General features: G+C 61.0%; 100 protein-coding genes and 1 pseudogene (2 of these 101 running past the window's edge). 45 read left to right on the forward strand and 56 right to left on the reverse strand.

Annotation, left to right across the window (positions count from 1 at the left end):
• From nuoL to J4E63_RS18075, 11 genes are all read right to left on the reverse strand, one after another.
• Positions 1-1,672 carry the 5' portion of an NADH-quinone oxidoreductase subunit L gene (gene nuoL / locus J4E63_RS18025; RefSeq protein ID WP_060741544.1) on the reverse strand. It extends 182 nt beyond the left edge of the window, so the window shows 1,672 of its 1,854 coding nt (coding positions 1-1,672); the start codon lies at positions 1,670-1,672; its stop codon lies off the left edge, out of view.
• Complete coding sequence (nuoK, locus tag J4E63_RS18030) at positions 1,669-1,977, reverse strand: NADH-quinone oxidoreductase subunit NuoK (RefSeq protein WP_003180046.1); 309 nt, start codon at positions 1,975-1,977, stop codon at positions 1,669-1,671. The genes nuoL and nuoK overlap by 4 nt, the downstream gene beginning before the upstream one ends.
• A gap of 4 nt (positions 1,978-1,981) precedes the next feature.
• Positions 1,982-2,482: an NADH-quinone oxidoreductase subunit J gene (gene nuoJ, locus J4E63_RS18035; RefSeq protein WP_060741545.1), complete on the reverse strand. Its 501-nt coding sequence runs from the start codon at positions 2,480-2,482 to the stop codon at positions 1,982-1,984.
• A 9-nt stretch (positions 2,483-2,491) separates the two neighbouring features.
• The gene (gene nuoI / locus J4E63_RS18040) at positions 2,492-3,040 is read right to left on the reverse strand and encodes an NADH-quinone oxidoreductase subunit NuoI (protein ID WP_003180051.1); all 549 of its coding nucleotides are present in this window, start codon (positions 3,038-3,040) and stop codon (positions 2,492-2,494) included.
• Between the two features lie 11 nt (positions 3,041-3,051).
• Entirely contained in the window at positions 3,052-4,059 is a 1,008-nt protein-coding gene (nuoH, locus tag J4E63_RS18045) for an NADH-quinone oxidoreductase subunit NuoH (RefSeq protein ID WP_092196998.1), read from the reverse strand.
• Complete coding sequence (nuoG, locus tag J4E63_RS18050) at positions 4,056-6,770, reverse strand: NADH-quinone oxidoreductase subunit NuoG (RefSeq protein WP_207282849.1); 2,715 nt, start codon at positions 6,768-6,770, stop codon at positions 4,056-4,058. Before nuoG ends, nuoH begins: the two co-directional genes overlap by 4 nt.
• A gap of 137 nt (positions 6,771-6,907) precedes the next feature.
• Entirely contained in the window at positions 6,908-8,263 is a 1,356-nt protein-coding gene (gene nuoF, locus J4E63_RS18055; RefSeq protein WP_060741547.1) for an NADH-quinone oxidoreductase subunit NuoF, read from the reverse strand.
• Positions 8,260-8,757, reverse strand: a complete 498-nt coding sequence (nuoE, locus tag J4E63_RS18060) for an NADH-quinone oxidoreductase subunit NuoE (protein WP_053123206.1) — start codon at positions 8,755-8,757, stop codon at positions 8,260-8,262. The genes nuoF and nuoE overlap by 4 nt, the downstream gene beginning before the upstream one ends.
• A gap of 2 nt (positions 8,758-8,759) precedes the next feature.
• Positions 8,760-10,544 (reverse strand): NADH-quinone oxidoreductase subunit C/D, encoded by a 1,785-nt coding sequence (gene nuoC / locus J4E63_RS18065; protein WP_060741548.1) that lies wholly within the window; start codon positions 10,542-10,544, stop codon positions 8,760-8,762.
• Positions 10,545-10,616: 72 nt separating this feature from the next.
• A complete protein-coding gene (locus tag J4E63_RS18070; RefSeq protein WP_030141322.1) occupies positions 10,617-11,291 on the reverse strand; it encodes an NADH-quinone oxidoreductase subunit B family protein in 675 nt (224 codons plus the stop codon).
• A 10-nt stretch (positions 11,292-11,301) separates the two neighbouring features.
• Positions 11,302-11,715 carry an NADH-quinone oxidoreductase subunit A gene (locus J4E63_RS18075; protein WP_003203367.1) on the reverse strand — a complete coding sequence of 138 codons (414 nt, stop codon included), beginning with the start codon at positions 11,713-11,715 and terminating at the stop codon, positions 11,302-11,304.
• A gap of 997 nt (positions 11,716-12,712) precedes the next feature.
• Here J4E63_RS18075 and J4E63_RS31310 point away from each other — a divergent pair.
• Together J4E63_RS31310 and J4E63_RS31315 are read left to right on the forward strand one after the other, a co-directional pair.
• Positions 12,713-13,597, forward strand: a pseudogene (locus J4E63_RS31310) (methyl-accepting chemotaxis protein); the annotation flags it as partial.
• 198 nt (positions 13,598-13,795) lie between these two features.
• Positions 13,796-14,500 carry a methyl-accepting chemotaxis protein gene (locus J4E63_RS31315; RefSeq protein WP_404943341.1) on the forward strand — a complete coding sequence of 235 codons (705 nt, stop codon included), beginning with the start codon at positions 13,796-13,798 and terminating at the stop codon, positions 14,498-14,500.
• A gap of 107 nt (positions 14,501-14,607) precedes the next feature.
• Here J4E63_RS31315 and aceA read toward each other — a convergent pair whose 3' ends face one another.
• The 10 genes from aceA to J4E63_RS18130 form a co-directional block, all read right to left on the reverse strand.
• Positions 14,608-15,933, reverse strand: a complete 1,326-nt coding sequence (gene aceA / locus J4E63_RS18085; protein WP_014337679.1) for an isocitrate lyase — start codon at positions 15,931-15,933, stop codon at positions 14,608-14,610.
• A gap of 455 nt (positions 15,934-16,388) precedes the next feature.
• Entirely contained in the window at positions 16,389-17,150 is a 762-nt protein-coding gene (locus J4E63_RS18090) for a secretin N-terminal domain-containing protein (RefSeq protein ID WP_207282851.1), read from the reverse strand.
• 239 nt (positions 17,151-17,389) lie between these two features.
• Positions 17,390-17,815, reverse strand: a complete 426-nt coding sequence (locus tag J4E63_RS18095) for a GNAT family N-acetyltransferase (RefSeq protein ID WP_207282852.1) — start codon at positions 17,813-17,815, stop codon at positions 17,390-17,392.
• Positions 17,808-18,974: a cupin domain-containing protein gene (locus tag J4E63_RS18100; RefSeq protein WP_060741552.1), complete on the reverse strand. Its 1,167-nt coding sequence runs from the start codon at positions 18,972-18,974 to the stop codon at positions 17,808-17,810. The genes J4E63_RS18095 and J4E63_RS18100 overlap by 8 nt, the downstream gene beginning before the upstream one ends.
• Before the next feature lie 84 nt (positions 18,975-19,058).
• Positions 19,059-20,429, reverse strand: coding sequence for an adenylosuccinate lyase (gene purB, locus J4E63_RS18105; RefSeq protein WP_092326728.1), 1,371 nt, complete (start codon positions 20,427-20,429; stop codon positions 19,059-19,061).
• A 169-nt stretch (positions 20,430-20,598) separates the two neighbouring features.
• The gene (gene hflD / locus J4E63_RS18110) at positions 20,599-21,222 is read right to left on the reverse strand and encodes a high frequency lysogenization protein HflD (protein WP_060741554.1); all 624 of its coding nucleotides are present in this window, start codon (positions 21,220-21,222) and stop codon (positions 20,599-20,601) included.
• Entirely contained in the window at positions 21,219-22,343 is a 1,125-nt protein-coding gene (mnmA, locus tag J4E63_RS18115; protein ID WP_060741555.1) for a tRNA 2-thiouridine(34) synthase MnmA, read from the reverse strand. Before mnmA ends, hflD begins: the two co-directional genes overlap by 4 nt.
• Before the next feature lie 59 nt (positions 22,344-22,402).
• Entirely contained in the window at positions 22,403-22,849 is a 447-nt protein-coding gene (locus J4E63_RS18120; protein ID WP_207282853.1) for an NUDIX hydrolase, read from the reverse strand.
• Between the two features lie 175 nt (positions 22,850-23,024).
• Entirely contained in the window at positions 23,025-23,906 is an 882-nt protein-coding gene (locus J4E63_RS18125) for a hypothetical protein (RefSeq protein ID WP_207282854.1), read from the reverse strand.
• Positions 23,907-24,463: 557 nt separating this feature from the next.
• Positions 24,464-26,689 (reverse strand): NADP-dependent isocitrate dehydrogenase, encoded by a 2,226-nt coding sequence (locus J4E63_RS18130; RefSeq protein WP_207282855.1) that lies wholly within the window; start codon positions 26,687-26,689, stop codon positions 24,464-24,466.
• Between the two features lie 482 nt (positions 26,690-27,171).
• Between J4E63_RS18130 and icd the strand changes: the two genes are divergently transcribed.
• Positions 27,172-28,428, forward strand: coding sequence for an NADP-dependent isocitrate dehydrogenase (gene icd / locus J4E63_RS18135; RefSeq protein ID WP_060741560.1), 1,257 nt, complete (start codon positions 27,172-27,174; stop codon positions 28,426-28,428).
• Positions 28,429-28,508: 80 nt separating this feature from the next.
• Here the strand turns inward: icd and J4E63_RS18140 are convergent, their stop codons facing one another.
• The gene (locus J4E63_RS18140; protein WP_404943337.1) at positions 28,509-28,784 is read right to left on the reverse strand and encodes a cold shock domain-containing protein; all 276 of its coding nucleotides are present in this window, start codon (positions 28,782-28,784) and stop codon (positions 28,509-28,511) included.
• 228 nt (positions 28,785-29,012) lie between these two features.
• Here J4E63_RS18140 and clpS point away from each other — a divergent pair, with 228 nt between their 5' ends.
• Together clpS and clpA are read left to right on the forward strand one after the other, a co-directional pair.
• Positions 29,013-29,375 carry an ATP-dependent Clp protease adapter ClpS gene (gene clpS, locus J4E63_RS18145; RefSeq protein WP_003180089.1) on the forward strand — a complete coding sequence of 121 codons (363 nt, stop codon included), beginning with the start codon at positions 29,013-29,015 and terminating at the stop codon, positions 29,373-29,375.
• 29 nt (positions 29,376-29,404) lie between these two features.
• The gene (gene clpA / locus J4E63_RS18150; RefSeq protein ID WP_072406802.1) at positions 29,405-31,675 is read left to right on the forward strand and encodes an ATP-dependent Clp protease ATP-binding subunit ClpA; all 2,271 of its coding nucleotides are present in this window, start codon (positions 29,405-29,407) and stop codon (positions 31,673-31,675) included.
• A gap of 235 nt (positions 31,676-31,910) precedes the next feature.
• Here clpA and infA read toward each other — a convergent pair whose 3' ends face one another.
• From infA to trxB, 4 genes are all read right to left on the reverse strand, one after another.
• Entirely contained in the window at positions 31,911-32,129 is a 219-nt protein-coding gene (infA, locus tag J4E63_RS18155) for a translation initiation factor IF-1 (RefSeq protein ID WP_002553999.1), read from the reverse strand.
• Positions 32,130-32,251: 122 nt separating this feature from the next.
• A complete protein-coding gene (locus J4E63_RS18160; protein WP_192260947.1) occupies positions 32,252-32,959 on the reverse strand; it encodes an arginyltransferase in 708 nt (235 codons plus the stop codon).
• Positions 32,960-33,016: 57 nt separating this feature from the next.
• The gene (aat, locus tag J4E63_RS18165) at positions 33,017-33,697 is read right to left on the reverse strand and encodes a leucyl/phenylalanyl-tRNA--protein transferase (protein ID WP_207282856.1); all 681 of its coding nucleotides are present in this window, start codon (positions 33,695-33,697) and stop codon (positions 33,017-33,019) included.
• 79 nt (positions 33,698-33,776) lie between these two features.
• Positions 33,777-34,736, reverse strand: coding sequence for a thioredoxin-disulfide reductase (gene trxB / locus J4E63_RS18170; protein WP_207282857.1), 960 nt, complete (start codon positions 34,734-34,736; stop codon positions 33,777-33,779).
• A 261-nt stretch (positions 34,737-34,997) separates the two neighbouring features.
• Between trxB and J4E63_RS18175 the strand changes: the two genes are divergently transcribed.
• The 6 genes from J4E63_RS18175 (at position 34,998) to cysG (ending at position 42,641) form a co-directional block, all read left to right on the forward strand.
• Positions 34,998-37,403 (forward strand): DNA translocase FtsK, encoded by a 2,406-nt coding sequence (locus J4E63_RS18175; RefSeq protein ID WP_092167146.1) that lies wholly within the window; start codon positions 34,998-35,000, stop codon positions 37,401-37,403.
• A gap of 58 nt (positions 37,404-37,461) precedes the next feature.
• Positions 37,462-38,085, forward strand: coding sequence for an outer membrane lipoprotein chaperone LolA (gene lolA, locus J4E63_RS18180; protein WP_207282858.1), 624 nt, complete (start codon positions 37,462-37,464; stop codon positions 38,083-38,085).
• A 168-nt stretch (positions 38,086-38,253) separates the two neighbouring features.
• Entirely contained in the window at positions 38,254-39,579 is a 1,326-nt protein-coding gene (locus J4E63_RS18185; RefSeq protein WP_207282859.1) for a replication-associated recombination protein A, read from the forward strand.
• Complete coding sequence (gene crcB / locus J4E63_RS18190; RefSeq protein WP_018608522.1) at positions 39,576-39,950, forward strand: fluoride efflux transporter CrcB; 375 nt, start codon at positions 39,576-39,578, stop codon at positions 39,948-39,950. Before J4E63_RS18185 ends, crcB begins: the two co-directional genes overlap by 4 nt.
• Positions 39,951-39,965: 15 nt before the next feature.
• A complete protein-coding gene (gene serS / locus J4E63_RS18195; protein WP_207282860.1) occupies positions 39,966-41,246 on the forward strand; it encodes a serine--tRNA ligase in 1,281 nt (426 codons plus the stop codon).
• A complete protein-coding gene (gene cysG, locus J4E63_RS18200) occupies positions 41,247-42,641 on the forward strand; it encodes a siroheme synthase CysG (RefSeq protein WP_207282861.1) in 1,395 nt (464 codons plus the stop codon).
• 239 nt (positions 42,642-42,880) lie between these two features.
• Here the strand turns inward: cysG and J4E63_RS18205 are convergent, their stop codons facing one another.
• From J4E63_RS18205 to J4E63_RS18240, 8 genes are all read right to left on the reverse strand, one after another.
• On the reverse strand, positions 42,881-43,885 hold the full coding sequence (locus J4E63_RS18205; RefSeq protein WP_207282862.1) for a glutathione S-transferase family protein: 1,005 nt from the start codon (positions 43,883-43,885) through the stop codon (positions 42,881-42,883).
• A gap of 88 nt (positions 43,886-43,973) precedes the next feature.
• Entirely contained in the window at positions 43,974-44,975 is a 1,002-nt protein-coding gene (locus J4E63_RS18210) for a glycosyl transferase family protein (protein ID WP_207282863.1), read from the reverse strand.
• Entirely contained in the window at positions 44,972-45,307 is a 336-nt protein-coding gene (locus tag J4E63_RS18215) for a TusE/DsrC/DsvC family sulfur relay protein (protein WP_060741569.1), read from the reverse strand. Before J4E63_RS18215 ends, J4E63_RS18210 begins: the two co-directional genes overlap by 4 nt.
• Entirely contained in the window at positions 45,304-45,597 is a 294-nt protein-coding gene (tusB, locus tag J4E63_RS18220) for a sulfurtransferase complex subunit TusB (protein WP_103311329.1), read from the reverse strand. The genes J4E63_RS18215 and tusB overlap by 4 nt, the downstream gene beginning before the upstream one ends.
• The gene (gene tusC / locus J4E63_RS18225; RefSeq protein ID WP_207282864.1) at positions 45,597-45,959 is read right to left on the reverse strand and encodes a sulfurtransferase complex subunit TusC; all 363 of its coding nucleotides are present in this window, start codon (positions 45,957-45,959) and stop codon (positions 45,597-45,599) included. The genes tusB and tusC overlap by 1 nt, the downstream gene beginning before the upstream one ends.
• The gene (gene tusD / locus J4E63_RS18230; RefSeq protein WP_207282865.1) at positions 45,959-46,351 is read right to left on the reverse strand and encodes a sulfurtransferase complex subunit TusD; all 393 of its coding nucleotides are present in this window, start codon (positions 46,349-46,351) and stop codon (positions 45,959-45,961) included. The genes tusC and tusD overlap by 1 nt, the downstream gene beginning before the upstream one ends.
• Positions 46,352-46,581: 230 nt before the next feature.
• Positions 46,582-46,917: a DUF6388 family protein gene (locus J4E63_RS18235; RefSeq protein WP_207282866.1), complete on the reverse strand. Its 336-nt coding sequence runs from the start codon at positions 46,915-46,917 to the stop codon at positions 46,582-46,584.
• Between the two features lie 2 nt (positions 46,918-46,919).
• Positions 46,920-47,180, reverse strand: a complete 261-nt coding sequence (locus J4E63_RS18240) for a hypothetical protein (RefSeq protein ID WP_072406776.1) — start codon at positions 47,178-47,180, stop codon at positions 46,920-46,922.
• 139 nt (positions 47,181-47,319) lie between these two features.
• On the opposite strand from J4E63_RS18240, the gene J4E63_RS18245 reads away from it, so the two are divergent.
• Positions 47,320-47,670 (forward strand): hypothetical protein, encoded by a 351-nt coding sequence (locus J4E63_RS18245; protein ID WP_060741574.1) that lies wholly within the window; start codon positions 47,320-47,322, stop codon positions 47,668-47,670.
• Between the two features lie 35 nt (positions 47,671-47,705).
• Here the strand turns inward: J4E63_RS18245 and J4E63_RS18250 are convergent, their stop codons facing one another.
• Positions 47,706-48,134, reverse strand: a complete 429-nt coding sequence (locus J4E63_RS18250; protein ID WP_207282867.1) for a GNAT family N-acetyltransferase — start codon at positions 48,132-48,134, stop codon at positions 47,706-47,708.
• 163 nt (positions 48,135-48,297) lie between these two features.
• Between J4E63_RS18250 and ggt the strand changes: the two genes are divergently transcribed.
• Together ggt and J4E63_RS18260 are read left to right on the forward strand one after the other, a co-directional pair.
• Complete coding sequence (ggt, locus tag J4E63_RS18255) at positions 48,298-50,025, forward strand: gamma-glutamyltransferase (RefSeq protein WP_207282868.1); 1,728 nt, start codon at positions 48,298-48,300, stop codon at positions 50,023-50,025.
• 40 nt (positions 50,026-50,065) lie between these two features.
• Complete coding sequence (locus tag J4E63_RS18260; RefSeq protein WP_207282869.1) at positions 50,066-50,599, forward strand: cysteine hydrolase family protein; 534 nt, start codon at positions 50,066-50,068, stop codon at positions 50,597-50,599.
• Positions 50,600-50,653: 54 nt separating this feature from the next.
• On the opposite strand, the gene J4E63_RS18265 is transcribed toward J4E63_RS18260, so the two are convergent.
• The gene (locus tag J4E63_RS18265; protein ID WP_207282870.1) at positions 50,654-51,514 is read right to left on the reverse strand and encodes a CAP domain-containing protein; all 861 of its coding nucleotides are present in this window, start codon (positions 51,512-51,514) and stop codon (positions 50,654-50,656) included.
• A 212-nt stretch (positions 51,515-51,726) separates the two neighbouring features.
• Positions 51,727-52,692 (reverse strand): DMT family transporter, encoded by a 966-nt coding sequence (locus J4E63_RS18270; protein ID WP_207282871.1) that lies wholly within the window; start codon positions 52,690-52,692, stop codon positions 51,727-51,729.
• 319 nt (positions 52,693-53,011) lie between these two features.
• Here J4E63_RS18270 and J4E63_RS18275 point away from each other — a divergent pair, with 319 nt between their 5' ends.
• Both J4E63_RS18275 and J4E63_RS18280 read left to right on the forward strand, forming a co-directional pair.
• Positions 53,012-54,142: a sensor histidine kinase gene (locus tag J4E63_RS18275; protein WP_207282872.1), complete on the forward strand. Its 1,131-nt coding sequence runs from the start codon at positions 53,012-53,014 to the stop codon at positions 54,140-54,142.
• Positions 54,143-54,238: 96 nt separating this feature from the next.
• Positions 54,239-55,330, forward strand: a complete 1,092-nt coding sequence (locus J4E63_RS18280) for an SMP-30/gluconolactonase/LRE family protein (protein WP_103310630.1) — start codon at positions 54,239-54,241, stop codon at positions 55,328-55,330.
• A 173-nt stretch (positions 55,331-55,503) separates the two neighbouring features.
• Here J4E63_RS18280 and J4E63_RS18285 read toward each other — a convergent pair whose 3' ends face one another.
• Positions 55,504-56,508 (reverse strand): LacI family DNA-binding transcriptional regulator, encoded by a 1,005-nt coding sequence (locus J4E63_RS18285; RefSeq protein WP_207282873.1) that lies wholly within the window; start codon positions 56,506-56,508, stop codon positions 55,504-55,506.
• Positions 56,509-56,675: 167 nt separating this feature from the next.
• Between J4E63_RS18285 and J4E63_RS18290 the strand changes: the two genes are divergently transcribed.
• From J4E63_RS18290 to J4E63_RS18300, 3 genes are all read left to right on the forward strand, one after another.
• Entirely contained in the window at positions 56,676-57,851 is a 1,176-nt protein-coding gene (locus J4E63_RS18290) for a Gfo/Idh/MocA family protein (protein ID WP_207282874.1), read from the forward strand.
• Complete coding sequence (locus J4E63_RS18295) at positions 57,815-58,927, forward strand: sugar phosphate isomerase/epimerase (RefSeq protein ID WP_207282875.1); 1,113 nt, start codon at positions 57,815-57,817, stop codon at positions 58,925-58,927. The genes J4E63_RS18290 and J4E63_RS18295 overlap by 37 nt, the downstream gene beginning before the upstream one ends.
• Before the next feature lie 220 nt (positions 58,928-59,147).
• A complete protein-coding gene (locus J4E63_RS18300; RefSeq protein WP_207282876.1) occupies positions 59,148-60,380 on the forward strand; it encodes a nucleoside permease in 1,233 nt (410 codons plus the stop codon).
• A gap of 18 nt (positions 60,381-60,398) precedes the next feature.
• Here the strand turns inward: J4E63_RS18300 and J4E63_RS18305 are convergent, their stop codons facing one another.
• Positions 60,399-61,055 carry a polysaccharide lyase family 7 protein gene (locus J4E63_RS18305; RefSeq protein WP_207282877.1) on the reverse strand — a complete coding sequence of 219 codons (657 nt, stop codon included), beginning with the start codon at positions 61,053-61,055 and terminating at the stop codon, positions 60,399-60,401.
• Between the two features lie 246 nt (positions 61,056-61,301).
• Between J4E63_RS18305 and J4E63_RS18310 the strand changes: the two genes are divergently transcribed.
• Positions 61,302-61,637 (forward strand): hypothetical protein, encoded by a 336-nt coding sequence (locus J4E63_RS18310; protein WP_060741587.1) that lies wholly within the window; start codon positions 61,302-61,304, stop codon positions 61,635-61,637.
• Positions 61,638-61,800: 163 nt separating this feature from the next.
• Here the strand turns inward: J4E63_RS18310 and J4E63_RS18315 are convergent, their stop codons facing one another.
• From J4E63_RS18315 to J4E63_RS18330, 4 genes are all read right to left on the reverse strand, one after another.
• The gene (locus tag J4E63_RS18315; protein ID WP_207282878.1) at positions 61,801-63,564 is read right to left on the reverse strand and encodes an L-lactate permease; all 1,764 of its coding nucleotides are present in this window, start codon (positions 63,562-63,564) and stop codon (positions 61,801-61,803) included.
• Between the two features lie 241 nt (positions 63,565-63,805).
• The gene (locus tag J4E63_RS18320; protein ID WP_207282879.1) at positions 63,806-64,357 is read right to left on the reverse strand and encodes a thioesterase family protein; all 552 of its coding nucleotides are present in this window, start codon (positions 64,355-64,357) and stop codon (positions 63,806-63,808) included.
• 260 nt (positions 64,358-64,617) lie between these two features.
• Entirely contained in the window at positions 64,618-64,998 is a 381-nt protein-coding gene (locus J4E63_RS18325) for a RidA family protein (protein ID WP_060741590.1), read from the reverse strand.
• Positions 64,999-65,226: 228 nt separating this feature from the next.
• A complete protein-coding gene (locus J4E63_RS18330) occupies positions 65,227-66,180 on the reverse strand; it encodes a LysR family transcriptional regulator (RefSeq protein WP_207282880.1) in 954 nt (317 codons plus the stop codon).
• 100 nt (positions 66,181-66,280) lie between these two features.
• On the opposite strand from J4E63_RS18330, the gene J4E63_RS18335 reads away from it, so the two are divergent.
• Positions 66,281-67,144 carry an aldo/keto reductase family oxidoreductase gene (locus J4E63_RS18335; RefSeq protein WP_207282881.1) on the forward strand — a complete coding sequence of 288 codons (864 nt, stop codon included), beginning with the start codon at positions 66,281-66,283 and terminating at the stop codon, positions 67,142-67,144.
• Positions 67,145-67,252: 108 nt separating this feature from the next.
• On the opposite strand, the gene kefC is transcribed toward J4E63_RS18335, so the two are convergent.
• From kefC to J4E63_RS18355, 4 genes are all read right to left on the reverse strand, one after another.
• Positions 67,253-69,079 (reverse strand): glutathione-regulated potassium-efflux system protein KefC, encoded by a 1,827-nt coding sequence (gene kefC / locus J4E63_RS18340; RefSeq protein ID WP_207282882.1) that lies wholly within the window; start codon positions 69,077-69,079, stop codon positions 67,253-67,255.
• A gap of 1 nt (position 69,080) precedes the next feature.
• A complete protein-coding gene (kefF, locus tag J4E63_RS18345; RefSeq protein ID WP_207282883.1) occupies positions 69,081-69,602 on the reverse strand; it encodes a glutathione-regulated potassium-efflux system oxidoreductase KefF in 522 nt (173 codons plus the stop codon).
• Positions 69,603-69,778: 176 nt separating this feature from the next.
• Positions 69,779-71,125 (reverse strand): cell wall metabolism sensor histidine kinase WalK, encoded by a 1,347-nt coding sequence (locus J4E63_RS18350; protein ID WP_207282884.1) that lies wholly within the window; start codon positions 71,123-71,125, stop codon positions 69,779-69,781.
• Complete coding sequence (locus tag J4E63_RS18355) at positions 71,122-71,832, reverse strand: response regulator (protein ID WP_207282885.1); 711 nt, start codon at positions 71,830-71,832, stop codon at positions 71,122-71,124. The genes J4E63_RS18350 and J4E63_RS18355 overlap by 4 nt, the downstream gene beginning before the upstream one ends.
• A 342-nt stretch (positions 71,833-72,174) precedes the next feature.
• Between J4E63_RS18355 and J4E63_RS18360 the strand changes: the two genes are divergently transcribed.
• The 4 genes from J4E63_RS18360 (at position 72,175) to J4E63_RS18375 (ending at position 75,197) form a co-directional block, all read left to right on the forward strand.
• The gene (locus J4E63_RS18360; RefSeq protein WP_207282886.1) at positions 72,175-72,963 is read left to right on the forward strand and encodes a VacJ family lipoprotein; all 789 of its coding nucleotides are present in this window, start codon (positions 72,175-72,177) and stop codon (positions 72,961-72,963) included.
• Complete coding sequence (locus J4E63_RS18365) at positions 72,956-73,192, forward strand: hypothetical protein (RefSeq protein ID WP_092328172.1); 237 nt, start codon at positions 72,956-72,958, stop codon at positions 73,190-73,192. The genes J4E63_RS18360 and J4E63_RS18365 overlap by 8 nt, the downstream gene beginning before the upstream one ends.
• Before the next feature lie 154 nt (positions 73,193-73,346).
• A complete protein-coding gene (locus tag J4E63_RS18370) occupies positions 73,347-74,648 on the forward strand; it encodes an Nramp family divalent metal transporter (protein WP_207282887.1) in 1,302 nt (433 codons plus the stop codon).
• Positions 74,649-74,717: 69 nt separating this feature from the next.
• A complete protein-coding gene (locus J4E63_RS18375; RefSeq protein WP_192260977.1) occupies positions 74,718-75,197 on the forward strand; it encodes a VOC family protein in 480 nt (159 codons plus the stop codon).
• A 187-nt stretch (positions 75,198-75,384) separates the two neighbouring features.
• Here J4E63_RS18375 and J4E63_RS18380 read toward each other — a convergent pair whose 3' ends face one another.
• On the reverse strand, positions 75,385-75,786 hold the full coding sequence (locus J4E63_RS18380; protein ID WP_207282888.1) for a RidA family protein: 402 nt from the start codon (positions 75,784-75,786) through the stop codon (positions 75,385-75,387).
• Between the two features lie 133 nt (positions 75,787-75,919).
• Here J4E63_RS18380 and J4E63_RS18385 point away from each other — a divergent pair, with 133 nt between their 5' ends.
• The 7 genes from J4E63_RS18385 (at position 75,920) to J4E63_RS18415 (ending at position 93,882) form a co-directional block, all read left to right on the forward strand.
• Complete coding sequence (locus J4E63_RS18385) at positions 75,920-76,849, forward strand: LysR family transcriptional regulator (protein ID WP_207282889.1); 930 nt, start codon at positions 75,920-75,922, stop codon at positions 76,847-76,849.
• Between the two features lie 153 nt (positions 76,850-77,002).
• Positions 77,003-78,397 carry a TolC family outer membrane protein gene (locus J4E63_RS18390; RefSeq protein WP_259333945.1) on the forward strand — a complete coding sequence of 465 codons (1,395 nt, stop codon included), beginning with the start codon at positions 77,003-77,005 and terminating at the stop codon, positions 78,395-78,397.
• Between the two features lie 170 nt (positions 78,398-78,567).
• Complete coding sequence (locus J4E63_RS18395) at positions 78,568-80,712, forward strand: type I secretion system permease/ATPase (protein WP_207282890.1); 2,145 nt, start codon at positions 78,568-78,570, stop codon at positions 80,710-80,712.
• Between the two features lie 5 nt (positions 80,713-80,717).
• Positions 80,718-82,142 (forward strand): HlyD family type I secretion periplasmic adaptor subunit, encoded by a 1,425-nt coding sequence (locus J4E63_RS18400; RefSeq protein WP_207282891.1) that lies wholly within the window; start codon positions 80,718-80,720, stop codon positions 82,140-82,142.
• 36 nt (positions 82,143-82,178) lie between these two features.
• Positions 82,179-82,562 carry a hypothetical protein gene (locus J4E63_RS18405; RefSeq protein ID WP_207282892.1) on the forward strand — a complete coding sequence of 128 codons (384 nt, stop codon included), beginning with the start codon at positions 82,179-82,181 and terminating at the stop codon, positions 82,560-82,562.
• Positions 82,563-82,973: 411 nt separating this feature from the next.
• The gene (locus J4E63_RS18410; protein WP_207282893.1) at positions 82,974-93,314 is read left to right on the forward strand and encodes a putative Ig domain-containing protein; all 10,341 of its coding nucleotides are present in this window, start codon (positions 82,974-82,976) and stop codon (positions 93,312-93,314) included.
• 175 nt (positions 93,315-93,489) lie between these two features.
• Complete coding sequence (locus J4E63_RS18415; RefSeq protein WP_207282894.1) at positions 93,490-93,882, forward strand: GFA family protein; 393 nt, start codon at positions 93,490-93,492, stop codon at positions 93,880-93,882.
• Positions 93,883-94,070: 188 nt separating this feature from the next.
• On the opposite strand, the gene J4E63_RS18420 is transcribed toward J4E63_RS18415, so the two are convergent.
• Together J4E63_RS18420 and J4E63_RS18425 are read right to left on the reverse strand one after the other, a co-directional pair.
• Complete coding sequence (locus tag J4E63_RS18420; RefSeq protein ID WP_207282895.1) at positions 94,071-95,024, reverse strand: alpha/beta fold hydrolase; 954 nt, start codon at positions 95,022-95,024, stop codon at positions 94,071-94,073.
• A gap of 220 nt (positions 95,025-95,244) precedes the next feature.
• Positions 95,245-95,478, reverse strand: coding sequence for a hypothetical protein (locus tag J4E63_RS18425; protein WP_207282896.1), 234 nt, complete (start codon positions 95,476-95,478; stop codon positions 95,245-95,247).
• Positions 95,479-95,762: 284 nt separating this feature from the next.
• Here J4E63_RS18425 and J4E63_RS18430 point away from each other — a divergent pair, with 284 nt between their 5' ends.
• Positions 95,763-96,497, forward strand: a complete 735-nt coding sequence (locus J4E63_RS18430; RefSeq protein WP_207282897.1) for an ABC transporter substrate-binding protein — start codon at positions 95,763-95,765, stop codon at positions 96,495-96,497.
• Between the two features lie 100 nt (positions 96,498-96,597).
• Here the strand turns inward: J4E63_RS18430 and J4E63_RS18435 are convergent, their stop codons facing one another.
• Positions 96,598-98,625 (reverse strand): hypothetical protein, encoded by a 2,028-nt coding sequence (locus J4E63_RS18435; RefSeq protein WP_207282898.1) that lies wholly within the window; start codon positions 98,623-98,625, stop codon positions 96,598-96,600.
• A gap of 454 nt (positions 98,626-99,079) precedes the next feature.
• Here J4E63_RS18435 and J4E63_RS18440 point away from each other — a divergent pair, with 454 nt between their 5' ends.
• Positions 99,080-99,847 (forward strand): SDR family NAD(P)-dependent oxidoreductase, encoded by a 768-nt coding sequence (locus J4E63_RS18440; protein ID WP_060741615.1) that lies wholly within the window; start codon positions 99,080-99,082, stop codon positions 99,845-99,847.
• A 59-nt stretch (positions 99,848-99,906) separates the two neighbouring features.
• On the opposite strand, the gene J4E63_RS18445 is transcribed toward J4E63_RS18440, so the two are convergent.
• Entirely contained in the window at positions 99,907-100,785 is an 879-nt protein-coding gene (locus J4E63_RS18445) for a LysR substrate-binding domain-containing protein (RefSeq protein WP_207282899.1), read from the reverse strand.
• 192 nt (positions 100,786-100,977) lie between these two features.
• Between J4E63_RS18445 and J4E63_RS18450 the strand changes: the two genes are divergently transcribed.
• Genes J4E63_RS18450 through J4E63_RS18460 form a run of 3 tightly spaced genes read left to right on the forward strand, consistent with a single transcriptional unit; the run spans position 100,978 to position 105,050 of the window.
• On the forward strand, positions 100,978-102,255 hold the full coding sequence (locus tag J4E63_RS18450; protein WP_207282900.1) for a ribulose-bisphosphate carboxylase large subunit family protein: 1,278 nt from the start codon (positions 100,978-100,980) through the stop codon (positions 102,253-102,255).
• 3 nt (positions 102,256-102,258) lie between these two features.
• Positions 102,259-103,650 carry a four-carbon acid sugar kinase family protein gene (locus J4E63_RS18455; protein WP_207282901.1) on the forward strand — a complete coding sequence of 464 codons (1,392 nt, stop codon included), beginning with the start codon at positions 102,259-102,261 and terminating at the stop codon, positions 103,648-103,650.
• Between the two features lie 56 nt (positions 103,651-103,706).
• On the forward strand, positions 103,707-105,050 hold the full coding sequence (locus tag J4E63_RS18460; protein WP_207282902.1) for an MFS transporter: 1,344 nt from the start codon (positions 103,707-103,709) through the stop codon (positions 105,048-105,050).
• A gap of 189 nt (positions 105,051-105,239) precedes the next feature.
• On the opposite strand, the gene J4E63_RS18465 is transcribed toward J4E63_RS18460, so the two are convergent.
• Both J4E63_RS18465 and J4E63_RS18470 read right to left on the reverse strand, forming a co-directional pair.
• Complete coding sequence (locus J4E63_RS18465; RefSeq protein ID WP_207282903.1) at positions 105,240-106,805, reverse strand: GMC family oxidoreductase; 1,566 nt, start codon at positions 106,803-106,805, stop codon at positions 105,240-105,242.
• Positions 106,806-106,868: 63 nt separating this feature from the next.
• Entirely contained in the window at positions 106,869-107,642 is a 774-nt protein-coding gene (locus J4E63_RS18470; protein ID WP_060741621.1) for an alpha/beta hydrolase, read from the reverse strand.
• A gap of 86 nt (positions 107,643-107,728) precedes the next feature.
• Between J4E63_RS18470 and J4E63_RS18475 the strand changes: the two genes are divergently transcribed.
• Positions 107,729-109,168, forward strand: a complete 1,440-nt coding sequence (locus J4E63_RS18475) for an HD domain-containing phosphohydrolase (RefSeq protein ID WP_207282904.1) — start codon at positions 107,729-107,731, stop codon at positions 109,166-109,168.
• A gap of 21 nt (positions 109,169-109,189) precedes the next feature.
• Here J4E63_RS18475 and J4E63_RS18480 read toward each other — a convergent pair whose 3' ends face one another.
• Positions 109,190-110,098, reverse strand: coding sequence for a LysR family transcriptional regulator (locus J4E63_RS18480; protein ID WP_207282905.1), 909 nt, complete (start codon positions 110,096-110,098; stop codon positions 109,190-109,192).
• Positions 110,099-110,203: 105 nt separating this feature from the next.
• On the opposite strand from J4E63_RS18480, the gene J4E63_RS18485 reads away from it, so the two are divergent.
• The 3 genes from J4E63_RS18485 to J4E63_RS30925 all read left to right on the forward strand — a co-directional run bounded on the left by J4E63_RS18485 (position 110,204) and on the right by J4E63_RS30925 (position 111,650).
• On the forward strand, positions 110,204-110,536 hold the full coding sequence (locus tag J4E63_RS18485) for a nuclear transport factor 2 family protein (protein ID WP_207282906.1): 333 nt from the start codon (positions 110,204-110,206) through the stop codon (positions 110,534-110,536).
• Positions 110,530-111,306: an SDR family oxidoreductase gene (locus tag J4E63_RS18490; protein ID WP_207282907.1), complete on the forward strand. Its 777-nt coding sequence runs from the start codon at positions 110,530-110,532 to the stop codon at positions 111,304-111,306. Before J4E63_RS18485 ends, J4E63_RS18490 begins: the two co-directional genes overlap by 7 nt.
• Positions 111,307-111,524: 218 nt before the next feature.
• Positions 111,525-111,650, forward strand: coding sequence for a hypothetical protein (locus tag J4E63_RS30925; RefSeq protein WP_259333947.1), 126 nt, complete (start codon positions 111,525-111,527; stop codon positions 111,648-111,650).
• Here J4E63_RS30925 and J4E63_RS18495 read toward each other — a convergent pair.
• A complete protein-coding gene (locus J4E63_RS18495; RefSeq protein WP_207282908.1) occupies positions 111,644-112,255 on the reverse strand; it encodes a glutathione S-transferase family protein in 612 nt (203 codons plus the stop codon). The genes J4E63_RS30925 and J4E63_RS18495 overlap by 7 nt on opposite strands.
• Before the next feature lie 121 nt (positions 112,256-112,376).
• Here J4E63_RS18495 and J4E63_RS18500 point away from each other — a divergent pair, with 121 nt between their 5' ends.
• The 4 genes from J4E63_RS18500 to J4E63_RS18515 all read left to right on the forward strand — a co-directional run.
• The gene (locus tag J4E63_RS18500; RefSeq protein WP_207282909.1) at positions 112,377-113,168 is read left to right on the forward strand and encodes a helix-turn-helix domain-containing protein; all 792 of its coding nucleotides are present in this window, start codon (positions 112,377-112,379) and stop codon (positions 113,166-113,168) included.
• 147 nt (positions 113,169-113,315) lie between these two features.
• Positions 113,316-113,822 carry an RNA polymerase sigma factor gene (locus tag J4E63_RS18505; protein WP_060741623.1) on the forward strand — a complete coding sequence of 169 codons (507 nt, stop codon included), beginning with the start codon at positions 113,316-113,318 and terminating at the stop codon, positions 113,820-113,822.
• Positions 113,819-114,745 (forward strand): FecR family protein, encoded by a 927-nt coding sequence (locus J4E63_RS18510; RefSeq protein ID WP_207282910.1) that lies wholly within the window; start codon positions 113,819-113,821, stop codon positions 114,743-114,745. Before J4E63_RS18505 ends, J4E63_RS18510 begins: the two co-directional genes overlap by 4 nt.
• A gap of 131 nt (positions 114,746-114,876) precedes the next feature.
• A protein-coding gene (locus J4E63_RS18515) for a TonB-dependent receptor (protein ID WP_207282911.1) crosses the window boundary here: on the forward strand, positions 114,877-115,343 show its 5' portion. 1,933 nt of this gene lie beyond the right edge of the window; the window shows 467 of its 2,400 coding nt (coding positions 1-467); the start codon lies at positions 114,877-114,879; its stop codon lies off the right edge, out of view.

The raw sequence follows: 115,343 nt of genomic DNA on the forward strand, positions 1-115,343 counted from the left end.
CAAGGTATGGCTTGACGAACAGTTTGTCGTAGATCCAGTCGAAGCCCCAGGCGGCGAACCACCAGGCCGAAAGGAACCGCCCGATGCCGCTGTTGGCGACCGCCGTGACGAAACGACGCTTGCCCAGGAACAGCAGGGCGGCCAGCAGGATACCCGCCAGGGCGATGGCGCCGGAGGCGATTTCCAGGCTGTGCTTGGCTTCGCCGCCGGCATGGCCGACGCTTTGCGGCAGCACATCGGCCAGCGGTGGGGTGATCAGGGCGCCGACGAAGGTCGACAGCACGATCAGCACCGACAGTGGCAGCCAGTGGGCAATGCCGTGGCCGGCGTGGGCTTCGGTCTTGGCTTCACCGTGGAACGCGATGAAGATCAGGCGGAAGGTGTACAGCGAGGTCATGAACGCACCCACCAGACCGGCATAGAGCAGGCCCTGGTTACCGCTGGCGAACGCTTCCCAGAGGATCTCGTCCTTGGAGTAGAAACCGGCGGTGACCAGTGGCAGGGCCGCCAGGGCCGCGCCGCCGACGATGAAGCTGGCGTAGGCCAGCGGCAGTTTCTTCCACAGGCCGCCCATCTTGAAGATGTTCTGCTCGTGGTGGCAGGCCACGATCACCGCACCGGACGCCAGGAACAGCAGGGCCTTGAAGAAGGCGTGGGTCATCAGGTGGAAGATCGCGCCTTCCCAGGCTCCGACGCCCAGGGCCAGGAACATGTAGCCGATCTGGCTCATGGTCGAGTAGGCGAGGATGCGCTTGATGTCGGTCTGCACCAGGGCAGCAAAACCGGCCAGCACCAGGGTCACACCGCCAACAATGCCGACCAGGTGCAGGATGTCCGGCGCCAGGGCGAACAGGCCGTGGGTACGGGCGATCAGGTAGACACCGGCGGTCACCATGGTCGCGGCGTGGATCAGTGCCGAGACCGGGGTAGGACCGGCCATCGCGTCCGCCAACCAGGTCTGCAGCGGCAGTTGTGCGGATTTACCGACGGCACCGCCCAGCAGCATCAGGGTCGCCAGGACGATCCAGAAGTCACCGACCTTGAAGTGCTCGGGTGCCTTGACCAGCAGTTCCTGGATATTCAGCGTGCCCAGTTGCTGGAACAGGATGAACAGGCCGATGGCCATGAACACGTCGCCGATCCGGGTCACGATGAACGCCTTGAGTGCGGCGTTGCCGTTGTTGCGGTTGCTGTAGTAGAAACCGATCAACAGGTACGAGCACAGGCCCACGCCTTCCCAGCCGAAGTACAGGAACAACAGGTTATCGCCGAGCACCAGGAACAGCATGCTGGCGATGAACAGGTTGGTGTAGGCGAAGAAGCGCGAGTAACCGGCTTCACCGCGCATGTACCAGGAGGCGAACAGGTGGATCAGGAAGCCCACGCCGACCACCACGCCGAGCATGGTGACCGAGAGGCCGTCCAGGTACAGGGCGAAGTTCGGGGTGAAGCCTTCCACCGCCATCCACTGCCACAGCACTTGCACGTACCGGCCACCTTCCGGCGGGGCGACGTTGAATTGCCAGATCACGTAGGCCGTGACGATGGCAGACAGGCCGATGGAACCCACGCCAACCAGCGCCGACAGGTTTTCCGACCAGCGTCCACGGGAGAACGACAGCAGCAGGAAACCGACAAGAGGAAATATGAAAGTCAGGAAGAGAAGGTTCATCCGCGCATCTCGCTGGCAGCGTCAATATCGAGAGTGTGGAAGCGGCGATACAGCTGCAACAGGATCGCCAGGCCGATACTGGCCTCGGCGGCTGCCAGGCTGATCACCAGGATGAACATGATCTGTCCATCCGGCTGCGCCCAGCGAGCGCCCGCGACGATGAAAGCCAGGGCGGAGGCATTCATCATGACCTCCAGGCTCATCAACACGAACAGAATGTTGCGGCGGACCATCAGGCCGACCAGACCGAGACAGAACAGGATGCCGGCGACCGCCAGGCCATGTTCGAGAGGGATAGCAGGCATGTGATTACTCCTTCGCCTCGTTACGGCCCAAATGGAACGCCGTGACGGCTGCGGCAAGCAGCAGCATCGAGGCGAGTTCGACCACCAGCAGGTACGGACCGAACAGGCTGATGCCCACGGCCTTGGCGCCTACGGTGGTGTGGCCGATGGCCTGGCCGCTCTGGTGAGCGAACAGCACATACAGCAGTTCACCCAGCAGCAGGGCGGCGAGAATCACCGGCCCCGCCCAGATGCCCGGCTTGAGCCAGGAGCGTTCCTGCTGGACCGCGGCCGGGCCGAGGTTGAGCATCATCACCACGAACACGAACAGCACCATGATGGCGCCAGCGTAGGCGATCACTTCCAGGGCACCGGCGAACGGCGCGCCGAGGGCGAAGAAGGTCATGGCCACGGCGATCAGCGAAATGATCAGGTAGAGCAGGGCATGTATGGGATTAGTGTTGGTGACCACACGAAGCGTGGACACCACCGCGATACCCGATGCGAAATAGAAAGCGAATTCCATCTTTCTTCCTTAAGGCAGCAAGCTCTTCACGTTGATCGGTTCGGCTTCATTCTGCGCGGCGCCTTTTGGCTTACCGGCAATGGCCATGCCTGCAACACGATAGAAGTTGTAATCAGGGTTTTTACCGGGACCGGAAATCAGCAGATCTTCTTTCTCGTACACCAGGTCCTGACGTTTGAACTCGGCCATTTCGAAATCCGGCGTGAGCTGGATCGCGGTGGTCGGGCAGGCTTCCTCGCAGAGGCCGCAGAAAATGCAGCGCGAGAAGTTGATGCGGAAGAAGTCCGGGTACCAGCGACCGTCTTCGGTTTCAGCTTTCTGCAGCGAGATGCAACCCACCGGGCACGCCACGGCGCACAGGTTGCAGGCCACGCAGCGTTCCTCGCCGTCGGGGTCGCGGGTCAGGACGATGCGGCCACGGTAACGGGGGGCCAGGTAGACCGGCTCTTCCGGGTATTGCAGGGTGTCGCGCTTGCGAAAGCCATGGCCGAAGATCATGACCAGGCTTCGCAGTTGGGTACCGGTACCCTTAACGATGTCGCCAATATATTTGAACATGGGTCAAATCCTCACTGAACCGCGGCCGCAGGCGCGTTCATCAAAACGATCGCAGCGGTCACCAGCATGTTGATCAGGGTCAGCGGCAGGCAGAATTTCCAGCTGAAGTCCATCACCTGGTCGTAGCGTGGGCGCGGGATCGAGGCGCGCAGCAGGACGAACAGCATGATGAAGAACGCGGTCTTCAGGGCGAACCAGACGAAGGACAGTTGCGGCAGGATGCCGAACGGACCGTGCCAGCCACCGAAGAACAGCGTCACCAGCAGCGCCGAGATCAGGATGATGCCGATGTATTCACCGACGAAGAACATGCCCCATTTCATGCCGGCATATTCAATGTGGTAACCGTCGGCCAGTTCCTGTTCCGCTTCCGGCTGGTCGAAGGGGTGACGGTGAGTCACGGCCACGCCAGCGATGAAGAAGGTACAGAAACCGAAGAACTGCGGAATGATGAACCACAGGTTCTGGGCCTGGTACTCGACGATGTCGCGCATGTTGAACGAGCCGGCCTGGATCACGATGCCCATGAGCGCCAGGCCCATGAACACTTCGTAGGACACGGTCTGGGCCGAGGCCCGCAGGCTGCCCAGCAGGGCGAACTTGTTGTTGCTCGACCAGCCGGCGAACAGCACCGCGTACACCGACAGGCCGGCCATGGCGAAGAAGAACAGCAGGCCGATGTTCAGGTCCGCCACGCCCCAGGTCGGGGTGATCGGGATGATCGCGAAGGCGATCAGCAAGGCGCTCATGGCCACGACCGGTGCCAGGGTGAAGATCACCTTGTCGGCAAACGGCGGTGTCCAGTCTTCCTTGAAGAACATCTTGATCATGTCGGCGGCGATCTGGAACATGCCGAACGGGCCAACGCGGTTCGGACCGTAGCGGTCCTGCCACCAGCCCAGCAGGCGACGTTCGACGAAGCTCAGCAACGCGCCGCAGACCACCACGGCCAGCAGGATCACGATGGCCTTGAGGACCGTCAGGATCACATCGATCACTTCAGGGGTGAACCAGCTCATTGCGCTGCCTCCTGCAGACCGTCGACGGTTTTGCCGAATATCGCCGGTGGAATACCCGCCAAACCGGCCGGCAGGGCCACCAGGCCGGCGCCCAGTTCTTCATTGATGCGCAGCGGCAGACGCAGGGTCTGGCCGGCCACGTTCAGGCTCAGCAGGGCACCATCGTTGACGCCCAGGCGGTCGGCTTCGGACTTGGCCAGCGCCACGTAGGCGGTTGGGATGCGTTCCTGCACCGGTGCGGCCTTGGAAGAGTTCTCTTCGCTGCCGAACAGGTGATGGAACGGCACGACCTGCCAGGTGCCCGGTGCCGGGTTGAAGGCGCGTGGCACGCTGGCGAACCAGCTCAGGCCATCGCCCTGGCTTTCGATCAGGCGGGTGCCCGGGTCGCCAGCACGCAGGTGACCACCGACTTCGTCCTGGAACTTGTTCCAGGCTTGCGGCGAGTTCCAGCCCGGGGACCAGGCGAACGGCACTTGCGAGCGCGGTTCGGTGGAGCCCGAGTAGCCTTCCATGGAGAACGAGAACGCTGTGTCGTTGTCCTGGGAGGTCCGTGGTTCGTGGACGCTGATGTCGGCGCGCATCGCGGTGCGACCGGAGTAGCGCAGCGGTTCGCGCGCCAGTTTCAGGCCCTTGATGCGGAACGAGGCCGATGGCGCGGCATCGACGATGCGAGCCAGTTGCGGGCTGCTCGAAGCGACGGCGGCGGTGACGTGGTCCAGTTGCGTCCAGTCGATCGGCTGGTCCAGCAGGGTGGCGCGCAGGGCATGCAGCCAGCGCCAGCCTTCGTGGACCAGGATGCTGGCGTCCAGGTAAGTCGGGTCGAACACCTGGAAGAAGCGCTGGGCGCGGCCTTCCTGGCTGACCAGCGTACCGTCGCCTTCGGCGAAGCTCGCCGCCGGCAGCACCAGGTGGGCGCGGTCGGTGGTGGCGGTTTTCTGGTGGTCGGCGACGATCACCACTTTCGCGGCGTTCAGGGCGGCGTCCACCCGGGCTTTGTCGGTGCGAGTGTAGAGATCGTTTTCCAGCACGACGATGGCGTCGGCACTGCCGTCGATCACCGCTTGCAGGGCGGCGTCCACCGATTCGCCACCGAGCATGGCCAGGCCAAGGCTGTTGGCTTCCGGCACGATCAGGCTGATGGAACCGTTCTTCTCGCGCAGCTTCAAGGCCTTGGCGATGTTGGCGGCGGCTTCGATCAAGGCCTTGGAACCCAGGGAGGTGCCGGCGATGATCAATGGGCGCTTGGCCGCCAGCAGGGCGTCGGCGATGCGTTGGGCCAGGGCGGCCGCTTCGCTGTCCAGGCCGTCGACGGCCGGGGCGCTGGCGTCCAGGGCGTGGGCTACGGCGAAACCGATGCGGGCCAGGTCGTCCGGAGCGGCGTGGACGCATTCTTCGGCGACGTCGTCGAGCTTGGTTTCAGCGAGGCTGGCGATGAACAGCGGGTTCAGCGCGTGCTGGCCGATGTTCTTCACGGCGGCGTCGAGCCATGGCTGCACGCGCATGGCGTCGGCCATGTCCTCGGCCTTGCCCTTGACCGATTGGCGCAGGGCCAGGGCCATGCGGGCGGCGGTCTGGGTCAGGTCTTCGCCAAGGACGAACACGGCGTCGTGGTCTTCGATGTCGCGCATCGTCGGCACCGGCAGCGGGCTGTCCTTGAGCACTTGCAGCACCAGGCGGATGCGTTCCAGCTCGCCGGCTTCGATGCCACTGTAGAAGTGCTCGGCGCCGACCAGTTCACGCAGGGCGTAGTTGCTTTCCAGGCTGGCCCGTGGCGAACCGATGCCGACGATGTTGCGCCCGCGCAGCAGCTCGGCGGCCTTGTCCAGCGCTTCGTCCAGGCTCAGCTTGGCGCCGCCCGCCAGCAGCGGTTGGCGTGGGCGATCCTTGCGGTTGACGTAGCCATAGCCGAAACGGCCACGGTCACACAGGAAGTACTGGTTGACCGAACCGTTGAAGCGGTTTTCGATGCGCCGCAGTTCACCGTAGCGCTCGCCCGGGGAAATGTTGCAGCCGCTGGAGCAGCCATGGCAGATGCTTGGCGAGAACTGCATGTCCCACTTGCGGTTGTAGCGTTCGGAGTGAGTCTTGTCGGTGAACACACCGGTCGGGCAGACCTCGGTGAGGTTGCCGGAGAACTCGCTTTCCAGGGTGCCGTCTTCGACGCGACCGAAGTACACGTTGTCGTGGGCACCGAACACGCCCAGGTCGGTACCGCCGGCGTAGTCCTTGTAGAAACGCACACAGCGGTAGCAGGCGATGCAGCGGTTCATCTCGTGGGAGATGAACGGGCCCAGTTGCTGGTTCTGGTGGGTGCGCTTGGTGAAGCGATAACGGCGCTCGTTGTGGCCGGTCATCACGGTCATGTCTTGCAGGTGGCAGTGGCCGCCTTCCTCACAGACCGGGCAGTCGTGAGGGTGGTTGGTCATCAGCCATTCGACGACGCTGGCGCGAAACACTTTCGCTTCTTCGTCGTCGATGGAGATCCAGCTGCCGTCGGTGGCGGGGGTCATGCAGGACATGACGATCCGACCACGCTTGTCGTTTTCGTCGGTGTACTGCTTGACCGCGCACTGGCGACAAGCGCCAACGCTGCCAAGGGCGGGGTGCCAGCAGAAATAAGGAATGTCGAGGCCCAGCGACAGACATGCCTGTAACAGGTTGTCTGCGCCATCGACTTCGAGCTCTTTGCCGTCTACGTGGATAGTGGCCATGGTTCAAAGTTCTTCGTTGGCCCGGTGTCAGCGGGCGTGGCTAATGGAATCTTGTTGTTCGCGTGAATCAACACAGCCGCTTACGGCGTCATCACACGAGAAGGCGAAGGGCACGGACCCTTCGCCTTTTTAAGCGTTTACGCGCCGACTACGATCGGCTTTGCCAGAGGCGGGACGACGGCGCTGGTGGGCGCGATGCCGGCTTCGAACTCTGGACGGAAGTATTTGATGGCGCTGCCCAACGGCTCCACGGCACCCGGTGCGTGAGCACAGAAGGTCTTGCCTGGGCCGAGGAAACCCACCAGACCCAGCAGGGTCTCGATGTCGCCGGCCTGGCCTTCGCCGTTTTCAATGGCCCGCAGCAGCTTGACGCTCCACGGCAGGCCGTCGCGGCAAGGGGTGCAGAAACCGCACGACTCACGGGAGAAGAACTCTTCCATGTTGCGCAGCAGCGACACCATGTTGACGCTGTCGTCCACCGCCATGGCCAGGCCGGTACCCATGCGGGTGCCCACCTTGGCGATGCCGCCGGCGTACATTTGTGCGTCCAGGTGTTCCGGCAGCAGGAAACCGGTACCGGCGCCGCCGGGCTGCCAGCACTTGAGCGTGTAGCCGTCGCGCATGCCGCCGGCGTAGTCTTCGAACAGCTCGCGGCCGGTGATGCCGAACGGCAGTTCCCACAGGCCAGGGTTCTTGACCTTGCCGGAGAAGCCCATGAGCTTGGTGCCCATGTCTTCGCTGCCGTCGCGGGCCAGGGATTTGTACCAGTCCACGCCGTCGGCAATGATCGCCGGCACGTTGCACAGGGTCTCGACGTTGTTCACGCAGGTCGGCTTGCCCCACACGCCCACGGCGGCAGGGAAGGGCGGCTTGGAGCGTGGGTTGGCGCGGCGGCCTTCCAGGGAGTTGATCAGCGCGGTTTCTTCACCGCAGATGTAGCGCCCGGCGCCGGTGTGGACGAACAGCTCGAAGTCGAAGCCGCTGCCCAGGATGTTCTTGCCCAGCAGGCCCGCGGCCTTGGCTTCTTCCACGGCACGGTTCAGGTGCTTGGCGGCGGTGGTGTATTCGCCGCGCAGGAAGATGTAGCCACGGTAGGTCTTCAGCGCGCGTGCACTGATCAGCATGCCTTCGATCAGCAGATGGGGCAGTTGCTCCATCAGCATGCGGTCCTTCCAGGTGTTGGGTTCCATTTCATCCGCGTTGCACAGCAGGTAGCGGATGTTGATGGATTCGTCCTTGGGCATCAGGCCCCACTTCACGCCCGTGGGGAAGCCCGCGCCGCCACGACCTTTAAGGCCGGAATCCTTCACGGTCTGGACGATGTCGTCCTGGGCCATGTCGGTGAACGCCTTGCGCGCGGCGGCGTAGCCGTTCTTGGCCTGGTACTCGTCCAGCCACACCGCTTCGCCGTCGTCACGCAGACGCCAGGTCAGGGGATGGGTTTCGGCCGAACGCTGGATGCGGTTGGCGGGCCCGAAGGAAGTCAGGGTCATACGTAGCCCTCCAGCAGTTTGGCGACGCCATCAGGCTGGACGTCACCGAAGGTGTCGTCGTCGATCATCAGCGCCGGTGCCTTGTCGCAGTTGCCCAGGCAGCACACCGGCAGCAGGGTGAAGCGGCCGTCGGCGGTGGTCTGGCCCAGGCCGATGCCCAGCTTGCTCTGGAGCTCGCCGACCACCGATTCGTGGCCGCCGATGTAGCAGACCATGCTGTCGCAGACGCGAATGATGTGACGGCCCACTGGCTGGCGGAAGATCTGGCTGTAGAAAGTGGCGACGCCTTCGACGTCGCTGGCCGGGATGCCGAGGATCTCGCCGATGGCGTAGAGCGCGCCGTCGGGCACCCAGCCACGTTCCTTCTGGACGATCTTCAGGGCTTCGATCGACGCCGCGCGCGGGTCTTCGTAGTGATGCAACTCGTGCTCGATGGCCGAGCGCTCGGTTTCGCTCAGGGCGAAACGGTCAGTCTGGATAAGCGTGCTGTTCATGCTTAGCGGTCCACGTCGGCCATAACGAAATCGATACTACCCAGGTACGCGATCAAGTCCGCGACCATGCTGCCTTTGATCACCGAAGGGATCTGCTGCAGGTGCGGGTAGCTTGGGGTGCGAATCCGGGTGCGGTAGCTCATGGTGCCGCCGTCGCTCGTCAGGTAATAACTGTTGATGCCCTTGGTCGCTTCGATCATCTGGAAGGACTCGTTGGCCGGCATGACCGGGCCCCACGAAACCTGCAGGAAGTGCGTGATCAGGGTCTCGATGTGCTGCAGCGTGCGCTCTTTGGGCGGCGGCGTGGTCAGCGGGTGATCCGCCTTGTACGGGCCTTCCGGCATGTTGCGCAGGCATTGGTCGATGATCTTGATGCTCTGGCGCATTTCCTCGACACGAACCATGCAGCGGTCATAGGCGTCACCGTTGGCCGCCAGCGGTACTTCGAATTCGAAGTTTTCGTAGCCGGAGTAGGGGCGCGCCTTGCGCAGGTCGAAGTCGCAACCGGTGGAACGTAGGCCGGCACCGGTGACGCCCCATTCCAGGGCCTCTTTGGTGTTGTAGGCGGCGACCCCGATGGTACGACCCTTGAGGATGCTGTTCTGCAGGGCGGCCTTGGTGTATTCGTCCAGGCGCTTGGGCATCCACTCGACGAAGTCCTTGACCAGCTTTTCCCAGCCGCGCGGCAGGTCGTGGGCCACGCCACCGATGCGGTACCAGGCCGGGTGCAGGCGGAAACCGGTGATGGCTTCGATCACCGTGTAGGCCTTCTGGCGGTCGGTGAAGGTGAAGAACACCGGCGTCATCGCCCCCACGTCCTGGATATAGGTACCCAGGAACAGCAGGTGGCTGGTGATGCGGAAGAACTCGGCCATCATGATGCGGATGACGTCGACCTTCTCCGGGACCTTGATCCCGGCCAGTTTCTCCACCGACAGTACGTACGGCAGGTTGTTCATCACGCCGCCGAGGTAGTCGATACGGTCGGTGTACGGGATGAAGCTGTGCCAGGACTGGCGCTCGGCCATTTTCTCGGCGCCACGGTGGTGGTAGCCGATGTCCGGCACGCAGTCGACGATCTCTTCGCCGTCCAGTTGCAGGATGATGCGGAACGCACCGTGGGCCGAAGGGTGGTTCGGGCCCAGGTTGAGGAACATGTAGTCCTCGTTGGCGCCCGAACGCTTCATGCCCCAGTCTTCAGGCTTGAAGCGCGCGGCTTCTTCCTCGAGCTGTTGCTTGGCCAGGGACAGGCTGAACGGGTCGAACTCGGTGGCACGGGCCGGGAAGTCCTTGCGCAGCGGGTGACCTTCCCAGGTCGGCGGCATCATGATGCGGGTCAGGTGCGGGTGGCCGGGGAAGTCGATCCCGTACATGTCCCACACTTCACGCTCGTACCAGTTGGCGTTCGGCCAGATGCCGGTCACGGTCGGCACGCTGAGGTCGCTCTCGGACAAGGCGACCTTGATCATTACGTCACTATTACGCTCGATCGACATCAAGTGATAGAACACGGTGAAGTCGACGCCGTCGGGCAGCCCTTGACGCTTGGTGCGCAGACGCTCGTCCACGCCGTGCAGGTCATAGAGCATGACGTACGGCTTGGGCAGGTTGCGCAGGAAAGTCAGGACTTCGACGAGTTTGGCGCGGGCGACCCAAAGCACCGGCATGCCGGTACGGGTCGGCTGGGCGGTGAACGCCTCGGGGCCAAAACGGTTGTTCAGTTCGACGACCACATCCTGGTCGTCTGCCTTGTAAGGCGGGATGTACAGAGCACTGCCTGTAGTCATGGTTATTTATCGCTTTCGGTCAACGTAAAGAATGAAGCCAGGTTCTCGTTTCTTGTACAGAGCAGAGCTGGATCAGACTTCGTCGGGGCTGCGCAGGTTGGTGACTGCGATACGCTGTTCGCGGCGCTGTTCCTTTTGCGACGGCATCTCGGCGCGATAGACGCCTTGATCGCCAACGACCCAGGACAGTGGGCGACGCTCCTGGCCAATCGACTCCTGCAACAGCATCAAGCCTTGCAGGAAAGCTTCGGGGCGAGGTGGGCAGCCGGGCACGTAGACGTCCACGGGCAGGAACTTGTCCACCCCTTGAACGACAGAGTAGATGTCGTACATGCCACCGGAGTTGGCGCACGAACCCATGGAGATGACCCACTTGGGCTCGAGCATTTGCTCGTAGAGACGCTGGATGATCGGCGCCATCTTGATGAAGCAGGTACCGGCGATAACCATGAAATCCGCCTGGCGCGGCGATGCCCGGATCACCTCGGCGCCAAAGCGCGCGATGTCGTGGGGCGCCGTGAAGGCGGTGGTCATTTCCACGTAGCAGCATGAAAGGCCGAAGTTGTACGGCCACAGGGAATTCTTGCGACCCCAGTTGACCGTGCTGTTCAGCACGTCTTCGAGCTTGCCCATGAAGATGTTTTTGTGGACTTGATCTTCTAACGGATCGGCGACGGTTTCCCGTTTGCCAATCGGATACTGCTCGTTAGGAGCATCGGGGTCGATCCTGGTGAGATTGTATTGCATTGCCAAAGCCTCATTGTTTCAGCTTCGCTTGCCGCTTGCGCCGAGCTTCCGGAGCCCAATCAAGTGCCCCCACCCGGTAAAGGTAGACAAGACCTGCCAACAGAATTGCTATGAAAACGAGAGCTTCGACGAATCCGGTCCAGCCGCTTTCGCGGACGGACACAGACCATGCAAAGAGAAAGAGGGCTTCGATATCGAAGATCACGAACAGCATCGCGACCAGATAGAATTTGGCTGAGAGCCGCAAGCGGGCGCCACCGGTAGGCAGCATGCCGGACTCGAACGGTTCATTTTTGCTGCGGCCCCAGGCTTTTGACCCAAGCAGGCTCGACACACCGAGCATGAAAGCACACAGGCCAACAACGCCCAGAAGGAAAATGGCAAAGCCCCAATTGTGGGCCATGAGTCCTGTCGCTTCGGACATGCTGGAAATCCTTAACAGAGAGCAAAGGTCTCTGAGCTTGAATGAAATAACGCAGTGACGATATGTCGCAGCAATCAATCGCGGTGATTTTATGGCTAAACACCGGGCAAGTAAAATTCCTATAGCGAAATTATTTATTGGAATAAGGACATAGCGCGCCTCCAGGACCCTGCGGCCCCGGCCCCGTGGGCGTTGGCCGGTTATTCATCAATAATATTTCGTGCGGAATGTAACAATGATAACGACTTTCAAATGATAATTATTATTATCTGTACCAGCCTTTTCTACAGTGCACTTAGTGTCGTGTCTGAGAAGCTGTCTTAATCGTCGCTACTGCAATTGTCAGCGTCGGACGTTTTACTCCTTTTCGGACTGCCCAATACTGCGTTCGATCAATTTTTCTATCGGCGCGTCGAAGGGAAGGGCTCGGTGAGGGTTGGATCTGCACGAGGGACTGCTCCCGTGGGAGCCAGGCTTGCTCGCGATGTCGGCAATGCGGTCCCGAGGCAGACTGCCTTGTCGTTCATCGCAGCCAAGCCTGGCTTCCACAGGTGCAGGCTTGCTCTTACAGCGTAGGTGGCTTCAAAGAAAACGGGTAAAAAAACCTCGGCCATCAGATCGAGGTCGCTCAGTCGAGCCCATCCAGAAACTGCGCCGGGGCATTGGAGTGTCCAACGAAACCGCTGTGCCAGCAAAAAATCGGCAAGAGGCCTGGCCTAGAGCCTTGAAGGATTGATGGCAAATAGCTATCTTTGCCACTCGCTCATCTAATCATCTATATCAATATTGGTTAGACAATCGCTCCCTCCATAGATAGCTGCGTCAGTTCCCATCGCTCGCGGCTGATTACCAAAGGAATGTCATGAATTCTTGGTTCGCGAATATGAGCGTTATGCTCAAGTTGGCTTTGGGCTTTGCCGTTGTGCTGCTGCTGACCGCTATCCTGGCCGCGAGCGGCTGGTTCAGCCTGGGAAAAATGGTCGAGCGCACTGATCGAATGACCAGCATTACCGAACTTGGCGACCGCCTCGATCACCTGCGCAGGGCTCGCTTGCAATACCAGCTGGACAAGGGCGATGAGCAAAAGGGGGCATTGATCCAGGCGTCGCTGGAGCAGTTTGTCGCCAAGCAGAAAAGCCTTGCGAACGAGTTGAGAAAGCCTGAAAACCTGAAAAAGCTTGCGCTGATCGAGCAGGCCAGCAAGCAGTATCAAGTGGCCCTGAATACGATGCGCGAGGCTTATCGCAATGACGCGGCCATGCGCAAGGAGATGGGCGTCAATGCGGTCAAGGGCGCCGCGCTGATTGCCAAGGTCATCAATGACGTAGAGGCAATGCCTGCCTCGGATGAGCGCCGTTTCGAGTTGTACCGGATCATTCTCAAGGCCAAGGAGGACGTGGCGCTGGTGCGTTATGAAGTGCGTGGCTACACCGGCAACCCCAACAGCGCCACCGAACAAGCCGCCACCCGCCAGCTCGAAAATGCGCTCAAGGGCATCGAAACCCTTAATAGTGCTTTCGGCCCGAGCTATGCCGACACCATCAAGCAGCTGGAAACTGCACTGATTGCTTACCGCCATTCGGTGCAGAACTTCACCGCCAGTAACCAGGCCATTGGCAAGGCTGTGCAGGACACCATCGATTTGGGTGACACCATCACCCGTCTGACTGAGGAAATGTATGCCAGCCAACTGACCTCCCGTGACGAAGACAGCGCTCAGGCCCGCATCCTGCAGTTGAGCTGTACGGCCTTGGCGATGTTGTTGGGGATTCTTGCGGCCATGATCATCACTCGCCAGATTACGCGGCCATTGCAGGACACATTGGCTGTGGTCGATCGCATTGCAGCAGGCGACCTCACCCAAGACATGGTCGTGACCCGTGGTGATGAACTGGGTGTCCTGCAGCAAGGTATCCAGCGCATGGGCACCACGTTGCGCGAGCTGATCGGTGGCATCCGCGATGGCGTCACCCAGATCGCCAGCGCCGCCGAAGAGTTATCGGCGGTCACCGAGCAGACCAGTGCCGGGGTCAATAGTCAGAAGACCGAGACCGACCAGGTAGCCACCGCGATGCAGGAAATGTCGGCCACCGTGCATGAAGTCGCGCGTAATGCCGAACAGGCTTGCGCAGTCGCGTCAGAGGCCGATGCACAGGCCCGTATCGGCGACCAGGTGGTCGCCCAGGCCATCGTTCAGATCGAGCGCTTGGCCGGCGAAGTCGGGCGCTCCGTCGACGCCATGGATGAGTTGGAACAAGAAAGCGCGCGCATCGGCAAGATCATGGACGTGATCAAGGCGGTGGCTGAGCAGACCAACTTGCTGGCCCTTAACGCCGCCATCGAGGCCGCTCGCGCGGGTGACGCCGGGCGCGGTTTTGCCGTGGTCGCCGACGAAGTGCGGGGCCTGGCCCAGCGTACCCAGCATTCCACCGAAGAGATCGAAAGCCTGGTGGCGGGCCTGCAGAACGGCACGCGCCAGGTGTCGAGCATCATGCGAAACAGCCGCGAACTGACCGACAGCAGCGTAGAACTGGCCGGCAAGGCCGGCATCTCCCTGGGCAACATCACCCAGGCGGTTTCCGGCATCCAGGCCATGAACCAGCAGATTGCCGCTGCTGCGGTGCAACAAAGCTCGGTGGCCGAGGACATCAGCCGCAGTATTCTGAGCGTGCGCGATGTATCCGAACAGACCGCCTCGGCCAGCGAAGAAACCGCCGCTTCCAGCATCGAGCTGGCGCGCCTGGGTAACCAGTTGCAGCAACTGGTCAGTCACTTCAAAGTGTAAAAACCGGCAAAAAAAAGCCCCGAACCAGTCGGGGCTTCAGATCGTCGGCTTTGCGGTTAGTTTTTATCCGGTCCGCAAGGGCCGCTTACTCGAGGCAAGCGTGTGAATCAGTGGAACTGTTCTTCTTCGGTGGAGCCGGTCAGTGCGGTCACCGACGAAGTGCCGCCCTGGATCACGGTGGTCATGTCGTCGAAGTAACCGGTGCCCACTTCCTGCTGGTGAGCCACGAAGGTGTAGCCCTTGGCGGCGTCGGCGAATTCCTGCTCTTGCAGCTTCACGTAGGCGGTCATGTCGTTGCGGGCGTAGTCGTGCGCCAGGTTGAACATGCTGTGCCACATGTTGTGAATGCCGGCCAGGGTGATGAACTGGTGCTTGTAGCCCATGGCGGACAGTTCGCGCTGGAACTTGGCGATGGTCGCGTCGTCCAGGTTTTTCTTCCAGTTGAAGGAGGGCGAGCAGTTGTACGACAGCAGTTGGTCCGGGTATTCCTTCTTGATCGCTTCGGCGAAGCGACGGGCTTCGTCCAGGTCCGGCTTGGCGGTTTCGCACCAGATCAGGTCGGCGTACGGCGCGTAGGCCAGGCCACGGGCGATGGCCTGGTCGAGACCGGCACGCACCTTGTAGAAGCCTTCCTGGGTGCGGGTACCGGTCACGAACGGCTGGTCGTACGGGTCGCAGTCGGAGGTCAGCAGGTCAGCGGCGTTGGCGTCGGTACGGGCCAGGATGATGGTCGGTACACCGGCAACGTCGGCGGCCAGGCGGGCAGCCGTCAGCTTCTGCACGGCTTCCTGGGTTGGAACCAGAACCTTGCCGCCCATGTGGCCGCATTTCTTCACCGAGGCCAGTTGGTCTTCGAAGTGAACGCCGGCGGCGCCTGCTTCGATCATGCTCTTCATCAGCTCGTAGGCGTTCAGGACGCCGCCGAAACCGGCTTCGGCGTCAGCCACGATCGGCGCGAAGTAGTCGATGTAGCCTTCGTCGCCCGGGTTCTTGCCGGCTTTCCACTGGATCTGGTCGGCGCGACGGAACGAGTTGTTGATGCGCTTGACCACGGTTGGAACCGAATCCACCGGGTACAGCGACTGGTCGGGGTACATCGACTCGGCGGAGTTGTTGTCCGCAGCCACTTGCCAGCCCGACAGGTAGATCGCCTGGATGCCCGCCTTGACTTGCTGCACTGCCTGGCCGCCGGTCAGGGCGCCCATGCAGTTGACGAAATCTTTCTCGGGACGGAAGGCTGGCTTGGCGCCCTGGGTGACCAGGTTCCACAGCTTCTCGGCGCCCATTTTCGCAAAGGTGTGCTCAGGTTGAACCGAGCCACGCAGACGGACGACGTCAGCAGCGGAATAATTGCGCTTCACGCCTTTCCAGCGCGGGTTTTCAGCCCAGTCTTTTTCAAGGGCTGCAATTTGCTGTTCGCGTGTCAGTGCCATGGAGATAAACCTCGTCGCATAGGTCTTGGTGGAAAATTCCTGCTCCTGCCGACCAGGGGTTGGCGTACAAGTCGGTTCAGGCGAGGTGGCGACGGGATGAACGATGGGCTCGAGGGGAAAGTGAGCAGGTAGGGGCGAACTGCGGGCGCATTCGGGCGTCGTGGGCCTTCAATACGAACTCAGAGTGATGCCGGGTTACCTAGTTACGCTTCCGTCCCTCGGGACAACTTCGTTCCAGTCGCAACCTCGTCAAACACACCTTGTGGGCGGTACAGACACGAATCGGCTCGCAGGGTAATTGCAAGCGTCGACCCGAAGGCCCTTGCCAGGGCCCCTGATTAGCGGGAGCGAGGCCATCATGCCTTCGGTTTTTTGGCTCGTCAAACGTTTTGTAGTGCTTTTTTATAGCACTACATCTTTGGTCTAATACGACTCATCAGTCAGTTTTTGGTGCTTCAGTTCAGGGTGTCGACCTTGACCCGCAAAATCATGTCGTCGCGGCCCTGGGTCGAGTAGCTGCGGGTCAGGCCTTGTTTGTCGGCCTGAGTCTGGCGATTCACGCCGGCCAGGGTGATCCATTCGCCGAGGCGTCCGCTGACAGTTGTGTCGGTACTCTGAACGTTCACTACATCGGGACGTTCCTGGCTCATGCGGTCACGATTGGTGCTGATGCTCAGATGAACGGTCTCGCCGGTGACGCTGGCGGTCACATAGAAACCCTGGGTGACGTTGCGGTACTCAGTCTGGCTCTGCATGCGGCCGTAGTTGTCGGTCTGGTTGCTAGTGAATGGCACGCTCTGGCCTACCTGGATCAGCGCCGGCTGGCCTTCACTGGCCTGCACCTGCTGTACGCCGCCGTCACGGCTGGCGGTGCTGCGGTTGATGATGCGGGTCTGGCTGGGGGCGGCGCCGTTGATCGAGTAACCCTGGTCGCCCTGGAGGTTGTTTTCGTTGGTGTCGACCGTGATCAGCAGGCGCTTGGGGGCGGTGTCCAATTGGGCCAGGAATTGCCGCAGCTCTTCGATCTTGCCGGGCTCGGCGTTGACGATCAGTTGGTTGCCGTAGGCGCTGACCTGGCCGTCCTTGCCAATGAAATTCTGCGCCACCGGCAGCAGGTCGGCGCTGGTACGGTAGTTCAGCGGCACGATTTGCGTATCGGCCATGACCGACAGGCTGCAACCGAGCAGCAGGGTGATCAGGAGGGTGCGTAGAGGCATGTCCATTTCTCCGCGAGACAAAGGCTTGATATTGCCAGTTTGTCGGCCCCGGATGGGGCAAGTTGAATGGTAGACGGCAAAACGCCCCGGCATCGGGGGATGGCGGGGCGTTTTGGTAAGGCTTGAGGGCCTCATCGCGAGCAAGCTCGCTCCCACATGGGGGCAGGTGTACATGAATCATGGGTTCACCGCCGGCCTCCTGTGGGAGCGAGCTTGCTCGCGATGGCCGCACTGCGGTTTCAGGCCGAGCGCCGCACCATGTCCACGTGAGGAATCCCCGCTTCCAGGAACTCCTCGCTGACCACTGCAAACCCCAACCGCTCGTAGAACGGCGTGGCATGCACCTGGGCGCTGAGCATCTGCTGCTTGAGCCCACGCTTCTCGGCTTCGGCGATCACCGCCTGCATCAGCGCATCGCCCACCTTCAGGCCGCGCCAGTCCTTGAGGACCGAGACACGGCCGATGTGGCCGTCGGTCAACAGGCGCGCGGTGCCGATGGGGAAATCGCCTTCAAACGCCAGGAAATGCACCGCGCCCTGGTCGTCGGCATCCCATTCCAGCTCGGGCGGGACGGACTGCTCGGCGATGAACACGGTCTCACGAATGCGCCGGATCTCGGCGTTATCCTTTTGCCAGTCTGCGACACGAACGTGAATTTTATTCATCGGCGAACCCCAGGCTGCCTTGCTTGACCAGCTCGCAGATCAGGCTGCGACCGTCTTCGTCGGCCAGCCACGGGCCGAGGTTTTCGCTGTGCAGGGCGTCGGCGGCGCAGATCATTTTCAGCAGTTCGCGCAGCTTGCCCGGCAGGTAACGGCTCTGGCCGCTGGCGAACAGCAACAGGTCGTCGTCGACTTCCGACCAGGCCAGGCGCGCGCTTGGGTTGCGGATGATCACCGCGCCTTGCTCCAGGCCGGCCAACAGCTCGTCATCTTCCATTTCCGGACCCACCACCAGTTCCGGGTAGCGCGGCTCGGTCATGAACTGGCCGAACCAGGTCAGCAGCAGGCGCTCGTCGCTCATGTGCTCGGCCAGCAGGCCCTTGAGGCGGTCGAGGGCGTCCTGCTGGATCTGGTGCGGGTCGGCCACCGGGCGCGCGTCGGCGTCGGTGTAGCGTTCTTCGTCCGGCAGGAACTGGCTCAGGAAGTCGGTGAAGTGAGTCAGCACTTCAGCGGCGCTTGGCGCGCGGAAACCCACCGAGTAGGTCATGCAGTCGTCCACGGCCACGCCGCAGTGCGCCAGGCGCGGCGGCAGGTAGAGCATGTCGCCCGGCTCCAGGATCCACTCGTCGGTGGCTTCGAAGTCGGCGAGGATGCGCAGGTCGGCGTGCTGCAGCAGCGGGCTTTCGGAGTCGCACATCTGGCCGATTTTCCAGTTGCGCTGGCCATGGCCTTGCAGCAGGAACACGTCATAGTTATCGAAATGCGGACCCACGCTGCCACCGGGGGCGGCGAAGCTGATCATCACATCGTCGATGCGCCAGCTCGGCAGGAAGCGGAAGTTCTCCAGCAGTTCGCCGACTTCCGGTACGAACTGATCGACCGCCTGCACCAGCAGGGTCCACTCGCGCTCCGGCAACTTGCTGAATTCGTCTTCGGCGAACGGGCCGCGACGCATTTCCCAAGGGGTCTCGCCGTGCTCGATCACCAGGCGCGATTCGACTTCTTCTTCCAGGGCCAGGCCGGCCAGTTCATCGGCGTCGATCGGGCTCTGGAAGTCAGGAATCGCCTGACGGATCAGCAGGGGTTTTTTCTGCCAGTAGTCGCGCAGGAATTCCCGTGCCGTGATGCCGCCCAGGAGTTGCAGAGGAATATCAGGATTCATGTGTAACCTATTGAAAAAATATACTTTTCAGACGCGAATAAAAACGCCCGGCGCGGCCGGGCGTCTCAAAGGTAAAGCCGTGGATCAGATGCGCTTGGCTTGTGCCGCCGCGTTGCCGATGTAGCTGGCCGGCGTGAGCTTCTTCAGCTCCGCGCGGGCCTCGGCAGGCATGTCCAGGCCATCGATGAAAGTCTGCAGCGCTTCAGGGCTGATGCCCTTGCCGCGGGTCAGTTCTTTCAGCTTTTCATACGGGTTTTCGATGTTGTAGCGACGCATCACGGTCTGGATCGGCTCGGCGAGAACTTCCCAGCAAGCGTCGAGGTCGGCGGCGATCTTCTGCTCGTTCAGTTCCAGCTTGCTGATGCCCTTGAGGCTGGCTTCGTAGGCAATGACGCTGTGGGCAAAACCCACGCCCAGGTTGCGCAGCACGGTGGAGTCGGTCAGGTCGCGCTGCCAGCGGGAGATCGGCAGTTTGCTCGCCAGGTGCTGGAACAGCGCGTTGGCGATGCCCAGGTTGCCTTCGGAGTTTTCGAAATCGATCGGGTTGACCTTGTGCGGCATGGTCGAAGAACCGATTTCGCCGGCGATGGTGCGCTGCTTGAAGTAGCCCAGGGAGATATAGCCCCAGATGTCACGGTCGAAGTCGATCAGGATGGTGTTGAAGCGCGCGATCGCATCGAACAGCTCGGCGATGTAGTCGTGCGGTTCGATCTGGGTGGTGTACGGGTTGAAGCTCAGGCCCAGCTCGTCTTCGATGAAGGCGCGGGCATTGGCTTCCCAGTCGATGTCCGGGTAGGCCGACAGGTGGGCGTTGTAGTTGCCCACGGCGCCGTTGATCTTGCCCAGCAGCGGCACGGCGGCCACTTGGGCGATCTGGCGCTCCAGGCGGTAGACCACGTTTGCCAGTTCCTTGCCCAGGGTGGTCGGCGAAGCCGGTTGACCGTGGGTGCGCGACAGCATCGGCACGTCGGCGAAACGGATCGCCAGTTCGCGGATGGCCTGGGCGGTCTGGCGCATCAGGGGCAGCATCACCTCATCACGGCCTTCGCGCAGCATCAGGGCGTGGGACAGGTTGTTGATGTCCTCGCTGGTGCAGGCAAAGTGGATGAACTCGCTGACATTGGCCAGCTCCGGCAGCTTGGCCGCCTGCTCCTTGAGCAGGTATTCGATGGCCTTGACGTCGTGGTTGGTGGTGCGCTCGATCTCTTTGACGCGCTCGGCGTGCTCCAGCACGAAGTTTTCTGCCAGCGCGTTCAACACCGCGTTGGCTTCGGCGGAAAACGCCGGCACTTCGCCGATGGCAGGGTGGGCGGCCAGGCGCTGGAGCCAGCGCACTTCAACCAGGACGCGGGCACGGATCAGGCCGTACTCGCTGAAAATCGGGCGCAGGGCCTGGGTTTTGCCGGCGTAGCGGCCGTCAACAGGGGAAACCGCAGTGAGCGAAGAGAGCTGCATGGGGTGTTCTCGGACAGTCGGGCAACGAAATGGGGCGCGTATCATACATGAAAACAAGTGCCGGTCCGTCGCCAACTGACCGGCGTGCTACGCGTGACAAGCTAAAACTGTTTATTACCTGTGGCGAGGGAGCAAGCGCCTTCGCCACAAAAAAGCAGGTCGAGGCGACTTATTCGTTGCGCATCAACGGGTAAAGCTCTTTCAGCAATTTGCGGCGGCTGATCACCAGTTGCCAGCGATGGCCACCCAATTGCCGCCAAAGTCGTGCCGAGCGAATCCCGGCTAGCAGCAGGGCGCGGATCTTCGAGGCATTGCTTGGCTGTTGCAGGTTGCGCATGTCGCCATGCACCTGGATGCGCTGGCGCAAGGTGCTCAGGGTGTCCTGGTACAGCGAACCGCAGGCCGCGACGACGTTTTCGTGAGCCGGGCCGAAGTGCTCGACCTGGGACTGGATCTGCGGCAAGCGTTTGCCGATGGTCTCCAGCAGGTCGTCGCGTTTGGCCAGCTGGCGCTCAAGGCCCAGCATCGACAGGGCATAGCGCAGCGGCTCGCGTTGCAAGGCGCTGGGATCGCGCTCCAGGGCGCCGATCAGCGCACGATAGCCTTCGCGCAGGTTCAGGTCGTCGCCGCCATAGACTTCCAGGGTGTCCTTGGGGTCGCGAACCAGCAGGCTGCCGAGCATGCAGGCCACGCCCGCTTCGGTGGCCTGGCCGGTCTTGGCGATCCTGTCCACCAGCACGGCGGCGAGAAACACGCCGCCCAATGCCGTCAGTTGTTCCTGGATTGGGTTCATGCCTGGCTGCTCCAGGGCTCTGCGACTTCGATCACGCCGCCGCCCAGGCAGATGTCGCCATCGTAGAACACCACGGATTGGCCGGGTGTGACCGCCCGCTGCGGGTCATCGAAGGTGGCGCGATAGCCCGTGGCGGTTTTTTCCAGGGTGCAGGGTTGGTCGCTCTGGCGGTAGCGAACCTTGGCCGTCAGGCGGCGTGGTTCGCTGAGGTCGATCGGGTTGACCCAATAGATCTCGGAGGCGAGCAGGGCGCGGGAAAACAGCCAGGGATGGTCGTTGCCCTGGCCGACGATCAACTCGTTGTGTTCCAGGTCCTTGACCAGCACGTACCACGGCTCTTCCCCGGCGTCTTTCAGCCCGCCGATGCCCAGGCCCTGGCGCTGGCCGATGGTGTGGTACATCAGGCCATGGTGGCGGCCGATGACTTCGCCTTCAGTCGTCTTGATCTCGCCCGGCTGGGCTGGCAGGTATTGCTTGAGGAAGTCGCTGAAACGGCGCTCGCCAATAAAGCAGATCCCGGTGGAGTCCTTCTTCTTGGCGGTGGCGAGCTGGTGTTTTTCAGCAATCGCGCGCACTTCGGGCTTTTCCAGTTCGCCTACCGGGAACAGGGTCTTGGCGATCTGCTCGCCGCCCACGGCGTGCAGGAAGTAGCTCTGGTCCTTGTTCGGGTCCAGGCCCTTGAGCAATTCGGTGCGGCCATCGATGTCGCGGCGGCGCACGTAGTGGCCGGTGGCGATCAGGTCGGCGCCCAGCATCATGGCGTAGTCGAGGAACGCCTTGAACTTGATTTCGCGGTTGCAGAGGATGTCCGGGTTCGGCGTGCGACCGGCCTTGTATTCGGCCAGGAAGTGCTCGAACACGTTGTCCCAGTACTCGGCCGCGAAGTTGGCGGTGTGCAGCTTGATGCCGATCTTGTCGCACACGGCCTGGGCGTCCGCCAGGTCATCCATGGCGGTGCAGTATTCGGTTCCGTCGTCTTCTTCCCAGTTCTTCATGAACAGGCCTTCCACCTCATAACCCTGCTCGATCAGCAGAAGGGCGGAAACGGAAGAGTCCACGCCGCCGGACATGCCGACAATGACGCGCTTCTTGGGTGTGTCAGAAGGGGCTGGATCACGCATAGGAATTCAATGAGTGTCTTGAAAAAGGACGCGATTCTATCAGGCCCGGGCGCGCAAGGCTAAAGAGAAGGACGGATCAGCGTCAGACTGTGGCAATGGCCGGCCAGATAATCGTCGATGCAACGGATGATCAGCTCGCTGCGCCAGTGCTCGCGCCGTTCGAGCAGTTCGTCGCGGGTCAGCCATTTGGCGCCGAGGATGCCGTCGTCCAATTGATACTCGGGGTGGTGTTGCAAGGCCTTGGCGGCGAAACAGACGCGCTGGTAGGTCACGCCGTTGCTGGGGGCGGTGTACAGGTAAATGCCTACCACGCCGGTGGGCTCGACGTCCCAGCCGGTTTCTTCCAGGGTTTCGCGCACGGCGGCTTCGATCAGCGTTTCGTTCGGGTCCAGGTGACCGGCCGGCTGGTTGAGCACCGCGCGTCCGCCCTTGGATTCTTCCACCATCAGGAAGCGGCCGTTGTCCTCGACGATGGTGGCGACGGTGATGTGGGGTTGCCAGTCCATGGGGTTCCTTTATTTCTCGCAGGGAATATGGGCCACCGTGGAAGCGAGCTTGCTCGCGATAGCGGTGGTCAGTCGATATTAAATGAATGACCAATCGCCGTCCCGAGCAAATGTCCATGCCTATGCTCATGTTTCCCTGGTCAGCGATGCTGGCCCGTGCAAGGTTTGGACGTCCTTAAAGGGCAATGCATATCGCATTGGGAAAGTGGTGTTCGTTGTAGGTGAATGCTCGGATATCGCACAGTCTGCTGGTAAAGGATTTAATTGTCATGGTGACCTGTTTATTGAGCGTGTCGTGATCGAATTCAACGATAGCCGTCGTTTCCGAAAACCCGTCTTTTATAGTCAGGCTTGTGATTCCGGGGGGATAGCCCTTGTCCGGTGTAAGGTAGTAGTTGGTGGCCGCACTTGGATTGCCCTCGCCGTGTCGATCAACTCTTTTTACTTTTCCTGGGGACTCTTCCAGGTATACATCGCAGCCCGAAAAATAGAGATTGACGTTGGATAAAAAAGAAAATTTATCCGTGTCTGCGAAAACGATTTGCGACACCTTTTTTGGGGGGGCGGGATGCACAGGGTCGGCTGAAGAGCATTGAATGATCTGGCCGTTGATCTGAACCTCGCACTCCCTGTCGGCCTCATCTCTCTTGCCCTCGGCCTGTTCTCCCGGCTTGCGCATTGTAAGTTCGATCATGCGGAGAAAATCATCGAATATGAAATAGAACGCTTCGACGGAGGCACCCGGTGAGTGGGTGGAATAGGTGACCTGATTTCCAAACTTGGTCGCATTGAATCGGTATTCGGCGGATGCGCTTTTAAACAGTAATTCATGGGAGGCAGTGGCGTAGCTGTATCGCTGGCCATGGTCATTGGTACGAACATCGGTAGAGTATCTTCCACCCGTAGAGCTGATCTTGCTCACTTCATAATAGGCAAAGGGCTCATTGTCATGGTCTCTTTTATAGAGGGTTGGGGAAACTGTCAGCTCCAGAAAGCTCCAGTTACCAATAGAGAAGTGCCTTTGGGCGGGTAGGGTTACTTGCGCATTGCTTTTCATGGTGTGCTTCCTCAACGGATGCGAATCAGGTAATGAGTTTTTAGCGTGTCGTTCGTTAAAAACTCAGACCAGGAAGGATTGCTATCGCTACGCAGGCGATTCGAGCAACCCGGTTTCGCTCCACTTGAGGTCGATACAACTGTAGGCAGTTCAGAATGCTGCCCGATCTGACGCTCTCTCGTTCTCTTGCCGAGACTTCCCGCATCCACGAAGGCTGAAAGCGTGTGTTGGTCACACCAATGGGTTCAGCGCTCGTGGTTCACTTCATGCGCCTTCAGTGAAGAGGGCGTACTTAGAACGATGCTTTTAAGGCTAGGCTGTCTGATTGTACTGTCAAGGTCAGCCAGGGCAGCCAATGGGGTGGGTCAAGAGAGGTTGGAGAGCGCCTGTGCTCGTGTGGGAGCTGAGCTTGCTCGCGATAGCGGTGGGCCTGCTTGCATCGCGGTTGAACATGCAGCCGTCATCGCGAGCAAGCTCGGCTCCCACAGGAGGGTTTGGCATGTCTGGAAACACAAACCCCGGCACTAGGCCGGGGTTTGTGATGTTCCCTTACAACCTTACACCAGCGCAGCAATCGCCGCGTTGAAGGTGGCGCTCGGGCGCATGGCCTTGCTGGTCAGCTCGGGGTTGGCGAAGTAGTAACCACCGATGTCCACGGGCTTGCCTTGCACGGCATTGAGTTCGGCAACGATCTTTTCTTCGTTGTCGGTCAATGTCTTGGCCAGAGACGCGAACTGGGCCTTGAGGGCTGCGTCGTCGTCCTGGGCGGCCAGTGCCTGGGCCCAGAACAGGGTCAGGTAGAAGTGGCTGCCACGGTTGTCGATGCCGCCGACCTTGCGCGAAGGCGACTTGTTGCGGTCCAGGAACTCACCGGTAGCCTGGTCCAGGGTCTTGGCCAGCACCAGGGCTTTCGGGTTGTTGTAGGTCACGCCCAGGTGCTCGAGGGATGCAGCCAGGGCCAGGAACTCGCCCAGGGAATCCCAGCGCAGGAAGTTTTCTTCCAGCAACTGCTGAACGTGCTTGGGTGCCGAGCCGCCGGCGCCGGTTTCGAACAGGCCACCGCCGTTCATCAGCGGCACGATCGACAGCATCTTGGCGCTGGTGCCCAGTTCCATGATCGGGAACAGGTCGGTCAGGTAGTCGCGCAGCACGTTGCCGGTCACCGAGATGGTGTCCTTGCCTTCGCGGGTGCGGCCCAGGGTGAACTTCATCGCGTCGACAGGCGACATGATGCGAATGTCCAGGCCGCTGGTGTCGTGGTCCTTCAGGTAGGTCTGGACTTTCTCGATGACGACGCCGTCGTGGGCGCGCATCGGGTCCAGCCAGAAGATCGCCGGGGTGCTGCTGGCGCGGGCACGGTTGACGGCCAGTTTGACCCAATCCTGGATCGGCGCGTCCTTGGTCTGGCACATGCGGAAGATGTCGCCAGCCTCGACGTTCTGCTCCAGCAAGGTGCGACCGGTGTTGTCCGAAACGCGGACCACGCCGTTGGCCTTGATCTGGAAGGTCTTGTCGTGGGAGCCGTATTCTTCGGCTTTCTTGGCCATCAGGCCGACGTTCGGCACGCTGCCCATGGTGGTTGGATCGAAGGCGCCATGTTGCTTGCAGTCTTCGATCACCGCCTGGTAGATGGTGGCGTAGCAGCGATCCGGGATCACGGCCTTGGTGTCGTGCAACTGGCCATCGGTGCCCCACATCTTGCCGGAGTCACGGATCATGGCTGGCATCGAGGCGTCGACGATCACGTCGCTCGGCACGTGCAGGTTGGTGATGCCTTTGTCGGAGTTGACCATCGCCAGGGATGGGCGCGCCGCGTAGACCGCCTGGATGTCGGCTTCGATCTGCGCCTGTTGCTCGGCCGGCAGGGCCTTGATGCGGGCGTACAGGTCGCCGATGCCGTTGTTCAGGTTGAAGCCGATCTGCTCCAGCACTTGTGCGTGCTTGGCCAGGGCGTCTTTATAGAACTCGGCAACGATCTGGCCGAACATGATCGGGTCGGAGACCTTCATCATGGTGGCCTTGAGGTGAACCGACAGCAGCACGCCTTTTTGCTTGGCGTCTTCGATTTCAGCAGCGATGAAGTCGCGCAGGGCGTTTTTGCTCATCACGGCGCAGTCGAGGATCTCACCGGCTTGTACGGTGGTTTTTTCCTTCAGGACAGTGGCAGTGCCGTCCTGGGCGATCAGCTCGATTTTCACACTGCCGGCGGCGTCGATCAGGGCGGCTTTTTCGCTGCCGTAGAAATCGCCGGTGCTCATGTGGGCTACGTGGGACTTGGAGTCCGCGGCCCAGGCGCCCATCTTGTGCGGGTGCTTGCGCGCGTAGTTCTTGACCGACAGCGGTGCGCGGCGGTCGGAGTTGCCTTCGCGCAGGACCGGGTTCACGGCACTGCCCTTGACCTTGTCGTAACGGGCGCGAGCGTCTTTCTCGGCATCGGTGGTCACGGTTTCCGGGTAGTCCGGCAGTGCGTAGCCCTGGGCCTGCAATTCCTTGATCGCGGCCTGCAGTTGCGGCACCGAGGCGCTGATGTTCGGCAGCTTGATGATGTTGGCTTCAGGCGTAACGGCCAGGTCGCCCAGTTCGGCGAGGTGGTCGGCTACGGCTTTGTCACCCAGTTGCTCGGGGAAGCTGGCCAGGATGCGCCCTGCGAGGGAGATATCGCGGGTTTCCACGGCGATATCGGCCGAAGCGGTAAAGGCTTCGACGATCGGCAGCAGCGAATAGGTGGCGAGGGCAGGCGCTTCGTCGGTGAAGGTATAGATGATCTTCGAGCGGGTGGGCATATTCGGATTAACTCTCTTCTTTGCTAAAGCATGCGCAGAAACTCGAGGGGCGCCGGGTAAGCGCGTTCGTTCAAAGTCATCCGTGAACCGAATGTCGAGGTTTCTTCGCGGTGATGTTGGGTGCATCAGTCGAGCGTCAAGCGGTTGGGCCGCGGTAACGGTCCGGCTTTTAAGTTGGCGGAAAGTCCTGTGATAGAGCCGTCAGCCGTCGTGACCCTGTGGTCAGCGGCGGCATTATACATAGGTAGCTGGCGATCTGCCGATGGTTCATAGACTTCCGTACACGTCCATTGGTCTAAACGTCGCAGTACCCCAGGGGCGGACTATGCTCATGTTTGGCGCTTTTCCCTTGGTTTTCAGGATTGTACACGGCGAAGTTCACCGCTTTGCCGCTGATGGGCCTAACGTAGGGTTTGCGCGCCGATTCAACTGGGGTACGCTCGAACGCAGCCAGATGTTCAATCCAAGCAATGGAGTTCAGCATGGGGTATCAAAAGATTCAGGTTCCAGCCGTCGGTGACAAAATCACCGTCAATGCAGACCATTCTCTTAATGTTCCCGACAACCCGATCATCCCCTTCATCGAAGGCGACGGCATTGGCGTCGATATCAGTCCGGTCATGATCAAGGTTGTGGACGCTGCGGTTCAGAAGGCCTATGGCGGCAAGCGCAAGATTTCCTGGATGGAAGTCTATGCCGGTGAGAAAGCGACCCAGGTCTACGACCAGGATACCTGGCTGCCCCAGGAAACCCTGGATGCGGTCAAGGACTACGTGGTTTCCATCAAGGGCCCGCTGACCACGCCGGTCGGTGGCGGTATCCGTTCGTTGAACGTAGCGCTGCGCCAGCAGCTCGACCTGTATGTCTGCCTGCGTCCGGTGCGCTGGTTCGAAGGTGTGCCAAGCCCGGTCAAGAAGCCTGGCGACGTGGACATGACGATCTTCCGCGAGAACTCCGAGGACATCTACGCGGGCATCGAGTGGAAAGCCGGCTCGCCCGAAGCCACCAAGGTCATCAAGTTCCTGAAAGAAGAAATGGGCGTGACCAAGATCCGTTTCGACGAGGATTGCGGCATCGGCGTCAAGCCGGTTTCCAAGCAGGGCACCAAGCGCCTGGCTCGCAAGGCCCTGCAATATGTGGTCGACAACGACCGCGATTCGCTGACCATCGTGCATAAAGGCAACATCATGAAGTTCACCGAAGGTGCCTTCAAGGAATGGGCCTACGAAGTGGCGGCCGAAGAGTTCGGCGCGACCCTGCTCGACGGCGGGCCGTGGATGCAGTTCAAGAACCCGCGGACCGGCAAGAACGTCATCGTCAAGGACGCCATCGCCGATGCGATGTTGCAGCAGATCCTGTTGCGTCCGGCCGAGTATGACGTGATCGCCACCCTGAACCTGAACGGTGACTACCTGTCCGACGCCCTGGCGGCGGAAGTGGGCGGTATCGGTATCGCGCCGGGCGCCAACCTGTCCGACACCGTGGCGATGTTCGAAGCCACCCACGGTACCGCGCCCAAGTATGCGGGCAAGGACCAGGTCAACCCGGGCTCGCTGATTCTGTCGGCGGAAATGATGCTGCGCCACATGGGTTGGACCGAAGCGGCCGACCTGATCATCAAGGGCACGAACGGCGCGATTTCGGCCAAGACCGTGACCTATGACTTCGAACGCCTGATGGAGGGCGCCAAGCTGGTATCGTCCTCGGGCTTCGGTGATGCCCTGATCTCGCACATGTAAGCGAATCGGCGCTCAACGCGAATGCCCGGCTCGAGTGATCGAGCCGGGCATTTTCATTCAGGCGGGGTGGCGACTGCCGGTCAGTGGGTCTCGGTGACCCTGACAATGACATTGACAGGGGCGGGCGCGTCTTCGGCGAGGACAACCTTGATGTTGATCGCGTGCAGGCCCTTGGGCCCCTGGATGACGTTGAATGTCACCGGTTGCCCGGCCTTCAGGGTCTTGTAGCCGTCCATCTCGATCGCCGAAAAATGGGCGAACAGGTCTCCAATATCCTTGCCGTCCGCAAGAATGAAACCGTAACCCTTGGCATTATTGAACCATTTCACCTTACCCTTCATCTTGACGACCGACATAACCCATTTCCCTCTGCAACGCACTCCATCACTGGAGTATCATCCAGTCCATCCGCAGGTTAATCTTCTTGTACAGGATAGATTCCACGGACCTTTTTAACCCACGATGGGCTCTATTGGTTGTAACACCGTTTTCCCGATAGTCAAGGTGGCTCCGGTGGTCGTGGTTGAAATCGCCCACAAGCGCCCCCATCACTGTATTCGCCAACTAAACGAACCTTTCTTTCCATGCATGCAGTCAGCCAGATTCGACTAACATTCAATCAGGATCGCCCGGATCTACACGACGACGATTCCGCAGGCATTGCTGTTCAGGAAGCAAAGCCCGCATTACAGGCGCCACCGATGTACAAGGTGGTTTTGTTCAACGATGACTACACACCGATGGATTTCGTCGTCGAAGTGCTCGAGGTGTTTTTTAACCTGAATCGGGAGCTGGCGACCAAGGTCATGCTGGCCGTCCATACAGAGGGACGGGCAGTATGTGGAGTGTTTACCCGCGACATCGCCGAGACGAAGGCCATGCAGGTCAACCAGTACGCCCGGGAAAGCCAGCATCCGCTACTCTGTGAAATCGAGAAGGACGGTTAACGCCGACCACTTGGGTATGAGGTGAAGCTATGTTAAACCGCGAGCTCGAAGTCACCCTCAATCTTGCCTTCAAGGAGGCTCGTTCGAAGCGTCATGAATTCATGACCGTCGAGCACCTGCTGCTGGCCCTATTGGATAACGAGGCTGCAGCCACCGTATTGCGTGCCTGCGGCGCGAACCTCGATAAACTCAAGCATGATCTGCAGGAGTTCATCGACTCCACCACGCCATTGATCCCCGTGCATGACGAGGATCGTGAAACCCAGCCAACCCTGGGCTTCCAGCGTGTCCTGCAGCGTGCTGTCTTCCACGTGCAGAGCTCGGGCAAGCGTGAAGTCACCGGCGCCAACGTGCTGGTTGCCATCTTCAGCGAGCAGGAAAGCCAGGCGGTGTTCCTGCTCAAGCAGCAGAGCGTTGCGCGTATCGATGTCGTCAACTACATCGCCCATGGCATCTCCAAGGTGCCGGGGCATGGCGATCATTCCGAGGGTGAGCAGGATATGCAGGACGACGAGGGCGGTGAGTCTTCTTCTTCAGGCAACCCATTGGATGCCTATGCCAGCAACCTGAACGAACTGGCGCGCCAGGGCCGGATCGATCCGCTGGTCGGGCGCGAGGCGGAAGTCGAGCGCGTGGCCCAGATCCTGGCCCGGCGGCGCAAGAACAACCCATTGCTGGTGGGCGAGGCGGGCGTGGGCAAGACCGCGATTGCCGAAGGCCTGGCCAAGCGTATCGTCGACAACCAGGTGCCGGACCTGCTGGCCAACAGCGTGGTGTACTCCCTCGACCTGGGCGCCTTGCTGGCCGGCACCAAATACCGCGGTGATTTCGAGAAGCGCTTCAAGGCGTTGCTCGGCGAACTGAAAAAACGTCCGCAGGCGATCCTGTTCATCGACGAAATCCACACCATTATCGGTGCCGGGGCGGCGTCGGGCGGGGTCATGGATGCGTCTAACCTGCTCAAGCCGCTGCTGTCGTCGGGTGATATCCGTTGCATCGGTTCGACCACGTTCCAGGAATTTCGCGGGATTTTCGAGAAAGACCGTGCCCTGGCCCGGCGTTTCCAGAAGGTCGATGTGTCGGAGCCTTCGGTGGAAGACACCATTGGCATCCTGCGCGGCCTGAAGGGGCGTTTCGAGCTGCACCACAACATCGAATACAGCGATGAAGCCCTGCGCGCGGCGGCTGAACTGGCCTCGCGCTACATCAACGACCGGCACATGCCGGACAAGGCCATCGACGTCATCGACGAAGCGGGTGCCTACCAGCGCCTGCAGCCCGTGGAGAAACGCGTCAAGCGCATCGAAGTGCCTCAGGTCGAGGACATCGTGGCGAAAATCGCGCGTATTCCGCCCAAGCACGTCACCAGTTCCGACAAGGAACTGCTGCGTAACCTGGAACGTGACCTGAAGCTGACGGTGTTCGGCCAGGATGCGGCCATCGACTCGCTGTCGACCGCCATCAAGCTGTCCCGCGCCGGTCTCAAGTCGCCGGACAAACCGGTGGGTTCGTTCCTGTTCGCCGGTCCTACCGGGGTCGGCAAGACCGAGGCGGCGCGGCAGTTGGCCAAGGCGATGGGCATCGAGCTGGTGCGCTTCGACATGTCCGAGTACATGGAGCGCCACACCGTATCGCGTCTGATCGGTGCGCCTCCGGGCTATGTCGGTTTCGACCAGGGCGGCTTGTTGACCGAAGCCATCACCAAGCAACCGCACTGCGTATTGCTGCTCGACGAAATCGAGAAGGCGCATCCGGAAGTCTTCAACCTGCTCCTGCAGGTGATGGACCACGGTACGCTGACCGATAACAACGGGCGCAAGGCGGACTTCCGCAACGTGATCCTCATCATGACCACGAACGCTGGTGCCGAAACCGCAGCTCGCGCTTCGATCGGTTTCACCCATCAGGACCACTCGTCCGATGCGATGGAAGTGATCAAGAAGAGCTTCACGCCTGAATTCCGCAACCGCCTGGACACCATTATCCAGTTCGGTCGCCTCAGTCATGAAGTCATCAAGAGTGTGGTGGACAAGTTCCTTACCGAACTTCAGGCGCAGCTCGAAGACAAGCGTGTGTTGCTGGAGGTCACCGATGCGGCCCGCAGTTGGCTGGCCGAAGGTGGTTACGACGTGACGATGGGTGCGCGGCCGATGGCTCGCTTGATCCAGGACAAGATCAAGCGTCCGCTGGCGGAGGAGATCCTCTTTGGCGAGCTGGCCGAGCATGGCGGTGTGGTTCACATCGACATCAAGGATGGCGAACTGACCTTCGACTTCGAAACCACGGCCGAAATGGCCTGACCGTTGACTGCAACAAAGCAAAAGGCGCCGAAAGGCGCCTTTTTGCTGTTATTGGCGCCATCGCCAATCCCTGTGGGAGCGAGCTTGCTCGCGATGGCGGCGGCACATCCGGCATCAATGCAAGGCGACCCTCTGCTATCGCGAGCAAGCTCGCTCCCACAAGGAGGGCGGGGCTCATCAAATCCCAGGCAAACAAAAACGCCCGGCATCTAGCCGGGCGTCCTGTATTGACTTGTTAGCGAGCGCGGTAAGTGATGCGCCCTTTGCTCAAGTCATAGGGCGTCAGCTCGACGCGCACTTTGTCACCGGTAAGAATACGAATGTAGTTCTTGCGCATCTTGCCGGAGATATGCGCGGTTACGACGTGCCCATTTTCCAACTCCACACGAAACATGGTGTTGGGCAGGGTGTCGACGACAGTGCCTTCCATTTCGAAGCTGTCTTCTTTCGACATGCAGTAAAGCCCTCGGTATCCAGTGAATGGCCCGGTGCAACTGCGCCAGGCAAAAGCGGCGTGCATTGTGCCCGAAAAAGGGGGTTCAAGCCAAGGGGTTCTAGCTTTTAAGCCAAAGGCTTCTAACTCAGGACGACCCATCGCTGGTTAATCAGCAATTCGATAGGCCGATATTGGGTCTTGTAGTTCATTTTCTTGCAGTTCTTGATCCAGTAGCCCAGGTACACCGCTTCCAGTCCCAGGCGCCGGGCTTCGTTGATTTGCCAGAGAATGGCAAAGCGCCCCAGGCTGCGCCGTTCTTCCTCTGGCTCATAGAAGGTGTACACCGCTGAAAGGCCGTTGGGCAGCAGGTCCGTGACAGCGATGGCGAGCAGTCGTCCCTCCAGCCGGAACTCATAGAAGCGGGAAAACGGCAGGTCACGCACCAGGAAGGTCGAGAACTGATCCCGGCTGGGCGGGTACATGTCTCCATCGGCATGGCGTTGTTCGATGTAGCGTTGGTACAGGTCGAAGTATTCCTCGGTGAACTGCGGCTTGGCCGGGCGGACCTGAAGGTCGGCGTTGCGCTTGAAAATGCGTTTCTGCTGGCGATTGGGCAAGAATTGCGCCACGGGAATGCGCGCCGGGACGCAGGCGTTGCAATGCTGGCAATGGGGCCGATAGAGGTGATCGCCGCTACGACGAAAGCCCATTTCCGACAGGTCTGCGTAGACATGCACATCCATGGGCTGGCTAGGGTCGAGGAACAGCGTCGTGGCCTGCTCCTCCGGCAGATAACTGCAAGAGTGGGGCTGAGTGGCATAGAACTTCAAACGCGCCAACTCGGTCATGATCGGCCCTCGGAATAAGCTTTGGATTTAATTGTAAGCCAGGAGCGCGAATGTCGCTCAGCAAACCCATGTTGCCTGGTTGGGCAGGTCCAGATGTGCCTTTAGATAGCCCGCAAATTCGGTGCGTGGAATCGACCGAGCGCCCAGGCTGTGCAGGTGCTCGGTGGGCATCTGACAGTCGATCAGCACGAAACCGGCGGCCTTGAGGTGTTGGACCAGGGTGGCGAAGCCGAATTTCGACGCATTGTCGGCCCGGCTGAACATGGACTCGCCAAAAAACAACTGGCCCATGGCCAAGCCATACAGGCCGCCCACCAGCACCCCCTGGTCCCAGACTTCCACCGAATGGGCGAAACCGCGTCGGTGCAGTTCCAGATAAGCGGTTTGCATGGCGTCGGTGATCCAGGTGCCCTCGGCATAGTCGCGCGGCGCCGCGCAGGCCTGGATGACCGCGGCAAAATCCTGATCGAACGTCACGTCATAGCGCTGCTTGCGCAACAGTTTGCCCAGGCTGCGGGATATGTGCAGTTCGTCGGGAAACAACACCGTGCGTGGGTCCGGCGACCACCACAGGATCGGTTGCCCCTCGGAAAACCATGGGAAGCAGCCGTGGCGGTAGGCCTGGATCAGCCGGTCGGCGGATAGATCGCCACCGGCGGCCAATAATCCGTTGGGATCGCGCATGGCTTTTGCCAGTGGCGGGAATTCGAGGCTGTTGCGTTGTAACCAGGTCAGCATGGGCGTCCGGCTTGTAGAAGGGGAGGGCGGCAGATGCGGGTCTCGCCGGTCAGCGAGCCCCCGCCTGGAAGGTTAACCGTCAAACGGCAGGGATGTCATCGAGATACTTCTCCGCGTCGAGTGCGGCCATGCAGCCGGCACCGGCGGAGGTAATCGCCTGGCGATAGACATGGTCGGCCACGTCGCCTGCGGCGAATACGCCTTCGATATCGGTCGCGGTGGCGTTGCCTTCGCTGCCGCCGCGCACGAGCAGGTAGCCGTCGCGCATCGTCAACTGGTCCTGGAACAGATCGGTGTTGGGTTTGTGACCGATGGCAATGAACACCCCGGCGAGGGACAAGGTACTGGTTTCGCCGGTCTCGCTGTGCCGCAGGCGTGCGCCGGTCACGCCGCTGGCGTCGCCCAGGACTTCATCCAGGTTCTGGTTCCAGTGCAGCTTGATATTGCCGCTGGTGGCCTTTTCGAAGAGTTTGTCCTGGAGGATTTTCTCGGCGCGCAGCTTGTCGCGGCGGTGGATCAGGTGCACTTCCCTGGCGATGTTCGACAGGTACAGGGCTTCCTCGACCGCGGTATTGCCGCCGCCGACTACCGCTACCACCTGGTTGCGATAGAAAAAGCCATCGCACGTCGCACACGCGGAAACCCCTTTGCCGGCGAAGCTTTCTTCCGAGGGCAGCCCCAGGTACTGGGCCGAGGCGCCGGTGGCAATGATCAGCGCATCACAGGTGTAGATGCCGCTGTCGCCGATCAATTCGAACGGGCGCTGCTGCAACTTGGCGGTGTGGATATGGTCGTAGACGATCTGCGTGTCGAAACGCTCGGCGTGCCGTTGCATGCGCTCCATCAGTACCGGGCCGGTCAGGCCTTCGACATCGCCGGGCCAGTTATCGACTTCCACGGTGGTGGTGAGCTGGCCACCGGCCTGCAGGCCAGTAATGACAACGGGTTTGAGGTTGGCGCGGGCGGCATAGACAGCCGCGCTGTACCCCGCAGGGCCGGAACCCAGAATGATCAGGCGTGAATGCTTCACTTCGCTCATAAAAACACCTCATAAGCCTTTGTCACAAAAGAGAATGCATGGTCCAATTGGTGCAGACAAACCCGTACAATGCCTGGGTTTTGAACGCGGGATGGGCTAAAGATCAAGATTTTCGGCCACGCCTGCGGTTTTCTGGATGCACCTCACAGTGGTAAAAGTAGTACCGGTTGTGCACATTCACTTTTTTACCTGCTCGTCATGGGCAGTTTTTTATAGTCATTCAACAGATGGACGCGCCGTTGGCGCAGGAAAAGAAGCGTTTTGAAGAAATCCACCGCAGCACCCAAACCAGTCGTTCCGCTCTGGCGCCAGCAACTGCACTACCGGCTCAAGGAAGGTGCATTGATCGCCATCGGTGCCCTGTGCCTGTTCCTGATGATGGCCTTGCTGACCTACGGCAAGGACGATCCGGGCTGGAGCCATAACAGCAAGATCGACGACGTGCAGAATTTCGGCGGTCCGGCCGGTTCCTACAGCGCCGACATCCTGTTCATGGTGCTGGGCTATTTCGCCTACATTTTCCCGTTGCTGCTGGCGATCAAGGCCTACCAGATCTTCCGCCAGCGCCACGAGCCGTGGCAGTGGAGCGGCTGGCTGTTCTCCTGGCGCCTGATCGGCCTGGTGTTCCTGGTGTTGTCGGGGGCCGCGCTGGCCCATATCCATTTCCATACGCCCACCGGTTTGCCGGCCGGAGCGGGTGGCGCACTGGGGGAAAGCCTCGGTGACCTGGCCAGGAACGCCCTGAACATCCAGGGCAGTACGTTGTTGTTCATCGCCTTGTTCCTGTTTGGCCTGACGGTATTCACCGACCTGTCCTGGTTCAAGGTCATGGACGTCACCGGCAAGATCACCCTCGACCTGATCGAACTGATCCAGGGCGCTGTCAACCGCTGGTGGGCGGCGCGTACCGAGCGCAAGCAACTGGTGGCGCAATTGCGTGAAGTCGACGACCGCGTCCACGACGTGGTGGCCCCGACGACGCCGGACAAGCGCGAGCAGGCCAAGGTCAAGGAGCGCCTGATCGAGCGTGAGCAGGCCTTGAGCAAGCACATGTCCGAGCGCGAAAAACAGGTGCCGCCGGTCATCACCATGGCCCCGGCCAAGCCGCCGGAGCAGAGCAAGCGCGTGCAGAAAGAGAAACAGGCGCCGCTGTTCGTCGACAGTGCGGTGGAGGGCACCTTGCCGCCAATCTCGATCCTGGACCCGGCCGAGAAGAAACAGCTCAATTATTCCCCCGAATCCCTGGCGGCCGTCGGCCACTTGCTGGAGATCAAGCTCAAGGAGTTCGGGGTCGAGGTGTCGGTGGATTCGATCCACCCGGGTCCGGTGATTACCCGTTACGAAATCCAGCCGGCCGCCGGCGTGAAGGTCAGTCGCATCGCCAACCTGGCGAAGGACCTGGCGCGTTCCCTGGCCGTGACCAGCGTGCGGGTGGTGGAAGTGATTCCCGGCAAGACCACCGTGGGCATCGAGATTCCCAACGAAGACCGGCAGATCGTGCGCTTCTCCGAAGTGCTGTCGACGCCTGAGTATGACAATCACAAGTCGCCGGTCACCCTGGCCCTGGGCCACGACATCGGCGGCAAGCCGGTCATCACCGACCTGGCGAAGATGCCCCACCTGCTGGTGGCCGGTACCACCGGTTCCGGTAAGTCGGTGGGCGTGAACGCGATGATCCTGTCGATTCTGTTCAAGTCCGGCCCGGAAGACGCCAAGCTGATCATGATCGACCCGAAAATGCTCGAATTGTCGATCTACGAAGGCATTCCGCACCTGCTGTGCCCGGTGGTCACCGACATGAAGGACGCCGCCAACGCCCTGCGCTGGAGCGTCGCCGAGATGGAGCGCCGCTACAAGCTGATGGCGAAGATGGGCGTGCGCAACCTGTCGGGCTTCAACGCCAAGGTCAAGGAGGCCGAAGAGGCCGGTACGCCATTGAGCGACCCGTTGTATCACCGCGAGAGCATCCACGACGAAGCGCCGCTGCTGCACAAGCTGCCGACCATCGTGGTGGTGGTGGACGAATTCGCCGACATGATGATGATCGTCGGCAAGAAGGTCGAAGAGCTGATCGCCCGTATCGCCCAGAAGGCCCGTGCGGCCGGTATCCACTTGATCCTCGCCACACAACGGCCGTCGGTGGACGTGATCACCGGCCTGATCAAGGCCAACATCCCGACCCGCATGGCGTTCCAGGTATCGAGCAAGATCGACTCGCGGACCATCATCGACCAGGGTGGCGCCGAGCAGTTGCTGGGGCATGGTGACATGCTCTACATGCCGCCGGGCACCAGCCTGCCGATTCGTGTGCACGGTGCGTTCGTTTCCGATGACGAAGTGCACCGCGTGGTGGAAGCCTGGAAGTTGCGTGGCGCCCCTGAATACAACGACGACATCCTCAACGGTGTCGAAGAGGCCGGCAGCGGTTTCGAAGGCAGCAGTGGCGGCGGTGACGACGACGCTGAAACCGATGCGCTCTATGACGAAGCGGTGCAGTTCGTCCTGGAGAGCCGCCGGGCCTCGATTTCCGCCGTCCAGCGCAAGCTGAAGATTGGCTACAACCGCGCCGCCCGCATGATCGAAGCCATGGAAATGGCCGGGGTGGTGACGGCCATGAACACCAACGGCTCGCGCGAAGTACTGGCGCCGGGCCCGATGCGCGACTAATGACCCGGGCGGCCTGCCGAAGCGCCGCTCGAACCCCCACGACTTCATGAGGACTCCCATGCGCCTGATTCGCATGTTGCTGTTGCCCGTACTGGCCTTGTCTACCTTGTCGGCCCACGCCGGCGAAAAGGACGTGGCTCGCCTGACTCAATTGCTGGGCGGCTCCCAGACCCTGACTGCACGTTTCTCCCAGTTGACCCTCGATGGCAGTGGCACCCAATTGCAGGAAACCGCCGGCGACATGGCCCTGCAGCGCCCGGGCCTGTTCTACTGGCACACGGATGCACCAGCCGAACAATTGATGGTCTCCGACGGCAAGAAAGTCTCCCTGTGGGACCCGGACCTGGAACAGGTGACCATCAAGACCCTCGACCAGCGCCTGACCCAGACACCGGCGTTGCTGCTCTCCGGCGACATCTCCGAGATCAGCCAGAGCTTCGACATCAGCGCCAAGGAAGCGGGCGGCGTGATTGACTTCACCCTCAAGCCCAAGACCAAGGACAGCCTGTTCGACAGCCTGCGCCTGTCGTTCCGCAACGGCCTGCTCAACGACATGCAGTTGATCGACAGTGTCGGCCAGCGCACCAATATCCTGTTCACCGGGGTCAAGGCCAACGAGCCGATCGCCGCGTCCAAGTTCAAGTTCGACATCCCCAAGGGTGCCGATGTGATCCAGGAATAAGGGGGCATCTCAGAACCTAATGTGGGAGCGAGCTTGCTCGCGAAATCGGTGGGTCAGTCACATCTATTTCGACTGATCCGACGCCATCGCGAGCAAGCTCGCTCCCACAGGGTGCTGTAGTGTTCAATAGAGTCGGCAACAGGACCCAGCGGAGGTTTTGTAGTAATCATGGACCTGTTTCGAAGCGCCCCGATTGCCCAGCCATTGGCCGCCCGCCTGCGCGCGACCAACCTGGATGAGTACGTCGGCCAGGAGCATGTGCTCGCTCGCGGCAAGCCTCTGCGCGAGGCCTTGGAGCAGGGTGTTCTGCACTCGATGATCTTCTGGGGCCCGCCGGGCGTGGGCAAGACCACCCTGGCGCGGCTGCTGGCGGAAGTCTCGGACGCTCACTTCGAAACGGTGTCGGCGGTGCTGGCCGGGGTCAAGGAAATCCGCCAGGCGGTGGAAGTGGCCAAGCAGCAGGCTGGACAGTACGGCAAGCGCACGATCCTGTTCGTCGACGAAGTGCACCGGTTCAACAAGTCCCAGCAGGACGCATTCCTGCCCTACGTCGAAGACGGCACGCTGATCTTCATCGGTGCCACCACCGAAAACCCTTCGTTCGAACTCAACAACGCTTTGCTCTCGCGGGCGCGGGTCTATGTGCTCAAGAGCCTCGACGAGACGGCGATGCGCAAGCTGGTGCATCGGGCGCTGACCGAGGAGCGCGGCCTGGGCAAGCGGCATTTGAGCCTCAGCGATGAAGGCTTCCAGATCCTGTTTTCCGCCGCCGATGGCGATGGCCGGCGCTTGCTCAACCTGCTGGAAAACGCCTCGGACCTGGCCGAAGACGACAGCGAGATTGGCGTCGAGCTGCTGCAAAGTCTGCTGGGCGATACCCGGCGCCGCTTCGACAAGGGCGGCGAGGCGTTCTACGACCAGATTTCGGCGCTGCACAAATCCATTCGCGGTTCCAACCCCGACGCGGCCTTGTACTGGTTTGCGCGCATGATCGACGGCGGTTGCGATCCGCTGTACCTGGCGCGGCGCGTCGTGCGCATGGCCAGCGAAGACATCGGCAATGCCGACCCCCGGGCCCTGAGCCTGTGCCTGGCGGCGTGGGATGTGCAGGAGCGCCTCGGCAGCCCGGAAGGTGAGCTCGCCGTGGCCCAGGCCATCACGTACCTGGCCTGTGCGCCGAAGAGCAACGCCGTGTACATGGGCTTCAAGGCGGCGATGCGCAGTGCCACCGAACACGGCTCCCTTGAAGTGCCACTGCACCTGCGCAACGCGCCGACCAAGCTCATGAAGCAACTGGGCTATGGCGAAGAATACCGTTATGCCCATGACGAGCCGGACGCCTACGCCGCCGGCGAAGATTATTTTCCCGATGAACTCGAACCCCAGCGCTTCTACCAGCCAGTACCGCGGGGCCTTGAACTGAAGATCGGCGAGAAGCTCAACCACCTGGCACAACTGGATCGCCTGAGTCCACGGCAGCGGAGAAAACCTTGATCCCCCTGATACTTGCCGTTTCCGCTGGCGGTGTCGCCGGCACGCTGCTGCGTTTCGCCACGGGCAACTGGATCAACGCAAATTGGCCCCGGCACTTCTATACCGCGACGCTGGCCGTTAATATCGTGGGCTGTCTGCTGATCGGCGTTCTATACGGTCTGTTTTTGATTCGCCCGGAAGTGCCCATCGAGGTGCGGGCCGGGCTGATGGTTGGCTTTCTCGGCGGCCTGACGACTTTTTCATCCTTTTCACTGGATACGGTGCGCCTGCTGGAAAGCGGGCAGGTGCCGCTGGCCCTGGGCTATGCAGCCATCAGTGTATTCGGCGGGCTGCTCGCCACTTGGGCTGGCCTGTCCTTGACCAAACTTTGATAACGAGAGACCGACATGCTCGATTCCAAACTGTTACGTAGCAACCTCCAGGACGTAGCGGACCGCCTGGCTTCCCGTGGCTTTGCCCTGGACGTCGCGCGCATCGAAGCGCTGGAAGAACAGCGCAAGACCGTCCAGACCCGCACCGAAGCCCTGCAGGCTGAACGTAACGCGCGCTCCAAGTCCATCGGCCAGGCCAAGCAGCGTGGCGAAGACATCGCGCCGCTGATGGCCGATGTCGAGCGCATGGCGGGCGAATTGAGCGCGGGCAAGGTCGAGCTGGACGCGATCCAGACCGAGTTGGATTCGATCCTGCTGGGCATCCCGAACCTGCCTCACGAATCGGTGCCGGTCGGGGAAGACGAAGACGGCAACGTCGAAGTGCGCCGCTGGGGCACGCCGACAGCCTTCGATTTCCCGGTGCAGGACCACGTGGCCCTGGGCGAGAAATTCGGCTGGCTCGACTTCGAAACCGCCGCCAAGCTGTCGGGCGCCCGTTTCGCCCTGCTGCGCGGGCCGATCGCGCGCCTGCATCGGGCCCTGGCGCAGTTCATGATCAACCTGCACGTCACCGAACACGGCTACGAAGAAGCCTACACCCCGTACCTGGTCCAGGCCCCGGCGCTGCAAGGCACCGGTCAGTTGCCGAAGTTCGAGGAAGACCTGTTCAAGATCAGCCGCGACGGCGAGGCCGACCTGTACCTGATCCCGACCGCCGAAGTGTCGCTGACCAACATCGTGGCCGGCGAAATCGTCGACGCCAAGCAGTTGCCGATCAAGTTCGTTGCCCACACGCCGTGCTTCCGCAGTGAAGCCGGGGCGTCGGGCCGTGATACCCGCGGCATGATCCGCCAGCACCAGTTCGACAAGGTCGAGATGGTCCAGATTGTCGAGCCGTCGAAATCCATGGAAGCGCTGGAAAGCCTGACCGCCAACGCCGAGAAGGTCCTGCAACTGCTTGAACTGCCGTATCGCACCCTGGCGCTGTGCACCGGCGACATGGGCTTCAGCGCGGTCAAGACCTACGACCTGGAAGTCTGGATTCCGAGCCAGGACAAGTACCGCGAGATCTCGTCGTGCTCCAACTGTGGCGACTTCCAGGCCCGCCGCATGCAGGCGCGTTTCCGCAACCCGGAAACCGGCAAGCCGGAACTGGTCCACACCCTCAATGGCTCCGGCCTGGCGGTGGGGCGCACCCTGGTGGCGGTGCTGGAGAACTACCAGCAGGCCGACGGTTCGATCCGTGTGCCCGAGGTGTTGAAACCCTACATGGGCGGCATCGAGGTCATCGGCTAAATGGACTATTTGCCACTGTTCCACAACCTGCGCGGCAGCCGCGTGCTGGTGGTCGGCGGCGGGGAGATTGCCTTGCGCAAGTCCCGCCTGCTGGCCGATGCCGGCGCGTTGCTGCGGGTGGTCGCACCCGACATCGAACCGCAGTTGCGGGAACTGGTCAGTGGCAGCGGCGGCGAGTGTGTCCAGCGCGGTTACCTTGAGTCGGATCTGGACGGTTGCGGGCTGATCATTGCTGCCACCGACGACGAACCGCTCAATGCCCAGGTCTCGGCCGACGCCCATAAGCGTTGCGTGCCGGTCAACGTGGTGGACGCGCCGGCCTTGTGCAGCGTGATCTTCCCGGCGATCGTCGACCGCTCGCCCTTGGTGATCGCAGTGTCCAGTGGCGGCGACGCGCCGGTGCTGGCGCGGCTGATCCGGGCCAAGCTGGAAACCTGGATTCCCTCGACCTATGGGCAGTTGGCCGGGCTGGCGGCGCGTTTTCGCAATCAGGTCAAGCAACTGTTTCCCGATGTCCAGCAGCGCCGGGCGTTCTGGGAAGAGGTGTTCCAAGGCCCTATCGCCGACCGCCAACTGGCCGGGCAGGGCGGCGAAGCCGAGCGCTTGCTGCGGGAAAAGATCGACGGCCAGGCGCCGAGCGCGCCGGGCGAGGTTTATCTGGTGGGGGCCGGGCCGGGAGATCCGGACCTGCTGACCTTCCGCGCCTTGCGCTTGATGCAGCAGGCGGACGTGGTGCTGTACGACCGCCTGGTGGCGCCGGCGATTCTGGAATTGTGCCGACGCGACGCCGAGCGCATCTACGTTGGCAAGCGCCGCGCCGACCACGCCGTACCCCAGGACCAGATCAACCAGCAATTGGTCGACCTGGCTCGCCAGGGCAAGCGCGTGGTGCGGTTGAAGGGCGGCGATCCGTTCATCTTCGGCCGTGGCGGCGAGGAGATCGAAGAGCTGGCGGCCCATGGCATCCCGTTCCAGGTCGTCCCGGGCATCACCGCCGCCAGTGGTTGCGCGGCCTACGCCGGGATCCCGCTGACCCATCGCGACTACGCCCAATCGGTGCGTTTCATCACCGGCCATCTCAAGGACGGCACCAGCGACTTGCCGTGGGCCGACCTGGTCTCGCCGGCGCAGACGCTGGTGTTCTACATGGGTTTGGTCGGCCTGCCGATGATCTGCAACGAGCTGATCAAGCACGGTCGCGCGGCGGATACGCCAGCGGCGTTGATCCAGCAGGGCACCACGTCGAACCAACGGGTCTTTACCGGCACTTTGGCGGACTTGCCACGGCTGGTGGCCGAGCATGAGGTGCATGCGCCGACGCTGGTGATCGTTGGGGAAGTGGTGCAGTTACGCGAGAAACTGGCCTGGTTTGAAGGGGCTCAGGGGCAGGTCTAGAGACCGCGTTGCCCCGATCGCGAGCAAGCTCGCTCCCACAGGGACCTTTGGCGCACTGAAGATCCAGTGTGGGAGCGAGCTTGCTCGCGATGCGGGCGGCCCACTCAACATGACCTCTGCTGACCCACCGCTATCGCGAGCAAGCTCGGCCCCCACAGGGGCCTTTGGCGCACTGCTGATCCAATGTGGGAGCTGAGCTTGCTCGCGATGAGGCCCTCAGCTACAACGGATTTTCCGGATCAATCCTCAGTCTGCCGCCAGATCCCTTTCCCACTCAACCTTTCCCGATCATGGGCAACCGTGAAATCCTGCTTCGGCCCCTGGGGCACGATCCCGTTAGGGTTGATGGTCTTGTGGCTGCCGTAGTAATGGCCCTGGATATGGGTGAAGTCCACGGTTTCGGCAATGCCCGGCCACTGGTACAGCTCCCGCAGCCAATTCGACAGGTTCGGATAATCGGCGATGCGCCGCAGATTGCATTTGAAGTGACCGAAATACACCGCGTCGAAACGGATGATCGTGGTGAACAGGCGGATATCCGCTTCGGTCAGGTATTCGCCAGCCAAGTAGCGTTTGTTCGCAAGCAAGGCCTCCAGCCGGTCCAGTTCGGCGAATAAACCGTCGAACGCTTCTTCGTAGGCCGCTTGGGTGGTGGCGAACCCGGCGCGATACACACCGTTGTTGACCGCTGGGTAGATCCGCTCGTTCAAGGCATCGATATCGCGGCGCAGGTGCTCGGGATACAGGTCCAGGTCGTTGCCCGTCAAACCATCGAAGGCACTGTTGAACATGCGGATGATTTCCGCCGATTCGTTGTTGACGATGCGCTGCTGGCGTTTGTCCCACAGCACCGGCACGGTGACGCGGCCGGTGTAGTCCGGCGTGTCGGCGGTGTAGCGCTGATGCAGGAATTGCAGATGATCGAGTTTGTCGCCCGTGGAGCCGTGGGCCTTGTCGAAGGTCCAGCCGTTTTCCAGCATCAGGTAGCTGACCACCGAGACATCGATCAGCGCCTCCAGGCCCTTGAGCTTGCGCACGATCAGCGTGCGGTGGGCCCAGGGGCAGGCCAGGGAGACATACAGATGGTAGCGCCCGGCCTCGGCGGCAAACCCGCTCTCGCCCGAGGGGCCGGCGTTGCCGTCGGCGGTCACCCAATGACGGCGCTGCGCCTGTTCGCGCTGGAAGGTGCCGTCCTTGCTCTCATACCACTGGTCCTGCCAGCGGCCCTCGACCAACAAACCCATCTGGATATCCTCGCTCAATAATCATTGGAGACGAGTCTATTCCCATAGGTTCGAACTAAAAGCGCAAAGGTTGGGCGTTAATGATCGGTTAAATCGAACGATCCCGCGCGTCCCAATACTGCCGGGCTTTATCGAACGCTTCTTCGCGAGCCAGGCCCAGGCCGCGCAAGGCCAGTGCCATGGTGGCGATCAGCGCCAGTTGCGGGTAGCTGTCCTCGACGTCACCACGCCAGATCGCCTTCAAATGCTCGGGGTCGAGGCTCTCCGGTTTGACATGGCGCTGCTCGGCCAGGCGCGGCCATTCTTCGTCCCAACTGGTGCCGCCGGTGGTGCCGTACAGGTGGCTGTCGGCGTCCGGGTTGATCTCGATTTCGCCGCCGTCGCCCTTGATCACGATGGCGGTGTCACCGAGCAGGCCGCTGGCATCGCGATGCACGGCCTGGTAGCCCGGATGGAAGATGCTTTGCAGGCCGCAGCGGGCGGCCAGTGGGTTGAGAATCCGGGCCAGGGAATGGATCGGCGAGCGCAGGCCCAAGGTGTTGCGCAGGTCGATCATCCGCTGCATTTGCGGCGCCCAGTCCACCAGCGGCATGAAGGCCAGGCCGCCGTTGTCCAGCGCGCTGCCGACCTGTTGCCAATCCCGGCACAGCGGGATCTGCAGCAAGCCCAGCAATTGTTCGGTATAGAGGCGACCCGCCGTGTGAGCGCCGCCGCCGTGCATGAAAATTCGCACGCCGTTCTGGCCCAGGCACTTGGCCGCCAGCAGGTACCACGGCAAATGGCGCTTCTTGCCGGCGTAGGTCGGCCAGTCGAGGTCCACTGTCAACGCCGGGACCACCAGGCGTTCACGCAGGGCTTCGGTGAATCCGGCCATTTCCTCGGCGCTTTCTTCCTTGTGCCGCAGCAGCATCAGGAAGGCGCCCAGTTGGGTGTCCTCGACCTTTTCATCGAGCACCATGCCCATGGCCTCACGGGCTTCTTCGCGGGTCAGGTTGCGGGCGCCGCGCTTGCCTTTGCCAAGGATGCGCACGAACTGGGCGAACGGGTGTTCGGCCGGGGTCTCAAGGGTCAGTGCTGGAAAGTCGGTCATAAGCAATTCGTCGGTTTGGGCAGGCCCGCCAGCTTGGCGGCGAGTTTGGCGGGAGTGCCTTTGAACAATCGGTTCAGGTGCAGGCTGTTGCCTTTGTCCGCCCCCAGTTTCAGCGCCGTGTACTTGATCAGCGGCCGGGTCGCGGGGGAGAGCTGGAATTCGTCGTAGAAACCGCGAAGCAGTTCAAGGATTTCCCAGTGTTCGGGACTCAACTCGATGTCCTCGGCGCTGGCCAGGGCGGTGGCGACTTCGGCCGACCAGTCGTCCAGGTCGGCCAAGTAGCCGTCCTTGTCCAGCGCGATGGCGCGGTCGCCCACGTTCAGCGTGTTCATAGCCAGGTGTTGACCTTGTCGTGCTCGATCGATAGCTCGACGAAACCTGAGTAGTTGATGGCTTCGGCCCAGTCTGGTGTGTCCAAGGCGCGGGCCTGGAGGTCTTCGGCGAGCACGAACAGGTTCACGCCGGCGGCCTGCAGCCGTTCGAACGGTGGGCTGCCCGGTTGCAACGCGTACGTCGCGTCGCCGCACAGCAGCAGCGCATCCTGATTGCCCAGCACCCGCAGGCAACTGGCGAGGCGGTTATCGCCGAAGGGCGAATGAGACAACACATGCAAAGTCGACATCAGAGGGTGATCACCTGGTCGTAACGGTCGATGAGCGCGGCGATGTCCGGCGCGCTCAGTACTTTCACCTCGCCCAACGCCAGGGCGGTGCTGGTAACGCCGCGTTCGGCGGCGCTGTCGGCGCAGAGGAACAGGTCTTCGACGCCGAACATCGGCAACGCCTGCAGGTTGGCGCTCAGGTCCTTTTGCTGGACCGCCTTGGCGTTTTGGCCGGCGGTGAGCTGGAACACGCCGTCATCGAGAAACAGCAGGCCGATGGGCAGGTCGAACGCACCGCCGGCCAGGACGATGTCCAGGGCTTCACGGGCGCCGGGGCCGGACCAGGGGGCCTGGCGGCTGATCAGCAATAAAGACTTGGCCATTACGCGCCTCCAAAACAGATCAAGCGGTCGGCGTCCTGGATCGCATCGTGCAGCTGGCCCAACCCGGACAAGGCCCAGGGCGCTTCGACACTGGCCGCCGCACGCTGGTAGCGCTGGGCTTCTTCCTCGTTCAACACGCCACGACGCAACGCCGCCGCGATGCAGACCACGCCGTCTAGCCGGTTGTCGCTGACGAATGCGCGCCACTGTCGGGGCAGGTCCTGTTCGTCCTGGGGCGTGACGACACTGGCGCAGGCGTTATAGACGCCGTCCTGATAGAAAAACAGCCGCACGATCTCATGCCCACCTGCCAGCGCCGCCTGGGCAAACAGCAAGGCTCGGCGCGAGGAGGGCGCATGGGCGGCGGAAAACAGCGCAATGGCGAACTTCATGACAGACCCGATCAGCAAAACTGCGGCCATGATAAAGCTTTATGGGCGGTGGGGCGATTGCCAGGAAAGGGCGAGGCCTCTGGATAAGGTTCACCTTGTGGCGAGGGAGCTTGCTCCCGTTGGGGCGCGCAGCGGCCCCAAGAACTTGCCAAGGGAATGTGAGGCGAACCATGGTGAACGAATGGGGCTGCTTCGCAGCCCAGCGGGAGCAAGCTCCCTCGCCACAGGGGTCAGGGCTTGGCCTTCAGGCCATGCAACTGGCAATACTCCGCCCACTCCATCCCCGCCATCTCCGCCACTTCCTTATGCACCTCCAGGCGCTGGGCCTGGTAGTCCTCGGGCGAGGCGGCGGTCAGTTGCAAAGTCAGTTCCCAGGCAAACAGGCCCAGGCGCTCGGCCTCGGCTTCGAACGCTTCGTGCAAGCGCTCGGCACGGTACTGTTCGGCGGTCTCGCCCTTGGCCTGGGCCAGCAGCGGGTTGAGGTGGTCCAGTTCGTGGCGCAGTTCGGGGCGCTCATCGAGAAATTTTTCCAGGGCTCGTTCGTGTTGCTGTTCGGTTGCCGCCATGGTCACTCCTTGGGGGATGCAGACTGCTTCTTGCTGGCCTTGGCCGCAGCCGCCAGGCATTCAAGGGCGAATTGTTCGGTGTAGGTCATCTGGATCGGCGTGGTTTCGCCCTTGACGGTGCGTTCGCCGTCGAGGATGTAGCGAATCCGCTTGTCGGTGACGCCGATTCGCTTGGCGATCCACGAAGGTGTCTGGCCGATCTGGCTGATCAGTTTGTCGGCATATTCCGGGGTGGGCTTGTAGAACTCGGCGTTGGGGGTCATGGGTGTTCCGCGTGGCTGGTGGCGATGGCGCGACAGATTGCGTGAATCGGTGCTCGCTGTCGCGGGTAAATTTCAGTAAAGCAGCACGATGGCTCGGGCCGCAGTGCTACAGTCCGTTTTTTTTCGATGAGTGAACGCAATGCGAATGTTGACGGTGGCCCTGGCCGCCACTTTGCTGGTCGGCTGCGCGGGTTCGGCGATGAACGAGGCTCGGACCCAGGCCCCTTACAAGACCCTGACCTCGGACAAGCCGGAACAGGTCGTGGCCCAGTGCGTGCAGTTTTCCTGGCAGGACGAAGCGGTATTCGGTGTCGATGCCGGCGCCTACCTGCAACCGGGCAAGAAAGGTGGCTCTACGGTCTACACCCGCTCCGCCGAATCGTTCGTCGATCTGCACGCCGGTGCGACGGGCACCGAGTTGAGTTATTACGCCAAGCATGACGACTTCGTGGCCAAGCGCCGGTTGGCGGCGTTGGCGACTTGCTTGTAAGCAGCTCGCACTCACGCTCCCACAGGGGCTGCGTTTCAAACAGTGTCCAGGCGCTTCTGGAAGAAGAAGCGCTGGTGGCCCGGCGGGTAGTCGTCGATCAGGCCGCACTCGGTGAAGCCGTGTCTGCGGTAGAACGCCGGGGCCTGGAAGTCGAAGGTGTCCAACCAGATGCCCACGCAGTTTTTCTCTCGGGCCAGTGCTTCGGCCATCTGCATCAGGGTCGAGCCGGTGCCCTGGCCCCGGGCCTGTTCCGGCACCACCAGCAGCTCGATATACAGCCAGCGAAAAAACACTCGGCCGTAGAGCCCGCCGACAATTTCGCCCTGTTCGTCCCGCACCAGCCAGGCCACCAGTTCAGGTGCACTTCCACCGGTCTTGGCGGTGTTGAAGGCGCGTAGCGGGGCGAGGATGGCTTGGCGTTCTTCGTCGGTGGGCGTGTCCGTGCGTTCGATTCGTAGCGTCATCGGCGATGTCCCTATTCAGTCAAGATCAAGCGCAGGAGCCTATCCCAAAGGCTGCCGTGACGTCATCCGGTCGGCGGGGAAACAGGCGCATTACGTAAACCAAGCCATACTGCCTAATGCTTTGAAGCGATCCCGATCCCAAAAAACAAGAAGAGACCGACTCATGAAGTTCGAATCCTTGGCCCGGACCCTCATCGCGACGTCACTGACCCTCGGTTGTTTATCGGCGTACGCCGCTTCCCAGGCACCGGTGGCGGCCGAGAACGGCATGGTGGTCACTGCCCAGCACCTGGCGACCCATGTCGGCGTCGATGTGCTCAAGAACGGCGGCAATGCCGTGGATGCGGCGGTGGCGGTGGGCTATGCCCTGGCGGTGGTGTATCCGGCGGCGGGCAACCTGGGCGGGGGTGGTTTCATGACCCTGCAATTGGCCGACGGTCGCAAGACGTTCCTGGATTTCCGCGAAAAGGCCCCCCTGGCCGCCACCGCCAACATGTATCTGGACAAGGACGGCAACGTCGTGCCCGAACTCAGCACCCGCGGCCACCTGGCGGTAGGCGTGCCCGGCACCGTGTCCGGCATGGAGCTGGCGTTGAGCAAGTACGGCAGCAAACCGCGGGCGGAATTGATCGCCCCGGCCATCAAGTTCGCCGAGGAAGGCTTCGCCCTGGAGCAGGGTGATGTCGATCTGCTGGAAACCGCTACCGATGTGTTCAAGAAGGACATGCGCGACTCCGGTGCGATCTTCCTGCACAACGGCGAGCCCATGCAGGTCGGCCAGAAGCTGGTGCAAAAAGATCTCGCCAAGACCCTGCGGGAAATCTCCGCCAAGGGCGCCGACGGTTTCTACAAGGGCTGGGTCGCCGATGCCCTGGTCACCTCCAGCCAGGCCAACAAAGGCATCATCACCCAGGCCGACCTGGACAAGTACAAGACCCGCGAGCTCGCCCCGGTGGAGTGCGACTACCGTGGCTACCACATCATCTCGGCGCCGCCGCCCAGTTCCGGCGGGGTGGTGCTGTGCCAGATCATGAATATCCTCGACGGCTATCCGATGAAGGCGTTGGGGTTCCATTCGGCCCAGGGCATGCACTATCAGATCGAAGCCATGCGCCACGCCTACGTGGACCGCAACAGCTACCTGGGTGACCCGGATTTCGTGAAGAACCCCATCGACCATTTGCTGGACAAGAACTACGCCGCCAAGCTGCGGGCCGCGATCGAGCCGCAAAAGGCCGGCGACTCGCAGAAAATCAAGCCCGGGGTGGCGCCCCATGAGGGCAGCAACACCACCCATTACTCCATCGTCGACAAGTGGGGCAACGCCGTTTCGGTCACCTACACCTTGAACGACTGGTTCGGCGCGGGCGTCATGGCGAGCAAGACCGGGGTGATCCTCAACGATGAGATGGACGACTTCACCGCCAAGGTCGGCGTGCCCAACATGTATGGCCTGGTGCAGGGCGAGGCCAACGCCATCGCGCCGGGTAAGGCACCGCTGTCATCCATGAGCCCGACCATCGTCACCAAGGACGGCAAGACGGTCATGGTGGTGGGGACCCCGGGCGGCAGCCGGATCATCACCGCGACGTTGTTGACCATCCTCAACGTGATCGACTACGGCATGAACCTCCAGGAAGCGGTCGATGCGCCGCGTTTCCACCAGCAATGGATGCCGGAGGAAACCAACCTGGAGACGTTCGCGGCCAGCCCCGATACCCAGAAACTGCTGGAGAGCTGGGGGCACAAGTTTGCCGGCCCGCAGGACCCCAACCACATCGCCGCGATCCTGGTCGGCGCGCCCTCATTGGGCGGCAAGCCAGTGGGCAAGAACCGCTTCTATGGCGCCAACGACCCCCGTCGCAACACCGGGTTGTCGCTGGGTTATTGATGAGTTGCACGGCTGCGACACGGTTTGAAGAGGGAAGGTCATGAACAGCGCATTGCTGATTATCGATGTCCAGAACGCGCTGTGCAGTGGCGAAGAGGAATGCTTCGACAGCCAGCGCATCATCCGGACCATCAGTGACCTCGGTGCCAGGGCCAGGGCTGCCGGCCGGACGGTGATCCTGATCCAGCATGAAGAGCTGGATGGGGCGCTCACCCATGGCGCCGCCGGCTGGCAACTGGCTGCCGGCCTGTCGACCGCGGCGGATGACCTGCGGGTGCGCAAGACCACGGCCGATGCTTTCTACCAGACCGACCTGCAACCGTTGTTGCAGGCCCGAGGCATCGACCGCCTGGTGATCTGCGGGCTGCAAACCGACTATTGCATCAATGCCACCGTGCGTCAGGCCCATGCCCTGGGGTACGACGTGGTCCTGGCGGCCGATGCCCACTCCACCGTGGACAACGGCAGCATGGCGGCCGAGCAGATCATCGCCAACCACAACAACCGGCTGGGGCGACTGAGCAGTGCGGTGTCGCGGATTGATGTAATGCCGGCTGCTGAAATTCGCCTGTAGCCGATACTCAGTGTTGGAGCAGGAGACCTATGGCTCAGCGTGGAGGATGGTTTTTCACGGCGCGCCAAGCACCATCGTCCAGTACACCCCCGCATCGCTGCGCGAGTCGCTGGCCGACGCTGCGCCCATCTGGGTGAACATCGGGTTCATCAGGTTGGCGCAGTGTCCGGGGCTGGCGAGCCAATCGTGCAGGGCCTGGCTCGGTGAGCGTTGGCCGGCGGCGATATTCTCGCCCAATTTGCGTCCGCGAAAGCCGGCGCTCCTGGCGCGATCGGAGGTGGAGCGACCGTCCGGGTCGCGATGTGCGAAATAGTTGTCCTGGGCCATCGACCGGCTGTGGCCTTGGGCGGCCGTTCCCAACGCGGCGTTCCAGCTCAGCGGTCGAGCCGCCGCGAAGCGCTGGCGCCCGCACATCCGTGGCTTGGCCCTGGCGGCGTTGACCTGGGCCAGCAGCGTCTTGTCCGCCGAACCCACATCGCTCATCCGCGTGCCATCCATGGGCTGCGCCAACACCAGGCGCCACTCGTCACCGACCCGATTGACGCCGATATCGGCGTACTGGTTGTCCAGCAGCGCCGCGCAATGCTCGTCCGCCAACATCTCGAAGGCCTCTTCGGCATCCCGTGCATCGGTCAGGCGGATGCTGCGCACGGCTCGGGCTTGATAGCCGGCGTCCTGCAAGGTTTCCCGCAGGCCACCGCGAAAGCCGATCGGCAAGCCCAGGTTCGAACGCAGCACCAGCGGCTGTGTGGCGCGTACCGTGCGCCACTCACAACGGCGGGACTGGCTACGGAAGTCGTTGATGGCGTCCACCAGTTGCCTTTCGCCCCGCGCATGGGCGGGGCTGGCGAACAAGGGAAACAGGGCAAGCAGGCACAGCGAAACGAAACGGCAAGAGCGAACAAGGTGGCGCATGGGGCGAACGGCTCAAGAGAGGAATTGCTTTAGCGCCAGGCTTGGCGCCGATCAGCTGGAAAACCCGTGGCTGCAGGTTGGCGAGGTTTTCACGGCTGGGGTAGGACTGTGGGTTTTGAAACAAGTTTCCGGAAGACGAAGACTCTCTGCGAGCTGGCACGACTCATTGTGGCGAGGGGAAAAATCCCATCGCCACAATGGATTCAGTCAGTTCAATTCGCCGTTCCAGCCACAGGCACCTTGGCTCGCTCAACCTTGCGATAGGTCAGCAACACGATGCCGGTCACCACAATCGCGCCGCCCATCACCTGGCCCGGGTTGAGCATCTGGTCCAGCACCAGCCAGCCGATCAGCAGTGTCGCCAGCGGTTCGATGTTCATCACCGGAGCGTTGCGCGGCATGTCCAGGCGGGGCACGGAAATGAACAGCACGATGAACCCGGTGCCATAGAGCACCACCAGGGTCGCCAGGGCGAGCCAGCCGGTGCTGCTGGCCGGCAGGTCGAAACCGCCGGGCAGGGCACCGGTCAGGCCGGCGAGGTTGACGCTGCTGAACACGATGAAAATCGTCAACAGGCTGCGTACCGATCCGCGCACCTGGGACAACTTGTGGTCGGTGATCCACAGCGCGCAGGCGAATACGCAGGCGGCGCAGAAGGCCAGGCCCACCCCGAGCAACCATTGCGGGCCGACGTCCTGTGCGGAGGATAAGCGTGCCGGCACTTCCAGCACGAACACCAGCCCCACCAGGATCATGCCCATCAACGCGGCGGTGCGCGCCGTCGGGCGTGGCCCGCCCAGCGCCCAGGTCAGCAAGGCCAGCAGGATCGGAAACACGTTGCCCACCAACAAGGCCAACGCCACCGGCACGCGCGCCACGGCGGAGTACAGGCACAGGCTCTGGGCGCCGATCAACAACCCCAGGGTCAATTGCCAACGCCACGCACCGGGCGGCAGGTGCAGACGCTGGCGTTGCCAGAGCACCATCGCCGCCAATACCAGCAGCGTCCCGCCCGAGCGCAGCAGGATCGCCAGCAGCACCCCGGCACCGTCGTCGAAGGCGGCCCGGGCGGCGACATGGTTGCCGGCGAAGGCACAGCCCATGCACAGCAGGACGAGCACCGCGAGGTGGCGGGGTAACGGCGTGGGGGTATCAGGTGTGGCAGTGGAACGGGTCATGGCAGGTGTCTCGAAGGCGACCGCCAAGGCCAAAGACCTCGGAGCGGTTATTTTTAGTTATAGGTTGTCGTACGACTAAGGGCTTTTTACCCCATGGGGTGGTAACAGACAAGGTCCACTCAAGACCGTCGGAAAACCTGTGGCGAGGGAGCTTGCTCCCGCTGGGCTGCGTAGCAGCCCTTTTTTATGAGCGCTTCGCACTCCAGCGGGAGCAAGCTCCCTCGCCACATCGTATGTCTCGCACATTGTCCGGCGCTTTGCTGTACAACAATCTTGCCGCTGTGTCGTTTACAGCCTTGCCCTTCTTGCGGAACAACTCATGCGCCTGGCTGATTTCATTCTCGACAATATCGAGCCGATTCTTCAGGCGTGGGAAGACTTCGCCAAAACCATCACCCCCGCGTCCATTGGCATGGATTCCATTGCCCTGCGCGACCATGCCGAACAGATGCTGCGTACCATCGCCGCTGACCTGCGTACCTCGCAAACGCGCAAGGAGGCGATTGCCAAGTCCCATGGGGAGGCGCCGGCGACCGATACCGAAACCGCCGCCGAAACCCATGCGGTCATCCGCCAGTCCTCGGGGTTTACCGTGGAGCAAATGGTTTCCGAATACCGGGCCCTGCGCACCAGCGTGCTCATGCTCTGGATGCCGCACACGCAGTTGGATCACAAGCAGGTCATGGACGATCTGATTCGCTTCAACGAGGCCGTGGACCAGGCCTTGGCCGAGTCTGTCGTCAGCTACTCCGGGGCGGTGGATGCATCGCGCAACATCTTTCTCGGGATTCTCGGACACGACCTGCGCAGCCCCTTGGGCGCGATCCTGCTGAGTTCCGAAGTGCTGCTGCGGGCGGGGGACCTGCCTGCCAAAGCCACCAAGATCACTTCGCGCATTTACACCAGCGTCAAGCGGGCCAACAAAATCGTCGGCGATCTGCTGGATTTCACCCGTACCCAACTCGGCTCGGGTATTCCGGTGCAGCGCTTCAACGGCGATCTGGTGGCGGCCTGCGAAGGCATGGTGGAGGAGGCGCGGGCCTATCATCCGGAAAGCGAAATCCTTTTTGAAACGACCAGCGTCCTGGAGGGGCTGTTTGATCCGGCCCGCATGGAGCAGGTCTTCGCCAACTTGATTGGCAACGCCGTGCAGCATGGCACCGAAGGCACGCCGATTACCGTTTCGATGAGCGCTGAAGAGGATGTGGCAGTGATCGCGATCAACAACCAGGGCAAGCCCATCGAGAAAGATGCCATGGCCAGCATTTTCAACCCGATGATCCGGCATCTGCGCAGCGGTGAGATGCAGTACGGTTCCACGGCCGGGCTCGGACTGGGCCTGCACATCGCCTCGGCGATCGTATCGGCCCATAAGGGCACCATCGAGGTTCACTCGAAGTCGCGAGTCGGCACGACCTTTACTGTGCGTATACCGTTGCACTCGGACTGATCGATTGTGCGGATGAGCCTTTTCGTATACTTGTACGATGTCTTATCACGGAGTAAAACTGTCGTCCCGTCCAATAATAATTAACGGAGACGCACGATGGATGTTTCGCAATCTGCAACCGCCGCCGATCAGGGCCGCCGAGTGTTCCTGAAAAAATCCCTGGTGGTCTCGGCCGCCGCCGCGACCCTTGGCAACTTGCCCGGGCTCGCCCAGGCCGAGCCCTTGAGCCAGCGTTACCCAGACCCGTTGATCAACATTCTTGACCCCAGCTTCATGGACTTGCGCATCTTCAACGCCAGCGTGGAGAAGCTCGCCACCGGCCTGCGTTGGGCAGAGGGGCCAGTGTGGGTCGGTGACGGGCGTTATCTGCTGGTCAGTGACATTCCCAACAACCGCATCGTGCGCTGGGATGAAATCACCGGCGGGCTGTCGGTGTACCGAGAAAATGCCAATTTCTCCAACGGCATGTGCCGCGATCGCCAGGGGCGGCTGCTGGTGTGCGAAGGCTCCACCACCTCCAGCGAAGGCCGGCGCATCACCCGCACCGAGCATAACGGCACCCTCACCGTGCTGGCGGACAGTTTCGAGGGCAAGCCTTTCAACTCGCCCAACGACATCGTCTGCAAGCGGGACGGTTCGGTCTGGTTCACCGACCCGCCGTTCCAGACCGGCAACAACTACGAGGGGCACAAAGTCACGCCCGTCCAGCCCCACGCGGTGTACCGCATCGACGGCGAAACCGGCAAGGTCAGCCGGGTGATCGACGACCTGGCGGGGCCGAACGGGTTGTGTTTTTCCCCGGACGAAAAAATCCTCTATGTGGTCGAAGGCCGGGCCAAGCCCAACCGCTTGATCTGGGCCATCGCCGTCAAAGACGACGGCACCCTGGGCGAGCGGCGCAAGCACATCGAAGGCCTGGATTACGCGGCGATCGATGGGATCAAGTGCGATGAAAGCGGCAACCTCTGGTGCGGCTGGGGCGGCAATGGCGACCCCAAGGCCGACCTGGAAAAACTCGACGGCGTGCGGGTGTTCAACGCCGAAGGCAAGGCCATCGGGCACATCTCCCTGCCGGAGCGTTGCCCCAACGTCTGCTTCGGCGGCCGGGAAGGCAATCGGTTGTTCATGGCCGGCAGCCACTCGTTGTATTCGCTGTTCGTGAATACACGGGGGGCGACGTTTGCCTGAGTGAAACACTCACCCTTGGCGTTGATGGACTTTGTGGCGAGGGAGCTTGCTCCCGCTGGGCTGCGTAGCAGCCCCTCCACCAGGCAGCGTGGTGTGTCTGGTTGATTCAAGCAGCTTCATTCGGGGCCGCTTCGCGCCCCAGCGGGAGCAAGCTCCCTCGCCACGGGTTTCACTCACTGTCTGGCTCTAGGGGCCGTACTGCCCCGCACCGTCAACTCAAACGGCAACACCACATGCCGTTCGGCAATCGGCTTTTTCTCGATCAGGGCAATCAGCATCTGCACCGCTTTTTGCCCAAACATCTCGGCAGGCTGCGAAATGGTCGTCAGGGGCGGGTCGCAGTAGGCGGCGAACGGGATGTCGTCAAAGCCCACCAGGGAAATGTCCTCGGGCACTCGCAGGCCCATTCGCTTGATGCGCCTGAGCGCGCCGATGGCCATTTCGTCGTTTTCACAGAACAGCGCACTGGGGCGATCAGCCAACGCCAGCATCGCCCCGGCACCGTCGTCACCGGCCTTCAAGGTGAAGTCGCCATGGCAGATCAGGCTGGGGTCGACGGCGATGCCGGCCTGGTGCAGGGCATCCTGGTAGCCGGCCACGCGGTCCAGGGTCAGGGGGCTGCTGCGCGGCCCCTTGATGATGCCGATGCGGCGATGGCCGAGACCGATCAGGTGTTCGGTCATGGCCTGGGCGGCGGCTCGGTTGTCGAGGCTGATGGTCGGGTAGGGGGCGCCCTTGACCACTTCGCAGGCGTTGACCAGCGGCAGGCTGTCGGCGCCAGTGGGCATCGATTCGAAAGGATCGCTGGCACGCAACTGGATCACTCCGTCGGCCTGGTGGGCGTAGACCAGGGCGGCGAATTCCCGCTCGATCTGTGCCCGACCCTGGGTGTCGCACAATAGCAATCGATAACCCGCCGCCTGCGCCGCCTGTTGCGCGCCACTGATGACCCGGGCGAAAAACGTGTTGGCGATGGCCGGCACCAGGATCACCAGGTTGCCGGTCCGGCGGGAGCGAAACTGCACCGCCATCAGGTTGGGCCGATAGCCGGCCTGTTCCACCGCCGCGTTGACCTTGTCCCGTGTTTCGGGGAGTACCCGCTCGGGCGATTTCAGGGTTCTGGACACCGTGGCCACCGAAACACCCGCCAGCCGGGCCACCTCACGAATGTTGGACAAAATCACCTCGGGGAACAGGGGGTACGGTGGGGGAGCTTACCGCAGGTTGAGCGCCTCACAAATATTCCGCGGTGAACCCGTTGGGTTTGACAGGCGGGGAAACTGAGCCTAGATTTTTGCCATGATGTAACCGGTTACATCATCATCCTGACAGGAAGAGAATCGCGATGAATCCTGTAGCACCGAAAATAAGAATGGGCTTCGTCGGCGGTGGAGAGGGCGCTTTCATCGGCCAGGCTCACCGTCAGGCCGCAGGCCTGGACGGCGGTTTCGAACTGGTGTGCGGCGCGTTCAGCCGCGACCCGCACAACACTCGGCAGACGGGCACGGCCCTGGGCCTGGCCGCGTCCCGTTGTTATCACGACTGGCAGCACATGCTCGACACCGAAGCGCTGCTGCCGCTTGATCAGCGCATGGAATTGCTGGTCATCGTCACCCCCAATCATCTTCATGCGCCCATCGCCAGCGAGGCCTTGAAAGCCGGTTTCCATGTGTTCAGCGAGAAGCCCGCCGCGCTGGACCTCAAGCAATTGCTGGCCCTGCGCGAGGTGCTGCACGGCAGCCGTTGCCTCTATGGCCTGGCCCACACCTACCTGGGCTATCCCATGGTGTGGCAGGCCCGGGACATGGTGCGTTCGGGCGTGATCGGCCAGGTGCGTAAAGTACTGGTCGAGTACCCTCAAGGCTGGCTCAGCCAGGATGTCGCCGCCCAAGGCAATAAGCAGGCCGAGTGGCGCGACGACCCCGGCCAGTCCGGCCTGGGCGGTTGCATCGGCGACATTGGTACCCATGCGTTTTCCCTGGCCGAGTTCGTCGCGGACCAACCGATCCAGCAGCTATGCGCTGCGTTGGGCACGCACGTCCCGGGGCGGCAACTGGATGACGATGCGGCGATGCTGTTCAAGATGGCGGGTGGCGCCAGCGGTGTGCTGATCGCAAGCCAGGTCTGCACCGGCGAAGAGAACCCGCTGAAGATTCGTGTCTATGGCGACAAGGGCGCCTTGGAGTGGCGCCAGGAAGAACCGGCGAGCCTGATCCATCGCGCCTTCGACCAGCCGTTGCGCACCCTGCGTAGCGGCCTCGGCCAGCCGTGGCTGTGCGAGGCGGCCACGCGGCGCATGCGTCTGCCGGCCGGGCATCCCGAGGGTTACCTGGAAGCCATGGCCAACCTCTACGGTGATTTCGCCCACGCCATCCGCAGCCATGTCCAAGGCCCCGACGCCCCAGGCGTACCCGGCATCGAGATCGGCTTGCGTGGCATGGCGTTCATCGAGGCCGCCATCCTCAACCACCGTGGCGACGCGAAATGGACCGCCGTGCAAACCGGAGCATCCCTATTGTGAATACCCTCGACAAGACACCGAGCGGCCTGCGCGGCCCGGGCATTTTCCTGGCGCAGTTCATGTCCGCCGAAGCCCCGTTCGACACCCTGGCCAACATCGCCCAGTGGGCCGCTTCACAAGGCTACAAGGCCATTCAACTGCCGACATCGGGCACGCAATACATTGACCTGGCCCGGGCCGCCGAGAGCCAGGCCTATTGCGATGAGCTCAAGGCCACCTGTGCCCAGGCCGGTGTCGAGATCAGCGAGTTATCGACGCACCTGCAAGGCCAGTTGGTGGCGGTGCATCCGGCGTTCGACGCGCTGTTCGATGACTTCGCCCCGGCCCATTTGCGCGGCCAGCCCCAGGCGCGGACCGAGTGGGCGATCGAGCAACTCAAGCTGGCCGCCCGCGCCAGCCAGCGGCTGGGTCTCAAGGCCCATGCGACGTTTTCCGGCGCGCTGCTGTGGCCGTATCTCTATCCCTGGCCGCAGCGGCCGGCGGGCCTGGTGGAGCAGGGTTTCGCCGAACTGGCCCGGCGCTGGTTGCCGATTCTCGATTGCTTCGACGCGGCGGGGGTGGACCTGTGCTACGAAATCCACCCCGGCGAAGACCTCCACGACGGTGCCTCGTTCGAACGTTTCCTGGAGGCGGTCGATCATCACCCACGGGCGGCGATTCTCTACGACCCCAGTCATCTGTTGCTGCAACAGATGGACTACCTGGGCTTCATCGACCGTTACCACGCACGGATCCGCATGTTCCACGTCAAGGACGCCGAGTTCCGTCCCGATGCCCGTTCGGGGGTGTACGGCGGCTACCAGGGTTGGGTCGATCGTCCCGGGCGGTTCCGTTCGCTGGGCGATGGCCAGATCGATTTCAAATCGATCTTCAGCAAGCTGACCCAATACGATTTCAGCGGTTGGGCGGTCCTGGAATGGGAATGTTGCTTGAAGGATTCGCAACAGGGCGCCGCAGAAGGGGCGGCGTTCATCCAGCGGCACATGATCAGCAAGACCCGTAAGGCGTTCGATGATTTTGCCAGCGTTACGGCGGATGAGGATTCCAACCGGCGGTTGTTGGGTTTGTTGAGGTAGCCGGCCCCACCCAAAACCCAGTGGCGAGGGAGCTTGCTCCCGCTGGGTGGCGAAGCCGCCCCAAAAAATGGATGGATGCGATCTCCCAGACAGACCGTGTCAGCTGGTTTACGACGGCTGCGCCGCCGAGCGGGAGCAAGCTCCCTCGCCACAAAAGCAGGCCACAAAAGCTGTGCAAGGAATTTTTTTCCACAAGAACAACAATAAAACGGTGACGCTCATGACCACGATGAATGCACGCCTCAGCGTGATGATGTTCCTGCAGTTCTTTATCTGGGGTGGCTGGTTCGTCACCCTCGGCACCTTCCTGTCCAGCACGCTGGGCGCCAGCGGTGGGCAGATCGGCATGGCGTTCTCCACGCAATCGTGGGGTGCGATCATTGCGCCGTTCGTCATCGGCCTGATCGCCGACCGCTTCTTCAACGCCGAACGGATCCTGGCGGTGTTGCACCTGCTCGGCGCGGTGTTGCTGTATCAGCTGTATTCGGCGGCGGATTTCAGCGTGTTCTACCCGTACGTGCTGGTGTACATGGTGGTCTACATGCCGACGCTGGCCCTGGTCAATTCCGTGGCGTTCCGCCAGATGCGCGATCCGGCGCTGGAGTTCTCCCGCATCCGGGTGTGGGGCACGATTGGCTGGATCGTCGCGGGCGTGGTGATCAGCTTCGTGTTCGCCTGGGATTCGCGCGAAGCGATCGCGGCAGGCGGCTTGCGCAATACGTTCCTGATGGCGGCCATCGCGTCCCTGGTCCTGGGGCTCTACAGCTTCACGCTACCGGCCACGGCGCCGCTCAAGGAACAGGCCAGCGCGGGCGGCGTCAAGCAACTGCTGGGGCTGGACGCGTTGGGTCTGTTGAAGGATCGCAGCTACCTGGTGTTCTTCATCGCTTCGATCCTGATCTGCATTCCCCTGGCGTTCTATTACCAGAATGCCAACCCGTTCCTGGCCGAAACCGGGATGACCAACCCAACGGCGAAGATGGCCATCGGGCAGGTCTCGGAAGTGTTGTTCATGCTGCTGTTGCCACTGTTCATCCAGCGCTTCGGCATCAAGCTGGCACTGTTGGTGGGCATGTTGGCGTGGGCGCTGCGCTACGTGTTGTTCGCCTACGGCAATAACGGCGACCTGGCGTTCATGCTGTTCACCGGCATTGCCTTGCACGGCATCTGCTACGACTTCTTTTTTGTCTCGGGGCAGATCTACACAGACGCCAAGGCACCGGAGCGCTTTCGCAGCTCGGCCCAGGGCCTGATTACGCTGGCGACCTATGGTGTGGGGATGCTGATCGGCTTCTGGGTGGCGGGGCAGGTGACCGATCACTTTGTCGTGGCGGGCGGTCATGACTGGCAGAGCATCTGGCTGTTCCCGGCCGGTTTCGCGCTGCTGGTGTTGGTCTGCTTCCTGTTTACCTTCCGTGGCCAGCAGGCGCTCGTTGAGCCGTCAAAGGCCTGAAGCAGGGTCGGGCGTCAGTCATTTGTGGCTGACGTCCAGTTTGGTGTAGGTCACTTTCCCGCCTTCGTTGGAATAACCCTTGTTGTCCAAGGTGTAGACACCGGCCTTGAAATAGAAGTCATAGCCGTACCAGGACGGGTCCAGCGTCACCTGTTTGCCCGTGCTGCCGATCAGCACCGAGAGCTTGCCTTGCTTGTCCATTTGCAGCGAATAGGAGAAGGCCTTGTTCAACGGCACGTTTGGCACGGTGTAGATCACCGGGCTTTTCTGGTCCTTGGGCTTGACCCGGTATTCCACGTCGATATTGCCGGTGCCCTTGGCGTAGCGGTACACCAGTTTCAACAACGGCGTGGGGGCATCCTTGGCGTGGATCTGCGCCACCACCACCCGGCCTTCGGAAGGCACCTGGTTTACCGCCAGGGAGCCCTTGAGGGCATGGGTGCCGCTGTTGTAGCGCCAGTTGCGCAGCTTGCCGTCCTTGCTGGTTTCCCGCAGCTCGGAGCGCGGGTATTCGCTTTTACCGGTATGGGAACCGGTCACCGGCGCCCAGAAGACGATCCGCTGGCCGTCATTGTCGAAATACTTGTTTTTCAGGGCCGGCATGGCTTTGGTCGCCACGACCTGCGCCGGCGTTTGCACGGGCAGGGTAATGTTCCAGACAGTCAGGTCAATCACGAGAAAACCCTCCAACGGGACCGGCCGCTACCTGGCGGCCGTCAAGACAGACACTGCCTTCCGTGGCGCAGTTTTCATGTTATCGACAAGGGGCTGTTTCGCTGGAGGCGCACCTGACGGATGGCTCTGCGGCGAGCCTTTCAGGCACTGAATTGGGCGGATTAGGGTGTGTCAATTTATGGCTGATCGGTTAGAGTACGCGCCGCCCGAGAGACGGATCCCGGGCGTCTTCCCATGGAGCCTCAAATGAACCACATCAGCAAAGTTGTCGCCTGCGCACTGTTCGGCCTGGCCCTGGCGGGTTGCACCGGTACCCCGATGAAAACCCAGCAATACGACAGCACCCAGTACACCGTTGTCGGCCACAGTGAAGCCAAGGCCACCGGCCTGCTGCTGTTCGGCCTGATCCCGATCCAGCAGAACAACCGTTTCGTGCGCGCCCAGACCGCGGCGATCAAGGCCAAGGGCGGCGACGCCATGATCAACACCCAAGTCCAGGAAAACTGGTTCTGGGCCTGGGTCCTGACCGGCTACACCACCTCGGTGTCCGGTGATGTGGTCAAGCTGAAAAGCGTTCAGTAACACCCTGCTTGAAAGGCAAGCGAGCCTGCCGGTTGTAAAGGTGCTTGCCTGTGGCGAGGGAGCTTGCTCCCGCTCGATCGCGCAGCGATCGCAAAAGGGCCGCTTCGCAGCCCAGCGGGAGCAAGCTCCCTCGCCACAACAGCCCTATCTGCCGGCTCCTCGATCACTGTCCTCCCACCACCATATGCGTGAACGGCGCCACATACGCCTGCAACGTCACCAGCCCGCCCACCAGAATCGCCAGCACCACCGAGTGGAAAAACACGTAGCGCAGGATTTCGCCTTCGTGACCGTACCAACGGGTCGCGGTGGAGGCGACCACGATCGACTGCGCGTCGACCATCTTGCCCATCACCCCACCGGAACTGTTGGCTGCGGCCATCAACACCGGGCTGATGCCCAACTGCTCGGACGTGACCCGTTGCAAGCCGCCAAACAACACGTTGGAGGCCGTGTCCGAGCCAGTCAGCGCCACGCCGAGCCAGCCCAGCAGGGTGCCGAACATGGGGTAGAAAATGCCCGTGGCGGCGAAGGCCAGGCCCATGGTCGCGTCCAGGCCCGAATACCGGGTGAGGAACCCCAGGGCCAACATCGCGACGATGGTGATCAGCGAGTAGCGCACCACCCAGAGCGTTCGCAGGTAGTGGTGCAGCAGTTGTGGAATGGAATAGCCCATCAGCAAGCCACCGAGAATCGCGGCCAGGAAAATGCCGCTGCCCGTGGCGGTGAACCAGTTGAACTTGTAGACCGCCTCCTCGGTTTTAGGCTGGGGCACCACGGGCGGGACTTTTTCGATCTGTTGGTGAATGGTGCCGAAGGTCACCAGGGGCGAGAAGATCGGGTTGGCCTCGCGCATCGGCTTGCCTTGGGGGTCAAGCTTGGCTGATTGGGTCTGCGGGTCCAGCGCCGGACGGGTGTCGAACAGGTTCTTGAACCCCTGGGTGCCCCAGGCGAAGACGAACACCGTGAGGATGATCCACGGCATCCAGGCCCGTCCCACGGCGGGGCGGGCGTCGTTGGAAAACGCCGCGCTGGCGGTGGGTTTTTCATCCTCGCTGGCGTCGATCTTCGAGTTGTCGACCCGCCCGGACAGCGCGGCGGAGGTGTGCACCGTGGCCGGTTTCCAGACCTTGAGGAAACCGGTGAGGCAGGCCATGGAAATCAGCGCGGCGATGACGTCCACCAGCATCGGCCCGTGGTAGTTCGACACCAGGAACTGCGGGATGGCGAAGCTGACACCGGCCACCAGGATCGCCGGCCAGACTTCCAGCATCTTGCGCCAGCCGGCGAAAGCCCAGATCAACCAGAACGGTACCAGCACCGAGAAAAACGGCAACTGCCGACCGACCATCATCGACAGCTCCATTTCATCCAGCCCGGTGACTTTGGCCAAGGTGATGATGGGCGTGCCCAGGGCGCCGAAGGCCACGGGTGCGGTGTTGGCGATCAGCGCCAGACCCGAGGCGGCCAAGGGGGAAAATCCCAGCCCGATCAGGATCGCCCCGGTCACCGCCACCGGCGTGCCGAAGCCCGCTGCGCCCTCGAAAAACGCACCGAAGCAAAAGGCGATCAACAGCAGTTGCAGGCGCCGGTCGTCGGTGATGCGCGCGAGGGAATCCTGCAGGACCTTGAACGAACCGTTCTCGGTGGTCAGCCGGTGCAGGAAAATGATGTTGAGCACGATCCAGCCGATGGGCAGCAGGCCGTTGGCCGCACCATAAAGCGCCGCAGACCCGGCCATGCCAACGGGCATGCCGAAGGCGAAAATCGCGATCAGCAAGGCCGAGGCCAGGGCCAGCAAGGCCGCCAGGTGTGCCTTGACATGAAAGAACGCCAGGGACGCCAACATCACCACCACCGGGACCGCCGCCAGGAGCGTGGACAGCACCGCATTACCGAAGGGATCGTAGACTTGTTGCCAGACCATGTTCCACCTCTGCTTTTTATTGTTGGAAGTGCAGGCCCCAGGGGGGATTGGCAGAGAAGTATAGGCGGGGATTGACGAGGGGAATGGCGCAGAGGCCTGGGGTAAGACCCTGTGGCGAGGGAGCTTGCTCCCGCTGGACTGCGCAGCAGGCCCAAGTTTTTTGTTTAAGCACAAATTCTTGGGGCGGCTTCGCCACCCAGCGGGAGCAAGCTCCCTCGCCACAGGGTAAGTGGTGTGCTGGCTAGCGTGGGGGCTCACCTTCCTCCAGGCGAAGCCCGAGGCTCAAGTCATCGCAGCTTTGCGACCAGGCGACGAGCCAGTCGGGCATGGCTGGCGATTGTTCGGCCAGGCCCAACTCGCGGATGAACTCAGCCGGTGCAATCGTGCCTTTGGCCGAGCGGAACAGGCCGCGCATGATCACCACCCCGACCACACGTTCCTGGCTGATGAAACGGTGCTCCATGAAGATCCATTTTTCGTCCCAGCCGAGCAGGCGGGTGTGCACCTCGAACGCCTCGAACAGTTTCAATTCCCGCCTGAACTTGCCCCAGACATCCCCCACGATCGGCACCGCCCGGTTGCGCAACGCCACTTTGTAGGCGCCGCTGCGCAGCACGTAATCCATGCGTCCCACATCGGCCAACGTGAAGTAGCGTCCGTTGGTGACGTGGCGATTGAGGTCCAGGTCCAGCGGCCATACCCGCATGCGCACCACTGTGGTGCCCAAGGGGGCCGCCGGCTTGCGCCACGGGCGGCGGAACAGCATCAGCAACAGTCGGAACCAGAGATTCATAAGTAGGCCGTGAAGAGGGAAAACAGCGCACTCTAGACCCCGTGCAGGGAGCGGGCCAGGTGCGAAAGTGACGATTTGCGTGGCAATCGCGCATTTGGGGCATGTTCGAGCGGCTTTTGTGGCAGCGAGCTTGGGCCCGCTGTGTGGCGAAGCCGTCCCAGGAGTTTGTGTTGAAACAAAGAACCTGGGTCTGCTGCGCAGTCCAGCGGGGATAAATCCCCTCGCCACAAAGGAGTCGTGTCTGTTGGAGCGTGGTCAGTTCAGCCCTTCGCCGCCATCGCGGTCACTTCCACTTTCATGCCTTCAACCGCCAGCGCCGCCACACCCACCGCCGCACGAACCGGCCAAGGCTTGGCGAAGAAGCGTTTGTAGACCTCGTTGAACGCGGCGCGGTCAGCCATGTCGGTCAGGTAGATGGTCAGGTGCAGGACCCGGTCCATGGAACTGCCGGCGCCCTCCAGGGCTTTCTTGAGGGCTTGCAGTGTGCATTCACTCTGCAGGGTGATGTCACCCAGTTCCAGGCTGCCGTCGGCGTGGGTGGGGATTTGCGTGGAAACCAGCAGGCCGCCGAAACCGGCGACGTCGGAGGAAATGGAGTCCGCATCCGGATCTGGAATAAACGTGATGTCTGGGTTGCTCATGCAAAGCCTCATGCTGGAAAAGAAAAAGAACCGCCGCAGTTTACCGTCCCTTGCTGCGTCGTTCCTGCATTCCTTTATCCGCATAGGACTGCGCCGCCGCGGGGCTGCGAATCAAAACCAGAGGCGTCAGCAGCGGCATCGTTCCCACAATGGATTTGTGGTGGGGCGGGATTTTCAGCTACACAGCCGAACCCCTGTGGGAGCGAGCTTGCTCGCGATAGCGGTGTATCAGCTTGCGGGGGTGTTGGCTGTGCTGACGCCATCACGCGCGAGCTCGTTCCCATACCGTTGTGCATTGATGAAGTCCACGAACGCCCGCAGCGGCGAGGGCAGGTAGCGGCGACCGGGGTAGTAGAGGAAGGGCCCGGTGAAGCGCTGCCACCAGGGTTCGAGCACCGGTTCGAGGGCGCCGCTGTCCAGGTAGGGTCGCAGCCAGTCTTCGAACAGGTAGACGATGCCCAGACCGTCTACAGCGGCTTGCACCGACAGGTCCACCGCACCGCCAATGCGCGTGATCAACGGGCCGCTCGGGTCGACGCTGATGGTTTCGCCGCCACGCTCATACTCCCACAGCGGCATGGCACCGCTGGGGAACTTGCCCCGCAGGCACGCGTGTTCCAGCAGGTCTCTGGGATGTTCCGGCCTGCCCCGGGCATCGAGGTACGCCGGTGCGGCGGCCGTGGCGAAGCGCTGGAAGCGGGGGCCGATGGGGAGGGCGATCATGTCCTGCTCAAGGCGTTCGTCGTAGCGAATGCCAGCGTCACAGCCGGCGGCGAGCATGTCGACGAAGCTCTCTTCGGTGACCACTTCCAGGCGGATGTCGGGGTAGCTGTTCAGGAACGGCGTGATGATCGCCGGCAACACCAGCCGGGCCGCGCTGACCGGCACGTTCAGCCTGAGGGTGCCCGAAGGACGGTCGCGAAAGTCGTTGACCACGTCCATCGCCGCCTCGACCTCGCCCAAGGCCGGGACGATGCGCTCCATCAACCGGGCACCGGCCTCGGTCGGTACCACGCTGCGGGTGGTGCGGTTGAGCAGGCGCACGCCGAGCCGGCTTTCCATCCGGCGTACGGCATCGCTGAGGCTCGACGCGGACTTGCCGCTCACCCGCGCGCCTTCACGAAAGCCCCCGGCATTGACCACGGCCACAAAGGCCAGCAAATCTTGAATATCCGTTGCCATTGTTCTCTCCGCCGTACAGCCCGTGCCGATTGCACCTGATTATCAAGGGAATGGTCAACGCCTATAGTCGGCCCACTCACATTGATCCGAGGGCGACGAGATGAACATTGCAGGCAAGGCAGGCAGCTTTTTACTGGGCGATCGCACGGTCAATCGCATGGGCTACGGCGCGATGCAGTTGGCGGGGCCCCAAGTCTTCGGCCCGCCCAAAGACCCGGCGGCCGCCATCGCCGTGTTGCGCGAAGCCTTGGCGAGCGGGGTCAACCACATCGACACCGCCGATTTCTACGGGCCCCATGTCACCAACCAACTGATCCGCGAAGCGCTGCACCCTTATGCCCAGGACCTGGTCATCGTGACCAAGGTCGGTGCCGTGCGCGGTGCCGATGCATCCTGGAACCCGGCCCACAGCCCCTCCGAGCTGACCCGGGCGGTCCACGACAATCTGCGCAACCTGGGCGTGGAGGTCCTGGACGTGGTCAACCTGCGGGTGTGGGGCGACCTGCATTCGCCCACGGAAGACTCCATCGAAGAATCGTTCACGACACTGGCGCAGCTACAGAGCCAGGGCCTTATCCGTCACCTGGGCCTGAGCAACGTCACGGCCGCGCAGGTCAAGCAGGCCCAGGGCATTGCCAAGGTGGTGTGCGTGCAGAACCACTACAACCTGACCCATCGCGACGACGAACACCTTATCGCCGACCTGGGCCGGCAGGGCATCGCCTACGTGCCGTTCTTCCCCCTGGGCGGCTTCACACCGCTGCAGTCGGAAACCCTTTCCAGCGTGGCGGCGCGCTTGCGGGCGTCACCGCTGTGCGTGGCCCTGGCGTGGTTGCTGCAACGTGCGCCGAATCTGCTGCTGATTCCCGGCACATCGTCCCTGGGGCACCTGCGGGAAAACCTCACGGCGAGTGAGCTGAAGATCCCTGCGCCGATGCTCGCCGAGCTGGACGCGTTGGTCTAGTGGCCTGAAAGACCAGCGTCTCGCCAGCAACGGCGCTGAGCTGGGTTTCAGCAGCAGCGCCAACTTGCAGCCGATGTCCGGCGCAAGTTCGGGCGCGTATGACGCCGGTCAACCCGGCGTCTTGTCGGTTTCGTTGCGATGGTGTTCCGGCCAGCTGTCGACGGGGTGGGCACGGTCTTCGTTGAACATCTCCGTGAGCAGCGCATTGGCGCGTCGGTAGGCGTCGTGGCGGAACTTGAGGTCGTCTTCCGGCTGGGCGACGATCTCCTCCAGCATCTTGAGGTTCAGCCGCCGGAACTGATCCGCCCGTTCACGCGCTTCGTAAGCCCCGACCCCCATGTGCTCCAGCGCACTGCGACCCAATGCCAGCGCACTCTCGAAGGTTTCCCGCTCGGCCGCTTCCACGCCCATCTGCCGCAGGGTGATGAGGTGACCCATGTCCCGCGCCCGCACGATCAGTTGCAACGCGGGGAAGTGCTCCTGGGCCAGCCGGGTCAGCGTCAGGTTGTCTTCCTGATTGTCGATCGCGTTGATCAACACCGCCGCTTGGGCCGCGCCGGCCGCATGCAACAAGTCGAGGCGCGTGGCATCGCCATAAAAGACTTTCACGCCGAACTTGCGCAGCGTCTCGATGTTGTCAGGGTCGTGATCCAATACCACCACCTCGACGCCGCAGGACATCAACAGGCGTCCGGCGATCTGCCCGAAGCGGCCGAATCCGGCGATGATCACCCGTGGGTTCTGCTGGTCGACGAGGTCGGATTCACGTTTGTTTTTCCGGGTGACGGACTCGAAGCGATCCAGCAGCAGGATCAGCAAGGGCGTCAGGCACATGGACAAGGCCACCGCCAGGGTCAGGCTCTTGCCCCATTGATCGGTCAAGATGCCGGCCACGGTCGCCGCGCCAAACACCACGAAGGCGAACTCGCTGCCTTGGCCCAGCAACACCGCCTGCCAGGAGCGCTGGCCGGCGGGGACGTTGAGGAACCGGCCCGCCATCTTGATCACCAGCAGCTTGATCAGGATGAAACCCAGGGTCAGGGTGATGACTTTCAGCGGTGCGTTGACCAGGGTGCCGAAATCGATCGACATGCCGACGCCAATGAAAAACAGACCCAACAGCAAACCTTTGAACGGTTCAATGTCGCTTTCCAGGGCATGTCGGTATTCGGAGCTGGCGAGCAGCACCCCGGCGAGGAACGCGCCCATGGCCATCGACAAGCCGGCTTCCTCCAGCAGAAAGCCGAAGCCGAACACCAGAAAAAGCGCGACGGCACTGAAAATCTCCCGCAAGCCTGAGCGTGCGGCGAAGCGCAGCAGCGGTCGGGTCAGGTAGCGCCCCAACAGCACGACGATGGCGATGGCGGCGACGATTTTGCCAATCGATAGCAGCAGCGCGGTGCCCGAAGGTGTATCGCCGTGGGCCGACAACAACGGGATCATCGCCACCAGCGGAATGGCCGCGATGTCCTGGAACAGCAGCACGGCAAAGCTGCTGCGCCCGACTGCGGTGGCGGTCAGGTTGCGTTCGCTCATGGCCTGCATGGCGATGGCCGTGGAAGACAGGCTCAGAGTCAGGCCGACCAGCAACGCTGCCGTCCAGTTCAGGCCCAAAGCCGTGCAGAACAACCCAATGGCAGCGCCACAGGCGAGCATCTGCAGGGTACCGCCGCCAAACACCATCCGGCGCAGGGCCCAGAGCCGTTTGGGGTCGAGCTCGAGGCCGATGATGAACAGCATCAGCACCACGCCGATTTCAGCGAACTCCAGGATGGCTTTTACATCGGTAATCAGCTTCAGCCCCCACGGGCCGATGATGCACCCGGCCAGTAGATAACCCAACACCGGGCCCAGGCCGAATCGAACGGCAATCGGTACGATCAGCGTCGCCGAGGCCAGGTAGATGAGCATTTCAATCAGGCTGTGAGTTTCCACTTCAATCTTCCTTCCAGGCGGCCAGGCGAGCGGCATAGTGTTCGATTTGGGCGTGCTGGGCATCCGCTTCGGCGGCATAGGCGCCATGCACGACGACCGGCTCCAGCCAGCGCATGCCGCAATAGATGGCCGTGGCGTGGAGGGGTTGGGCCAGTGCGGCAAAGCCTGGGTAGTCGCCAATCTGGAAATGCTCCTGATCGCCGCCGGTGGTCACGGCCCACAGCAGGGATTTGTCCTTGAGAGCCGTGGCGCCTTTGCCATAGGCCCAGCCGTGGGTGAAGACTTTATCGATCCACAATTTCAGCAAGGGCGGGGAGTTGTACCAGTACATCGGGTGCTGGAGGACGACCAGCTCTGCTTGTTCCACCGCACGCTGTTCCGCCTCGACGTCGATGTCGAAGTCGGGATAAAGCGCATAGAGCGAACGTATGACCACGTCCGGGTGGCTGGATGCTCGCTTGAGCATCTGCTGGTTGACCCGCGATTTGTCGGGGTAGGGGTGCGCGTAAATGATAAGAATCATCGGTGAATTCCTTGGTTTGGCTCCGTCGATTCTTGTCTGTCGTGGGCGCGAACGATGGCACTGGGTCGGGCGATACAAACAAGAGCGCCTTTCCGGGACAGGGTCAGGCCGGAAAGGCCGGACATCCTACCGAGGAAGGCGCCGATTGTTTAGCGCGGATCGACACATCGGGGCCTTCAGTCAAGCGGCAGGGAGATCCTGGCCTCCAATCCGCCACCCTTGCGATTGCGCAGGGTCAGCGTCCCGCCATGCTCCAGCACCGTCGCCCGGGCCGCCGACAGGCCGAGCCCGACGCCGCCAGTGTGCTTGTTGCGAGAACCTTCGATACGAAAGAACGGCGTGAAGACTTGCTCAAGGTGTTGGGCGGCGATACCAGGTCCTCGATCCAGAATGCGAATGTCCACACGGTGGGCGTCGGCTTCGAGTCGAACCGTCGGCTCGCCGCCATATTTGATTGCATTGTCGATCAGGTTGACCAAGGCGCGCTTGATGCCGATGGGCCGACCGACATACACCAAGCGCTGGGTACCTTCGAATCCAACTTCGGTGCCGGCGTCCTTGAGGTCATCGACGATGGTGTGCAGCAGTTCGGCCAGGTCGAACGCGGTGGCATGTTCAAGCCGGGCATCGTCGCGGAAGAACTCCAGGGCTGAATTGACCATCGCCTGCATTTCGTCCACGTCCCTGAACAGGCGCGATTGCTGCTCGGCATCCTCGATGAACTCCCCGCGCAGGCGCATGCGGGTCAGCGGCGCGCGCAAGTCGTGGGAGATGGCGGCGAGCATCTGGGTGCGGTCCTGCAGGAAGTGCTTGAGCTGGGCCTGCATGGCATTGAACGCGAGGATCGCCTGGCGGATTTCGTGGGGGCCGATGACCGGAATCGGTGGCGCCTGGTGGTCGACGCCAAAGCGTCGGGCGCCTTCGGCAAAGCGTTCCAGCGGTGCGGCCAGGTGCCGGGTGGCGATCAGCGCGACGATCAAGGTCGAGAGCAGGATCAGCGCGATGATGATCCCGTTACGCGCCCATTCGCCCAGCCCCCAACTGCGCGACGGCACGGAGAAGATCACCCACGAATGGTCGGCCAGTTCGATGATCACCGCGTAGCGTGCATCCGGTTGGTCGGTCGGCCAGTCGCCCGGTTCGTAGGCTTCGATCCTGGCGTCCGGCCGGCCCAATTGCTGGCGCAGGAGCGTCGAACCTTCACTGAACTCCGGGTCGTCGATCACCGGCAAGCGCGCCTCTTCATGCCGCTGCAACCAGTGCGCGTTGAACGCCTGGTCGCTGGCGGCCGCGGCAATCGCGGGGCGTTGTTCGGGGGTGACGGAGTCGATGATGCGGGTGATGGCGGCGGCCTTTTCCATCAGGCCGGTTTCCATCAGGGGAGGGCGCGCCCAGGCACCGGCCAGCAGGCTGAACAGTTCGTTGAGGGCCAGCAAGGTCAGCATGGCGATCATGGTGGTCAGGGCGATCCAGCGCGCCACCGTGTCCCGTGGACGTTGAGTGCCCGAGCGCGAGGGTTTCATCGCTTCACCACGTGAGGGCTGAAGAGGTAGCCGCTGTTGCGCACGGTGCGGATCATCGACGTCCCGGTGATGTCGGTCTCCAATTTGCGCCGCAGGCGGCTGACCTGGACGTCGATGCTGCGGTCGAACGCCTCGAAGGTTTCGCCGCGGGCCAGGTCCAGCAACTGTTGGCGAGTCAGCACCCGGCGCGGGTGTTCGGCAAACACCAGTAGCAGTTCGAACTCGCCGGTGGACAGCGGGATCATGACCTTGTCCGGTGAGCGCAGCTCGCGGCGGGTGACGTCCAGTTGCCAGTTTTCGAACTCCAGGATGGGCCGGGAGGCGTCGCTCGACGCGGCCCTGGCTTCACCGGTGCGCCGCAGCACGGCACGCACCCGGGCCAGCAGCTCCCGCGCATCGAAGGGCTTGGTCAGGTAATCGTCCGCCCCCAGCTCCAGGCCGACGACGCGATCACTCAACTCGCCCATGGCGGTGAGCATGATGATGCCGACCGTGTGTTCGGCCCGCAGCCGTTGGCATAGCACCAGCCCGTTGTCGCCCGGCAACATGACGTCGAGGATGATCAGGTCCGGTACCCGGCGCTCCACCGCCTGCCACAGGGCATTGCCGTCGGCAGCCACATCCACGCTGTAGCCATGCTGTTCGAGGAACTTGCGCAAGAGGGCGAGGACTTCGAGGTCATCGTCCACCAGTAATAAATGGCTCACGGTGGGCACGCAGGGTAATGAATACAGGAGGGGATACTAGGGTCAATCCAGGGCCCGCGTCATATATTTCAACCCGGTAATAAAGTTGCCGGCGGGCAATATTCTGGAAATCTGCGGGCAAGAAAACGGCGGCAGGATGGCCTTGATGTCGGTCAGTTAAACCACCCACCAACACTGAACCCTGTGGCGAGGGAGCTTGCTCCCGCTGGGTCGCGAAGCGGCCCCAAAAAAAATCGGTGAGCGCTTCGCACTCAAGCGGGAGCAAGCTCCCTCGCCACAGGGGCGGTGTTTGGTTTTCGACCGGCCTAGGCAGCATCCCATTCCTCGCCGAGATAACCCTGTATGCCGATCACCAAGCCCGCTCCGTTGTTCGTTCGATCCACCGTCGTGGTTGTATTGGCGGCACTCGCCAGCGGTTGCTCCAGTACGCCCGCTGCAACGCCGGGCTCGTGTGAAAGCGCGACCTACACCGTTTACGATCCCGCAGAACCGGTTAACCGCGGCATATTCGCCTTCAACCGAACCGTGGATGACTATGCGCTGGCCCCGGTGGCCCGTGGTTATCTCAAGTTGCCGGAGATGTTCCAGGCCGGCGTCCACAACTTCGTGGCGAACTTCGGCGAGCCCAAGGTGTTCATCAACGACTTGCTGCAAGGCAATGCCCAACGCTCGGTCAACACACTGGGCCGTTTCGTCATCAACACCACTGCGGGCATCGTCGGGCTGATCGATGTGTCGGGCAAGCTGGGCATCGAGCGCCACAAGGCCGATTTCGGCCAGACCTTCGGCGTCTGGAACCTCGCCCCCGGGCCCACCGTGGAATTGCCGTTGCTGGGCAGCGCCAACCTGAGGGACGCGACGGGCAAAGTGCTGAGTTTTGCCGTCGACCCGTTCGGCGACAACAGCAGCACCGTCGACACCCTGGGCACGATCAACACCGTCGGCGGCGTTGTCGATGGCCGTGCCGAGGCATTGCCACTGACCGACGAGTTGCAGGCCGAACCGGATTACTACGTGGCACTTCGCGATGCCACGGCGCAGCGGCGTGCCGATCTTGTCGCGCAGGGCAAGTTGGGAGCGGTGGTGGAGGGCCACCCCCAGTGCCAGGATGGAGCCGCTGCCGATGAATAATCAGGCGCTGGTCTTGCATCGGCGAATGCGCTCGCTCGAGCCGGATGTATTGCACTGTCGTGAAGTTGAATTGCGCTTGGCCGAGGATGGTCGCCATGTGCTGCTCAACCGTTATGTCGAGTTGTATCGCCATGAACACGTCAGTTGGTGCGCCATCCAGCAGCATCGGGTGCCGTTGGCGAAGATGGTGCGCTGGTTGGTCGATAACGGCGAGCAGGTGAAGGATTAGTGGCAATTTGCTCTTGAATACAGCGGTACATCGGGGGGCGAATGCCATGAAACATTTTTACATAATTACGCATGAATAATGGTTGTACGACGTCGTATCTAATATGTTCGACTGTGGCCGTTTCTCACAAAAAAAATAAACGGAGACTCCATCCATGACGAGCATTCCTTCCGCTGAAGGCAAGGCTGCGGCGCCCGTGCAAGGCCGTTTCGTGCGTCTGCTCAAGCTTCTCGGCCCCGGCATCATTGCCGTTCTTTCCTGGCTGGGTGCCGGCGACCTGATCACCTCATCCGTGGCGGGGGCGAACTACGGCTACGCAATGATGTGGGTGCTGGCGGTTTCTCTGCTGCTGCGCTACCTGATCGTCAACATCATCGCACGCTTCCAGCTCTGCAATAACCAGGGTATGACCATCCTGCAAGGTTATGCCCAGCTCAATCCGTTTTTCGCCTGGTTCCTGCTGGTGTATGCGCTGCTCATGGGGCACCTGATGAATGCCTACATGATCAAGGGGGCTGGCGAAGCACTGGCCATGTTGCTCAAGGTCGACTATCCACTGCTGTGCTCGGTGGCAGTGGTCTTGGCGGTGTGGATGCTCGTCGGGCGCAATATCTATTCGATGATCGAAGGCGTGATGAAAGGCCTGTTGGCGATCATGACGCTGGCGTTCCTGGCCCTGGCGGTGATGTCCGGCCCGGATGTCGCAGGTATCGTCAAAGGCACCATCGGCTTCAGCATTCCGCCCGATGAAGGCGTGCACGGTGCGCTGCTGGTGGCCGTCTCGGTAATCGGTGCGGTGGCCGGCTCCATCGCCAACTTCGTCCATCCGTATGTCATGCGCCAGAAGGGTTGGGTGGGGCCTGAACACAAGCGTATCCAGCGTAACGACCTGCTGTTTGCGGTGTTTGTCGGGATCATCATCAACCTGGCGATCTGGATCGTCGGTGCGGAAATCCTGCGACCCAACGGCATTGAGGTCAAAACCCTGGGCGATCTGGGCAAGGCCCTGGAAATGTTCTTCGGCTCGATCGGTTGGTACGTGTTCTTCATCGGTGTGTTCGCCACGCTGTTCGCCAGCATCTCCGGCAAGACCACGGCGTTTCCGATGCTGATCACCGATGCCTTCCAGCACGTGCGGCCCGAGCGCCGGGAGCGTTACGGCAAAGAGTTCCACCATGATCCGATGCACAAATGGTTCATGTTGTTCATTCTCGTGACGCCGCTGATCTGGTCGCTCCCCGGCATGCCGGACTTCGTCACGCTGACCATCGGCGTCAACGCGCTGAACATCATCGGCTTGCCGGTGATTTCCCTGGGCCTGCTGATCATGTCCAACCAGAAGTCCCTGCTGGGCAAGGAATATCGCAACAACCTGTTCGAGAACATCGCGCTGATGTTTGCCACGGGCCTGGCGTTGTGGGTCGCGTTCCAGCTGGGGGTCGATCTGTTTACCTGAGGCCCGGCCATCTGCAACTTTCGGGGGGACTGCTAGACTTTATCGTCCAGTCCCTCTCGGAGAAGCGGAATGAACAATAAAAACAGGATCTGCCTCTGGTACGACGGCAATGCCCAGGAAGCTGCGCAGTTCTACGCCAAAACGTTTCCCGACAGTGCGGTGAACGCCGTCTATCAGGCCCCGAGCGATTATCCGTCGGGCAAGGAGGGCGATGTGATCACGGTGGATTTCACGGTGATCGGCATCCCTTGCATTGGCCTCAACGGCGGGCCGGTGTTCAAGCACTGCGAGGCCTTTTCATTCCAGATTACAACTGAAGACCAGGCCGAAACGGACCGCTTGTGGAACGCGATCATCGACAACGGCGGCCAGGCCAGTGCCTGTGGCTGGTGCAAGGACAAGTGGGGCTTGTCGTGGCAGATCAGCCCGCGTGTGTTGCTTGAAGCGGTCGCCAGTCCTGACAAGGCCGTCGCCAAGCGGGCCTTCGAGGCCATGATGACGATGACCAAGATCGACATTGCGGCGATTGAAGCGGCGGTGAAAGGTTAGCCGGCGCAGCACTTCCATTCCCTTGTGGGAGTGAGCTGCTCCCACACTGGATCGTTGGTGGCTTCGATCTTTCGGCCTGTCCGAATCCCCTGTGGGAGCGAGCTTGCTCGCGATGGCGTCGGCATAGCCAACAGTGATGCAAGCTGACCCACCGTTATCGCGAGCAGGCTCGCTCCCACACTCGATATCACGAGGTGGCCTCAGGCAACCTGGCAATCACCTTGATCTCGAACTGAAAACCATACAACCACGTCACGCCCACCGCCGTCAGTGTCGGATGCGGCGCGCTGCCCCAGAATTCGGGCACAACGCTCCAGATCCGTTCGAAGGTCGACTCGGGATCGACCATGAACACCGTCACATCCACCACATCGTCAAAGCTGCAATCGGCCGCGGCCAGGATCGCCTTCAGGTTGTTGAACGCCAGCCGCACCTGAGCTTCCAGGTCGGGTTCCGGCGAACCGTCGGCGGTGCTGCCGACTTGCCCCGACACGAACAGGAAACCATTGGAACGAATTGCCGGTGAATAGCGATTGCGCTCATACAGTGCCTGGCGTCCGGGCGGGAAAACTACATCGCGCTGTGTCATGAAATACCTCCATCAAAAAGTGGGTTCCAAACGATGAACTCACTCTAGGGGCTTGTGTTCAGGCGATAAACGAGCAACCTTGGCGATCACTGTTTGTAAATTCCAAACAATCGGATCGATACCCGGGGCAGAAATGGATCGTTTTGATGCGATGCAAGCGTTCGTGCGAGTCGTGGAAGCGGGCAGCTTCACCAAGGCGGCGGAAACCCTGCACATGAGCAAGACCACCGTGACCCAATTGGTGCAGCAGCTTGAGGCACGGTTGCGGGTCAAGTTGCTCAACCGCACCACGCGCAAGGTCAATGTCACCGCCGACGGTGCCATTTATTACGAACGGGTGATCCGTTTGCTGGCCGACATGGACGATGCCGAGACCAGCGTCTCCAGCGCCCAGGCGCTCCCCCGCGGGCGTCTGCGGGTGGACGTGCCGAGCCCGCTGGCAGTGATGATCCTGGTACCGGCCTTGCCGGCGTTCTATGAACGTTATCCGGACATCCAGATCGACATGGGCGTCAGTGATCGCATCGTCGACATGATCGATGAAAGTGTCGATTGCGTGGTGCGCGGCGGTGAGCTGACGGATCAGTCGCTGGTGGCCCGGCGTGTCGGCGATCTTGCCCTGGGGGTCTTCGCCGCCCCGAGTTACCTGGCACGGTTCGGCCGGCCCGCGCATCCGCGCGAACTGGAAGAATCACAGCATCGCACCGTGGGTTTCCTGTGGGCGCGCACCGGTAAATCCCTGCCTTACGCCATGCGCCGTGGCAGTGAGCTGCTTTACGTCAAAGGGCGCTACGCCCTGGCCATCGACGATGGCAACGCCTACCTCGCCGCCGGTCTGGCGGGGCTGGGCGTGCTCTGGTTGCCGGAGTACATGTCCCGGCGTCACCAGGCGCAAGGCGAGTTGGTGCAGTTGTTCGAAGACTGGCACCTCGACCCGATGCCGCTCTACGTGGCTTACCCTCCGAATCGCCACGTCAATGCCAAGCTGCGGGTGTTCATCGATTGGGTGGTGGAACTGATGGCGCAGCATGCGCCCGTCGACGCCAAGGGGAGAGGGCAATAGCGGGCTTGTCCGCATACGTTATGGGGTGGTGGCATCGACTGCGACGCTGTGCCTGAACGCTTGACCTCTTCTCCCAACTGCCTTAGTTTCGGCGCCCCATCGGGGCGGCCGCCGATTTTTCGCGGTTATCGCTTCATTCAAAAGGATTTGTTCATGAGTCGCGCTCAACGCGTTCTGTTGTTCGCCTGCCTGTTCCCTTCGTCCGTTTTCTCCGCTCCGAGCGTTGAGCGGGCCGAACTGATGGCGGTCTATCGCCAAGCCGTTTCACACAACTCTGATCTCGCGGCGGCGCGTGCCGATTACGCTGCGCAACAAGAGCTGGTGCCGCAGGCACGGGCCAATCTGTTACCCGTGATCAGCACCGGCGCTACGTTTGAAGCCACTCGCCTGTCCCGTGACGAGCCGGGGCTCGAACGGGTGCGCAGCGGCAATACGATCCAGGCCAACTTGAAACAACCCTTGGTCAATGCTGCATTCTGGTATGAATTCAAGGCTGCCAAGGCCAGCATCGTACAGGCGGCGCTGGAGTTGTCGGCCAAAGAACAAGCGCTCATTCTGCAAACGGCGCAGGCCTATTTTGAAACGCTGCGCGCAACCGATGAGCTGGCGGCATCGGAAGCTGAGGAGACCGCGCTCAAGCAGCAAATGGATCAGGCGCAGGCACGTTTGAAAGGTGGCCTGTCGAGCATCACGGATGTCCTGGATGCCCAGTCAGCTTACGATAATGCCCAAGCCAATCGCCAGTTGGCGCAGCGCAAGGTCGAAGACGCTTTCGAGCAATTGGCGCATCTGACCAACCTGGAGTACGCCAGTATCGAGGGCATGCAGCATCAATTGCCGGTGTTGGCACCGATTCCGAACGATACGAAGTCGTGGGTAGAAGGCGCTGTCGAGCAGAACCTGATGCTGTTGGCGAGCAACTATGCCGTCGAGGCCGCAGAAGAGCGCGTGCGTCAGCGTCAATCCGGGCATGCGCCAACGGTCGATGCGGTGGCTTCTTATCGCAAGGGCGATAACGACAGTTTTGGCTACAGCAACCCGACTGACTTTGGTCGGAATGGGTACCGTGGAAATGTTGCCCAGAGCAGTGTCGCCGTGGAAGTGAGCGTCCCGCTCTACAGCGGGGGACGCGTCAGTTCCCAGGCGCATGAGGCTTATCAGCGGTTGACGCAAAGCGAGGAATTGAGAGAAAGCCAGCGCCGGGAAGTGGTCCTCAATACCCGTAACTATTTCCGCGCCGTCAACTCGGACATCCAACAGATAAAAGCCCGACGGCAGACGATCCTGTCGAGCCAGAAATCCTTGAAGGCGTCCAAGGTCGGCGCGGATGTCGGGACCCGTAACACCGTCGACGTGCTCAATGCCCAACGTCAACTCTTCAGGTCTGTACGTGATTATAACGATGCCCGTTACGACTACATTCTCAATACCCTGCGTTTGAAACAGGCCGCCGGCACGCTGAGCGCCAACGACCTGCAAAAGCTTGCCGAGTACCTGAAGGCCGACTACGAACCGCAGCGTGATTTTCTTCCGCCGGAGCTGATGTAAGGCTCTGGCACGGGCGTCGGGTGTTAGTACCGAGTCGACAGAGGCGGGAAAATCGAATAATGTTGTTTTGATATCGTTCTTGACTCGGGCCTTGGCGCCAAGCGGAACACCGTGCCCCACCCATGGGAAGTCATGGGGCTCGTTAATGAATTTTCCGCATGGAAGCGTTTATGCAAGAACACAGTACCCCCCCTGGGCCGTCGGCGGCTGGGTTGGAGACAGGGCTGGCCTGTCTGGCCATGTTGGCACGTTTTCACAACGTTGCCGTTTCTGTCGAGCAGCTCACCCACGAATACGTGGCTGAAGGGCAGCGGTTCGGCAAAGCCGAAATATTGCTGGCCACGCGTCAGCTGGACCTCAAGGCCAAGGCCATCCGCACCACGTTCGAACGACTCGGGCAAACGCCCTTGCCGGCGATAGCCTGTGCCAGCGACGGCGGGTTTTTCATCATTGCCCGTGTGGACCAGGAAAAAATCCTGATCCACGACCCCCGATCCGAGCGCCCCGAGATGATCAGCGCCGAACAGCTTCAGGCGCGCTGGGGCGGTGAGTTGATTCTCATACGGTCCCAGGCGTCCTTGGCGGGCGAGCTGTCCAAGTTTGACTTCACCTGGTTTATCCCCGCCATCGTCAAGTACCGAAAACTGCTGGGTGAAGTGCTACTGGTTTCTTTTGTCCTGCAGATATTCGCGTTATTGACCCCGCTTTTTTTCCAGGTTGTCATGGACAAGGTGCTGGTCCACCGCGGGCTTACCACACTGGATGTGATTGCCATCGGTCTGCTGGGCATCATGCTGTTCGAAACGGTCTTGAGCGGGCTACGCAGTTATGTGTTCGCTCATACGGCCAGTCGCATCGATGTTGAATTAGGCTCCAGGCTATTCCGGCATCTGGTGACGCTGCCGCTGTCCTATTTCCAGGCACGGCGGGTCGGGGACTCCGTCGCTCGGGTTCGCGAGCTTGAAAATATTCGCAGCTTCCTTACCGGCAACACGATTACGTTGGTGCTGGATGTGCTGTTTTCGGTGGTGTTCATCGCCGTGATGTTTTTCTACAGCGGCTGGTTGACGCTGGTGGTGTTGCTGTCGCTGCCGCTGTACGTCGTGGTTTCCCTGCTCATCACGCCGGTGCTCCGTGCCCGCTTGAACGAAAGCTTTGCCCGTGGTGCCGAGAACCAGGCCTTTCTGGTGGAGACGGTCAATGGCATCGACACGTTGAAATCCATGGCGGTCGAACCCCAGATCACCCGCAAATGGGACAACCAACTGGCGGCCTACGTCAGTGCCGGTTTCAAGACCCAGACCTTGTCGACCATCGCCAATGAAAGCGTCTCTCTGATCGGCAAGCTGGTGACTGTTGCGACACTGTGGCTCGGCGCCCGGCTGGTGATCGACGGGCAACTGTCGGTGGGCCAATTGATCGCCTTCAACATGCTCGCGGGCCGGGTGGCGCAACCGATCATGCGCCTGGCTCAACTGTGGACCAATTTCCAGCAGACCGGTGTTTCGGTGCAGCGCCTGGGGGATATCCTCAACACGCGGACCGAGATGTCCCAGGCGACCCGCAGTGCGTTGCCTGCATTGAAGGGCCGGATCGAATTCGACCAGGTGCATTTCCGTTATCGTCCCGATGGCTCCGAGGTGCTGCGCAGCGTAAGCCTGGAAATAGGCGCCGGAGAGGTGATCGGCATCGTCGGACGTTCCGGCTCCGGCAAAAGCACGCTGACCCGCCTGCTGCAGCGACTCTTCGTCCCGGAGCGCGGCCGCGTGCTGGTGGATGGCATGGACCTGGCGCTGGCCGACGTTTCTTCACTGCGCCGGCAGATCGGCGTAGTGCTGCAAGACAACATGCTGTTCGCCCGCAGCATCCGCGAGAACATCGCCTTGACCGATCCCGGAGCGCCCCTGGAGGCGGTCATGCAAGCGGCGAAAATGGCCGGGGCACATGACTTCATTCTGGAGTTGCCCGAAGGTTACGACACGGTGGTCGGTGAGCACGGCGCTTCGTTGTCTGGCGGACAACGTCAGCGTGTGGCGATTGCCCGAGCCCTGATCGGCAACCCGCGAATCCTGATTTTCGATGAGGCAACCAGTGCGCTGGACTACGAGTCGGAGCGGATCATCCAGCAGAACATGCAGACCATTTGCAAAGGGCGAACGGTGATCATCATCGCCCACCGGCTTTCGGCGGTGCGCGATGCCAACCGGATTGTCGTCATGGATCGCGGACAGATCGTCGAACAGGGCACTCACCACGAGCTCCTGGCCCATCAAGCGGGACACTATTCACGCTTGCACCGTTTGCAACAAGGATAGTTGGCATGAGCGAACCCTCAGCGACACGCGAGTTGTTGCGACGCTATCGGACTGCCTGGCGCCACGCCTGGCGCCATCGTAAACAGTTGGACACGCCCAATCGGCTTGCCCATGAAGTGCAGTTCCTGCCGGCCGCGCTGGCCTTGCAGGATCAACCTGCTCACCCGGCACCACGTTACATCCAATGGACCATCATGGGCTTCGCCGCGCTGGCGCTGTTGTGGGCCTGTGTCGGTGAAATCGAAGTGGTTGCCACCGCCCGTGGCAAGGTCGTGGCGAGCGGCAAGAGCAAGACCATTCAACCGAGTGAAGTGGCGGTGGTGAAAGCCATCCGGGTCTACGATGGGCAATGGGTCAAGGCCGGGGATGTTCTGGTGGAATTGGACACCAGTGCCACCGGCGCTGACGTCAATCGCTTCAAGAGTGACTTGCTGGCGGCCGAGGTCGACAGCGCCAGGGCCACGGCGTTACTTGAGGCGATTCAAAGTGGCAAGGAACCCGGCTCCCTTGCCACGTACCTGCTTCAGGCCGATCCCCGACAAGTGACGGCCGCACAACGCTGGCTCCAAGGGCAATACCTGGAACTGCGCAGTTCCCTGGACCAGGTCGATGCGGAAGTCGAGCAGCGCACGGCGGAAATCCAATCGGCCAAGGCGATGGTCGCCTCGCTGCAACAGACCCTGCCGATCACCCGCCGCTTGGCACAAGACTATCGAGAGCTGCTCGATCAGCAATACGTGCCTCGCCACGCCTACCTTGAAAAACAGCAGGCCCTGCTGGACCAGGAGCGGGACATGGCCGTGCAGCAAGCGCGAGTGATCGAGCTCAATGCCAGCCGCAAGGAAGCCGAGCGTCGACGCCAGGGCATCCTCGCCCAGACACGCCGAGCAATGCTCGATTTGCAGCAGCAATCGGAGCAGAAAGCGGCGGCGCTGGTACAAGAACTCAAGAAGGCCGAACAACGTGATCACCTGATGAGCCTCACCGCGCCAGTCGATGGCACCGTACAGCAACTGGCGATTCATACCGTGGGCGGTGTGGTGACGGCGGCCCAGCCGCTGATGGTCATCGTGCCCAATGACCAGCCGATGGAAGTCGAGGCCATGCTGGAGAACAAGGACGTCGGTTTTGTCCGCCAGGGCCAATCTGCCACGGTGAAAGTCGAAACCTTTACCTTCACCAAGTTCGGCACGGTCGAGGGCGAGATAGTCAGCGTTTCCAATGATGCGATCGAAGACGAAAAGCGTGGCTTGATCTACAGCAGTCGCATTCGTTTGTTGCAGGACTCCATTCTTGTCCACGGAAAAAAAGTGCCGTTGTCCCCCGGGATGTCGGTCACGGTGGAAGTGAAGACGGATCGCCGGAAGGTGATTGATTATTTCCTGAGTCCGTTGCAGCAGTATGCGAGTGAGAGTTTGCGGGAACGCTAAGCGTTGTTGCAATTCACAGATGGGCAGGGGGTTCTAATGGATGAGCTTAAGGTTTTTTTTCGAAGTTTAGACGCGGGTGTTGTGTACGTGAGTTTGATTTTGGTCATGCTCTTGGCAATGAAGCTAAAGCTTGCCCGTGCGTCGTACCTTATTGTCGGGTTGTGTAGCGTTCCACTGTCCTTTTATTGTTTTTTCTACTGGATCTATGCGACTGGCGGAGACAGATGGACGCCAGTGATTCTTGTTATAGATGCGCTGGCATTTGCCCAGCTCGGCTGGATGGGTGGAGTTCTTTTTTTACTCGGGGTGCTGCTAAGAAAAGATTATCTGGAAGTGCTTGGGCTTTGGGTGTCAATAGCCTCGATAGCTGCTCACGGTGTGTTTCTTGGGTCTATCTTTTTTTTCTGGGACGGGTCGTGATAAGTATTTCTAAAATGCGGGTCTTATACGTTAATCATAGGGAATTGAGCGATGCCGTTTAGCAAATCTACGTTTGACTATATAAAGAGTAACTCTGAAAAGGCTAAGGAAGTGGCCGCGGCACTGGGCGCTCCAGACGTCACGGCTCAAGGGATATTGGGTGCCATTGGCGAAGAGTACGAATCTGTTGGGTTGGTCGATCAGGTTCAAACGGGATTGGTTAGTCGATACAGTCATGATGAGCTTCAGAAAAATTATGAAGCCACGAAGTCCAATCAGCAGATTCTGAAGGATGTTGTCAGTGCAGGCCTGATGGATAAAATCAGTATTAAGCTGGACAACCCCGTGCTGAATGATGTGGGGCCCGGCAATATCAAAATATTGACGGCTATCGACCTGCTTAAGACATACATGCAGCACAATCCTGACACGGATCCGTTGGGAATCAAGAGTTATGATCAGGACTACAAACTGCTGGTCAACGACCTTTCGGACCAAGACAATGTCTTGAGCCTGAAATTCGCGGCGCTGATGTTGCAGGAAGGCCAGGCCTTTTATTCCTCCCGGGCCTCGTCTGCGTGGAGCTCCTATGACCAAGATACCCAAGATGCCGTTCTGATCACCTATTACAACAACGGGAAGGAATGGGCGACCGAACGAGCGGATAAGTTTGCTGCAGAATCCCCGGGCGCTCAATATGCGCCGAAGCCAGGTGGCGGTGTCAGTGGCGGGGAAGTTTATCTTGAGAACGCCGAGCAAATAAAAAAATATGTGGGCGTCGTTTCCATTCCGGCCGTCAGCGATAACTTCTTTCAGCTCAACATCAATAATGCTGGCGCGGTTGTAGAAAAAGGCGCAACAGACCACGAGCAAAGCGCCGCGCAAGTGGCGGATGGATTGGTCCGCAGCGGTGGTGGTTGGGCGATCACTTATGATCCGAACAAACTGAACGTCAACCAGATGCAGGGCAGTTGGGTCAACAACACCTTTACTGCTGCTGCGACGCAGATTCTCGCCGATGGTTACCGGCCGGGTAACGTGAACACCGTCAAGGAGGTGTTCGATTTCAGCCTGCGTGGTGCTAGCAACGGAATTTCATTCGGCAGTAACTCAGGGCAGGCAGGCGCATGGCTCAACTCCGGTAATGCCCAGGCACGCCTGACGCTTCCGACTGACCCGCTGGTGCTCGATCTCAATGGTGATGGCGTTCGGTTGACTGACTATCTGAGCAACCCGGTGCTTTTCGACGTCGATAATGATGGCGGCAGCCTTGAGGAAACCGGCTGGGTCAGTGCGCAGGACGGCATCGTCGTCGTTGATCGCAACAACAATGGCAAGATCGACAATATCAGTGAAACCCTTTCCGAATACTTCGGTGGGGCGGCGGGCACCGGTGGAAACACGGGAGAGAAGCCTTTTGCCAATGGTTTTGCCGCGCTGAAAAGCCTCGACAGCAATGGCGACAATCTTTTCGATAATCGGGATGACGCCTGGTCCAACGTCAAGGTGTGGGTCGACGCGAATCATGACGGTAAAAGCTGGGTAGATAGCAACGGCAACAATACCGTCGATGCCGGGGAGGCCAGCGAAGTTCGCTCCTTGAGCGAGCTTGGCATCACCAGCATCAATCTCGCCAACACCGTGCAAAACGGCGAAGTACGCGATGGCAACGAAGTGTTGGCCCGTGGCACGTTTGTGCAAAACGGCATCAGTAAGGAAGCGATTGCGGCCAATTTCCTGGCCAACCCCAACGGTCATACTTTCAGCGCCAGTGGCAATGGCACTGTCGTTTCGACTCAGGGTGGGGGCGAGGTAGCCCCGGTCAGCGCCTATGCTTCTTCCTCTACGTCAGGGGAAACCATTGATGTCGCACAAAAAGGCGTCAGCAATGCCAGTGGTGGCGTGGGGCGCGACGTCCTGCTTGGCGATGCCGGAAGTAACTGGCTGGCCGGCGGGCAAGGCAGTGATACCTTCCAGGCGGGTGCCGGGGACGACGTGCTGTTGATCGACGCCGATGATCTGGCGATCAATATCCACGGCGGTGCCGGTACCGATATTGTTCAGGTGATTGGCGACCGAGGTGTCACTCTCAATCTGACTGAAGCTGAAATCGAGATCGCGCAGGGCGGCCGGGGTAATGATGTTTTTATCGCTGGCGGACACAGCACGGTCTATATGCGCGGTGGTGACGGTGATGATGTCCTGGTGGGTGGGTCGGCCAACGATGCCTTATCCGGCGAGGATGGCGATGACTTCATCAACGGCGGTGCCGGGAATGATGTCCTGCGCGGGCACCGCGGGCGAGATCAGGTCATGGGCGGGGAAGGCAACGATCTGATCGATGGCGGTCTGGATGACGATAACCTGAGTGGCGGCGCCGGCGATGATGTTCTGATCGGCGGCGAGGGTGACGATACGATCAGTGGCGGCGACGGTGTAGACGTCATCGAATTGTCCGGTGATTTCAGCGATTACCGCATTACCCGAACCGCTGAAGGTGTCTGGATCAGCGATACCGTGGCGGGCCGCGATGGTACGGATTTCCTGCAGAACGTCGAGAAAGCCAACTTCAAGAACCTGAAGCTGGTCGAGATCCCGACCGCCACCAGCGAGGGCATGGAGAATGCGCTGCTGGTCAAGGATATCCTGGGCAAGGACAAGAACGGTGTGGCGTTCGAGCGCACCAGCGCGCACTTGATCGGCAAGGAACAACTGCTGCAGAACGACATCGATTGGCAGCATGACGCGCTGCACATCACCGGCTTGTTCGATGTGGTGGGCGGAACGGCCGTCGTGACCCAGGCCGGTGACGTCCTGTTCACGCCGGATGCCACCTTCACCGGCATCATGGGCTTCAAGTACACCGTCGCCGATGCCAAGGGCAACGAGGCCAGCACGATCGTCAACATGGGCACCGGCGAAAGCGCGACGATGCGTGCCGCGGTCTATCTGAAGACTTCGGACCTGCCCGACGATCCGCTGGTGACCGATCAGTGGTACCTGTCCCAGGCCAATATCCTGCCGGTCTGGAAGGACTACACCGGTAAAGGTGTCAGGATCGCCGAGATCGAGACCAACAGTCCGTTCGGCACCACCAAGGAGATCCTCGATTACCGCCACGCCGACCTCAAGGACAACATCGACCAGAACTGGCTGGCCAATGCCACGCCGGGGCAGATGGCGGGTGAGGGCAGCGGTGGCAAGTTCAGCGACCACGCGACCCTGGTCGCCGGGGTGATGGTCGCCGCTCGCAATGGCGAGGGCAGTGTCGGCGTCGCCTACGACGCCACGGTGGCCGGTTACTGGGTCAATAAAGACGACTTCAGCAACATGTCCCACATGTATGAGTACGATGTGGTGAACCACAGCTGGGGCAGCAACTTTCACTTCGACCTGAAGTTCAGCCCCTCCGAGCTGGGGACATTGCCGACGGCCTATTACCAGGCCATCGACGAAGGCCGCAACGGGTTGGGGACAGTGATCGTCACGGCCGGTGGCAACGATCGAGAGAAGGGCGGCAACACCAACTACTCGAACGTTACCAATACCCGCAGCAGCATCGTGGTCGGCGCGATCAACGCCACCACCGACCTGGGGGCGTTGCAGCTGGGCGGCAAGCCATTTTCCAGCCCTGGCGCCAGCATCCTGGTCAGCGCGCCGGGCTCGAACGTCACGTCGACCTCACGCTTGGTACAGAACGACAATGGGTCCACGTTCGGTGGCGACACCAGCGTTTCCCAAGGCACCAGTTTCGCGGCCCCCATTGTCTCCGGCATCGTGGCCTTGATGCTGGAAGCCAATCCAGAGCTGGGTTATCGCGATGTGCAGCAGATCCTGGCGATTTCGGCGCGCAAGGTGAACGACCCCACGACGTCGTGGCAGACCAACGGTAGCCAGAACTGGAACGGCGGCGGCATGCACGTCAGCCACGACTACGGTTATGGCGAAGTCGATGCCCGGGCCGCCGTGCGTTTGGCGGAAACCTGGAACACCCGGCAGACATTGAGTAATGAGTTCCGCCTGACGAGCCCGCTGGAATCCGGCGCGCTCAACCGCGCGATTACCGACGGACAGGGTGCCGGCATCAGCCATTCGCTGACGATGGGAGCGGTCGATATTTTGGCCGAGCATGTCGAGGTCAAGGTCAGCCTGAGCCATGCGCGGCCGGGGGACCTGATTCTCAAGCTGATCTCACCGTCGGGCACCGAATCCATCCTGATGAATCGTCCGGGCAAAGCCCCGGGCAGCGCGGCGACTGATCGTGGCAATGCCGACTTCAACGGTCAGAGCACCTTGAATTATGTCTTTGGCACGGCCCTGCTGCGTGGCGAAGCGGTGCAAGGGAGCTGGACGTTGCAGGTAATCGACAGCGTGACTGGCGATACCGGGACGCTCAACAGCTGGAGCCTGAATGTCTATGGCAAGGGCGACACTGTTGATGACCAATATGTGTACACCAACGAATACGCCCAACTGGCCGCTTCGGGCGGGCGCAATGCGCTTAACGACACCGACGGTGGCCAGGACACAATCAACGCGGCGGCAATCTCCAGTGCCAGCGTGATCGATTTGTCCAAAGGCGAGGCCACCCTGGCCGGTGCTCGCTTGGCGATTACCAATGCCGCGCAGATCGAGCACCTGATCGGGGGGGAGTTTGCCGACACGCTGATCGGCAACGCCGCGGACAACCACCTCTCCGGTGGCCGCGGTGATGATGTGCTGTCGGGGGGTGTCGGTGTCGATACGCTTATCGGTGGCAAGGGCAACGACACCTTGACGGGCGGTGCTGACACCGATTACTTCGTGATCGACAAGGCCGCGGGCGACATCGACACCGTCACTGATTTTGTGATCGGTACTGACCGAATCGTTCTGTCCGGCTTTGATGACGAGGTCTATACGACGGCGACCATTACCCAGCAAGGCGCCGATACTCGGTTGAGCCTGGCGGATGGGCAAGTTCTGCTGCTCAAGAACGTTCAGTCCGAAGGCCTGACGCTAAAGAACTTCGTTCACATCCCGGAAGGTGTGCGCCTGAGTCAGTTGGAGGGGGCTTCCGGTTACGGTTTCGGGCTCAGCGGTGCCAATACCGAGCGCAATTTGCCGGATGTGACCGGTGGCTTCCTGTATTGGGCCCACGATGGTGGCGAGCGCGTGTTTGGCGGCACCGGTGCCGATACGATCGTGGGTGGCCAGGGTGACGATGTACTGGTTGGCGAGTCCTCGACGGCCTCGACCGTGGGTGGCAATGACGTGATCAGTGGAGGCGAAGGCTACGATGTCATCCGTGGCGGCGCTGGCGACGATGTATTGCGTGGCGATGTCGGACTGGATTACCTGGGCGGTGACGCCGGCAACGATGTCCTCTATCTCGAAGGTGACCAGGCCATCGAGGACCATGCATTCACCACTGTGCTGTCACCGAACATCAACCTGAGCGGCGCCGCGACGCACACTGGCGCCTCCGTCGCGGGCGGTGCCGGTAATGATCGTTTTGTGCTGGTCGAAGACCTGCTGGCCAGCGCCTCGCAGGGGATCATGGGCAACCTGATCGATGACTTCGAAGTGGCCAATCCCAACGAGAAGATCGATCTTTCGCAGATTCGCGCGGTACACAGCTTTGCTGAATTGAACTTCAGCACCGTGACGGTCGATGGTGAGCAGTATCTCAGGGTCTGGCTGGGCACGATGGCCAGCGGTACTCAGTACCTCACGCTTAAAGGCGTGACTGCCAGCCAGCTCTCCGCGGCCAGCTTCATTTTCGGCCAGGCCGTGACCTCTCCCAAGGTGCTGCTGAGCGGTACCGGCGCGAATGATCTGTTGATTGGCGACGCCGGGGGCAACACGCTCGACGGTGGCGCCGGTGCCGATGTCCTTGAAGGGCGGATGGGGGACGACACCTACATCGTCGATAACGCGGGGGATGTCATCAAGGAAGTCGTAGGCGGTGGCTATGACGTGGTCAAGTCCAGTGTCAGCCATGTCCTGGCCAGTGAGGTCGAGGCTTTGCAATTGCAGGGCAGCGCCGCCATCAATGGTACCGGTAACGAACTCTCCAACCGTTTGGTGGGTAATAGTGCAAACAACGTACTGGATGGCACCGGCGGCTCCGACGTGATGATTGGCGGCCTGGGCGACGATACCTATGGAGTGGATGACGGTTCCGACCGGATCGTCGAATCCGAAGGCGCGGGCACCGATACCGTCAATTCATCGGTCTCTTTTACGCTCGCCAACCACCTGGAAAACCTGAGTCTGACCGGTACCGCGGCGATCAATGCCACGGGCAACGCGGCCAACAATATTCTGCGTGGCAACGTCGCCGATAACCGTCTCGACGGCGCCCAGGGCGCAGACCGGATGATCGGCGGCCTGGGGAACGACACGTACTTCGTGGATAACGCCGGGGACGCCGTTGTGGAGGACATCAATGGCGGCAATGACAAGGTTATTTCCACCCTCGACTACACCTTGGCGGCCAATGTCGAGGCTTTGACCTTGTCCGGTCCGGCCCTGAATGCCAGCGGTAATGAGCTGGGGAACGAACTGATCGGCAACGAGCGCAATAACCGCTTGTATGGGGCTGCGGGCAATGACTTCCTGCAAGGCGGCAGGGGCGACGACCGCTACGTATTCGGCGTCGGCCATGGCCAGGATCACATCAGTGAAGACCTGGACGCGGCTGGCGGCATTGACACCATCGTGTTCGAAGCGGGGATCAAGGAAAGCGATGTCGCTGTCGACCATTCGGCCCAGGGCATGGTGCTGCGCCTGAATGACGGCCAGCAAATCATCTCCGGCTGGACGGCCGCTCGCGGTCACAGTGTCGAGCGTATCGAGTTCGCCAACGGAACGGTCTGGAATACCGCGACGCTGTCGACCCAGGCCAATCGGGCGCCAACCGTATCGACAGCGATTGCCGACCAGAAGTCCGCCGAGGACAGCGCTTTTGTCCTGACGCTCGCGGCCAATGCCTTTGTCGATGCGGACACGGGCGATGCTCTCAAACTGAACGCGACCCTTGCCGACGGCAAGCCATTGCCTGCCTGGTTGAGCTTTGACGCCACGACTCGCACGTTCAGCGGTACGCCCGATAATGACGCGGTGGGTAATGTGTCGATCCGGGTCACGGCCACCGACAAGGCGGGGTTGTCCGTCAGCGATAACTTTGAAGTCCAGGTCAGCAATACCAACGATGCACCGGTCCTGGTCAAGGCTATTGCCGACCAATCCGTGGTCGAGGGTGCGGCTTTGACGTTCGCGTTGCCGGCAAGCACCTTCGCCGATGTGGATGTGGCGGATACGCTGAGCATCACCGCGCAATCGGCCGATGGCCAGGCGCTTCCCGGCTGGTTGTCTTATGACGCCGCGAGCCGGACGTTCAGTGGTACGCCGGGCAATGCGAACGTTGGCAAACTGGCCATTCGTGTCCAGGCGACCGACAAGGCTGGCGCGACGGTTTCCGATACGTTCGAAATCGACGTGCAGAACGTCAACAACGCGCCGACCGTCAATCTCGGCCTCGCCGACCAGGTGGCGGGCGAAGACACCCGGTTCAGCTTCACGGTGGCGACAGACAGTTTCAGCGATATCGATGCGGGGGATGCCCTGAGCCTGGTTGCGACCACTGCCAGTGGCGGCGCGCTGCCGAGTTGGTTGACGTTCGACCCGCTCACCCGGACGTTCTCGGGTGTGCCGACCAACAACGATGTAGGTTTGCAAGCGATCAAGGTGACGGCCACCGACAAGGCTGGCGCCACCACGTCGGACGTTTTCAACCTGACCGTTGCCAACGCGAACGATGCTCCGCAACTTGTCAGTCCGGTCGCCGACCTGAGTATCCAGAGTGGCCAGGCGCTCAGCTACGTGCTGCCGGCCAATGCGTTCGCCGATATCGATGCCGGGGACCGGTTGAGCTACCAGGCGACGTTGGCCAATGGTTCGGCACTTCCTGCATGGCTGGTATTCGATGCGGCCACTCGAACCTTCAGCGGCACGCCCACGCAGACCGGAACCGTTTCGGTCAAGGTTTCAGCCGTGGACCTGTCTGCCGCCGTGGCAAGTGACGTGTTCGATATCGTGGTCAATGCCCAAGCCGTCACCAACGGAACCCAGGGTGCCGATAACCTGAACGGCGATGCCCTGGGCAACGTCATCAACGGGCTGGGCGGTAACGACTCGATTTACGGTCGAGAGGGTAACGATGTGCTGAACGGCGGTGATGGCGCCGACTGGCTCTACGGTGGCGACGGCAACGACACCTTGGACGGTGGTGCCGGTAATGACAATCTGCGTGGTGATTTTGGTAATGACACCTATCGGTTCTACCGAGGCATGGGTCAGGACAGCGTCACCGATTTTGACTGGACGGTCGGCAACGTCGACACCATCCAGGTCGCGGCTGATATTGCCCCGGCAGATGTGATCGTCAGCCGGGACCAGACTTACCTCACGCTCGCGATCAAAGGTACGACCGATAAATTGTCGATCACCTTCTTCAATAGTTCGAACTACATCGTGGAGCGCGTCGAATTCGCCGATGGAACGGTCTGGGGGATCGATGCCCTCAAGCAAATGACCAAAGGCGTCGCCAGCAGCGCTGCCGATACCTTGTTCGGTGACATCGGAGCCGATGTACTCGACGGGCTCGAGGGCGACGACAAGGTCTACGGTGAGGCCGGTGACGACAGACTGGAAGGCGGTGCCGGTAACGACACGCTGGGAGGGGGTGAGGGCAATGACATCCTCAACGGTGGCGCGGGTAACGATTATCTGAACGGCGATAGCGGCAATGACCGTTTCGATGGCGGTATCGGTAACGATCAATTGTCGGGGGGCGCAGGCAACGATACCTATCTGTTCTACAGGGGCATGGGTCAGGACACTGTCCAGGAGTTCGATTCGACCACTGGAAACAGCGATACGATCAAGGTCGCCGCCGACATCAACCCCGGCGATGTCATCGTCAAGCGCGAGGGCAGCGATGTTTACCTCGCCATCAAGAACACCACTGACCGGATGACCATCTACAGCTACACCGACACCAACTACCAGGTTGAGCGCGTCGAATTTGTAGACGGCACCGTCTGGTCCGTCAGTGATCTCAAGCGCTTGTCGGTAGAGGCCGCCACCAACGGAGCCGATACGTTGTACGGCGACGAAGCCAATGATCGGTTGGACGGGCTTGACGGTAATGACAGGTTGTCAGGCCTGGCCGGCGACGATGTGCTCAACGGCGGTGCGGGCCAAGACACGCTTGAAGGTGGGATGGGGCTCGATACGTTGGATGGTGGGGCGGGCAATGACTCGCTGTACGGCGGTTCCGGCAATGACACCTATCTCTTCCAGCGGGGTGGTGGCCAGGACGTGATTTCCGATCGCGACTGGACCAGGGGCAACCTTGACGTGATCAAGTTGGCCCAAGGAATCGGCCCGGGCGACATCAAGGTTGCGCGCGTGGGCTACAACCTGGAACTGACGATCCTCGGTACCACCGACAAGCTGACCGTCAACGAGTGGTTCCTTTCCACGGACTCGCAGGTTGAACAGGTTCAGTTCGCCGACGGCACGCTCTGGGATGCCGCCACTCTGATGACCCTGTCCAAGGGCGTGGCCAGTGAGGGCAATGATGTCCTGCAGGGCGACGACGCCAGCGCTGATGTCATCAATGGGCTGGGTGGTGATGATTCGCTCTACGGACTGTCGGGCAATGACACACTGAATGGCGGCTCCGGCAACGACAAACTGTTTGGGGGCGCGGGCATGGACACGCTCGACGGTGGCGCCGGCAACGACTCCCTTTATGGGGAGGCCGGTAACGATACCTATCAGTTCTACCGCGGGGCCGGGCAGGACTCGATAAGTGACTACGACACTTCGGTGGGTAACCTGGACACGATCAGGGTAGGGGCAGGCCTCAAACCGTCCGATATCCAGCTCAGTCGCGACACCAGCAACCTCTTTTTGGGCATTGCAGGAACCACCGACAAGCTGACCTCTTCCAGCTGGTTCTCCAACAGCGCGTATCGGATCGAGCAGATCCAGTTCGACGACGGAACCCTCTGGAATGCCGACACCATCAAGAACATGACCCGGGGCACAGCCACCTCTGGCAGCGATGCACTGTTTGGCGAGGATGCGCTGGCTGACTCGTTAAGTGGCCTTGACGGTGATGACAAGCTTTACGGCTTGGGTGGTAACGACACGCTGTCGGGTGGCAATGGGGCCGATGAACTGAGCGGTGGCGAAGGCGCCGACACCTTGCTGGGTGGGGCCGGTGATGATCGGCTGTACGGTGACATCGGCGCCGACACCCTGGTGGGTGGGGCCGGCAATGATCAGTTGAACGGTGATCGCGGTAATGATCTTTATCAATTCGAACTTGGGGGTGGCCAGGATGATATCGATGATTTCGACACGGACGCCAATACCGATGTGTTGCAGTTCGGTGCCGGTATTTCCGCCGATCAACTCTGGTTCAGCAAGAAAGGCTACGACTTGGAGGTGAGTGTCATTGGCACCGCCGATAAAGTCACGATCTCCAATTGGTCTTTCTGGGGACCGGGCAGTTGGGAGAAGGCCCAGCACATCGAACAGTTCCGTACCGCCGATGGCAAAGTCCTGTTGGAAAACCAGGTCGATCAACTGGTAGGCGCCATGGCCGCTTTCGCGCCACCGGCACCGGGCGAGACTTCATTGCCACAGAACTACCAGGCCTCATTGAACGCTGTGATTGCCAGCAACTGGCAATAATGCTCCAAGCTGCCGCGCCTTAGGGCGCGGCAGTCACATTGGCGCTGCGCATCGATACCCAAAACAATTTTTTCGACGCTGTAAAGTCTACAGCCGATAGCGGAGGTGATTTTCATGACGTGTGCTGGCGTTCGTCGTCAACATTCCAACCACATGAGGGTAGAGGAGGTACACCATGGACCGATTCGCCGGCGGTTGCCTTTGCGGCAACGTTCGACTTGAAGCCTCAGGGCGCCCGTATCGCGTCGGCCTCTGTCATTGCCTGGACTGCCGCAAGCATCACGGGGCATTGTTCTACGCGGCTGCGGTGTTTCCTCAGGAGGCGGTGACGATCGAGGGTGAAACCCGGGACTACGCCGGGCGATTTTTCTGCCCTCGCTGTGGCTCGTCACTGTTTGCCCGCTCTGGCGACGAAATCGAAGTGCACCTGGGCACCCTGGATGCGCCCAATCAACTGATGCCCACCTACGAAAGCTGGACCGTGCGCCGTGAATCCTGGTTGCCGGCGTTTCCGCTTACCCGATGCTATGCGCATGATCGTGAGGGTACGGGGCGGTCTGAGGAATAGATGCAACGTGTTCTACCGTCATCGCGAGCAAGCTCGCTCCCACAGTTGATCTTGGGTGTACGCCATTTCCGGGTTCACAACTGACCCCTGTGGGAGCGAGCTTGCTCGCGATGACGGCAGTTCATTCAACACCCATGCAAGCTGGCCCGCCGCTTTCGCGAGCAGGCCCCTCACAACGGATCCAGGTTTTATTCCTTGAGGAATGTCAGCAGATCCTGGTTCAGTCGGTCCTTGTGCGTCTCGGTCAAGCCGTGCGGTGCGCCAGGGTAGACGATCAGTCGGGCGCCTTTGATCAGCGCCGCCGAGGCCCGGCCTGCAGCGTCGATGGGCACGATCTGATCGTCATCGCCATGGATGACCAGGGTCGGCACGTCGAACTTCTTCAAATCGCCGCGGAAGTCTGTCGCCGAGAACGCCGCAATCGAGTCATAGGTATTCTTGCTGCCACCCTGCATGCCCTGCATCCAGAACGATTGGATCAGCCCCTGGGATGGTTTGGCACCCTTGCGGTTGTAGCCGTAGAACGGGCCCGAGGCGATGTCCAGGTACAGCCGCGAACGGTTTTCCAGGGACGCCTTGCGCAGGCCGTCGAACACCTCGATAGGCAAGCCGCCGGGGTTGGTGTCTGTCTTGAGCATCAACGGTGGCACCGAAGAAACCAGCACGGCTTTCTTCACCCGACCGGTACCATGGCGACCGATGTAACGCGCCACTTCACCACCCCCCGTCGAGAAGCCCACCAGCGTCACGTTCTTGAGGTCCAGCGCTTCAATCACCGCCGCCAGGTCGTCGGCGTAGTGGTCCATGTCGTTGCCTTCCCAGGGCTGACTGGAGCGACCATGGCCGCGACGGTCGTGAGCAATCACCCGATAGCCTTTCGAGGCGAGGAACATCATCTGGCCTTCCCAACTGTCGGAGTCCAGCGGCCAACCGTGGCTGAAGGTCACGACCTGGCCATCACGCGGGCCCCAGTCCTTGTAATACAGTTGAACGCCATCCTTGGTGGTGATGTAGCTGGCGGACTGGATCACGCTGCCGACCGCAGACACGCTTGCAGCGGCCTGGACCGACGATGCGGCCTCGGCGCTGAGGGTGGCCAATGCCAGGGTTGCGACAGCCAGGGTACGGTTGAAGGTGTTCATCGTGTCTCTCTCCATTAGGGTCGTTTGATCTGCGGCGATCGTCATCGATCGCGTTGGTGGGCAGATTAAAGAGAGAGGCCGGTGACGAGAACGGCGTGGGCATCGATAACAACTATAGGAAAATCGGATAGCTGCGTTTCGCTTCGGTTGCCGTGATCAGTGGTGGCGAGGGCGCTTGCTCCCTCGCCACAACGACTGTTCAAGCGCCCTGAAGTCGCCCTCAACCAAAAGAGGGCATCGGCCCCAACGAATTAAAGATCCACACGACCACCGCTACGGCCGCCAGCACCGCAACCACAATGCTGATAAACACCCATTTAAGGATTTTCAACCCTTTCGACGGCTGGGACGCAGGGAAGAGAGCCTCTTCCGAGAGCCTCATTTTTTCGGCGCAGCGCGGGCAAGCAGCATTTTCGTCAAGAATGACGGACCTGCATTGATCACAGACTTTCATGGGGCGATTCTCATAAGAAGGGGGGGCCCATCATGGGCGGTGATGATGCGTTGAAACGACAGGGGATCGATAGGATTCATGCGGGCTGGGTCGCAGGGAGGAGGGCGCAAGGGGAGCGCCGCGTACCCGGTTCGCGCTGATCCTACACCAAGGTCCAGAGGTTGCTAAGGGTCGGAATGTGGACTGCGTCAACTGTCAGGCAAGTGTTTAGGTCTATGCTTACCTTGCCCTCTTGAATCAGGCCCACCCATGCACGAACACCGAACGGTCCACAAGGAGTACGCGTGAGACATTCGATATCGGTTGCAGCGCTGCTTTGTCTCTTGCTCTGCACGGTTGTCAGGGCCGAGCAGTATCAGATCGTCACCGAAGAATGGGCACCGTACAACTATCTGGAAAACAACCGGCTCACCGGCATGACCACCGAGATCGTCCGGGCCATCATGGCGCTGACCGGAGATGACTTCGAGGTGTTGCTGCAACCCAGCATGCGTGCCACCCAAATACTCAATCACCGCCCCAAGACCATCATGTACTCCCTGTTTCGCACGCCGCAACGCGAGTCGTTGTACAAATGGGTCGGGCCAATCGTGGAAGAGTCCATCCACCCCTATCAACTGGCCAAGGCGCCGCCGGTGAACTCCCTGGAACAACTGCTGCACGCCCCGCAGATCACCACGCGACATGCCGGCCTGGTGCCGACGATGCTGTTGTCGCTGGGCTTTAACAACCTGGACAAAAGTGCCACCGAAAGCAAGCTGCTCTATCGCATGCTGCTTGCCGGACGCACCGACATCATCATCGGCGACACCGATGCGGGCGTGGCCTACTACAGCCGCCAGTTGAACATCGCGCCGGGCACGCTGCGGAAAATTCCTATCGAGCTATATCGTTCGTCGTTGTATATCGCTTTTAGCTTGGACTCTGAAGACGAAGTGGTCGCGGCATGGACCAAGGCTTTGGAGCAGTTGCGGCGATCAGGGGAGCTGGAGCGGATTCAGCGGCGGTATGAGCAATAGAAGAGCGGAGCCGGCGCAATGCCCCCTGACGACGCGGTGTAGAAAACCGCTCCGCGATCCACTCAGCCACCGCAGTCGCAACTGAGCCCGCGATGACGGATCAGCGCGTATAGGGGCCTTGCAAGTTGACCTGATTGCCAAGGAACCAGCCAAACCAACTGGCAACACCGAGCCAGGGATCGGTCCGGGCCATGATGTCCATCAGGTTGACGTTCAGCGTGCCGGTGAGGTCCGTCATCATCGCTGTCGTTGGATAGCTTTTGACGATATTGCTGTCGCTCCAGATGATCGCGAACTCGTAATACGTCCCCTCGACATAGGTGCCCTCGGGTGCTCTGGGAATGGTGAGTGTCGAGTAAGCATCATATCCACTGCCGCTGAGCGGGTCGGGGCAGGCCCAGGCGATTGCCCAGAAGAGCGGCATCAGGTTCTGGTAGGCCTGCAACATCAGCCCGTTGGCCATGGCGGTAGCGGTGGCGCTGTCGCCGTCGGAGGTCGAGGAGCCGCCGTTGTTGCCAGTGGGTATCGGCAGGTTGCCGTTGTCGGCGTAGTGGTAGAAGTTCATCAGGCGCCCGTGGTCGCTGACGATGGTCGTGTAGAAGTTGCTTAGGCTCGTGTTGCTCGCTTCGAAGGAATCGGCGACCTGCTCCCAGTACTGGCCGATGGTGATCGAGCTGGACGTTCCGTCGAGGCTGCTGGTGATTACGCGGATGACATCGGTCACGGCAACCACCGCAAGATTGGCCCAGGGAGCGACGGCTTCGGGGAAAAACCACACCAGCGAGTAACCGAGATCCTTGAGCAGTTGGACGAAGTCCAGCAGCGTGCTGTCGTCGGTCTTGGCCTGCATGTTGGCGATAGCGCCGCTTATCAGGGTATTGGCCGTGCTCTGGGCGGTATTCAGGGTGCCTTGGGTGTAGGTGTAGAGCGATTGAAGTTGTTCGACAGCGCTCATTTCCTGCCAGACCGTATAGATGATCTGGAGCCAGTCATTGGCGGCCACACCCGTCGGCGCAGCGGGGGCGGTGGGAGAAAAACTGTAGTTGCCACTGGCGTCGAACTGCAACCAAGTGGCGAGCTCGGTGGTGACGGTGTTCGGGGACCAGTCCGGGGACGTCGCAAGCCCACGTGGATCGAGTGGATCGTTGGAATTCGCGCCATTGATGATGTTGCCGAGTGTGACGCACAGCGCCGAGTAGGCATTGTTGAAATCAGGCCAGGCCACGGCGGGTTGATCGACGATGGATTGCAGCAAGTCCATGGTTGGCTGTTGTGGCGCGAAGCAGATGACGACGTCGTGAGTAAAAATGGTGTACCAATCGCTTTCCACGTCGTACCTGGCGGAGCAATAGCCAAAGGTGCCCGCGCCGCACACACCACCGTAGCGCATGGCCCAACGGTTGGCCGCGACAGCGAGAACACTCATGTTCGAGTCCATCAGGTTCGCACTGTCCAAGGGTTCGAGAATGCCCGCCAGGATCTGATCCATCAGTGCCGCACGACCCGCCTTGAGGACCTGGATGCCGGGGGTGTTGCTGAAGACGTAGACGCCTCGGTAGTTCTGCCCACTCTCGACCGCCATCTCCCAGCTGGGGATGCCGGCTACGTAGGCGTTACCGTTGGCGTCGCTTTGCGTCAGGGCATAGGCATGGGCGGCAGCGGCCCAACGCCGCTCGTCAGGATCGCCGGTCTGGTTCGAAGTCAGCGTGAGGGGCGGCTGATTGCCGTAGGCGCTCGCCAACGCGGCGTTGAGTTCGTCGTCGCTGGGCTGGAGCAGGGTAACCTGGGTGCCCACCGGGAACAGAAACGCCCCGACGACGGGATTGCCATTGTCGTCAGAGCCCGTTTCCCACGACGGGATCGCGAACGCGTAAAGCGGGTTGCCGTCATCATCCTGCTGGCTCAGCGCCCAACGAAGGATGCCGTTTGCCCAGTAGCGGTAATCGATGAAGGAGCCGGTCAGCGGAGGATTGATGTCCGAGAGCATCTGGAGCACGTCACTTTGCAGAATGTTCTGCCAGACAACCGCCACGCCGGTACTTTCGATGCCGCCATTGGTGGGTGGAACAGCGGCAAATGCAGGGGCGATGGCACGTTTCGTATGCTCGGAATCGTCGAGATTGAACATGAGAGATATCCCTATCTGCAAGGCAACGTCGTGTTTGAGTGATGCGCTTATACGTGCAGTGACGTGACAGTGCTATGAAGTCTAGCCCGGTATTTGTACTTGGCGAGTGAACCGGGAGTCATTGAATGTTGGTGTCGAACTGCTTGTTTACGTTCTGTGGGTTGGCGGCATCCTTGATGGTGTGGGTGCGTGCGTAGGTATAGCCACCGTGGGCTTGTCCCAAGTGCTGTCCGGGCTGCGCACACGCGGCGCATGAATGCTTAGGGGAGCAAGTTCCTGCGGCTAATTAATCCTGATGCGTTACCTATGTGCTGCGGTACTGAGGCCAGAACCGCGGTCAGTGAGTTTTTGTGACAGCCGCGCGAATTTTTATCGATTGCTGGATTGACAGCGCCTTCTTAGGATTTCCACTGACCGACTGGGTTTGGCAACGATAATAAAAGAGGAATTCTCGATGACGCTTGCAAATAAGAAAGTCGCCGTAATTACCGGCGGCGCTATGGGTATTGGAGCGGAAGCGGCAAGTGCGCTGGCGAGCGATGGCCATCATGTAATCATTTGCGACATCAATACCACCGAGGCCGAACGTTTCGCGCAACACCTGCGTGACCAAGGTTTCTGCGCCGATGCCTTCCAGATCGATGTCGGTACACCTGCCTCTGTGTCCGCTGCGTTCGAATGGATTGAGGCCAAGTTTGGGCGCTGCGATGTGCTGGTCAATTCTGCAGGCATCGCCAAGACCATGCCTTTCCTGGAATTTGATGCCGATGTCTTCAACCGGACAATGCTGATCAATGTCACGGGCACGTTCTTGTGCTGTCAGCTGGCGGCACGCATCATGCGTAAGCACGAATTCGGCCGGATCATCAACATTGCCTCCGTTGCAGGGATGCGCGCAGTAGGCAAAGGCCGGACGGCCTATGGCACATCAAAAGGTGCTGTGATCGCGCTGACAAGGCAGATGGCCGTCGAGCTGAGCGAATACGGAATTACCGCAAATGCCATCGCCCCTGGACCGGTCGATACGCCGATGACCAAAGAACTGCACAGCGATGAGTTCCGTAAGGCTTACAGCAACGCCATCCCAGCGAAACGTTATGGCACCACGCGTGAAATCGCCGGAGCAGTCAGTTATCTGGCCTCTGACGTTTCAGCTTACGTAAATGGAATTGTCTTACCCGTGGATGGTGGCTTCCTTGCGTGGGGCGCCGGCGATATCTGAGTAGCACTGACACGAACAGAAGGGCGCGCGTACTGACCAGGCACTCCCTGTGCGGCTGATCATTCGGCCGCCATTTCTTCTATGATCCACTTCACCAGGTCCGCTGTGTCGGCCCGCGCTCTGGCGTTGGGCGAGATCCATAGCACCAATTTTTCCGGCCCTTCAACACAGCCAAACGGGGCTACCAACGCGCCGCTCTCCAGTTCCGCTTGCACCAGCATCCGCGGCACACAGGCAAATCCCAAGCCGACCTTAGCCGCTTGAATAAGCAGATAGAAATGCTCGAAGTACTCCAATTCAAGGGAATCGGGCATGGTCATCTGCAAAGCTGAATACCATTCTTTCCAAGCATGCGGGCGAGTCTTGGTAGCCAGCAGCTTTTTTCCACTCAGGTCGCTAATTTGCTGCACACCTGAAGCCTCGAGATAATCAGGCGAGCATATAGCCCCAATCCATTCATTGGCCAACGGGATCGGCGCGATGCCGGGAGGTGGGGCAATGCTCTCCAAGCGTATCGCCACGCTGACGCCATCTTGAGCAAAGTCGATTGGACCGTGTCCGGTTCTCAAGCCCAGTTCCATCGTCGGAAAGTTGCTGTGCAACCCGGCAAGCCTTGGTAGCAACCAATGCATCATGATGGACGCCGAACATGACAGCTCCAGAGGTTGAGGGCGCACTTCGTCAATACTTTGCTGGATCAAGTTGAATGCGCGGCCCAGGCCGGCGGCAAGGCGTGCGCCTTCGGGAGTCAGTTTGGTGCCATGCGCATTACGCGTGAGCAAGACGACCCCCAGCACATCCTCAAGCGTCCGAATGTGTCGGCTGATAGCACCGTGAGTCACGGAAAGGGCATCAGCGGCTTCGCCGAAGGTGCCTTTCCTCGCAACCATTTCGAAAGCTCTGAGTGCATTGAGAGACGGTCGCGGAGGGGATGACATGTGCTGCACCTCATGAGCAGGCCATGGCGACCAGAACGCTGGTCGAACCAGAAACCTAATGTGAGTTTTTCTCAACTTAGCGGGAAATCATATCGTTAGCCCGTTCGCAGGGTCAATGTATATTCGAAGTGAGGGCCACCCCTGCAAAAGTGGCCATTGAATATAAAAAAAGTAAAGCCAAGGTGATTATCTATGGTCGATCAAACAGCCGGGCGCGAAGAGTTTACGGCCCGTTTCTTCGTAGAGAGCAGTTACCCGATTGAACGGGTCGGCGAGGTCATCGCTGGCGAGCAATCCAGCGGTACATTTATTGCCTTGCCCGGCGAATCTGCAGAGTTGAAAGAGCGTTCACGGGCACGTGTAGTGTCCGTCAAGTCTCTTCCAGCGGTCACCCGTGCTTCGTTACATAGCGAATACCTGGCCAGGCACAATCCTTCGGCGACATATTATCGCGGCGAAGTTGAAATCGCTTTTCCAACGGCCAATATTGGTCCGAATCTTCCTGCACTGTTGACCACCATTGCCGGCAATCTATTCGAGATAGGTGAAGTCAGCGGTTTAAGAGTGCTCGATGTCGATCTTCCGGCAACATTTGCCGCTGGCTTCTTGGGCCCACAGTTCGGTATTGAAGGGACTCGCAAACTGTGCGGCGTTCATGACCGTCCAATCATTGGCACCATCATTAAACCCAGCATCGGCCTGACACCCGAGCAGACCGCTACCGTGGCCGATGAGCTGTGCGCGGGTGGTATTGAGTTCCTCAAAGATGATGAACTCCTGATCGACCCGACCTATGCATCCTTCGATGCGAGGCTGAATGCTGTCATGCCTGTACTTCACAAGCATGCAGATCGCCTCGGCAGGATGCCGATGTACGCGATTAATATTTCTGGGAGCATTGATGAAATGCTTCGCCGCCACGACGCCGTGCTGGAGTCGGGGGGTACCTGCGTCATGCTCTGCCTGAACTGGGTTGGGCATTCGGGGGTCGAGCACATCCGTAAGCATTCCCAACTACCCATTCATGGCCATCGCAACGGCTGGGGGGCCTTTACCCGCAATCCACAGTTGGGCTTTTCGTTTGAGGTCTATCAGAAAATCTGGCGCCTGGCTGGCATCGATCATCTGCACGTCAATGGCATTCAAAGCAAATTCTGGGAACCGGATGACTCAGTCATTGCCTCGGCACTGAGCTGCCTGACCCCGTTTTCGGGCGTCCAACCAATCCTGCCGGTTTTCTCTTCCGGCCAATGGGCTGCCCAAGCGCCAACGCTTTTCGAAAAGCTGCAGTCGGTGGACCTCATGCATCTGGCGGGCGGTGGAATTATCGGCCATCCCCTAGGTATCGGTGCCGGCATTCAGAGTATGCGCGAAGGATGGGAAGCGGCGACTCAAGGCATACCCTTGCAACAGTATGCAGAGGGCCGGCCAGCACTAACCGCCGCCTTGGCAAAGTTTGGAGGCGTATAAATCATGCAGTCAGCCAATACGCCTAGGCTTCGTCTGGTGTTTTACGGTGACGACTTCACCGGCTCGACCGATGCTCTGGAAGTCCTTACCGCAGCCGGCCTGAGATGCGCACTGTTTTTGGCGCCACCGTCGCCCGAGTTGTTAGAGGAGCTGGGTGGTTTCGACGCTATTGGCATCGCTGGCGATAGTCGCGCGTTATCCAATGCTGAAATGGATGAGGTGCTTCCAGACCTATTTGAAGCAATCAAGCGCCTGTCCCCCGACCTTGTGCATTACAAAGTTTGCTCCACGTTCGACAGCGCTCCCGACGTGGGCAACATTGGCCATGTCATTGAGCTCGCATCACGCGCCTTTGGGGTAAAAGGCGTGCCAATCGTCGCGGGGAACCCGGCCCTGGGTCGTTACTGCGTGTTTGGCAATTTGTTTGCGCTGTCCAAGACCGACCACTGTGTACACCGGATCGACCGCCATCCCGTCATGCGGGCCCACCCCATCACGCCTATGGGAGAAGCGGATCTGAGTGTCCATATCGGCCAGCAAAAGAATTTATCGATTGCCAAAATTGACATCCTTCAGCTTGACCAAACTGTCGACCTGAGTTTCTTGGTCAGCCAAGCTTCTCTGAGCCATGACTCGGTTCTGATCGACGGCACCACCAATGCACATATGACCCTTGCAGGGAAAGCACTCACGGAGATCTCTAGCAGCTCGGCGCCGTTGTTCGTGGTTGGCTCTTCAGGTGTCGAATATGGATTGACGCAGTACTGGCATTCGGTGGGGCTGATAAATGCCTACCAAACTCAGGTCACTGCGCTGCAGCCCACCAGACAAGTGTTGGTCATTTCTGGAAGTGCATCCCCGTTAAGTCGCGCTCAAATCGATACCGCTATCGCGAGTGGGTTTGTCGAGCTGGCGGTGGATGCGGCAGCGATTCTCGCAGAATCACATAAAGGAGGGCGGGTTCAGGATGTAGTGGCGACGGCAGTGGCGCACCTCAAAAGCGGACGCTCCGTGCTGATCCACACGGCAAAAGGTCCGGACGACCCGAGAATCGAGCAGATGATCGAAGCGATGACCGCCAAAGGACTGCTTCGTGACGAGGCAAAAATCCGCGGCGGTAAGCAATTGGCTGTCGAAATGGGCTACATCGTTCTGGACATTCTTAAGACGTATCCGCTCGAAAGACTGGTTATATCCGGTGGTGATACGTCAAGTCAGATCACCAAGATTCTCGCCCCTGATGCATTGGTCATCAAATCCGATCTCTCTCCCGGTGCGCCCCTCTGCCAGGTGCGCTCAAACAAACCGTACTTGGACAACCTGGAAATCGCCTTGAAAGGCGGGCAGATGGGTGACCAGGACTACTTCGTAAAAGCGCTCACAGGTAGGAGCTAACTTCCGTTCCAGGACAGGAACACGCTTGCATATTTACAATAACAACAGGTGAAACTATGCAAACCTCACTTTTAAGTAACAACGAGACTCATCATGAGTTTATTGATGATGAGAAGAAAAAATCCATGAAAAATGTTGTTGCCGGGAGTCTCTTCGGCACAGCGTTAGAAACCTATGACCTCTATTTGTACGGTACCGCGGCGGCGCTGATCTTCGCTCCTCTGTTCTTTCCAGGCACCGATGAAGCCGTCTCAAGACTCGCCTCGCTAGCGTCCTTCGCCATATCATTTGTCGCACGGCCACTGGGCTCGCTGGTGCTTGGACATTTCGGCGACCGGATAGGCCGCAAGAAATTGCTCTACCTCACGCTGATCATCATGGGCTTGAGCACCGTCGGTATTGGCTTGCTGCCTACCTACGCGAGCGTAGGAATCTGGGCACCCATCATGCTGTGTGTGCTGCGCTTCATCCAGGGCTTCGCTTTTGCCGGAGAATACAGCGGTGCAGTGCTCATGCTACTTGAGCATGCACCCCGGCGAAAACGTGGCTTTTATGCAGCCATCAACAACATTGGTCCGGTGTTCGGATTCATCGCCTCGGCGGGGTTGCTGTTGATTGTCAGCAGTTTATTGTCGGTGGAGGATTTCTATAAGTGGGGATGGCGCATTCCATTCATTGCCAGTCTCGCTCTGTTGGTCGTCGGCGTCTTCGTACGGTCCAAAGTTGCCGAATCTCCGGTGTTCGAAAAGACCGCCGAAAAGCGCGCGGCAGCCAAGGGGCCGAACCTGTCTCCTGCCATGCGCCTGTTCACCAAGTATCCTAAACAGTTACTTTTGGTCGCAGGTGCCAACATCTGTCATTTTTCGACATTTTATCTTTTTACCGTGTTCGCATTGAGTTATGGCCAGAAGGAACTGGGCCTTTCCAATGCCTTTGTGCTCTCGGTAGCGATGGTAGCTATCTGCACGCACCTGGTAATTGTTCCCTTCGCCGGCGCAATGGCCGATCGACTGGGTCGACGCACCATGATGTTGATTGGCTTCGTGGTGACTGCACTGGCCGCGTTTCCCTTCTGGCACCTATTTTCCACAGGCCATTTCCTACCCATGGTCTTGGGCTCATGCCTGTTCATGGCCGGCTACGGCTTGGTATACGGTGCTGTGCCTTCATTCACCGGCGAGGCATTTGGACCCAGTGCACGATTCACCGGGTTCGCCATGGCCACCAATGTTGGTGGCATCATCGGTGGCGGCACGGCGCCCATCGTCGGCGCCTATCTGCTCAGCCATTATGGCTCGCCCTACGCCATCTCGGTCTACACGGTAGTGCTCGCAGCAATCTCTGCCTTGTGCGTCTACCTGTCTGCCGAAACCAGAATGATCGACATCACTGACGAGTAATGCCCCCCGCGTGCGGTTTGCCCACATGCCGCACGCTTGCTCGACTCGGCAAGCGTAACGCCCTCCAGGCATAAGCGGGTCAGACCACGTTCATGAATCGTGGTCTGACCCATACCCTCCTGGCGAATATATGATGATTCGAACAGCACCGGTGGCATAGGAATCCGGTGTCTCGAGAGATTCGTGGTTTTAACTGGCCAGAGTGATCACACCCTGGGCAGCGAGGACGAGATCTGCTGCCCGCTCGCCAATGACCACGCAAGGCGCCATGGTGTTGCCGACGGTGATTCGGGGCATGACCGAGGCATCCGCGATCCGCAATTTCTCGATGCCATACACGCGCAACTGATGGTCGACCACAGACATTTCATCTCGGCCCATTTTCGCGGTGCAGGACGGGTGCCAATAGGACACGGCAGAATTGCGGATGAACTGCTCCATGGCGCGGTGCGCTTTCGGCCCGGGCACCACCTCGCGTTTTACCAGGTCGTTGAAGGGTTCGCTGTTCCCGAGTGCCCTGCAGAGGTCGATCGATGCAAACGCCGCCGCCATGTCCTCGGGCGCGCTCAGCGAGTTCGGCTCGATGAGCGGAGCATCCGACGGCCCGGCGCCCGATAGGCGCAGGCGCCCTCGACTGACAGGCCTGGCCAGCCCTGCGAACATCGTCCAACCCTGTTGCGGTGGCTGGATACCCACTTCAGCAGGAGAGGGCACCGCAAATTCAAGCTGGCAGTGCAGCAGGTCTGGCGCGTCCAGGCGACTGTCGCTTTTCCAGTACAACGTGGTTTCACAACCGCCGCCACCAATCGCCTGGGGTTGCAGGTACTCCCAGGTACAGCCAAAGGCAACATGATCCTGAAGATTCTGACCCACACCGGGAAGGTGACTGATCGGGACGATGCCATGGGTGCGCAGTTCACTCTCCGGGCCGATGCCTGACTGCATGAGCACCTTGGGCGTGTTCACCGCGCCCATGGACAAGACGACTTCGGCTTCGGCATAGAAGCAGTGCCGTTGCCCTTCGATGATCACTTCGACACCGACCGCTCTTGTGCCCCTAAGCAGGACACGGGCCACCAGCGCGCCGGTGAGGACGGTCAGGTTCGGTTGGTGCAGCCGTGGTCGGACATAGGAATCGTAAACGGATTCGCGCCTGCCCTGGTTGATGCGTAGATCGGTGATCGCGGCCCCGCCGGGGCCTTCCATCATCGCTCCGTTGGGACTGTCATATCGGGGGATACCCAGGCGGCTGGCCGCTTCCAGGGTTGCCCAGGCGAGGGGTTGAGGCGAGGCCGGCTGCTCGACATGCACGGGGCCACCTGAACCACGCCGTGCGGCATCCGGGCTGCCGTGCCAGTTCTCGATCCTGCGGTAGTAATCCAGCACCGAATCGTATCCCCAGGCGCAGTCGCCGGACTCGGCGGCGAAGTGATCCCAGTCCGATCGATGCCCGCGTGCCCAGACCATCACGTTGATGCTGGAGCCACCTCCAAGTCCCTTGCCCATGTTCAAGGAAAGACGACGCCCGTTGAGGTGCGGATTGGGTTGCCCTGCGAATGCCCAGTCGCGCTCTGAACCGAGGTTCAGCGGCCACTGCGCCGGCTCTGCAACTTCAGGGCCGGCGTATTCGTTGCCTGCTTCAATCAACAACACGCGTGCGTTGTCCTGTTGGGCAAGGCGGGCCGCAACCACGCAGCCCGCCGTACCGGCACCACACACGATGAAGTCGTAGTTCCGATCACGCCGATGATTCATGCGTCCGTCCATATCGATGCAGCGGTTGGGCTCAGGGTTATCGGGGGTGTCGTGCCGCAGCGATCACTGCTCGCCGACGCTTTTCACGGCCTCGAGAATCACCTTGGCCACTTCGGCCGGCTGCGACTGCTGGGGCACGTGGCTGGTGTGCACCTGCGCCAGGGTGGCGCCGATACGCTTGGCGGCGGAACGCTGGACATCGGGATGGATCATCCGGTCCTCGGTGGCGAGCAGATACCAGGACGGTTTGGTCTTCCAGGCAGAGACGGTCGTTTTGTCCTCGAACGCGGATGCCTTGATGGGGCCTTGCGTCGCGGTCATCACGGCGGTCTGCGCCGCTGGAAGATCCTGGGCGAAGTCCTTGGCCATACCTTCCGGGGTCAAGTAGAGGAAACCGTTGCCGTCAGCCTTGATCTGACTGATGCCCGGGGGCGTGGGCGCGCCTTTGCCTTGTTCGCCGCTGGTTTGACCGGCATCGGGAGCGAAGGCGGCGACGTACACCAGGGCACGGACTTTCTTGTCGCTGCCGGCCTGGGTAATCACGGTGCCGCCCCAGGAATGACCGACCAGCACGACCGGGCCCGGCTGATTGTCCAGCGTTCTTTGCGTGGCAGCGACATCGTCGGCAAGCGAGGTGAGCGGGTTTTGCACGACCGAAACGGCGACCCCCTTGGCTTGCAGAAGCGGCACGACCTTGGCCCAATCGGAGCCGTCGGCGAATGCGCCGTGTACGATGACCACCGAAGGCGTTGTATCTTGGGCCTGGCTGATACCGGCGGCCAGTGTGCTTGCAAGGGCGAAGGCGACGGTGACGGCTTTTGATCTGAATGTTTTCATGGGATGAACTCCTGTGTGGGAGCTCAATTCTGCTGACTGGCCTGCTTCGTGGGCATCGGTCATTTATCCGACCCCAAGGCATTTTCATGGATAGTGCGTTGCAACTGGACATTTCATTGAGCGCAGCGCTGCAGGCGATCGGCCAAGTCGGGGACCTCAGCATGGGCCAGCCACTCGGGCATTCGCGACGCGTTGCCGCACTGGCGCGCAGTCTGGCGCAGGCCTCACACGGCGATGGCGAGCACCTGAGGGTGGCGGAGCAGGTCGCCTTGCTGCGCTGGTCCGGCTGCACCGCCAACGCCGAAGGGTTTGCGGATCTGCTCGGTGATGACGTCGATGGCCGCCGCGCGATGCTCGACCTGACCCTGAGCAAAGAGGCCATGAACGCGGTGCATCAGGCGACCCCGCTGGCCGTCGTGCACTGCGAGGTCTCCGGCGAAGTCGCGAAAACCCTCGAACTGGGGGCCGCTGTCGAGGCAGGCTTGTGCCGCGTATTCGAAACCTACGATGGGACTGGCCGGCCGCTGGGCTTGACCCATGAGCACATTCCGGAGGTCGCCTATCAGGTGGTGCTTGCCGGTGATCTGGACATTCTCAGTCGAGCACATGGCTTGGACGCGGCGCTGCGCTGGATCCGCGACCAGTCGGATCGGCGCTATCCCGCTGCCCTCGCGTCGTTGCTCATGGATAACGCCAGGGCGTGGCTGGCAGACCTGGATGGTCGCTCTCAAAACCCGGTCCATGGGGAGGCCGAACGCTCCGTCTCGCTGACCTTGGTGGGGGACGTGATTGACTTGAAGCTACCCTGGCTGGCGGGGCATTCGCGGCGGGTGGCGCATGTCGCCATGGAGGCTGCACGCTTGTGGGGGCTAGGTGAACCCACCCTGACAGCGCTCGGAAAGGCGGCGCTTGTCTACGGTCTGGGTCGGGCAGCCGTTTCCAACCAGCTCTGGAACACCGCCGGGGCGCTGCCTTATAGCGCCGCGGAGCGGGTGCACCTGGTTCCCTACTGGACGCAACAGGCGCTGAGGCCTATCGGTGAACTGGCCGTGCCTGCCGAGATTGCCGCCCATGCCTACGAACGGCTCAACGGCAGTGGCTACTTTCGAGGTGTGATGGGGGATGCGCTGTGTGCCGAGCATCGACTGTTCGCCACTTCCATAGCCTGGGTCGCACTCAGGGAAGCCAGGCCATGGAGGGCGGCCCACGGCGAATCGGAGGCGGCCAGACTGCTGGGGCAGGATGCCGCCAGTGGTTTGTTCGACAAGGCTGTATGCGAAGCGGTTATCGCCGCTGCACGTGGCGAGCGTCGGACTCATCAGCCGAAGAGTTCGTTACTCACCGCACGGGAGTGTCATGTGCTCCTGGAAATCAGCCGTGGCGCCAGTAACAAGCAGGTGGCGCGGCTGCTGGACATCAGTCCGAGCACCGTTCGCACACACATGGAAAGCATATTTCGCAAACTGGAATGCTCGACCCGAGCTGCCGCGACCCTGAAGGCATTGACGCTGGGCTTGATCTCCTGATGCCAAGGCGCGGCAGATCGATCATTCTTGGACGGACGGATTGGCGCGAGCCAGGGCGATGAATGCCTTGACCGCGGCAGAGGGGTTGCGGCGGTTCGGGTAGTACAGGCAAAGCTTGTCCCTGGGCGGTGTCCAATCTTCCAACACTCGCTCGAACTGGCCGGCCTCGATTTCATCCTGAACGTCCTGCGCCATGAAAAAGCCGAGCCCCATGCTTTCCTGCACCACTGCCTTGACGACGCTCGGTTCATCGAGCGTGAGCGGGCCGCTCACATCGAGCCTGGTCACTTCCCCATCGCGCTCGAAATGCCAAGGAAAAATCGCCCCATTCGGCAAACGAACACGCAGGCACCGATGGTTGAGCAGATCAGGCGGCGTCCGTGGCCTGCCGTATTGCTCGAAGTACGCCGGTGTACCGACCACGGCATACCGTTGCGGCAGGCCGAGGGGGATCACGATCATATCGCTCGGCACGAGGCTCGCGGAACGGACGCCGAAATCGAAGCCGTCAGCGACGATATCCACCAGGCGGCCTTCGGTGACAAGGTCGATGTGTACCTTCGGATGATGCCGCAGGAACTCCACCATCAACGGCAGCAGTGCCGCTCGAGCAGCGCTGGCGAACGCGTTGATGCGCAGCGTGCCCGAAGGACCGGCATTGTGAGATCGCACCGCGTCGAGCGCAGTCCGCAAATCCTGCAGGGCCGGCCCCACCTGCTCCAGAAAGATCCTGCCCGCTTCGGTGACGGCCACGCTACGCGTCGTACGATTGAACAACCGCGTTTCGAGGCTCGCTTCCAGCTTGGCGATGGTGCTGCTTAACGCGGTGGTCGAGACATTGAGATCGATGGCGGCTTGTCGGAACGAAGCCCTGCGGGCAACCGCTAGGACAGCGTCCAGCTCGCTCAGGCCTAGACGAGTATCTGACATGAATTATCCTGGATTTTGGGATAGGCCATAAAGTTTATCCCAGTTGAGCAAACTATCGGTCAGGTAGCAAGATCGCTCCCAGCAATCCATCCAGGAGACCGGCCAATGAGCCTTCAGCTTCCCGACGTCGTTGAGACGTACTTCAATATCAGCAATGGCGGCGACGTATCACAGCTTGCGAGCTGCTTCTGCCCACAGGCCACGGTGTTCGATGAAAACCAGACGCATGAGGGCATTCAGGCCATCGAAGCTTGGCAACAGGAGGTCCGGCAGGCGTTCTCCTTTGACGTTCAACCTTTGCAGGCGCTGCCGGGGGAGGGCAAGTTGACTGTCATCGCACGGCTTACTGGCGATTTTCCTGGTAGCCCGGTTCATCTGAGTCACGTCTTCACTCTGGAGGGCGATCGAATAGGTGCCCTGGAGATCATGCCATGCTGAACCTTGGCTTGAGTGGTAAGCGAGTCCTCGTCACTGGAGGCACCAAAGGCATCGGGAAGGCTGTAGTCGAGCTGTTCCTGGCGGAGGGCGCGCAGGTGCTTACCTCCGCTCGGAAGGCAAGCGGTACGCTGCCGGATAACCTCTTGGTCCAGGCCGATCTTTCGACCCGGGAAGGCTGTGATGCGGTCGTCGCCGCGACCAGGCAGCGATTGGGCAGTGTGGACATCATCGTCCACGTCCTGGGTGGTTCCTCGGCACCCGGCGGCGGCTTCGCGGCACTGGACGAAGAGCAGTGGCAACGTGAGCTCAATCTGAATCTGTTTCCGGCCGTGCGCCTGGATCGCGCCTTGCTACCGGATATGCTGGAGCGAAAGGAAGGGGTCATCCTCCACGTGACCTCCATCCAGAGTCGGCTGCCGCTGCCGGAAGCTACGACAGCCTATGCAGCGGCCAAGGCTGCGCTTTCGACTTACAGCAAGAGCCTATCGAAAGAGGTTTCGCCCAAGGGCGTCCGCGTTGTCCGGGTTTCGCCGGGCTGGGTGGAAACCGAAGCCTCGGTCGCCTTGGCCGAGCGACTCGCGCAGGAAGCCGGTACTGACTATCAAGGCGGCAAGCAGATCATCATGCAAGCCCTGGGAGGCATCCCGCTCGGGCGCCCCTCGACCCCGTCAGAGGTGGCCGACCTGATTGGCTTTCTGGCTTCGCCGCGAGCTTCATCTATCACGGGAAGTGAGTTTGTGATCGACGGCGGAACGGTGCCGACGGCCTAGGCGGTTGTTTCGGCCGAGACATTACGATGCATCCCGGTGCTGAGCGAGGACGCAGGAACCAGTCAAAGTGTTTTGTTATCAACGGGCTCACAATAAAGACAATGAGGCTGACGGTGATCGGCGTTAGAACCAGTGTTCGATGCCACACGGCCCAGTCTTCGGCCAGCGGACTCAATGCGTAGAGCAGGAGTGTCACGATGGGGTAAACGAATACAGTCATGACGATTGCCATTCTGATTCTGGAGGGTCTGATCGGAGCGAAGACGGGGCCGTCGCTTGCCTTCAGTCGCTTTGAATCGCAGTTCATGGCCTTGGACGTGTTCAAATCACTGACCTCTCAGTAGTCGGCGCTCGGCCGCTGGCGAAACTTCTTGTACCAGGCGTCAAGGCGTGGATGAGCGGAGCCGAAGGGGTGGTCGAATCTCTCCCGGCATGTTTGAAAAATTGAAAATACCGTGCAATCCGCGATCGAAGGCCTGTCTCCTGCCAGGAACTCGTTATCTCCGATCGTCGTCTCCAGGACATCCAGTATTTCGGTGACATACCCAAAGAGCTTTTCAGCAACCTCCGGTGATGGAGACGGTTCCTTGGCGGGAAAGGACTGGGTCACGTTCCACAGCCAAAGCTGAGACCGGCCTACCAGGTCAGTGCCCAGGCGTTCAAGCGACCGTATCTTTGATCGAGAGATGGCGTCCGTCCCAATCATTGGCGTGTCGGGATACAGCTCCTCCAGATACTCGACGATGGCGGCGGAGTCGGTGATCGGCACACCCTCATCGGTGAGAAGTGTCGGGGCTCGTCCGCTGGGATTGATTGCGAGGTATTCGCGCGACTTGTGCTCTGCGTTGGCGTAATCAAGTTCATATCGCGGAACGTCAATCCCCTTTTCGCTCAGGTAGATGATAACGCGCCGCGGATTCGTGCCCTTTTGAAATTGGTAGAGGAGCATGCGATCCAACCTCCCGAGTTTGGCATTTCGATCACTTCATGCCCCAGAGATTACCCGCAATAGATCCTGTTACAATGGGGCATTTATGCTGTTACTAAAGTGATGCTTTGCGAGGTGTGAAGTGACGTCTGATCGATTGACGCGCGTGCCGGCCAGACAGGCGCTTGCGGACTTCATCCGCCAATGTCGCGAGCGCACTTCTCCGGAATCGCTTGGCCTGCCGCAGGGGCGCCGCCGTCGAACCAAGGGCCTGCGTCGTGAAGAAGTCGCCGCGTTGGCGGGTGTCGGCTTGACCTGGTACACCTGGTTTGAGCAGGGGCGCGACATCGCGGTATCGGACGACTTCCTCCAGCGATTGGTGCGAGGGCTTCGGCTCGACCGCGCCGAACGGGAGCACCTTTTTGCACTGGCTGGCCGTGAGACATTTGCGGATGGGGCTGGAAGTGCCGAGCTTCCTCAGTCGCTCGTAAGGATGATCGATGCTCTCGATCAAGCCGCCTACATAATGGACAGCTCTTGGGATGTGCTGGCCCATAACAAAGCGGCAAGGATCCTGTTTGAAGACTTCGCATTGCCGCGACCGAACATGATCCGCATCGTGTTCTTTTCCGACCACTACCGGCAGAAGATTCAAGACTGGCAGTTCGCCGCGAGGCTTGTCCTGCTCAAGGCCCGCCACGACTATCTGACGGGAGGGAAGAGCCCGATTCTAAAGTCCATCCTCAACGAGGTTCTTCAAGCCGTCCCGCAAACGATGGAACGGTGGGATGATCCCGAAATCCTCCCCATCGGCGATACGGACATTACGCTCCACGATGCACAGGGCCGTTGGCGAAGCTATCGCATCAATATCCTTGTCTCCAAGGACAGGCCCGGACTTCGCATCGCCTTCTACGATGAAAAAGTGGCTTAGAGCGGAATGTACCGAACGGATCCCGGGAATGACCAGGCTGGCGTTTTTACCCCCATTAAAGGGGGCGAAATGCCGCAGATCCTCAGTAATTGAAAGTCATTATCATTTGATATATTCTCGCGACTCTTCCTCGCTTGAGTCGCTTGCGTGTCCAGGCCATCCGATCCTCATTCCACCGACGGCCAGTTCGAGAGCCATTCGAGTGAACTGCTGCGCTTCCTCACACGGCAGGTGAAGTGCGCAGAACTGGCGGCCGACCTGCGCCAGGAAACTTGGTTGCGCTTTCGCCGGCGCGAGTCCGAGCAAGAGATCGGTAATCTTCGTGCGTTCCTCTACCGCATCGCGCGCAACCTGATCATCGACTATCGCCGTCAGCAAAAATCCCGCCCCGTCGAGGAGGAGATATCCATCGAATTGGTCAGTGCCCAGCCGGGTCCGGAGCGAGCGGCAAGCGACGCCCAGCGCCTGGAGCGACTGCAGCGCGTGGTCCAGGATTTGCCACCGCACCTGCGCCAGGCGTTGTTGTGGAATCGCCTGGACGGGCTGACCCAGCGTGAGATCGGCGAGCGCCTGGGGGTCTCGGAAAGCATGGCCGGACGCTATATCCTGAAGGCCCTCGAACACTGCCAGCAGCAGATGGACCCACAGCCGTGAATCATCCTTCGCTTCTCGATCAGGCCCGGCAATGGCAGGTGCTGCTGCATTCTGGCCGCGCCACCGCTGCCGATCGTTCTGCCGTGCAGGCCTGGCGTCAGGCGGCACCCGAACATGAGCAGGCGTTGCGTGAGGTAGAAGGGCTGTGGTCGTTGCTCGGCCAGATAGAACGTCCGGCCGAGCAGCCTCAGGTGCGCGTAATACGTCGCCATCGACTGTGGGCGGCTCCGCTGGCCTGCGCCGCGATGCTGTTGCTCGCCCTGTGGCTACCGCGCGGCACCTGGATTGGCCTGTATGCCGATATCAGCACCCAGCCGGGCGAGGTGCGCGAGGTGCGTCTGGCCGATGGTTCGCTGTTGACCCTCAACGGCGATTCGGCGCTGGACTGGAAGTTTGTCGACGGTAGCCGCGAGGTCATGCTGTACCGCGGCGAGGCGGATTTCCAGGTCGCCCATGATCCGGCCCGGCCGTTCATTGTCAGGGCCGGCGAGGCGCGCATTCGCGTCACCGGTACGCGCTTCGATGTGCGTCTGGAGGAGGGCGGTGTCGACCTCGCAGTAAGCGAGGGCCGCGTGTTGGCTTCCAGCGAGGGGAGCGAGCCGCTGCCGGTGGTGGGTGGGCAGCAGGTGCAGTGGCGCGGCGCGGCGCTGCAGGCGCCGCAAGCACTGGATGCGCGCCAGCGTTTGAGCTGGCAGCGCGGCAAGCTGGTGTTCCGCGACCAGCCGCTGGAGCAAGTGTTCGCCGAGCTTGAGCGCAGCCAGTCTGCGCGGGTGCTGTTTGTCGACGAAGACGCTCGCCGGCTACAGGTGACCGGCGTGTTTGCCCTTGACGACCCACAGGCGGTGTTGAGCGCTGTGGAAACCACCTTGCCTGTGCGTCTGGTGCGCCTGCCGGGGTTGATTCTGGTCACCTCACGCCGCTGAGAGCCGCGCCGCGCCTGTACCTTCAAGAAAAAACAAAATATTTAGGCGGCGATGGTTCAGAAATCATCGCCGCCTTCGTCTTCCGTTCCTGCAAATGCGACTTCTTCGTATTGATAGTCAAGGACACCAGCATGCGGTCGACCCCCTTCCTCGCGGCGCTAGCCGTTCTTCCCCTGGCCATTGCCGCCGCACAGGCGCAAGCCGTCCAGCTCGACGTGCCTGCCCAGCGGCTCGACGCGGCGCTCACCGATTTCGCCGAGCAGGCCGACGTGCGGTTGCTCTATGACGCTGGCCTGACCCGTGGCAGCGCCATGGTGCCGGCACTCAAGGGCGACTATTCGGTGGTCGACGGCCTGCAGCGGTTGCTGGAGGGCAGCGGCCTGACCTTCCAGGCCGGCAACGACGGCACCATCACCCTGGTGCCGCTGCCCGAGCAGGGCGTGCTGGAGCTGGGCCCGACCACCATCAGCGGGCTCGCCGAAGGTCGTGTCGACCTGCCGGCCGAGTACGCCGGCGGGGAGGCGGCGCGGGGTGCCCGCATCGGCGTGCTGGGCAACCAGGACATGCAAGATGTGCCCTTCGCCTTCTCCAGCTACAC

It is taken from the genome of Pseudomonas sp. FW300-N2F2 (genome assembly GCF_017351655.1).
GTDB classification, from domain to species: domain Bacteria; phylum Pseudomonadota; class Gammaproteobacteria; order Pseudomonadales; family Pseudomonadaceae; genus Aquipseudomonas; species Aquipseudomonas fluorescens_AA.

What these genes read in the sequence shown, in the direction of transcription:
- J4E63_RS18250 (WP_207282867.1), bottom strand. Translation starts at nt 48,134, where the DNA reads ATGACGCTACGAATCGAACGCACGGACACGCCCACCGACGAAGAACGC.
- J4E63_RS18445 (WP_207282899.1), bottom strand. Translation starts at nt 100,785, where the DNA reads ATGTCATCCCCTCCGCGACCGTCTCTCAATGCACTCAGAGCTTTCGAA.
- hflD (WP_060741554.1), bottom strand. Translation starts at nt 21,222, where the DNA reads ATGAACCCAATCCAGGAACAACTGACGGCATTGGGCGGCGTGTTTCTC.
- nuoJ (WP_060741545.1), bottom strand. Translation starts at nt 2,482, where the DNA reads ATGGAATTCGCTTTCTATTTCGCATCGGGTATCGCGGTGGTGTCCACG.
- J4E63_RS18160 (WP_192260947.1), bottom strand. Translation starts at nt 32,959, where the DNA reads ATGACCGAGTTGGCGCGTTTGAAGTTCTATGCCACTCAGCCCCACTCT.
- J4E63_RS18485 (WP_207282906.1), top strand. Translation starts at nt 110,204, where the DNA reads ATGAGCCTTCAGCTTCCCGACGTCGTTGAGACGTACTTCAATATCAGC.
- tusC (WP_207282864.1), bottom strand. Translation starts at nt 45,959, where the DNA reads ATGGCCAAGTCTTTATTGCTGATCAGCCGCCAGGCCCCCTGGTCCGGC.
- J4E63_RS18380 (WP_207282888.1), bottom strand. Translation starts at nt 75,786, where the DNA reads ATGACACAGCGCGATGTAGTTTTCCCGCCCGGACGCCAGGCACTGTAT.
- nuoF (WP_060741547.1), bottom strand. Translation starts at nt 8,263, where the DNA reads ATGACCCTGACTTCCTTCGGGCCCGCCAACCGCATCCAGCGTTCGGCC.
- tusD (WP_207282865.1), bottom strand. Translation starts at nt 46,351, where the DNA reads ATGAAGTTCGCCATTGCGCTGTTTTCCGCCGCCCATGCGCCCTCCTCG.
- J4E63_RS18435 (WP_207282898.1), bottom strand. Translation starts at nt 98,625, where the DNA reads ATGTTCAATCTCGACGATTCCGAGCATACGAAACGTGCCATCGCCCCT.
- nuoC (WP_060741548.1), bottom strand. Translation starts at nt 10,544, where the DNA reads ATGACTACAGGCAGTGCTCTGTACATCCCGCCTTACAAGGCAGACGAC.
- J4E63_RS18390 (WP_259333945.1), top strand. Translation starts at nt 77,003, where the DNA reads ATGAGTCGCGCTCAACGCGTTCTGTTGTTCGCCTGCCTGTTCCCTTCG.
- J4E63_RS18475 (WP_207282904.1), top strand. Translation starts at nt 107,729, where the DNA reads ATGGATAGTGCGTTGCAACTGGACATTTCATTGAGCGCAGCGCTGCAG.
- J4E63_RS18130 (WP_207282855.1), bottom strand. Translation starts at nt 26,689, where the DNA reads ATGCCCACCCGCTCGAAGATCATCTATACCTTCACCGACGAAGCGCCT.
- infA (WP_002553999.1), bottom strand. Translation starts at nt 32,129, where the DNA reads ATGTCGAAAGAAGACAGCTTCGAAATGGAAGGCACTGTCGTCGACACC.
- J4E63_RS30925 (WP_259333947.1), top strand. Translation starts at nt 111,525, where the DNA reads ATGACGATTGCCATTCTGATTCTGGAGGGTCTGATCGGAGCGAAGACG.
- icd (WP_060741560.1), top strand. Translation starts at nt 27,172, where the DNA reads ATGGGGTATCAAAAGATTCAGGTTCCAGCCGTCGGTGACAAAATCACC.
- J4E63_RS18100 (WP_060741552.1), bottom strand. Translation starts at nt 18,974, where the DNA reads ATGAATCCTGATATTCCTCTGCAACTCCTGGGCGGCATCACGGCACGG.
- J4E63_RS18330 (WP_207282880.1), bottom strand. Translation starts at nt 66,180, where the DNA reads ATGGCAACGGATATTCAAGATTTGCTGGCCTTTGTGGCCGTGGTCAAT.
- nuoI (WP_003180051.1), bottom strand. Translation starts at nt 3,040, where the DNA reads ATGTTCAAATATATTGGCGACATCGTTAAGGGTACCGGTACCCAACTG.
- lolA (WP_207282858.1), top strand. Translation starts at nt 37,462, where the DNA reads ATGCGCCTGATTCGCATGTTGCTGTTGCCCGTACTGGCCTTGTCTACC.
- J4E63_RS18370 (WP_207282887.1), top strand. Translation starts at nt 73,347, where the DNA reads ATGACGAGCATTCCTTCCGCTGAAGGCAAGGCTGCGGCGCCCGTGCAA.
- J4E63_RS18405 (WP_207282892.1), top strand. Translation starts at nt 82,179, where the DNA reads ATGGATGAGCTTAAGGTTTTTTTTCGAAGTTTAGACGCGGGTGTTGTG.
- J4E63_RS18070 (WP_030141322.1), bottom strand. Translation starts at nt 11,291, where the DNA reads ATGCAATACAATCTCACCAGGATCGACCCCGATGCTCCTAACGAGCAG.
- serS (WP_207282860.1), top strand. Translation starts at nt 39,966, where the DNA reads ATGCTCGATTCCAAACTGTTACGTAGCAACCTCCAGGACGTAGCGGAC.
- J4E63_RS18310 (WP_060741587.1), top strand. Translation starts at nt 61,302, where the DNA reads ATGAACCACATCAGCAAAGTTGTCGCCTGCGCACTGTTCGGCCTGGCC.
- J4E63_RS18480 (WP_207282905.1), bottom strand. Translation starts at nt 110,098, where the DNA reads ATGTCAGATACTCGTCTAGGCCTGAGCGAGCTGGACGCTGTCCTAGCG.
- aceA (WP_014337679.1), bottom strand. Translation starts at nt 15,933, where the DNA reads ATGGCACTGACACGCGAACAGCAAATTGCAGCCCTTGAAAAAGACTGG.
- J4E63_RS18270 (WP_207282871.1), bottom strand. Translation starts at nt 52,692, where the DNA reads ATGACCCGTTCCACTGCCACACCTGATACCCCCACGCCGTTACCCCGC.
- J4E63_RS18385 (WP_207282889.1), top strand. Translation starts at nt 75,920, where the DNA reads ATGGATCGTTTTGATGCGATGCAAGCGTTCGTGCGAGTCGTGGAAGCG.
- J4E63_RS18265 (WP_207282870.1), bottom strand. Translation starts at nt 51,514, where the DNA reads ATGCGCCACCTTGTTCGCTCTTGCCGTTTCGTTTCGCTGTGCCTGCTT.
- J4E63_RS18375 (WP_192260977.1), top strand. Translation starts at nt 74,718, where the DNA reads ATGAACAATAAAAACAGGATCTGCCTCTGGTACGACGGCAATGCCCAG.
- J4E63_RS18140 (WP_404943337.1), bottom strand. Translation starts at nt 28,784, where the DNA reads ATGTCGGTCGTCAAGATGAAGGGTAAGGTGAAATGGTTCAATAATGCC.
- J4E63_RS18185 (WP_207282859.1), top strand. Translation starts at nt 38,254, where the DNA reads ATGGACCTGTTTCGAAGCGCCCCGATTGCCCAGCCATTGGCCGCCCGC.
- J4E63_RS18450 (WP_207282900.1), top strand. Translation starts at nt 100,978, where the DNA reads ATGGTCGATCAAACAGCCGGGCGCGAAGAGTTTACGGCCCGTTTCTTC.
- J4E63_RS18440 (WP_060741615.1), top strand. Translation starts at nt 99,080, where the DNA reads ATGACGCTTGCAAATAAGAAAGTCGCCGTAATTACCGGCGGCGCTATG.
- kefF (WP_207282883.1), bottom strand. Translation starts at nt 69,602, where the DNA reads ATGATTCTTATCATTTACGCGCACCCCTACCCCGACAAATCGCGGGTC.
- ggt (WP_207282868.1), top strand. Translation starts at nt 48,298, where the DNA reads ATGAAGTTCGAATCCTTGGCCCGGACCCTCATCGCGACGTCACTGACC.
- nuoE (WP_053123206.1), bottom strand. Translation starts at nt 8,757, where the DNA reads ATGAACAGCACGCTTATCCAGACTGACCGTTTCGCCCTGAGCGAAACC.
- J4E63_RS18245 (WP_060741574.1), top strand. Translation starts at nt 47,320, where the DNA reads ATGCGAATGTTGACGGTGGCCCTGGCCGCCACTTTGCTGGTCGGCTGC.
- J4E63_RS18205 (WP_207282862.1), bottom strand. Translation starts at nt 43,885, where the DNA reads ATGGGTTTGTTGGTCGAGGGCCGCTGGCAGGACCAGTGGTATGAGAGC.
- J4E63_RS18335 (WP_207282881.1), top strand. Translation starts at nt 66,281, where the DNA reads ATGAACATTGCAGGCAAGGCAGGCAGCTTTTTACTGGGCGATCGCACG.
- J4E63_RS18315 (WP_207282878.1), bottom strand. Translation starts at nt 63,564, where the DNA reads ATGGTCTGGCAACAAGTCTACGATCCCTTCGGTAATGCGGTGCTGTCC.
- J4E63_RS18325 (WP_060741590.1), bottom strand. Translation starts at nt 64,998, where the DNA reads ATGAGCAACCCAGACATCACGTTTATTCCAGATCCGGATGCGGACTCC.
- J4E63_RS18415 (WP_207282894.1), top strand. Translation starts at nt 93,490, where the DNA reads ATGGACCGATTCGCCGGCGGTTGCCTTTGCGGCAACGTTCGACTTGAA.
- purB (WP_092326728.1), bottom strand. Translation starts at nt 20,429, where the DNA reads ATGCAGCTCTCTTCGCTCACTGCGGTTTCCCCTGTTGACGGCCGCTAC.
- nuoK (WP_003180046.1), bottom strand. Translation starts at nt 1,977, where the DNA reads ATGCCTGCTATCCCTCTCGAACATGGCCTGGCGGTCGCCGGCATCCTG.
- J4E63_RS18490 (WP_207282907.1), top strand. Translation starts at nt 110,530, where the DNA reads ATGCTGAACCTTGGCTTGAGTGGTAAGCGAGTCCTCGTCACTGGAGGC.
- J4E63_RS31315 (WP_404943341.1), top strand. Translation starts at nt 13,796, where the DNA reads ATGTCGGCCACCGTGCATGAAGTCGCGCGTAATGCCGAACAGGCTTGC.
- J4E63_RS18360 (WP_207282886.1), top strand. Translation starts at nt 72,175, where the DNA reads ATGCCGATCACCAAGCCCGCTCCGTTGTTCGTTCGATCCACCGTCGTG.
- J4E63_RS18215 (WP_060741569.1), bottom strand. Translation starts at nt 45,307, where the DNA reads ATGAACACGCTGAACGTGGGCGACCGCGCCATCGCGCTGGACAAGGAC.
- tusB (WP_103311329.1), bottom strand. Translation starts at nt 45,597, where the DNA reads ATGTCGACTTTGCATGTGTTGTCTCATTCGCCCTTCGGCGATAACCGC.
- J4E63_RS18075 (WP_003203367.1), bottom strand. Translation starts at nt 11,715, where the DNA reads ATGTCCGAAGCGACAGGACTCATGGCCCACAATTGGGGCTTTGCCATT.
- J4E63_RS18290 (WP_207282874.1), top strand. Translation starts at nt 56,676, where the DNA reads ATGAATCCTGTAGCACCGAAAATAAGAATGGGCTTCGTCGGCGGTGGA.
- J4E63_RS18240 (WP_072406776.1), bottom strand. Translation starts at nt 47,180, where the DNA reads ATGACCCCCAACGCCGAGTTCTACAAGCCCACCCCGGAATATGCCGAC.
- clpA (WP_072406802.1), top strand. Translation starts at nt 29,405, where the DNA reads ATGTTAAACCGCGAGCTCGAAGTCACCCTCAATCTTGCCTTCAAGGAG.
- J4E63_RS18400 (WP_207282891.1), top strand. Translation starts at nt 80,718, where the DNA reads ATGAGCGAACCCTCAGCGACACGCGAGTTGTTGCGACGCTATCGGACT.
- nuoG (WP_207282849.1), bottom strand. Translation starts at nt 6,770, where the DNA reads ATGGCCACTATCCACGTAGACGGCAAAGAGCTCGAAGTCGATGGCGCA.
- J4E63_RS18425 (WP_207282896.1), bottom strand. Translation starts at nt 95,478, where the DNA reads ATGAAAGTCTGTGATCAATGCAGGTCCGTCATTCTTGACGAAAATGCT.
- J4E63_RS18260 (WP_207282869.1), top strand. Translation starts at nt 50,066, where the DNA reads ATGAACAGCGCATTGCTGATTATCGATGTCCAGAACGCGCTGTGCAGT.
- J4E63_RS18410 (WP_207282893.1), top strand. Translation starts at nt 82,974, where the DNA reads ATGCAGCACAATCCTGACACGGATCCGTTGGGAATCAAGAGTTATGAT.
- J4E63_RS18420 (WP_207282895.1), bottom strand. Translation starts at nt 95,024, where the DNA reads ATGAACACCTTCAACCGTACCCTGGCTGTCGCAACCCTGGCATTGGCC.
- J4E63_RS18210 (WP_207282863.1), bottom strand. Translation starts at nt 44,975, where the DNA reads ATGACCGACTTTCCAGCACTGACCCTTGAGACCCCGGCCGAACACCCG.
- J4E63_RS18120 (WP_207282853.1), bottom strand. Translation starts at nt 22,849, where the DNA reads ATGGACTGGCAACCCCACATCACCGTCGCCACCATCGTCGAGGACAAC.
- J4E63_RS18300 (WP_207282876.1), top strand. Translation starts at nt 59,148, where the DNA reads ATGACCACGATGAATGCACGCCTCAGCGTGATGATGTTCCTGCAGTTC.
- clpS (WP_003180089.1), top strand. Translation starts at nt 29,013, where the DNA reads ATGCATGCAGTCAGCCAGATTCGACTAACATTCAATCAGGATCGCCCG.
- J4E63_RS18365 (WP_092328172.1), top strand. Translation starts at nt 72,956, where the DNA reads ATGAATAATCAGGCGCTGGTCTTGCATCGGCGAATGCGCTCGCTCGAG.
- nuoH (WP_092196998.1), bottom strand. Translation starts at nt 4,059, where the DNA reads ATGAGCTGGTTCACCCCTGAAGTGATCGATGTGATCCTGACGGTCCTC.
- J4E63_RS18275 (WP_207282872.1), top strand. Translation starts at nt 53,012, where the DNA reads ATGCGCCTGGCTGATTTCATTCTCGACAATATCGAGCCGATTCTTCAG.
- J4E63_RS18495 (WP_207282908.1), bottom strand. Translation starts at nt 112,255, where the DNA reads ATGCTCCTCTACCAATTTCAAAAGGGCACGAATCCGCGGCGCGTTATC.
- J4E63_RS18465 (WP_207282903.1), bottom strand. Translation starts at nt 106,805, where the DNA reads ATGAATCATCGGCGTGATCGGAACTACGACTTCATCGTGTGTGGTGCC.
- J4E63_RS18295 (WP_207282875.1), top strand. Translation starts at nt 57,815, where the DNA reads ATGGACCGCCGTGCAAACCGGAGCATCCCTATTGTGAATACCCTCGAC.
- aat (WP_207282856.1), bottom strand. Translation starts at nt 33,697, where the DNA reads ATGCTGACCTGGTTACAACGCAACAGCCTCGAATTCCCGCCACTGGCA.
- J4E63_RS18455 (WP_207282901.1), top strand. Translation starts at nt 102,259, where the DNA reads ATGCAGTCAGCCAATACGCCTAGGCTTCGTCTGGTGTTTTACGGTGAC.
- trxB (WP_207282857.1), bottom strand. Translation starts at nt 34,736, where the DNA reads ATGAGCGAAGTGAAGCATTCACGCCTGATCATTCTGGGTTCCGGCCCT.
- J4E63_RS18235 (WP_207282866.1), bottom strand. Translation starts at nt 46,917, where the DNA reads ATGGCGGCAACCGAACAGCAACACGAACGAGCCCTGGAAAAATTTCTC.
- J4E63_RS18280 (WP_103310630.1), top strand. Translation starts at nt 54,239, where the DNA reads ATGGATGTTTCGCAATCTGCAACCGCCGCCGATCAGGGCCGCCGAGTG.
- J4E63_RS18395 (WP_207282890.1), top strand. Translation starts at nt 78,568, where the DNA reads ATGCAAGAACACAGTACCCCCCCTGGGCCGTCGGCGGCTGGGTTGGAG.
- J4E63_RS18350 (WP_207282884.1), bottom strand. Translation starts at nt 71,125, where the DNA reads ATGAAACCCTCGCGCTCGGGCACTCAACGTCCACGGGACACGGTGGCG.
- mnmA (WP_060741555.1), bottom strand. Translation starts at nt 22,343, where the DNA reads ATGCGTGATCCAGCCCCTTCTGACACACCCAAGAAGCGCGTCATTGTC.
- cysG (WP_207282861.1), top strand. Translation starts at nt 41,247, where the DNA reads ATGGACTATTTGCCACTGTTCCACAACCTGCGCGGCAGCCGCGTGCTG.
- J4E63_RS18320 (WP_207282879.1), bottom strand. Translation starts at nt 64,357, where the DNA reads ATGAATCTCTGGTTCCGACTGTTGCTGATGCTGTTCCGCCGCCCGTGG.
- J4E63_RS18090 (WP_207282851.1), bottom strand. Translation starts at nt 17,150, where the DNA reads ATGCCTCTACGCACCCTCCTGATCACCCTGCTGCTCGGTTGCAGCCTG.
- J4E63_RS18095 (WP_207282852.1), bottom strand. Translation starts at nt 17,815, where the DNA reads ATGAATAAAATTCACGTTCGTGTCGCAGACTGGCAAAAGGATAACGCC.
- J4E63_RS18460 (WP_207282902.1), top strand. Translation starts at nt 103,707, where the DNA reads ATGCAAACCTCACTTTTAAGTAACAACGAGACTCATCATGAGTTTATT.
- J4E63_RS18125 (WP_207282854.1), bottom strand. Translation starts at nt 23,906, where the DNA reads ATGAAAAGCAATGCGCAAGTAACCCTACCCGCCCAAAGGCACTTCTCT.
- J4E63_RS18470 (WP_060741621.1), bottom strand. Translation starts at nt 107,642, where the DNA reads ATGAAAACATTCAGATCAAAAGCCGTCACCGTCGCCTTCGCCCTTGCA.